Source organism: Blautia sp. AF14-40, assembly GCF_003479665.1.
GTDB lineage: Bacteria > Bacillota > Clostridia > Lachnospirales > Lachnospiraceae > Fusicatenibacter > Fusicatenibacter saccharivorans.
Genome location: NZ_QUHK01000014.1, coordinates 1 through 86905, shown reverse-complemented (window position 1 = coordinate 86905; position 86905 = coordinate 1). Strand labels below are relative to the sequence as shown.

Here is an 86905-nt window from a genome sequence, read left to right as displayed (position 1 = left end):
TGCCAGTCTTCGATCTGTGGCAGGATCTTATCGGTTACATCAGAAATAAAACTCTCCGAGGTTTCAAAGCCATAAATATCTTCGATGGTTTCGGAAATCTGTCGGGTAGTCATTCCTTTGGCATACATAGAAATAATCTTCTGATCAATATCAGAAATATCTTTCTGACGTTTTTTCACCACCTGTGGTTCAAATGTTGATTTTCGGTCCTGCGGCACTTCGATTTCCATTGATCCATATCGGCTGTTGACCTGTTTGCGCTTATACCCATTGCGGTAATCATCATGATCCGAACGTTCTGATTTTTCATAGCCGAGATGATCGTCCATTTCCGCTTCCATCATTTCCTTAATGGTACCGCCTAAAAGATCCTTGAGCGCATCCTGGATGTCTTCAGCAGACTGGATATCATACTCTTCCAGGAGCTGATGGATGATGTTTCGTTTTCCTTCGGTCATTTGTACTCGATGTACCGGTTTCTTTTGTCTTGCCATAATAAAAGGTCCTCCTAATGATATTTATTGTATCATAGAAGAACCTTCCAAACATTATTTTACAGAAAAAGTTTCATACTCTCCGAGTTTCAAACAAATTTGCTTAGTATCTGGAAACAAAATGGCAACATTTTGTGGTTATTCGGCGAATAAAAATTTTATTTCATAACGTATATAAAGAAACCTTACTGATTTTCAGAAGTAAAAAACTGAATATCGGTAAGGTTTTCTTTTTCCTTATTTTTCTTTTTTAGTCAATTCTTTTACGAGGTAATCACTCAATTCCTGAGATGGTATCTTGGCACGTTTCTGGTAAGTATCCAGTTCCGGATACTTATATCTCCATTCATCATATTCTTCCTTGCTGATTAGAAGAAGTTGCAGCGGAACTGGGAGTTTCCAAGTCTTATGCTTATAAGATTGTCAAACAGCTAAATGAAGAATTACAGAAGCTGGGTTATCTTACGGTAGCTGGCAGAGTAAACACTAATTATTTCCGCAAAAAAGTATGTTACAGCGAAATGTAAGAGAAAGAGAGGAGAATTTGTATGAGTATTTACAAAGATAATGTCACTGGGAAGTGGCGAGTGGTCTATCGTTATACTGATTGGACAGGAGAAACGCACCAGCCATCCGAAAGAGGACGAACGGATTTTCACAATTTCCAAATCTTATCTGCATCATGAAATGAATAGAGGCTCAAAAATATCTGGGGTGAAGCGAATCCGTGTGTATGATTTGAGACACCCGTATGTCAAGCCCAAGACAAAAAAATTTATAACTTTTTTTGAAGTTTTTGGGCAGCTTCATAGCTGCCCATAGCTGTTTCAAATGGGTGTTCACGGTTATACCTCCTTTTCGGATTCCTTAGTTTCTAAGAAATCCTGTGTTGCATATTCAATCTCAATCCGATCTCCTGGAAAGACGTAAACTTTGTTGATAAGCCGGTCAATCAGAGCTTTTGTTAGCATGTTGGCGTTTCCGACTTCCTGCACAATTTCCTGTTGTTTCAGCTTAATCTCATAATCACTTTTTATCTGCTTTGTCTGTGCAGTAATGACAGCATGAACATTTTTGGCTTGTACCAGTTCCGTGTCATAAACCGCTTTTCGTGTTCGATAGGTTTCCAAATCAATCTCTCCGAGTGCATACTGCTCATAAAGATGCCGCTTGCTGTCTTGAATAGAACGGAGTTTTTCTTCATGTTCGGCCTGCTGGACTGTCTGCAAATCCAATTTATCCTTATTGCTGTCAATTCCCAATGCCGGACACATTTGAACTCGAATTGTTTCAAATACAACCTGCTCCAGATCTGCCATCTTTATGCGCACACCATGACAAGGAAGCGTTTCAGCCACCTCGGAATGACGGCAATAAAACCACGCACCATTTCGTAGAGACATTGCATGATCGCAGCATCCACAGAATACCTTACCACGGAGCAGATAATCACGCGGCTTTTTATTTGACAGAGAGAAACGCTTAACTGAAGCATTGGCTTTCTCAAATAGATCCACACTTACAATAGCCGGATGATGGTTCGGTATTTTGAACCACTCACTTTCATCCTTTAACTGTGTATGTCGGCTGCCAATCTCTTTTACCTTTCTCTTGCCAATTACATAGGTACCGATATATCTTTGATCTTCTAAAATACGCAGGACCGTTGATGTACTCCAAACGCCGTTTGTTCGGGAAACATTGTAATAGTCCTTACCTTTAAGTTTGCGATATTCCCCAGGGGTGGGGATATTCATGGCATACAATTTTCTTGTAATCTCGGTTGCGGTGTTGCCTTCAGACGCCCATTGAAATATCATCTGCACATTCGAGGCAACATCCTCGTCCGGTTCCATACGTCCGTCTGCACTCTTGCGATAGCCGTAAGGACAGATGACACTCTGATATTCCCCACGACGCATCTTTGCGTATTTTGCACTTTTGGTTTTCATGGACATATCCCGGCTATAACACTCGCTAATAAGATACTTGAAAGCAATATCAATCCCTCCGGTATCACCTTTGAAATTAGCTGTGTCAAAATCATCACTGACGGAAATAAAACGGGTGTGGTAAAGAGGAAATACCCGCTCAATAAAATAGCCGGTTTCAATGCTGTTACGTCCAAATCGGGAAAGGTCTTTTACAATAATACAGTTGATTTTTCCGGCCTGAACCATTGTTAAAAGTTCCTGCACCGCCGGACGCTCAAAGTTTGTCCCCGTATGACCATTGTCAATAAATTCCAAAATCTCGCTGTTATCCCATTCCGGCAGAGACATAGCTTTTTCACGAAGGATCAGTTTTTGATTTGGTATGCTCAAACTTTCAGTTTTGAAATCTTCCACAGAAAGACGGATATAAAGGGCAATCACATAGTTGCGCACGGTTCCACCGCCTTTCCCTGAAATTCATTTTTGAAACGGAAGGTAACATGAATATTCCGCTCGTGGTCGATCTCAATTCGTTCAATGAGCCGTTCGATCAGTTCTGCAGTCAGTACGTGATCCTGTGCCAGTGTTTTTGCATCCTTTTCCATTGCACGGTATCTGGCAAGCTGGTTGTCCAGAGAGTCCATAGATTTTTCAAATACTTCAATCTCACCAGACAGAGCATTGATAGCATGTTCATAATCCGCTTTCAATTCAAAGTATTCGTCATTTGTCAAAATACCCTGCACAAAATTTTCATATAGGCCACGGATCAGCCGGCGTGTTTTTTCAATTTCCTGCCGTTTGGCCGACATCTGAATTTTCAGCTTATCTTTTTCCTGTTTTTGTCTTGCCTCCAACTGAAAGAGTGGCAGCGACATTCCCAGCGCAACTGTCAGCTCTTTTTCAAGAATAGCCGTAACAGTAGAAATCAGTTCTTTCTCCTGTATCATCGCACCTTTGCAGCTATCTTTTTCTACCCGGCTGTTTGTAAGGCAGTGGAACCAGTAAGTATCGGGTCCTTTCCGGCGCTCAGCGCGTTGCCGGTGAAGGCTTCTGCCACAATCAGCACAGAACACTTTACCTTTGAAAATGTTTGGTGTGTAGGGACGTTTTGGAGTTGCTTTGCTTTCTTCACAGATCTGTTTTCTGTATTCCTGAACTGCATTAAACAATTCATGGCTGATGATCGGTTCATGGGTGCATTTTGCAATAATCAGATTATCTTCTCCAGCCTTGACCTGCTGATGATCTACAATCTTTGTTTTTCCTTGCACCAGATCGCCTGTATAAACTTCGCTTTCTAAGATTTTCATCACTGTGCGGGTCTGCCATTTGCCGCTTCCGATCAGTCCCGGACTGGTAATCTCGCCAGTGGCCTTTTTATAATGGCTCGGTGCCGGAATCCCCATCTCATTTAGGTTGCGGACAATCCGGTTCAGTGCCACATGCTCATGTGCCCATTCAAAAATCTGTTTTACTACAGGGGCAGTATTTTCATCAATCAGAAGTTTATGGCAATCATCCGGGTCTTTCCTGTAACCGTAAGGTGCCCGTGCACCAATATAGTCGCCATCTTTCATAGCCTGCCGCGCCTGTGCTTTGATTTTTCGTCCAATGTCCAGAGCATAGGCTTCATTGATCATATTTTTCAAAGGCAGCATGATACCACCATGAAGATTTCCGGAATCCGCTGTGTCAAACTGATCCGTAACAGCAATGAACCGAACATTATGTGCATGAAAATATTGTTCGATATAATAACCTGTGTCAATAGAATTTCGCCCTAATCGGGAAAGATCCTTAACAATCACACAGTTAATGTGGCCTGCTTCAATATCAGATAGCATTTGCTGAAATCCAGGGCGGTGAAAATTTGTCCCTGTTGCTCCGTTGTCGATATAAGTATCATACACAACGAAGTCCGGTTTATCTGAAAGAAAGTCATTCAGTACCAACTTTTGGTTTTCTACTGAGCAGCCCCGCTTTTTGTTATCCTCCACAGAAAGACGGATATACAGAGCCACATGTACATACAAAGATGGTGCCGGCATGGGAGCTGCCGTCTGTTTTCTGCTTTTTCTTGCCATTTAGCCCACCATCCTTTCTTCGTTTTTTGTAGCAATCTGTTCCGCCAAAGAGATTGCTTTCTGATACTCATCCTGGTAATTAAATTCAATATGCAGTTCATCTTTACCCATTACCCGTATGCTTCGGATAAGCTGCATGACTGCCCGACGGTCAATACCCTCCATAGTAGAAAATTTCATAAAATGGTTGATCCAACGGTTTCGTTCGCTTCGGTTTTCTAATACATCTGTAAGTTTTTCGTTCCATTCAGCGATTGCTTTTTGGAACAGTTCAATATCTGCATTGTATTTTCGCTTGTAAGAGAGAAATTCTTCCTTTGTCAGAATTCCACTCACCAGATTTTCATAGAGTTTTGCCTTAAAGCCCTCGGTCTGTGCCACACGCTTTTCATTTACTCTGATCTGTGCGGCATATTCCTGCGCCAATTCCCGGTTAATCCGTTCTTGACTGATACTGGACAGCAGGGCATCCAGAGAAGCAACATTTTCAATATGTCCTTTCAAACTGTCCTGTACACATTCAATCAGATCCGACTCTTTCAGCATGACCGACGATGTGCAGCCATTCTTTTTACCGGTCGGGCAGTAATAATAGTGATACTCTTTATCTTTATAGCGGTTCGTCTTGCGGGTCATACGGCAGCCACAGCAGCCGCAGATCAAAATGCCGGAAAACAGGTAAACCTTATCCGATTTAGGAGAAGTCCTTGTGTCAATCCTGCGGAGCCTTTGCACCAGATCAAAATCGTGCTTTTGTATGATTGCCTCATGGGTTCCCTCCACACGAATCCATTCCGAAGAAGGTTTGTCCTCACGCTCTTTTAATTTGAAATGGGGCGTTGTCTGCTTGCCCTGGACCAGTGTTCCGGTGTAAGTTTCATCCTGTAAAATGCGGATGATTGTAGTTGCAGACCATTTGCAATCCTTTCGGTCTGTATAGCCACCTTTTGCATGAGGCATTCCGTGATTGCGCTTATACGCCAACGGTGAAAGAATTCCTAATCGGTTCAGTTCATCCGCTATATGGGAAGCGCTGAATCCTTCCAGCCGTTTTCTGAAAATATCCCGCACAACATTGGCAGCATATTCGTCTACTTCCAGGCTCTTGTGTTTATCGCCGACTTTCACATAACCATAGATGGTAAAAGCACCTACAAAATCCCCGCTGCGCCGTTTTACTTCCAGGGCACTCCGTGTCTTAACGGAAATATCCCGACAGTAAGCCTCATTCATAATGTTTTTGACAGAAACCGTGAGATCATCGGCAGCGTCATTTTCCGTGTCCACATTATCGTTAATTGCGATAAAACGCACTCCATAGGCTGGAAACACCCTGCGCATATAGCGGCCTGTTTCTATGTACTCACGACCTAAGCGGGAGAGGTCTTTGACAATCACGCAATTAGCTTCGCCTTGTTCGATCATCTGCATCATTTCCTGAAATGCCGGGCGATCAAACAAAACGCCACTATAACCATCGTCAATTTTTTCTGCCACAACCTCAATTTCCGGGTGTCGGGCTATGTAGTCATCGATCAGGCGCCGCTGGTTAGCAACGCTGTCACTTTCTACTGTTTTATCATCCGTATAAGAAAGACGGATGTACTTAATCGCTTTGTAAACCTGCATAAAAAACACTCCTTTCGTTGCACAGAAAAATCCCCGCAATTCAAGAAGTGTGGTTAGTCCATATTCAATTCCTTTTCCGATTCTTATTCTACCATGCTTTTACGGAAAAGTCAGCCCCTTTCTTAAAATTGCGCCTATCGTAAAATACCCTTGATACATTCTTCCAGGGTAGCACCTTCAGCAGAAAAGCTGGCCTGTACAGTAAAACGGCCACACTTAAAATGGTATGGATTTTTTATCTGCTGAACAAATTCTGCAATCCGTTCATCACGGGAAAGTTCTTTGTTGACAGAGACATCCCGAATGTCTACCAGCGTACCCGCATCACTGACAATGGTGTTCATTTCCATAGTATCAACTCCCTTCTGAAAACTGTGTTATCAAAACCACATGAATAGGTCGGATCTACGGTTGTTACACACATAAATCCGGCCCATTATATCTGATTTCGATTTTACTGCCGTATTTGCCACGCACCCCGGCAAGTCCTTCTGTTATAAGGACGGGGCTGTTACAGGCTGCGGGTAGCGTCACCGCATCATAGTCCCACATACGCCGCCGCTTTGCCAGAGCAAGCAAACGCCGCAGGAACTCTCCCCAAGTCTTTAGGAAGCTGTGAAGAAGTACCATTATGATCTGTGTCGTTATCGCGTCCGGCCTGCCACAGCCGGTTTCGTAGGTTGCGTTTATCGCTCGGACAGCCTGGATTCATCACCTCCTTAGTCTGCCTGTCACCGCGCCGCCCCATCTGCCGCTCGGAACACAGAATGAAGTACCTGTAACAGCGTATATTCGGTTGTCAAGGAACAAGCAAGGGGCATGGCAGACAAATTGATATTACAGTTGGGGTGGGAGGATATATATGCTTCCTTACCACACCCGTCCAGCTTGTCCCGCCGAATATGTCCCTCTATTATTCAGTACATTTTTCAGGCAAAACAGGGCGGGGTAAGCTAAATTTTTTCAAAATATTTTTTTAACTGGTGCAGACCACGGTTAATGCTCTTGCGAACAGAAGAAGCATCTGTTCCTTCAGCTCTTGCAATGTCCGCCTTACTCATGCCAAGAAAAAAGTGTGCATAGATCCGTTGGCGCTGCTTTACCGGAAGTTTGGAAAGACCTTTATAAATCAACTCCGTCATTTGACGCTGTTCCCAAATTTCTGCCGGGTTAAGAGGCTTTTGCGATATCTCACGCTCAATACCTTCGTCTCGATCCAGGGAGTAAAATGCTTTATAGCGGTATGTACGAATCCGATAGGCTTCTTCCAACAACATATATTCCCGAAGCAACAAAGCAACTTCATCCGGCACCTCAACGATCATGTCCTGTGTATAATACGGGTAATAATCCCGAAGATTGATTTTCTTCATAGTAATTTCCTCCAATTTCGATGTTTGAGTTGATGGCAAAAATCGAAATCAGAGGGTGGGCTGCGGCAGTGATAGATTTTTCGTTTTTTTCCGCTTAAAAAAAGGGTACAAAAAAGCGCGCCCGTACAAAGAACAGGCGCGCCAAAGCAGCAGTATGAAATTTCTCCGGGAGGTTGACAGCGAAAATGCTCAAATTTTGTCGAAACCAAAAACGCCGCAATCCATACGAGTTGGATTACGACGTATAGGTGACTGAATGTAAAGCAGTTTATCTGCGGATCTGTGTTGCATAGACGCATAGGCATTTCCTCCCATCAAGGAGGAACCTGAATCGGCTGCTTGATACCTCCTTGGGAGAAAATTATATCGTTTATGTATCCTGTATCAGTCCGCAGACATTCGCTTTTTACTCTTTATATTCGCAATTTTCTACATATTCTGCTCTTAGAATATATGCTGCAAAAAGCAAGCCCACAAGGGAAAACAACACCTTGTGGGCTCATGTTATAGATGTTCAAATTTATAGCCGATCCCGGCGACACTCTCAATATAGTTTGGAAGATCCGGTTCAAAACGCAATTTCTTACGCAACTTACTTATATGATTATGAATGGCTTTTCTCGAATAGAAATCACAATCTTCTTTCCAAACCAAATCGGTAATCAGTTCGTAAGTAAAAACACGTTTGGGGTTGGCAATGAGTAATGCCAGTATATCAAACTCCTTACTTGTCAGGTTGATAATCCGTTCACGAACCCTGACAGTACGGTGTTCCAGGCATAGATAAAGCTCGCCTTCTTGTATTTCTGTCAGAGGATTTTTCTCTGCTGCGGAAGAAGTGTGACAGGAATTGAATACTGTTCCATGACAGACTCCTTGCTCCAAAATATATTGCATTAGAGCATTCTTTTGTTCCTCGTTAAGAAGCAGAAATAACTTTTCGCCAATCTGTTTGCCGGATTCTTCTATATCAAAAACAGCTAATGTCCCATCACGTCACCATCCCTTTTTTCTAACTACTTTTTTCTTCTTAGTGACAGTCAATGTGCTGGGTTCTTTCTTTTTATTTGCAAGAATAATCACAGAAATCAAGAAAGTCAAAACTATTGTGATGAAAGCAGGGAAAATGTGATAAGTATAACCATATTCCGCACCACAAGTAGGGTCTACTAAAATCATGCTTGCTTTAATCGGATAATAATTTAACAGTGTTCCTTCAAAAGTTCCGAAATATCCATACACAAATGCTAACGCAACCCCACCCAAAAAATTGTTTACCGAACAACAGAATAGTAAAATAATCGGCAAAACTGAAATGTAAATTCCTAAATTTGCTCCGGTAACACGAATAAACATATTGAGCAGATTGCCAAAATGCACTCCTGGAAATCCAGCAATAACATTGATTACTAATGCTAGCACGCATCCTATAAAGCTAAAGCAGATTGTCAACAACAATAGGACAAGTAGTTTTCCTGAAAGTAACTGTTTATATGAAATAGGAATTGTTGATATATTCTTCATCGTATCGTCTGTATATTCCCTTGTTATAATATAACCTGCTATCAGTGCAATGATAATCGGAAAAAACAAGGTACAGTTACTAATCATAACTTGCTGCATAAAATAGTCAAATGTCCATGTCTGTCCACCGTTGGCTGTGGAATAAAACAGTGACAGCAGCGGCGAAAGCACTGTCATAATAATTCCGGCTTTTATTACAGAATAGCGTTTTAGTTTTAAAAATTCCGTTTTTATTATCTTTCCCATATCATTTACCTCGTCCATTTTTTATAAAAGCGAATGATCAACCACAACGAAAGTATAACAGTAATTGCCAGAATAAAAATTGTATGGAAGGTGGTTGGTACAATCGCATAGGCTTCCGGCAAAAGATTGTCTTTTTGCAAATGATCCATCATTAAGCCGCTTGTCCAGTTCATAACACATATAACTGGGAAAGAATTTAAGAAAGTAATTTTTGCAGCACTTATAGATGTTCCAATCGTCCCCAGTATGCCCCAGTTAAAAATAGAATAAAAAAACGCAAGCAGGATAGAAAGCAAAAAACTTTTGTTAAAACAAATAATTAAAAATACAATCGGCAAAGAAGCTGCTACGATAAGAACTCCAAAAATAAGGCTCATAAATATCTTATAAGTCATACCATAAACCATTCCTACATGAAACAGTTTACAAAACAACGCAACAGATAATGTGCTTGTCAGACAAAACGCAATGCTAAAAATAAAGAGCATAGAAATTTTTGCCATAATGAGTTGTGTATTTGTAACAGGAATTGTTCTAAGGTTTTTGGAAGTATCGCAATCTCTTTCTATAAAAAACAAAATAGCGGCAATGATACCAATTAGACATGGAAGCAAAAAAACCAATCCATATCCCAACATCATTGTATAAACATAATCAAATCGGGTTTGAAGATAATGTTCCGTTGTATCTGCACCTGTTCCCGCCTTTGCCATATATGCCAAAATCAACGGAAAAAATAACGATAATGACATCAGTGCGTATAATAATCTTTTTCGCTTTAATTTCCAAAATTCGCATTTGATCAGTTTAAGCAATTCCCTCGCCTCCCGTCACACGCTTGAAGTAATCTTCAAGACTTTCTTCACAAGTATGCGCCTCCGATACCTCCAATCCATTTTCAACAAAGGCAGTTACAATTTTCCCCACAGGTAGATCAAGGTTGTGCAGGCGCAGATTGTGGTCATCCTGTATAGAGAAATGGTTTTCACGGAAATTGCGTTCCAAAATTCTTGCCGCCTGTGCAGTATCAGAGAGCGTAAACCGGATATGCTTACTGCTTTTTTGCTCCAGCTCAGCAAGACTTTCTTCTTCCAGCAATGCACCGTGGTCGATAATTCCAATATCGTCAGCCAGCAAGGAAATCTCCGAAAGAATGTGACTGGAAATCAAAATCGTTTTTCCCTTTGCGTCGCAAAGCTCCCGAATAAAGGAGCGTACCTCCGCAATACCGATGGGATCAAGACCGTTGATCGGCTCATCCAAAATCAAAAGTTCTGGATCGTGCATAACGGCAAGGGCGATGGCAAGCCGCTGCTTCATACCAAGAGAATACTGTGAAAAGAGCTTTTTATCTTTGTAGGGCAGTCCTACCAAATCCAGAGCGTCTTTGATGGCATGATTGTTTGGTACGCCCCGCAGAGTAGCAAAGATACGCAAGTTCTCTGTGCCGGTCAGATTTGGATAAAAACCGGGGGACTCAATCAAGCTGCCGATACGGGGCAGCAATTTCTTTTCATTCCCCTGCAAGGGTTTTCCCCAGATTTTGACCTCCCCGGAAGTCGGATTTGTTAAGCCCAACAGCATTTTCATGGTAGTAGTTTTTCCGGCTCCGTTTCTGCCCAGCAGACCATAAATTCTCCCACGCATCACATGGATATTTAAGTCAGCCACACTCTTTTGTGAACCGTATTGCTTCGTCAGATTTTTCGTTTCAATGATGTAATTTGTGTCCATATTCAAAACCTCCTGTTCTGTAAAGTATTCTATCACGCCAACCTTGCATTAACCTTGCCGCAACCTTGCATTAACCTTGCAATTTGAAATCCGGCAAAATGACAAAGGTTCCCGCCATAAAGACGGGAACCCACTTAAATTTCCAAAGGAAAAAACAACATAAATTCAGTTCCTTTTCCCGGCAAACTTTCAACTGTTATGCTTCCACCCATCTTTTCTACAAGCTGATGGACAATAGAAAGACCAAGACCGCTGCCTTTTTCAGACCGACCTTTATCACACTTATAAAGCCGTTCAAAAATGTGTTTCAAATCTTCTTTCTCAATTCCTACACCATTATCCGCCAGCAGCAGCCTCATGTTATTTCCCTGCTTTGACAGGGCAATTTTAATTTTGTCCGCATGGCTGTGAGCGATTACATTTTGAATGAGATTATTGATAATCCTCATATAGCTGTCCGTATCCAATCTTACCCGGACAGGCTGTTCGAGAATATCAATGTCATAATCGACCTGCTTATCTTCAAAAATCGGTATCCAGTCGATCAGGATATTTCTTGTCAGCTCTGCGGCCTCAATAGGATGGATTTCCAAAGCAAACTCGTTGGAATTTAACTTGAACCAGTCAAAGAGTACATCAATATATTCTTTCAAATCATGGGCTTTCCGGCGGGCGATTTCGATATAATCATCCCGGTCTTTCCCTGTAACAAGCCCTTTATGTGCAGCGTCAAGATAGCCGATGAGGGTTGTAAGGGGTGTCCGAACATCGTGGGAAAGGCTCGTCATAAGCTGGCGGTTGGTTTCCTCTGCCTGCCGGACAATCGAAAGTCTGCTTTCATAGGACACAACGATCTCATTGATTTCATAGGCAAGAGGTGCTATCAGTTCATTTGTTGCAGACAAAATACGCCGATTGCCATTTCCATTTTTCACATCAACCAGCGCATCGGTCATTTCTGCTATTTGCTTTTTTACGCGACGAATGAGAAGGATGGAGGTTAGCACAGCTACAATAGCAATCACAACGGACAGGAAAACGATGATCTTCATACCAGCTATACCTCCTTATTAAAGCGGTAGCCAATCCCTTTGACCGTTTGAATATACTTTGGACTGGAAGGATTGACTTCTAATTTTTTACGAAGCCGGCTGATGATCGCCATAATGTTGCTGTCATCATAGAAATATTCTTCGCCCCAAACTTCCTCATAAATCTGCTGTTTTGTCAAAATTTTTCCTTGATGTTTTGCACAGTACAGGAGCAGATCAAATTCCTTTGGTGGAAGTTCAAAAGTGCCGGTTTCCGTCGTAACAGAACGATTTTCAAGGTCAATTTGCAACCCATCAAAATCCAGTTTTTGCATAGTTCCCGTTTGCTGATTAAAGCGGGTGTAGCGGCGAATGAGGGACGCAATACGGGCAATCAGTTCGTCCATATCAAACGGCTTTGTTAGATAATCGTCCGCTCCGGCCCGTAAGCCCCGCACTTTAGAAGCGCTGTCATTTTTGGATGTGAACATCAAAATCGGCAGGCTGTTCTCTTTGCGGATTTCTTCCAGCGTTTCAAAGCCATCCATACCGGGCATCATCACATCTAGCACCACAAGCTGGTATTCTTGCTCTTTTAATTTCTGCAAGCCCTCTTTTCCGGTATTACAAAAATCGGCTTCTATATGTTCTGATTGTACGCTGTGTTTAATCAAAGCGCACAGTTCTCTGTCATCATCTATAATCAAAATTTTATTCATGGCGCAATTCTCTCCCTTGTTTTGTCCGACCATCAATCGGCTTTTCTGCAGTTTTGGGAATCAGCCAAATACCGGCCATCTTTACTGCTCCAGAAATACGTTCACCAGCACAATAATAATTTACTCTACGAGGTGTCACGCCCCACTTCTCGGCGGCCTCTTTTAATGTCATATATTCCATATCGCACCTCCATAGAATCTATTATAGTTCTTTAGCTCGAATAATACAACCTTCAATATTAAGCGTTCGGAAGTGGATGTTAATTAAAGCCACAAGAAAATCTCGTGGCTTTAGCTTACAAATGTTCAAATTTATAGCCGATTCCGGCGACACTCTCAATATAGTTTGGAAGATCTGGTTCAAAGCGCAACTTCTTACGCAGCTTACTTATATGATTATGAATCGCTTTTCTCGAATAGAAATCACAATCCTCTTTCCAAACCAAATCGGTAATCAGTTCGTAAGTAAAAACACGTTTGGGATTGGCAATGAGCAATGCCAGTATATCAAACTCTTTACTTCTCAGGTTGATAATCCGTTCACGAACCCTAACAGTACGATGTTCCAGGAATAGATAAAGCTCGCCTTCTTGTATTTCTGTCAGAGGATTTTTCTCTATTATGGAAGAAGTGTGACAGGAAATGAGTGCCGATCCATGACAGACTTCTTGTTCTAAAATATATTGCATCAGAGCATTCTTTTGTTCCTCGTCAAGAAGTAAGAATAACTTTTCTCCAATCTGCTTTCCAGATTCTTCTATATCCAAAACAGCTAATGTCCCATCACATCACCATCCTTAAACCATTTGTATCTTAACGTTACATAGAAGTGCTAATATACCCAAGAATAATAGTTTTGTTAAATATGTTTTTTCTGTCGCTTAGATACAAGCAGATAAAACAAGAACCAAAGAACACAATGGAGAGTGAGAATAACGATGTCCTTAACCGCTGTTGATGCAGTTCCATTTGCCAAATCCATAATGCCCTCAAAGGTGGCGCTGGACGGAATCAGATAGCAAATGTAGGAAAGGACTTTGTTTCCTGCACCGACCAGATAATTCAGGATTGGAACTGCCATAAATACGATCATCACGATTTTAATATAGACCACGCCTACCATCATGCCATCGGAGAGTTTGCCTACAAACAAACCGATCAGAGCCGACACAAATGCGGAAAGGACGATCAATGCCAGCATGACCGCCGCCCCTGTGAAAGAGAGCCGGAAGCAGATGGCCGCCGTAAGAATAGCGGACAGGCAGCCGAATACAAAACCCACAAAGATTTTCTGCATCATGTACTGCCTGTGCGTCATAGGCAGGATTTCATTGATCAGCGCAACGCCATCCTCTTTTTCGGAAATAATGTTCATGGCATTAAAGGTACAGCCCATGAACATTGCCACGATCAGCGTAATGGCAATAAAGATATTCTGATAACCCGCCATCATATCCGGGCGCTCCAATACCTGCACACTGGCCTGTGCCGCCCATTCCCTCTGCTCGTAAAGAGCCGGGAGCGTGTTGGCTGTCTGCTGAAACATATCCAGTTCATCGCCGGAAAGGATTGTCTGGATGCTGCCGTTAGACATTTCCACACCAATCAGGTTTGTTGACGGTTCATTGATGGCCTCAATCAGTTCTTCCTGTGTGGGATAAACTGTGACAGTACCATATCGTTCCAGCCATGTGTTGACTTCCGAAGTGGTGGCCTTTGCCGTTACTCCAAAATGAAATTCCCCCAATGAAGAAAGGTCAATGGAGCCGACAAAATTCAATGCCACAGCGACCACGATAGGCAGGAGAAATGACATGATACAGAACTTGTCTTTTCGGACACTTTTCAGTTGATAGAGCAGTCCTTTCATGGTCAGCCCTCCTTTCCCATTTCCTTGCGGAACGCAGCTTCTACAAGGAGAAAGAGTAAAATGATTGCGCCTATCGCACCGGCATAGTAGACCGGGTTTGTAGTCGGGACACCGAAAAAGGCGTTTTTCAGTCCCATATATACATGGTAAAACGGGTGGTAATCGATCCACGCCATCTTTACGGAAGTATTTGCCGCCAGAAATACCGGCGTAGCCGCAAAGAGCGCAATTACCAGATACGCCAGTGAAAATTGCTTAAAGTCCCGCAGAAGCATGGTACAGCCGAAGCCTGCCAGTGCCATAATCAAGGAGAGGATAGCGGTCTGCACCAGCACCGCAGGCAAAACCGACATCCCGTCCAACCCCACATTGAACAGAACCATTAAGGCCGCAAAAACCAGATCGGTAATCAGAAAGAGCATGATTTTGGAGCATACAAACAGGCTCTTATGCAGCGGCATAATGGCATGGACGCGGATCACTCCCATCTGCTTTTCCTTAAACAGCACCGAAGCAATCCCCAAAAATCCAACGGCTACAATCTCAATAAAGAGAAGTTCACAGGTGATCTCCCGGCGCTGCTTCATTTCAGGGCTGTTGCTGCCGACGGTTTTTGCTGTATCATTCCCATCTGGGGAAAGCAGGGACAACGCATAGTCTGTTCTGTGTCTGTCTGCTTTTTCGGTGGCCGCATAGAACAGAACATGGGGTGTCTTTCCGCTGGCGTCAATCCCGACACCGTTCGTATCACTGGCAAGGGCATTATTCAGTTCTTCCAAAGAGGACACGGGCCGAACGAGGGAGGAAACCTCTGTCTGCATCCCAGCCGGATCATACAGATACACATTGTAGAGCTGGGCGTCCATGAATTTCACATAGCCGAAATTGATGAACAGCGTGTATAAAACAAGGGAACCCAGCGCCACCAGAAAGAATTTCCCGGACATCATCATCCGGCAGTCTTTTTTGAACAGAGAACAAAGGCTTTTCCACATTAAGACAGCCCCCTTCCCGTGTACTGGATAAAGACATCTTCCAGTGTCGGCTCCTGCGAATGGATGCTGATGATTTCATCATAGGCGAAAGGAATACCGGCTTTCAGTTCAGGCGCTTCTATGGTCTGCTCCTTTCGCTTGCCCTGATAAAGATAGGAAACCACAATGCGGTGATTGCTGTTTTTCTCTTTCAGATTTTGGGGCGTGTCCAGCGCAACGATATTTCCATTCGTGATAAACGCTACACGGTCACAGAGTAGGTCAGCGTCCAGCATATTGTGTGTTGTGAGAAATACCGTTGTGCCTTTTTGCCGTTCTTCCTCGATGATTTTTCTAAAAAGGACAGCGCCGGCGGGATCAAGGCCGCTGGTGGGTTCGTCCAGAAATAAAAGTTTCGGATTGCTGATCAAAGCTCTCGCCATGCTTACACGCTGCCGCATCCCTTTGGAGTAGGAGGACACCGGCTTATTGAGAAAGTCTTTCTTAAATTCCAGTTCTTCCAGCAGTTCTTTTACATCCCGCAGTTGTTCTTTGGGATAAAAGGACGCAAAATAGTTCAGATTATCCACTGCGCTTAAATTAGCGTACAGATAAGGAAACTCAAACAGGACGCCGATCTGCTGAAAAAACTCCTGCGTCTGCACGGTTCTCAAATCCTTTCCGAATAGGGAAACCTCGCCGCCATGCCCTTTTAAGATGCCGGTCAATATCTTTTGGGTGGTGGACTTCCCGGAACCATTCGGCCCCAAAAATCCGAAAATCTCCCCATCTGCCACAGAAAAATTCAAGCCATGTAACGCCTGCTTATCCTTTCCGTAGGAAAAAGTCAGGTTTTTAACCTCGATCATCTTCATCACCCCATTTTCCGATCTGGTTCTTTTTCTTCTCCTGTTCCCGTTTGCTCCACCATTTCATAAACTTTACCTTGAACGGGATGCAGATCACCAGCGCCACAACAATCAAAAGCCACCAGTACCATTCCATACCTAAAAACATAATCGCTACCTCCTTTATCTGGAGGGTCATTCCCTCCTTGTGGGATAAAGGTACGAAAATGCGTTGAAGTCGGTGTGAGGTCGCTGTGAAGTTGGTGTGAAATCTTACCGGCAGAAGAAAAGGCCCTGATCTCCATTTGGAAACCAGAGCCTATGAGAGAATATGAATTTGTTATTTTACTGTGGGGAGGGAGAAATAAAAGGCCACGCCCCCCGGCTGATTTTCTGCGCCATAGTGTAGGTGCTGCATGGACAAGACCTGTGCAACAATGGCAAGGCCCAGCCCGGAACCGCTGTATTTGGAATTTTTATCACGATAAAATTTCGACCATATCTTTGACAGGCTTTCTTCCGGGATAGGCGCCCCCTGATTGAAGATAGAGAAGTTCAAAAGGCCGTCTTTTTCAAGCAGGGACAATCTCAAAATCCCGCCCGGCCTGTTATTTCGTTTGGCATTGACGATCAGATTATTCAAGACCTGTTCCATCCGCCCTTTGTCTGTATTGACATAGACAGGATGCTCCGGCAGTTCATATTCCAAAACAAAATCTGCGTCCGGGGTGTCGATCAGCAGCCGTCCTGCCACCGTTTCCAAAAAGTCTACAAAGTCGAACCGCTCCGGGCGGAGCTGGGTAGCCCCATTTTCCAATGCAGACAGATCAAGCAGCGTAGTGATTAAGCGGCTCATGCGTTCTGTTTCCGTTATGATGACCTCGGAATACTTTTGCCGTTTTGCTTCGTCCGTTTCGTCTTGCAATCCCTCGGCATAGGCCCGGATCACGCCCAGCGGAGTTTTCATTTCATGGGAGAGGTTGTCCACCAGTTCTTTACGCTCGGCAAGCAGTCTTTTTTTCTGCTCAACATCCTGCTCTAATTTCCGGTTGGCACCTTCCAGAGAAGAAAACGCCTGTTGCAGATTTTCAGCCATCTTGTTCAGGCTCTCCGCAAGTTCTCCAAATTCATCATGGCTTTCCACATGGCAGGGATGGGAAAAATTAAGCTCTGCCATGTTCCGGGCAGCTTCATTCAGTTCCGAAACCGGCTTTGTGATAAAGCGAGCCATTAGTAGGTCAATGGCACAGACCAGAACCACCACAAAAGCCAGCCAGATCACAAAGGAAATATCTGTGTCCATCGGCAGTTTGGTGGACAGTACATAAGAAATAATCAGGACAACGCCGATCAGTTTGGAGGCCAGCAGGATCTTCTTCCGTATGGTAAAGATGTTCATGTTTTCCTTGATTTTCATACGCTCACCTCGAATTTGTAGCCGGAACGGATCAGGGTGACAATATGCTTGCCCTCATCGCCCAATTTCTGCCGCAAGGTTTTGATATGGGTATCGACCGTCCGTGTTGTTCCCTCAAAGTCGTAGCCCCAAATCCGGTTAAGAAGCTGTTCTCTGCTGAATATCTGGCCGGGATTGCCCATGAAGAAATACAGCAGTTCATATTCCTTGTGGGTTAAATTGATTTCCTGTCCATCTACAAAGACCTTATGAGATGTGGGGATGATCGTAATTTTTCCGGCGTTCACAGAATCGGTAGGTGTGATAGAGGAACGGCGCAGCAAAGCGCCCACCTTTGCCAGTAACACTTTTGGGCTGAATGGTTTGGTAATATAGTCATCAGCTCCCAGCTCATAGCCTTTCAGTTTATCTTCTTCCTCACTTTTCGCAGTTAGCATGATAATAGGGAGGTTGCTCATTTCTCTTGCCATCTTGCAGACGGAAAAACCGTCAAGGTGGGGCATCATCACATCCAGTATCATTAAGTCCATAGGATTGTTTTTCAAGATCATTAGTGCGTCCACGCCATCGTCAGCCGTAAAGCAGGTGTGGCCGCCTCGCTGCATATACTCGGCAATAATGCTCTGCATATTTTTTTCATCTTCCACGATTAAAATATTTGCCATAGAGAGGGGCCTCCTTTCACTTTTTCTTATATCGTCGATCAACCGGTCTTTCTGCCTCTTTTGGTATCAGCCAAACACCGGCCATCTTCACAGCGCCGGGGATGCGACCCTCGGTGCAATAGTAGTTAATCATTCGGGGAGAGATACCCCATTTCTCGCTTGTCTCTTTTAGAGTCATGTAGTCCATATAGTGTCCCTCCAATATGGATTATTATATTTCTTTTGCTCGAAGAATACAACATCCCATATTAAGTGTTTGGAAATAAATATTAAAAACTAAAGCCACAAGATAAAAAATCTCATGGCTTTAGCTTACAAGTGTTCAAATTTATAGCCAATCCCGGCGACACTCTCAATATAGTTTGGAAGATCCGGTTCAAAACGCAATTTCTTACGCAACTTACTTATATGATTATGAATGGCTTTTCTCGAATAGAAATCACAATCCTCTTTCCAAACCAAATCGGTAATTAGTTCATAAGTAAAAACACGTTTGGGATTGGCAATGAGCAATGCCAGTATATCAAACTCTTTACTTGTCAGGTTGATAATCTGTTCACGAACCCTGACAGTGCGGTGCTCCAGGCATAGATAAAGCTCGCCTTCCTGTATTTCTGTTAGAGGATTCTTCTTTGCTGCGGAGGAAGTGTGACAGGAATTGAATACCGTTCCATGACAGACTCCTTGTTCCAAAATATATTGCATTAGAGCATTTTTTTGTTCCTCGTTAAGAAGCAGAAATAACTTTTCTCCGATCTGCTTTCCGGATTCTTCTATATCAAAAACAGCTAATGTCCCATTATATCATCACCTCCGTAAAATTTTCATTCCACAAAGAACAAAACCCGCCGGATCAGCTCCGGGATATTTACCGGGGCGGTGATATAGTCGTTCACGCCCTCATGCTGGTATTCATATTCCGTGGCAAGGTCGTTGTTCTCGGTGAGGATAAAGAACGGCAGAAGCCGGACAGGGGGATTCTTCATTTGGAACATCCCCGCCACCCGCCGCAGCGTATGAAACAGCTCCATTGCTGTGCCGTCCGGCAGTTCCAGATCACACAAGATCAGTTCTATTTCCTTATCCTCAAAAATCCGGCGCTTGGCCTCCCCAATCGAGGGAATCAAAATCAGGTCAAAGCCCTTTTGCAGCATAGCAGCCCGCAGCACTTCGGCGCTGGTATCTTCTGCATAGACAAAGAGCAGCTTGTGAAAAGTCGGGGCCTTTTCGCCGGATAACTGCCGGTAGGCGTATTCCACCAGCTTATCTTGCAGCAGCAGCCCTTTCATTTTGTCCATGCACAGCGTCGCGCCCCGGCGCATAGCCTCTTGTTCGTAGTCGTCCTTGTCATGGCAGGACGCCAGAATAAAAGGCAGCTCCTTATCTGCGGCCCGCACCTCGTCCAGAAAGTCCATGCCGGAACCGTCCGGCAGGTCGAGATCACAGCAGACCACCAGCGGCATTTCCTCTTGGATGGCGGCCCGCGCTTCTTTCAGAGTGGAAGCCGTTTTCACAGGGTAGCCCCGGTGCTGTAAGTATTTTTGCAGACACCATGTATAGGTGTCGCTGTCGTCAATCAGCAGTATCTTTTTCATGTGTCCTCACCCCCAATATTGATTTACCACAAGCATAAACTACAAATGTTACACAAATGTCCGAGGTGCCTTCGATTTCGACAAAAAAACAGGCTGAATTGTTACAACGCTCGGACATTTCAAAATTTTTTGAGAAATGGCGAAAAAAGCGGGGCAGCACACGCCGCCCCGCCGATCCCATACGGTTATTCCATCGCCCGCATTTGTTCAATCAGGGATTGTTTTTTCTGTCTGCGGATTGTCCAAACAGACAAGATCAGTTCCATTCCGAACAATACCAGAATGAACAGCCCCATTTCCAAAACCGGGAATTGATATGGCACTACTTTTCCGTGTAGGGTAGCGCTGCCCATTTCTCTGCTTACGACGACAGAAATAGGAAGTCCGACAATCAGGATTGCCAATGTTGCAAAGAACGCATAGCATAGGCCCTCGCAGATATTCATTTTGCATAGCTGTTTTTGGGTCAGGCCAATGGAACGCAAAACACTGTTTTCCTGTTTTCTGGACATCTGATTAGAGAGGGTCGTGTTAATCAGGTTGATAACACCAAAGAGGAATACCAGCCATGAAAGAACCTGCATACTACCAAACGCCACAGAATTTTGTGATTTTTCAGCCGCAATCGCTGTATCTATTTCGTCTAAAGCAAGGTTACTATGTTCGGCTACAATATTTTTCAGTTCAGCTTTTACAGTTTCGTCTTTTTTCGGATCGCTTACAATGCTCCATGAGTAATCAAAAGTAGTAATTTCTGGGTGCAGTTCGCAGAATAAATCTTTTGGAGCAAAGAAAACCGAACCATCTGTATGAGAGCGTCCATGTCCGAAAATCACAGGCATTTTTGAAGCGGAAAACATTCCCGATATTGTAACAGGAATGGATTGCTTACCATCCACAGAAGAAAATTCAACGGTGGAACCGACGCCCATATCTTCAAAATGAGCTGCAATCTTGTCGTGAATTACAATACTATGAGAATCTGTCGGCATCGTTCCCGCTGTCAATGCAGCCTCAACCATAGCATAATTCTGGTCGGTCAGCGTATCACATATTCCCGAATTTTGGTTAGCATCTGTTTTAATGCTGGTATAGAGAGACTGTCTAGCTACGATTATATCCGTGACACCATCAATAGATAAAACTTCCTGTTTTAGTTCCTCATTCAGCGGATTACCTTTTACCAACATTTCTTCCGATAGATCTTGGAGATAGATTTTGTAATCACTGTCTGGAAAATATAGTCTTGCAATTTGTTCTGGTGAGCGTACTAAAACAATGGAGGATACCACCATCAGCAAAATTCCGCCGATACTCAAAGATGCAACTATACTAATTGTCTTTTTTCGGTCACGCTTAAAATTCGCAATTCCCATTGAAACAGGATTGAGTTTGATGTTCTTTTTCCGGCTGCGGATGGCCTTTTGCGCCGGGGTAAAACGGACGGCTTCAATGGGGGAAATCCCTGCCGCAATCTTCACCGGCTTACGGATGGAAATAGATACCATGAGCCAACTGCTTATAAGCGTCAAAATAACCGTTGCCACATAGGAAACAGCGTTAAAGCCCTTGGAAAACAGAAGAAAACCGCCGCATATGCCCAGCACTGTGCCAATCAGAATCCCGATACTGCCGAGTTTGCGTCCCTCGTTCTTTACAATCCGCTTGATTTGCTTTGGGGTCGCGCCAATCGTCCGAAGCTGCCCGTAGCTCCTGATTTTGTCATTGATGGAGATACGGAAAATACTTTGAATTACGATATAGCCGCCGATCAGAACAAGGGCAATCACACCTGCCATCAAGGTAAAGTCGTCAAAGGGTTGTTTGGAGGCATAAGTGAAATACCTGTTGTTCATGCTGGGGGTAGGAAGTTCATATTCCTCTGCAATCTCCCTGCAATAAGAGGTTATCAGTTCTTCACCCAACTGGTCGCTGTTTTTGAAATGGACATAGGCGCGATAGCCAGCCGGGTCAAACCCATTCCATTCTGTCAGGGCAGCTTTGGAAAGGATGATCGCGCAGGTATTCGCTTCTTTTTCATTTACGCTGTCCATAATGCCGGTAACAACATAATCACCATGAAAGCTCTCGGTATCTAAGGTCACAGTGTCCCCGATCTTGGCATTGTTTCCATAGGTGGAAAGAAAGTATTCGCTTACGACAACTTCATTTGCTTTTTCAGGAACCCGGCCCTCTAACAGATTCATTTGCGCCTTGGTAATCTCCATCATTTGCGCGTCGCAATACACATAAGACGCATGATAGCCCTGTTCCGAAAGTTCCTCACCGAGCATATAGTAGCCGCCTACGCGCTCAAACTCCGGCACCCCTTTCAGGGTTTCAATGTCGTTTTCCTCTACGCCCAGCCAGACCGCCTCATAAGTATCGACAACCTGATTGCGCTGCATTTGTGTCAGGGAAGTAGATACAATTCCCGTAAAGCAGATTAGAAACGCCGCCAGCGCAACGGCGATCACCACCATCAGATTCCGGCGCTTTTCACTTTGTAAACTTTTCTTTGCCAGCTTCTTTGTAATGGCGCTGGTATCATTTTCAAAAGGCCATGTCATAGCTTGCCACCTCCTTACTCCACAATCTTTCCGTCCTCAATGCGGACAATCCGATCTGCAAGGCGGGCAATGTCGTTGTTGTGGGTAATCATCACGACAGTTTGCCGGAACTCCGCACTGGTGCGCTTGATAAGCCCCAGCACCTCGGCGCTGGTCTTGCTGTCAAGGTTGCCGGTCGGCTCGTCGGCCAGCACAATAGCCGGTTTGGTAATCAGGGCGCGGGCAATCGCCACACGCTGCTGCTGGCCGCCGGAAAGATTGTTCGGCATATTTTTCAGTTTATCTTCCAGCCCCAGCAGGCGAACGATCTCGTCCAAAAACTTCTGATCCACCGTGTCCCCGTCCAGCTCCACCGGCAGGACGATGTTCTCATACACATTCAGGATGGGAACAAGGTTATAGTTCTGGAAGATAAAGCCGATGTTGCGGCGGCGAAAGATGGTAAGCTGTTCGTCGTTCATTTTTGACAGCTCTTTGTCCCGGACAATCACATTGCCGGAAGTAGGGGTGTCCAGCCCGCCCATCATGTGAAGCAGGGTAGACTTGCCGCTGCCGGAGGTTCCCACAACGGCCACAAATTCGCCGTCCTCCACGGAGAAGTTCACGCCATCAAGGGCGCGGGTGATGTTCGGCTCTGTGCCGTAATACTTTTTCAGGTCGATAGTCTGTAAAATGCTCATAAAATTCAATCCTTTCTTTGTTTGTTGTAAATGTGGAACGCTGCTGCGCCGGTGGCCGCCAACTGCACCAGAATCAGCACAGCGAACAGGCCGAAGCTCTCATAGTAGAACAGTTCATCCCAAAATAGGAGAACATCATAGAGAGCAGTCAAGGCAACCGCCCAGCGGATGTGCCGAGCCAGCCATTGCCGGAACACCAGCACAAGGGCAACGGGTAGGACGATCAGCAGCGCCAGATTCAAAATCAATGTCGGGGTCAGTTCCATTGCGTCGCCTCCTCACTTTTGTTGATAAGGTCATTGTAAAACCCAAATGTCCGCGAAATGTTACAGCGGCCAAAAAATTTCATTGAAAATCGGGGTGAAATGTTACAACGCTCGGACATTTCAAAAATTTTTATGACGATTCCCGTATTTGATCTACCAGAGATTGTTTTTTTATCTGCCGAATTGCCAAATACGAGAAAAGCATTTGGATGGCAAGCATCAGTATAAAATAACTGAACATTTCAACTGTCGGAAAATGATAGCTTACTTTTCCAAAAATACTCATTGCACTAAAGACAGTGCAGAGAAGATACCCGATAAGAGTTCCGCATGATATGGAAAGAAGCAGCACCCCTAATGTATAGAACAAGCCCTCTATCAATAACATTTTTGAAAGCTGTTTACTGCTCAAACCAACCGCTTGCAAAACACCCAATTCTCGCTTCCGTGTCAAGATGTTTGTTATCAGTGTATTTAGCAGATTGATAATGCCAAAAACCCCGATAAACATCACAAAAATGTAGACTGGCATACGATAGTTCAATAGTTTTTCGTTGTATGCCTCTACCCAATCATTCAAGGTACTAACATAGAGGCTGGAAGTCGGTGGAATTATCTTTTGGATTTCATCCTTTGCGGCTGCCCATTTACTGTCATCTGTATCTACAATAAATTGATAATTGAGGTTTTCAATAGGAACGATCTTTGACAGCATTTCTAAAGGAATAAATAGCGTATCATATCCGCCATACGGAATATTAGTGTCCACAATTCCCATTACTTTTACTTCCAATGTTTGTCCGCCAACTTCAATCAGAAGTTCGTCCCCAATCGCTGCATCCCACCCAAAAGTTTCTTTCCACTGTGGGCCATTTTCAATAATAATGCCATTATTATTGATTAGTTCCTGTAAATCTGCTGTACCATCAATCAAGTATTCTTCAAGCAATTTTTGAGAGCTTGGCGTATATGCGTCTGAAACAATCGGTTCAATATCCCCCGTTGGCATACGAACATTCAAAACGGTGCCTTGGTATTCTTTTATTTCTTCCACACCATCTATGTCCAAAATGGATTCTCTAAAATCTTCTGTAAGCAGATTCGATTTTTGGAGTTCTGAATATTGTTCGCTGTTATGTGCCTGCGGCCCGTAATCGCCTAATTCAAGGCGAATTTCTCCGTAAGGAAAACTCCTACGCGCCATCGCTAAAGGATCAATGGAATTAAAATATGCAGAGCTTGCCATCAGCAAAATTCCACATACCCCTAACGACAGGATCGTTAAAGCGGTTTTCTTTCTGTTCCTCGCAAAATTAAGGAATGCTAAATTTTTCGCGGATAGAGAACGATGTAACACTTTTGTACTGTTGGACATTACATCATTATTGCCCGCCATATAACGGACTGCTTCAATAGGCGTAACATGAGCAGCAATTTTGGCTGGCTTAATTACAGCAATCATAACACATAGATACACAAACAGAGCTGTGACAGCGGCAATTACAAATACCATTAAAGTGTTCCAGCCTTGCGGGACAAGGACATATCCCGCTATTGCACCGGCTAATATTCCAATCGGAATACCAATTCTGGAAAGATGAAATCCCTCTCTAAAAACGATTCTTTTCATTTGTTTTCCAGTTGCCCCTATTGTCCGCAGTTTTCCATATTCTTTTGTTTTTCTGGCTATGGACACATAAAACAGGCTGTAAATAACAAGAGTACAAGCCAAAGCGATAATAAGACTGATAAATGCTATTACAGTGATATATTGACTGCTTCTCTGTTCAATGAGAGAAAAATAATATGTTGAAAACTGCATTTGCTCCGGCTGTATTTCCAATTCTCTGCACAATGTTGATAATTCAGCTTGTATAGCAGCCTTAGACCAACCATCAGATTCATTCAAACGGATATAAGCGGAGGATGCCGGTTCGCTGATCTTGTTTTCAATATAAGACTGCGACACGAATACGGAATAATTTGAATTTTCGACAGGCAAAATACCACATAAGGTATAATCTTTTTCTCCATCTCCCAGATTTAACGATATAGTATCGCCTATGGATTTGGACAATCCAGCTCTATCAAGAAACGCCTTTGTGATAGCAATTTCATTTGTAGATTTGGGCAATTCTCCCTCTAAATCAGGATATTTTGCTAATTTCATTAGTGTTTCATCCATTGAACGAACGGTTAATTTGTAGTCCCCATAAGATACTAAACCCAATAAATGACTTACACCTACTTGAACCCTATCGTCATTTACTAATTTCGTAATGGTATCATTATCGACTTCATTGATAATTGCTTGATAACGCCCAGCCGCATCATTTAATGATTTTCGCTGCGAAGCAAAAAAATACAAGGTCGTTGTCATTATCAAGCAGGTAGCTAAGGCAATCGTAATGATAATGAGGATGTTTCTACTTTTATCTGCTTTTAAGTTTCGTTTTGCCAACTTTTTTGTAATGGCACTTGTATCGTTCTCAAAAGGCCATGTCATAGTTGTATCACCTCCATATTTGATAAGGGTATTGTAAAACCCAAATGTCCGCGAAATGTTACAGCGGCCAAAAAATTTCATTGAAAATCGGGGTAAAATGTTACAATGCTCGGACATTTCAAAAAAATTTACGGCGGGCAGCCGGAAATGGCCGTCCGCCGCGTTCTATTTTGTAGGCAGCATAATGGAAAATTCCGAACCCTTGCCCGGCTCCGAAACCACTTTGATATAGCCGCCCTGCCGCGTTACGATCTCGCGGGCCAGATACAGTCCAATACCCACACCTTGCTGTTCGTGTACTTCTTCCTCACGATAGAAGCGCCGGAAGATGGCGGCCTGATTGCTTTCGGAAATGCCCTTGCCAGTGTCGGTCACTTTGATCTCCACATACATTTCCCACAGCACCACCGACACAGCGATTTTCCCGCCCGCCGGGGTGTACTTCACCGCATTGTCCAGCAGGTTAAAGAGGGCTTCGGATGTCCACTTGCTGTCATGGGAAACAGTCAAATCCTCCGGGCAGTCCACGGACACGGCGATTTCCTTTTTCTCCGCTGCATACACGATTCCACTCATGGCCTGTGCCACGGTATCAAAAAGGCGGCCCGGTTTCTTATCCAACTGGATTACGCCCGTTTCCAGCCGGGAGGTTTTCACAAGAGCCTGAAAGAGAAAGTCCAGCTTATCCGTCTGGCTGCGGATTCCCCGGATAAAGTCGGTGCGCTCCGCCTCGGTCATAGGCTTTTCCAGCAGGGTGTCCGTCGCCATTTTCAGATTGCTTACCGGCGTTTTTACCTGATGGGAAATATCTGATACAAGGGTCTGTAACTCCTGTCGTTCCTCGTCCACCCGGCGGCGGTTCTCCTGCATGATCTGATAAAGCCTTGCCAGCCGGTGTCCAATTCTGGCAAGCTGGGTTTCGCTGTCCTCCGGGCGCTGAGGCGCTTCATTCCCGGCGATCATGTGGTCTAAGGTCTGGCACAGGTCAGCGGTAAACTGCGACAGCCGCTTTCCAAACGCCTGCGTCAGTACAAAAATCCCCACAAGAGCGCACAGCAGCAGCGCCCCGCCCGTCAGCAGCACCGCAATCTGTTTTGTCACAAAAAACAGGACTATGGTGATCCCGGACATGAAGAGGACAAGCCCCATTGCTACCCGGCCAAACAGCCGCTTTACCGAGAGGTTTTGAAACTTCATTTTGCCTCGCCTCCCGTCCATTGATAGCCCATGCCGTAAACAGTTTTGATGTAGGGCGCGCCGCCGTCGGATTCGATCTTACTCCGAATCCGGCTGATGGAGGTTGTCAGGGTGTGTTCGTCCACATACTTCTCGTCTATATCCCACAGCTTTTCCAAAAGCTGCCCACGGGTCAGCACTTGCCGGGGATTTTTGCGGAACAGGTTCAGCATTTTGTACTCCATCGGGGATAGGGTCAGGGGCTTGCCGTTTAAGGAAGCCGTCTGCTCCGAGAAGTCCAGAAACAGCCGCCCGTCGTCGTAAATGTCCTTGGCCGGTTTGTGGTGTTCCAGCATGGCGAACATGGCTTTGATTTTTCGCTGCAAGGCCCCGATCACAAAGGGCTTTGTGATGTAGTCCACCGCGCCCACCTCATAGCCCCGTATCTGGTCGCTCTCCTGATCGTTGGCGGTCAGGAAAATCACAATGGTGTCCGGGTGCTGGGGCTTTATCAGTTTGCACAGCTCAAAACCGTTGCCGTCCGGCAGGTTGATGTCCAGCAGCACTAAGTCAAATTCCCGCTGGCGTATGGCTTCGGCTGCGGTTCTGGCGTTTAGGGCAGAAGTCACGCCGTAGCCGTCTGCGGTCAGGTTATAGGCCACCATCTTATTCAAAAAACTGTCGTCCTCGACAATTAAAATCTGCTTCATATCCTCACTTCCTTTGCTTTTTGTAGATAGTATAACAGGCAAATGTCCGCGAAATGTTACAGCGGACAAAAAATTTTAATTTTTTGCATTTCTCTGTTATAGCAGTTCAAAATAACAACTCTATTATAGGCAGTTATCAAAGGTTTATCAATGCGGCAACTGTAAACAGATCCTCTGCCAAAAACTCTTAAAACTACTGGCAAGCAATGCAATCTTACGTAAGATTGCGTATTTAGCAGAAATCCCGTTTCCGGAATTCCTGCTAATGCTTGTTGGTGACATATCCCCAAACCCCTGAGATCATTGCCGGTGGCAATGGCTGCGCGTTCCGTTGGAACGCTGAAAACCAAAAGCAGACAAATCTTATTGACGGGATTTTTCTGTGCTGCGCTGCGGTTGTGGTGGGGAAGAAATCTCTAATAGATATTCCACATTGGCCCGAACATTATGAAGTTCTTTCATATCATTTTTGGCCTGCTTATAGGCAGAATAGGCTTTCCGTTTTTGTTCCAGAAGATCGGTGTATTCCTCTCGGAGAGATTTGACAGAGGGGAGCTTTTTGATTCCCAGTTCGTCAAAATGATTCTTCGCTGTCTGGTGCAGTAAGATTTCCGCCTCATGTGCAACACGGAATTAAAAGGCTGAGCGCCAGCGGAAAAGATACCTCCTGTCTACGCATTTAGGGCGTTAAAAGTCCACGGAAATCAAGGGTTTTTCCGCATGGCCGGCAGGCAGGTGGATAAAGTTATCCTGTTCCCTGCAAAACGGGGTTCTAAATGCGGGAAAAAGGACAAAAAAGAAGCGCCAGATGCAGAGGCTTTGATACCTATGCGCCCGGCGCTTTTTCAGCCTATTAGCTGATCTACATAGGTAATTAGAGGGTGCAGATGTTTCAGGCGAAACATCTCAAATAACTTATCTGGATTTACCCATTGAACATCCACAACTTCTGTTTCCTGTAAACGCATTTCTTCAATCTTTATGTCCTTATGAAATAGCCAAACATCGTAAAAATCCTGCACATTTTCCCGTCTGCTCTGATAAATCAATTTTTCACTTCCGGGAGTAAGCAGTATTCCTAATTCTTCTTTTACCTCTCGGATTGCTCCTTGTAAACTGGTTTCCCCGGAAAGTACAGAACCACCCGTACATTCCCAATAAAGAGGGTATTGCTTTTTCGGATGCCGCTGTGATAAAAGATACTGCCCCTGCTGGTTGACGATCCATACACTCACAGATAAATGATACAGCCCTTTGGGTATGATTTCTCCACGGCACACTGTTATTCCAGACTTTTCCCGTTTTGCATTATATAAATCCCATTTTTCCATTTTCATACCTCTTTGTGTGGGATCGGTGCTTGCCGAAAATCAAGTAAGTAAATATCCGCAATCCTTTCTATTTCTGTACGCTGATCTGCGGAATACTTATCATAAATCCCGCCTGCTAACATACGGGCTGCCTTTGCGCTTTTAATTGCTGGAAGCACATCATCAAACACAATACAGTGTTCAGGTGCAACCCCTAATTTTCTTGCGGCCAATTCAAAGACATCCGAATATTCTTTTCCCCGCTGAACCTCATCTGTTGAACATAGAGCGTCAAATAATTCTAAAATAGAATTGTTCTTTAAGCATGGAATATAGAGCTTTTCCGGCAACCCCGTAGCAACTGCAAGTTTTATTCCATGTTCTTTTAAGCGCAGAAGATAATCAAGGGCATGGGGCAGCAGACCGACATGGTTACTGTATTCCTCGACCGCCATATTATTCCATTCCTCAATAATTCCCTCTACCGTTTCTTGCAATCCCAAAAGATCAATGGTATATTGTGCGGCTTCCTCAAAACTCCTTGCACATATTTCAGTTACATAATTTTCCGGGACAGGAAGATTTCTCTTTTTCAAAAACTGAATATCTATATGCTCCCATACATCCATTGAATCCAGAATTGTTCCATCTAAATCAAAGATTGCCGCATTAAAATCCATGTTTCTTTTCCTTTCCGCAAAATAAATCTTTCAGTTCCGCAGCAGCAGCTTTTATATCGGACTGCGCTATGATGGCAGATACAACAGCCAGCCCGTCAATTCCCATGGGCTTGAAACGCCCTGTATTTCCTTTATTGATACCGCCAATAACAACGATCGGCAAAGAAACGGCTGTGCGGATTTTCTGTAATTCCTCCATTGATACAGAATCAGCGTCGGTTTTAGTTCCAGTAGGGAACATTGCGCCAACTCCCAAATAATCTGCACCATCCTGTTGTGCCTGTATTGCTTCTGCAATGGAAGATGCAGATACTCCCAACAGCATATTTTCCCCAATTACTTTGCGGACGGCAGCCGCAGGTAAATCATGCTGTCCAATATGTACCCCCGTAGCCTGCACAGCCATTGCAATATCTATCCGGTCGTTTATGATAAGGGGAATATGGTATTTATCCGTAACCTGTTTCACGGCAACAGCCTGATTGTAAAATTCTAATGAGGACAATTCTTTTTCTCGGAGTTGTATCATTGTGCAGCCTCCTAAAATTGCCTGTTCTACCGCTTCTGTCAGGCTATCGCAGCTCATTAGTTGACGATCAGTAACAAGATAAAGTGTATAATCAAAGTTCATTTTGCACCTGCCTATTCTTTAGATAAACCATGCTGATACAATTCGTAGAAATGGTGCGTCGGGCCACAGCCTTTTCCAATCGCAAGAGAGTGTTCGATTGCCATTGTGACATAAGCCTTTGCAGATTCGACTGCAAGCGGAACACTTTTTCCCTTTGCAAGCTGGGAAGCGATTGCAGAAGAAAAGGTACAGCCTGTCCCATGAGTATTTTTCGTATCAATGCGGGATGTTTCAAAATGGTAGAAATTTTCTCCATTAAATAGGACATCAACAGCATTTCCTATATGATGTCCACCCTTGACAACAATCGCCTTACAACCCATGGCATATATTTTTCTTGCGGCAGCCTCCATATCTGAAACTGTGGAAATCTGCATATCTGCTATTTTCTCTGCCTCTGGAATATTCGGAGTAAGTACATCGGCCAGTGGAATTACTGTGTCTATCAAGGTGGAAACCGCCGTAGGATTCATCAATGGGCAGCCATTTTTGGCATACATAACCGGGTCGATTACGACATTTTGGGGCTTATATTGTAATAGTTTCTTTGCCACCGCTTTCATACATTCTGGTGTAGAAAGCATACCGATTTTTACTGCGTCCACTTCAATATCTTCAAATACGGCGTCAATCTGTTTTTCAATCATATCCGGGGTAATATCTTGGATGTCGATAACACGGCTGGTGTTCTCTGCAACAACAGAAACAATAACACTCATTCCAAATACACCGTGAGCAGAAAAAGTTTTCAAATCAGCCTGAATACCTGCACCTCCGCTGCAATCTGATCCGGCAATGGACAATACTTTTTTCATTTTGCATTTTCCTCCATTCTCTCGTTCCGATAGGCCATCTTCCAAAAAGCAAGCTCTAACAAACTTGCTTTTTCAAAAATATCAGCCAGATACTTTTTATTTGCTACTGATAACCCGGCACATTTATGCTCTGCAAAAGCAGACCATTCTTTGCAGCTTTCTGCATATTGTTCATCCGCATAATCTTTGATAAAGTCCCAATATCTTGACTGTCTGCTTGTAGGAACAGCCGCCAATTTGCGGAATATATAGCTGTAACTTAGCATACAGGGAAGAACCGCCATTAAAATTTCTTCATTCTTTCCATGTGACGCAATCTCAAACATGAAATCAATGTAATTTTGATTTTCAGGCAGAGGAGCGATCAGTTCAATATCATTATCCGTCATGCAAAACTGCTTTAGATAATCCAGACGCACTTCTGATTCCGTATCATTTACAAAATTCAGCATGGAATAGTAAAGCTGAATTTCTCTTAATGTATCAGCATGAAAAATTGCCTTGCCGTATATACGGGCATAGTTTTTCAGATAGATACTATCCTGAATCATATATCTCTTGAACTTTTCAAGAGGTAGCTTTCCAGTTTGCACTTCCTGCACAAATGGGGTAGCTGCACATTCTTCCCAAATGGGGATGTTGCGGGTTAAAATGTCTTTCATAAATGCCATGTTTGTTCCTCCTGAAATAAAAAAATAGAGCCTCTAAAACAATTAGAAGCTCTTTCAGACGCAATACGAGCGTAAGAAATTGCTTCCCTACGCCGGTATTAGCCGACAGGTCCAGAGGTCAGGTCTTACCTTTTTCAACTTGTTCAGTTCCCTCGCAAACACATATCATATCTTATTCAATTAAAAAAGGACATTCCCAAAACAGAGAATGTCCAAAAAATACGAATCTGTATTCTTTAGCTCCCTGCGTTGGTATTAGCCAACAGGTTCAAAGGGTCAGGTTTTAACCTTCTCAACTACAAGGTAGTCCCCCTGCTTGAGTATTATTATAGTTAAGAAGTCCCGGAAAGTCAAGGTCTATAGAATTCAAGTTAGCAAACCTTATTGACGGGATTTTTCTGTGCTGCGCTGCGGTTGTGGTGGGGAAGAAATCTCTAATAGGTATTCCACATTGGCCCGAACATTATGAAGTTCTTTCATATCATTTTTGGCCTGCTTATAGGCAGAATAGGCTTTCCGTTTTTGTTCCAGAAGATCGGTGTATTCCTCCCGGAGAGATTTAACAGAGGGGAGCTTTTGGATTCCTAGCTCGTCAAAATGATTCTTTGCCGCCTGGTGCAGCAGAATTTCAGCCTCATGTACTATTCGGTATTTTTTGCTGTACCCGGCTTTGCGATATTCTACATAGACAGCCCGCGTTTTCGCATAGTTTACGATCTGCTTTTGTAGCTCGGCATTGGCGTTCATTCTTGACTCTAAATCTTTAATTTGAACGGATAAGGTATTGAAATTAGTGGTAGCGGCGTTGGCTTTTTCCAGAAGATCCTCATAACCCATATCGCCATGTTCTTTTAAGTAGAGCACTGCCTGGGAAAGCTGTTTTAAGTTGAACACTTTTGCCCAACGCTCATAACCGGGACCTTTGCCGGAACGGATTGCAGCCTCTATATCTACCAGCAATCCAACTTTGGAAACCGGTTTTTTTGAAAAAGTATGGTGGGATTTTACTGTCCGTGTACCGGCAATTCGTTCTTTGATGGCCTGTTCTGTATAATCGCCTTTGAGCGTATCGCATCGGGTATAATTTTCTTGTCCCGGAACTCGGAACCGAAGATGTTTTCTTTCACGGTTAACTTCAATCCCGGCAGCCTCCAGCTTCTTTAGAAGTTCCTCAAAATCTTTTGGCATTTCCTCTAATGCAGCATCAATAGCAATACGTATCTGCTCCTGAAAGGAAGGCTGCTTTTTATTTCCCAGCCATGTGCCATAATGCTCCCGGCTGGGTTTCGGATTTTCAACAATCGAAAGTCCATGCTCCAAACACAGCTTGTCATTCATTCGCCGGATTGCCCAGGTAGAGCCCCAGAAGTTGCGAAATTTTTTCTGACAGTCCAGTGTAGTAGAGTTGATAATGATGTGATTATGGACATGGTGCTTATCTACATGGGTACAGACGACAAAGGCATGTTTTCCTTTTGTGAGTTTTAGCGCCAGCTCCCTGCCGATCTGATTAGCTTCTTCTGGCGTAACTTCGCCGGGCTTAAATGCCTGACGGAGATGGTAGGCGATCACATCATCCGCCCCCTGGTTTCTGCCGGTCAGATTTGCATACTGTCGTTTGGACAGAAGAAACTCTGCATCAGCAAGCCGGGTATCACACTCATAGCCATAAATGAATTTTCCAAAATCGGTTTTCTGCGGATTTTCTACATAATCAATAATATCTGAGATCGCAGTAGAGATATTCCGACCTTTTCCTACATGCAGAGGCATCAGTCTTGTGGTCGCTATTTTCGTCACCTCCTTAACTTAATTCCAATCAGAGAAGTTATAATTGCAGAAAAAGAGCGGGGCTGCCTATGCGCCCCGCCAAATCTGCTTAACCAAATATAAAATCCTTTAAGGCACTGTTTGCCCCGCCAATGATCCCTACCAGCCATGCAGCCGCCAGAGGCAGACCGTATGGACTGATAAGAAAGGCGATCATAAGCCATGCAAGACCCGGCAAAAATCCTGCGACAAAGAACAGCACCAATGCCGCCAGAAAGATGATCCCAGAAAGAATCCCAAGTACCGCACCGGAAAGAACCACTAAAAATTTACATACCAGATAAAGAATCCCCGTAACCAGCATAAAGGGAAGTGCCAGTAATTTACCTATCAAACGCATACGCTTTGCCTCCTTTCAGAAGGGCATCTGCCCTTATAAAAATTTTACCGTGACGGCAAAAAGAAAGCAACGGCTTTCCGGCTGTTTATGAAATGTTTGCAAATCCCCGGATCAGTTTGTCCATGCCATCCCAAAGGCTGTCCAGACGGGTGCGGATGTCATCTATATCTGCGGCATAAATATTGCCGGTCTCATTGGCCCGTCTGGTATATTGGTTTAAGTTATTGGAACAAATGCGGAGAAGCCGGATCATTTCCTGAATATCTCCCATATCAAGGTGAATGATGTAACCGTCTACGGCCATCTTTCGCAGATATGCCGACAGGTTGGTAATGCCAAGTTCCGCCATGCGTTCTTTTACCAGTTCGGCCTCCGGTTCGGACATGACAAATTCGACGCGGACGGATTTTTTGTTATGCCCGCCCTTCATCGTTCCAACCCTCTTTTATGAGATGAGACCTCCTGTGTTGAAACCACCGTCTTTGCTCTTTTGAGTTTTTCCCGCAGGGTGGTCTTTTCCAGCTTATCAAGATATTCCTCCAGATTTCCGGCTGTCGCATGATAGCTGCGTTTGAAGCGTTCCCGTTTTAGAATCATCATCAGCTCCGGCTCATTTTCCGGCAGATAAGTCATTGTTTTAGGGGCTCCATGCTCTGGCATAAACCGGTTCATAAGCTGTCTCCGTTCCTGATAGGGAATCGTGATAACATTTCCATCCGCAAATGCAACGGCTACATTTCCGATTGGACAGGTCAGCTTTTTCATCCGTTCCACATGTTCTCTATAATTTAGCGGATAGAGATTGCCAAATATTTTTCCGTCCCTGACTTCTTTCAAAGAGATGGCATAAGCCAAAACGGGATCATTTGTCTGTTCCTGGTAAAACCGCCACACTTTATTTTCATGGCTTCCATCCAGATAAACTTCCCGTTCGCGCAGGGTATAGGTTCCGCAAGGGCGTGACATCCAAAGAAGCTGTTTATCCTCTGAACGGTCTGACACAGCCAGTTTTGAAATCAGTTCCTTATCCAGGTCAAAGTCCTCTTTATAATGTTGGGTATGAAGATCTACGATACGGGAAAGAGCACCCAAAAGATCTACATCCTCAAATCTTACCCCGGCCATCAGCGTTCCCTTTCCGGCACAGGAGGGATCATCTGCCTTGCTTCATGCTCCGGTTTGTCTGCTTTCAAACGGTCCATCAAAGACGGCTTTGCTTCCGGCACCAGCTCCCGGATTTCTTCATCCGTCTGTCCGTCTGTCAGATCCGGGCGCACAGGAGGTTCGTTGTTCAGCCTGCCATCCAGCATATTGTAGTTCCCGGTTTGTCCTTCCTCATAAAGTTCCGCATTGCGAAGATAACTTTCCGGCGCCTGAAACGGCTGTCCGGCAAACAGAATTTCTCTTTGGGTGGTAAACTGTGCAAGGACCCCATTTTGCAGTCTCGCAAATTCTTCATACTGGCGCAAGGTAAGCCCTCGTTCCAACATTTCCGTCTGGGTATGCGCCCAGCCTTCTCCATAAAGAAAATAATACATATCGGGCTGATCACAGACAAAACACAGGGAACCGTCCTGATTGTCATAGTAAGATGGCTGCATATCCTGGTAATGGCAACGTTCCTCACGCCCCAAATACACACGGTTGTCCGCACCCAGCATAGCGACCATACCCGCGTAATTACTATGGACCGCAGAGCGGATTTCTACCAGCGGATCTGTTTGAGAAGGAATCTGTCGGCCCGGAATCTCGTTTTGTTTTTCCGCTGCATCATTTCTTGGTATTACTTCTTCATGGCTGCGCGCATCCAGTTCCGGTTGAGATGTTCCTTTCCGAACAGCGCCGGGTTCCGGTTCTTTTTCTTTCACATAGTATCGGACATTTGCTGTCGTATGCTCGTTGGCTTCCTTTGCATAGTTTTCAGCGTCGGCTTTGCTATCAAACTCCAACGGTTTTCCATTTTCCTTGCACCTGCTTTGTGCCGGTCCGAAAATAGAAGTGCTGCTTCGTACTGCCCATACACCATAGGTCCGTTTCCTTTCCATTTCGCATCCCTCCTTATCGTTCCTGCTGTTTGGAAGTTTGTTGCTTTTTTACTGGGTCTGCCGGTTTTGTTGCCTTTAGCTGCTGACGGAGAGAATTCTTATGCTCCGGTTCGGAATCTGTGATGTTGACATATTCGCCAATGATACAGAGCGCTTCTCCATAACTGCCGGAAACAAATACCCGATCAGACATTTCTTTTGCCTGTTCTTTCAAACCATGCTCCCGCAAAGTACGGGAAGCAATACCCAGCAGATTAAAAATGTTCCCATCTGCTCCGATCAGCGGACAATCCGGTTTATCTGCCAACGCTTCCGGTGTTTCTATAAATCCGCCTAAATAATTCGGCACAAAGTCCGACAGCCATGTGCCGCCATAGACTTCATGGGTCTGTAAACGCCACAGGGCAAGTTTTCCTATATCCAGTTTCACATCATCAAACGGGTAAAGCAGACAGGTCAGTTCGCCGTGCTGAAAAGCAGCCACATTCTCAAACTGACAGCCATCTTTCAATATGCCTGCTTTTGTCAGCATTTCATTGATCCCGTCCACCCACTCTGTCAGATCCCCGCCACAGCCCTGTAAAATCAGTCCTTCCTTATCCGGCATGCGGCGAAGGTCCTCCGCGGTAATCGTGTTGATATTCAAAAAATCGCCTCCTATCGTTTTTGTTAAAATATATGTTTTGTCTGCAACTTAACCTCATTTCAAAGCACCGGAGTATTCTTATACAGCTCCCTTGAAAACAGGTGCAAAAAGCCCTTGAAAATCAAGGACTTTTAAGGCTAAGTTGCGGACATATCATGGTTGGTTTTGCCGCTTCCGGCGTTTGCGTTCCCGCTCGGATTTCCGTCTTGCATAGACCCGGCAGGCAGCGGAACAATATGCCTGGCTGGTTGTAGGAAGATATGCCTTTCCACACACAGGGCATATTTTCTGTCTCATGGAGGTGTCCTCGCCGGTAATGGCTGATTCCAGTGCTGCATCCACCGGCAGCACCGCTTTTTCAAAGTACCTGCAATAAGCACCGGTCCACCATTTATTCAGCATGTAACAAGGGCTGTCCAGAGGAAGGCAGATCTTATCCTGGGAGTCATAGTTGGCGCAAAGCTCCGTAACCAGCTTTCGGATCGCAGCCCGCTCCGAGCGGTTCAATTCTCTCTCCGCCATAACGCCTACCTTTCCGGGGCTCTGCTTTGCCGACCGCTGGAAATTTCGGTTGTATCAGTAACATTCCTGGGCTGTGAAAGGGCATCGGCGATAGAGTTCCGCTTTTTCTGTTTTGGTTCATGGTAAATAAAAAGTTCATTTTTTCCTGGTACATACAACAATCCATTTTCTTCGCAGCGGAAAATATCACATTCTTTGTCTGTTGAAACGGTATAAAAGTCTTTGTAATCATAAGGTGCTTTTTGCCGATCCTGATAGGTACACAGCCCTAAGTTGGGGTCACTTGCCAGCCGTTTCGATATGGCGAAAAAGTCGCCTTCTTTTTTGTGAAATTTTCGTATGGGCGTGAAGTGATAACCGCCATATTCAAAGGTTTTTCGATCGCTCATTTACGCCTGCCTTTCTTTGCTGGAAATTCCAGCTTGAAATTCACATATTTACCGCCGGTATCATCCAGAATCACTTCCGCATCATAGGTCCTTCCTGTTTTTTCACTGTAAAGCCCGGACATAGAAATGCGGCCCTCTTTCAAAAGAGCCGCTGCCACAGACTTTGTGATAGATTTTTTCTTGCTGGAAAAGAAACGGTTATCTTTCCAAAGAGCAAAAGAACATTCCCTGTTGCCGCAGAAAAAACCTTTCTTTCCTTCAAATACCGGGGCACCGCAGCGGGGACATACCCCCACGGCTTCGTGTGCAGTTCCTTTGGAAGAAGGAAACAGATCCGCAAAACGTTCTTCCGGGGTAGTATGTTCTTTTACCAGCGTCCGGCTCATATCTGCAATCTGATCCATAAAAGATGTTGCCGACAGTTCGCCATGTTCCACTTGTTTCAGCATGGATTCCCATTCTGCAGTTAAGATGGGAGATTTGATATTGTCCGGCAGGACTGCGATCAGGTTCTTTCCTTTTTCCGTAGGAATGAGCTGCTTTTTCTTTCGCTGTACAAATCCGGCAGAAACCAGCTTTTCCAGTGTTGCCGCACGGGTAGCCGGAGTACCCAATCCTTTACGCTCGGCATCTTCCGGCATATCTTCCGCACCGGCAGTCTCCATAGCGGACAGCAGTGTGTCCTCCGTATAGTGTTTCGGCGGTGAAGTTTTCCCTTCACGGAGACTTGCTGATACAGCTTCAAAAGTCTGTCCTTCCTGCAGCACAGGGAGAGCGACAGCTTCATTTTCTTTGTGTTCCGTTTCACTCTGCCTGATACTCATACGGTGAATCCGTTCCACCTCTTTCCAGCCGGACTGTAAAATAGTCTTTCCTTTTGCCGTAAAAGTATATCCCTGGCAGTCCAATATAGCGGTGACCGCTTCAAATCGGTGTACCTGCGTTGTGGCACAAAGCAGTCTGACGGCAAGCAGGGTAAGCACATCCCGCTCCCCGGAAGGAAGCTCTGACAGGTCTGTCCGTGCGATTTCCACAGTTGGGATAATGGCATGGTGGTCAGTCACTTTGCTGTCATCTGTTACCCGGTCAATGTCCGGCTCTCCGGCGTAGCCTTTTCCAAAGGTCATATTGTCACGCAGCCACAGGATCAGGGAAGCGGCGGTTGCCTGCATGTCCTTCGTCAAATACTGGCTGTCCGTTCTCGGATAGGTTGCCAGCTTCTTTTCATAGAGAGATTGCACATAATCAAGGGTCTGTTGAGCCGTATAGCCATAAATACGGTTACATTCCCTTTGCAGAGTTGTAAGGTCATAAAGGCGGGGAGGCTGTATAGTTTTTACCTGCTTTTCCACAGAACGCACAAAAGCGGAGTTGTGGTCACAGTCCATACGGATTTTTTCAGCCTCGGATCGTTCCGTCATTTTTTCGCCGGAAGCAGTAAAACCTCCGCAGGTGATTTCCGGCACATAAAAAGGCTTACTGATGAAGGATTCAATATCCGACTCACGCTGTACCAAAAGTGCCAGTGTCGGTGACATAACACGGCCGACATTTAGGGTGACACCATACAGGACAGAAAAAAGCCGGGTGGCATTGATCCCGATCAGCCAGTCGGCTCCTGCCCGGCAGACCGCCGCATCATAGAGCTTATCGTAATCACTGCCGGGGTGGAGATGGTCAAAGCCCTCACGGATCGCCGCATCCTCCATACTGGAAATCCAAAGGCGCTCCATAGGCTTTTTACATCCGGCATATTCATAGACCAGACGGAAGATCAGTTCTCCTTCTCGTCCGGCATCCGTAGCGCATACCACGGAATCCACCCGTTTGTCCTTCATCAATCGGCACAAAAGGGCAAGCTGCGTTTTCTTATCCTTTGGCACTTCATATTTCCAGTTTTCCGGTAGGATCGGAAGATCCTCATACCGCCATTTGGCGTACTGTTCTTTGTAAGCCTCCGGCTGTGCCAGTTCCAAAAGATGTCCCACGCACCAGCTCACCAGATAGCCGGAACCTTCGAGATAACCGTCTTTTCTTTCCGTTGCGCCTAATACTGCTGCCAGTGACATAGCAACAGAGGGCTTTTCTGCAATCACAAGTTTCAATTTTTATTCCTCCTTCATAGTTTCAAATTCTTTATCCGCAAGTTTTCCGGTTTGCATAAGACACATCAGCATAACGCCGGAAACTATCCCTCCGGCAAAGGTAAGGAAATGTAAGATCAGGTTCCACATAAGCATTCCTCCTAAAAATGGGTAAAGAAAAACGCCCACTTCAAAGTGAGCGCATCAACAGGTATCTATTTTGTTTTTGGTTTCAAGTGATCCGGCAGGACGATTTCTCCAACTGGGATTTCCCGCAGTTCCTTCTTCATCCGATGGGTAAAGCGGATCGTCTTTGCTGTACCTCCGGTTTCCCGTCCGTCATATACAGCGATCACTCGGTCGGAGTGTTCCACCATATAACGATTTCTGTGGGAGTAGACGCTTGGGAGATATTTTTCCTGTATCACAACAACATCCGCACAAGCCTCCAGCAGTTCACGGGTTCTTGTTTTCTTATTTAGGCTGTCCAGACGCTTGCGGTAAGGGATCACTGCGATCAGCTCCAGTGCCGGGGTGGTCTGCTTTCTTTCCAGCACCAGCTCCACAAAATACTGGTCTACGCCATCTGCAAAACCGCTCATAAAACAGGTGAACCCATCTGTAACAGCAGCATCGATCTCATGTGCCAAAGCGGCTTTTATTTTGTTGATCTCATTCTGCGGTAAATCCCTGTGTCCGGTAACACAGCAAGTTTTTCCTTTCATCGGTCATCCCTCCATCTGATAGGTAAAATTCTTCACTTTTCATATAGTAATAGATTTAATTTAGCAAGTCAACGATAATACCCTTTTTCCTTTTGCGGATAATAAAGGGGCGTGAGGTACAATCTATTACAGAATGGGAGGTGAAGGCGATGTATGAAGATTTTGTCCCGGAACGATTAGCGAAGCTGCGGACACAAAAAGGAGTTTCCGCACGCGATATGTCTTTATCGTTAGGTCAGGCAAACAACTACATCAATAATATTGAGAATAAAAAGTCACTTCCCGCTATGCAGTCTTTTTTCTACATCTGCGAATATCTGGGTGTGACACCGCAGGAATTCTTTGATGAAGGAAATACCTACCCGGAAACCTTAAAGGAATTCATTGCAGAGGCAAGACAGCTTGATCCTCAATCCATGCAATATATCCTCGGTATTATGAAAGAACTCAATAGCAGAAAGTAAGCGGTCACGGTAATGGCCGCTTTTTTCGTGACTTTCTTTATTATATTTTATAATGTTCTCGAAATGTCCGCTCCCTATACCGATAAGTATTCAAAAACTGTTCTCCAAACAGCCTTTTTCTATTCGCCGGTACTGCCAAAGCTGCCGGTTCCTCGTTCTGTTCCCAGATCGGTTACAAAATCCGCAATGACGATCGGCGTGATCACAAGCTGCCCGATACGGGCTCCCTTAAAAAGAGACTGCGCCTGATTGCTTACATTGCTGATGATCGCATGGATCTCTCCACGGTAGCCGGAATCCACAGGCGGCAGTTCACAGACCAGACCTTTTACCGCCATGCTGGTACGGGGAAAGATATATCCCGCATATCCATCCGGTATTTCCAGTCCAAAACCCAAAGGAATTTTGGCGATTTCTCCGGGCTGTAAGGTACAGTCATAGGGCAGATAAACATCCGCTCCGGCATCATTGCCATGCGGACGGTAAGGACGCTGGTGCTCCGGTACGCCAAAGTCGATCAGTTTTATTTTCATCGGCAGTCTCCTTCCCAAAGAGCAGGATAATCTTTTTCCAAAATATCCTCTGGCGTCATATTTGCCTGCAGTTTTCGTCCGCAGGTCATTTTCCCTTCCAGACATCGATCCATCTGACAAAAAGGCCCGGTCAGTGATGGGGCAAACAAAGTAGGGCTTAGTTCATAAAGTTCTTTCCAGACCTTTAGCAGCACGATCCTTGTTTCATCTGTATTTCTCCGGCATACCCGCTGGCTGATGATATGTTTCCACTGATAAGGGGTGGCGCTGATGAGCAGTACATTCCGCAATCCCTGGGGCGTGGCATAGCCGGCCGCATCGTGCCCGCTTCCGGCAGTGCACAGGGCTTCATAACATTTCATGCTTTCATTACAGCTTTTTAAGTACAGTTCCCGTACCACTGCCGGAGCCGTCATAATAGAATACGGGACAGCGAAATCCGCCTGTCCCGTATAGTTGCTGTACTGCAGCGATGCACTCATAAATTTTACTTCGTTCTGGTGGCGGGTGATCTGCGCCAGAAAACGCCTGCTGGCGCCGACAATGGCTACCGTGATCACCGCAAATTTCTGGATGGTAGGATGGGGAAGCGCCCCCATAGCTGCTACTGTCTGAACGCTGAATGATTTTTCGTAGAGCTCCATCAGGTCGTCCATTGAGGCAATCTTATGTCCCTGCTGGGTAAGTCTTGCCGCAAAGACCATGTTTTTTTCTGCTTCCGCTACCGCCTGGCAGTTCAAAATTTTTACTTCAATCTGTTTAATTGGTATGTCCCTCCTTTACAATCGCTTTCAGTAAGAACAGATAGTTAAGACTGTCTGTGATCTTTTCGTCCCATGTGTCCATCGGATAAACTGTTTCCTCGGCAAAGCACATATCGTATAGAGAAACAATATGCTTTGCCAGCATACCGGCAAGGGCACGCTGGGGCGTTGTGTGCTGTAAAGCTGCCGCTGCCTTAAATGCACCCAGCCGGTCCGGATCATCCCCGGTGTATTCTTTGGTTTTCCGTTTCAAGGTATCAGCACAGAGCCGCACCTGTTCGTCAAAAACGGCATTGACTTCATTTTGCGTAATATAGCATCCCTCCTTTGAAAACAAGAAACCGGCTATTCTAAAGCATCTTAGAATAGCCGGCAAATAAATGGATATGTAATTGTTTATAGTGTATTGATCTCTTTTTCCAGTTCCTGGACCGCTGCTATGACTGTCTCAAATGTCGGAATATCCCCATACAACATATCCTGCATAGAGTTATAGTCCGTTTCCAATGCTGCGAACCGATATTCCGGCGGGAGTAATTTTAATGTGCCCGGCACAGCCTCCGGGTACTTCGCCCATGCTCTGGGATAGAATTTCATTTTGAAATCTACAACTTTCTTCAGGAGATCCAGCCTGGAAAAAGCAGCTTCTTTGACCGGTGTTGCAGCCATGCGGTAGAGATCATAATAATGTCTGGAATACCGCTGCGGCATTTCCAAATGTTCCGGTCTGTTCGCTTCATGGTGCAGGATTGTGGCTTTTTCCCAGAAGGTCCGTTCCGGGGCAACGGTAAGGATTGCGGTTTCTTTTTGCTCAAAAATCTTCGGATAATATTTTGCCGCGTATGGTTCGATCAGCGCTGTTTTTGCAGGAGTCCACGCTGCCAGCGCACCAATCTCTAAACGGATCACCTGTAAAGTCGCCGTATTCGTAAAAAGGTGCGGATAGGCGAAAATGACCGTCTGTTTATCCTTTTCATCTATGTAGACATTTGCTTCACAACCGATTTCCTGGGATAAGCCGGCTTTGACTGCCGGGCAGAATGTTTCGGACAGAAATACCTCTGCACGCACATTGGCTTCTTTGTTAAAAGCATCCTGTTTTGTATTGGAACGTTTCTCCCATGGTTCATCTTTGCCATATCCCAATACACGCCAGTCCAGAATCAAATCAATATCTTCTGAAAACCGGCTGATCAGGTGAAAGGCTTTTGAAAGGCTGGTACCACCCTTAAAGGTGATGGACTCTTTCCATGGTGAGCGGTGAAATAAATAATCCAGCGTAAAACATACCCAAAAGTCTTTTTCCACGATGGCATCATTCAGCCCCATTTTATCTGCTGTATTTCTGAACAGCTCCCTGCGGTCGTTATCTGAAAGTCTTGCTATATTTCTCATTGTACCTTTTCACCTCCACAAATCTGCCGTATCGTATCGTAAACCCAATCCGTAGACTCGGTTGCTTCCTTCAAACAAGCCTGTTTATCCTTGTCTGTCAGTTTTTCGGAAAGCATCTGTATGACTTCTGGCGTAACATTCGATCTGCCAAGCGTTTTTAATGCCTGTATAACCAAACTTGTCATATAGGACAATCCGGTAATCTCCTTATTGGTCCGGTGCTTAAATTCCAGCTTTGTAGAGTTCCACTCGTAGGTCTTATATGGACCATCGCTGATATAGGACCATACTGCTGTTACCTGTGTTGAAAGACCTAACAGGTTCAATGCTGTATTCCCACATGGGGCAATCGTCCAGTGATAACTTCGTGCCAATGCGTTCGCCACCGCTTCCGGGTCTGCCGCCACATATTCATCCAGAAGTTTGCTATATTTTGGTTTTTCATAAACTCCTTTCAAAATACGGCGCAATGTTCCTGATTGCACTAAACGGCTTAAACTTTGACGAATAGTGGATGTATCTGCAATATCCGCAAAATCAGACATCACAAAAACAGTTCCATCTTCAAGAGAAAGAACACGCTCTCGTATTCGTTTTGTATATCCGTTGTCCACAATACCGCCTCCCTTCATGTCACGAATATTATATATTATTCGTGACATGATTGCAATAGGTCCTATTCCTCTTATTTTGAGTGTTCCCATTAAAAATCTGATTTATACATCAAAAATCAAAAATTTTGCAAGGCAGTACAGTTTTCATATATGTCACATATTTTATATATTATTCGTGACATCAGGCAGTTGGCAGGTAGATCCAGTCGTGCATCAGGCACACGCTGGGTTCATCCTCCCTGGGAACCAGACGGTAGGTACATTCCCCATAGACCGTGCGTTTGTCCTCGATCTCCATGCCATAGGCTTTATAAAAGCGGTATTCCAGATTGGAGATAATACAGCGCAGGGTTTGCAGAGCCTCCCTTTGAGCTGATACGATCAGGTCACGGTCGATGCTGCGCTTCAAAAACAGCAGCGATTTGTAAAGCTGTACCTCTGTGCGGTAAGGGCGGCAGTCTTTCGTTTCCAGCCATCCGCAAAAAGCGACCGGTCCGCTCTGGATCACACTGCGGTCCGGGTGATAATACTCATAGCAGTCCAGGTTTGCCGTATTCAGAAGATAGAGCATTTCCCGGACTTCATTTTCCGGCATGTCGTAAAACCGCAAAAGCGAGCGGTAAAGATGGACATAGCCGGGAATGGAAATCATGGTATTTACCATAAAATAAAATCCTCCTTGTAAACAGCAGGTGCGGGAGCTTTTGCCCCCGCACCGTCTAAAATCTATATTTCGTTATCTACTTTCACGAGTTTTCCCATGACAAGAAAGCGTCCTGTGCCGCCCGGCGTACAGGTAGAAAGGGTCAGTACCTTATCGCTGCAGGTCACAGTCACATCACTTTCCACCGCAGAACGTTCCTTCATAGCTGTAAGCCAGGTAGTATAAGCACCGTCATCCTTCCAGGAAAGCTGCCAGGGAGAAGTTTTACTGCCGGATTCTTCCGGTTTTGCTGCAAATGCCGTAAAGATCTCCATGACATAACCCCCCTTCGGAGTAACGAGATACATCTGCCTGTGAGTATCAAAGTAACTTTGTTCATCGTACCGGTTCAGCAAGGCAAACATGGAACCATCCCGCATATTATGACCGTAAATGATCGTATTGCGGTCTGAAAAATCTGCCCGGTTTTCATAGTCGGCAAACAGGCAGCCAACCTTGTTATAGGTCCCGTCATAAAGATGGTTCAGGTAATACTCGTTGTTGTCGGTCTGCGTCACCGGATAATTGAGCACCGTATCAGGAAGAGAAAGCCATCCGATGATGTCCGGTCCATTTTCACGGAGCGTTTCAAAGTCTACCGAAGGCAGGACAATATCGGTATCGTCCCGTTTTGGTTCTGTCGGATCGGGTGCCGACTCCGGGGAAGCTGTCTGCTCCGGCACTTCCACATATCCGGCAAGATCTCGATAGGCATCTTTACTCTCAGCATACTGGTTCAAGTCACGGAACACCAAAAAACCGCTGCCAAGAGCCACCAGAACGCAGAGTGAAAGGACAGAAACCCCGACAGCCGTTCTTTTCAGGGAAGTCCTGCTGTATTTTCCCTTTTTGAAATAATACACAGCAAATACGCTGCCGCCGATCAGTGCGGCTGCCAGCAGTCCGCCATACAGGAAAATATACGGATCATCCCCGGTCTGCGGTACCGGCTTTTGAGGGGTGGAAGGATTGGAGGGAACAGAAGGCTTTTCCGGGTTCTTTGGGTTATCCGGCTTTTCCGGTTTTTCATTAAAGAACTGGACCGTAGATGTCTGATCTGCCTTGATCTCCACCGTAGCGGCATCAGGAATGATGTAATCCTTGCTTGCCCGGTTTGCAACTTCTGTTACGGTATAAATACCGACACGAAGGCCCTTAACTTCAATCACGCCGGATTTTGGAGTGGTGAATGTCTCGCAGTAGGAGCCGTCCGCACTCTTAACCTCGATGGCAAAACCATCTTTGCGCCCGTCGCTGGAATCCTTTGTGATCTTTAAGTTGCCGCGGTAAGCCTCATTGGTAAATCCGTGCCCGGCTTCTCCATTTTCCACAACTGCGACCTGTCCATCTTCTGTGATGGAAAAATAGTAAGCGTTTGAGTCAGGCTGATAGCCCTCCGGCGCTTTGCTTTCTTTGATAAAGTAGCCGCCAGCCAGAAGGTTTTCCGCCGTATGATAGCCTGCATCGGTTTCTTTCAGCGTACCGATCTTTTGATCGTCAGGATCATATTCCTGGTTGGCGTTGGAATCCGCATACAGGTCGAACACTGCACCGGGCAGGAAGCGCAGGAAAGAATTCTTGTCTTTCTTATCCTCCTTTTCCACAGGGGACGGTTCCTCCACAGCTTCGGTTTTAGTTACCTGCACACTGCCGCGGATCAGGGTGTTTTCCACACGGATCTCGATATGCTGTCCGTCTGCACCGATATATACATGGTGCTGCTGCGGGCTTACCGTATAAAGGTCAGGGGCAGAGATCTCCTTGACGATCCAGTGTCCGTAAGGAATGTTCTCAAAGGAAAAACTGCCGTCTTTTCCGGTAATAGCAGTAAGCAGCGCATTTTCTTCAGTAAATTCTTCGGTATCAGGTCTAAACAGACCCATGAGCGCACCGGCAAGCGTGACATCCTCGCCGCCTTCCGGGTTTTCCCCGACTTTTACACCGTCTACACGCCCACGGAGAAGTTCATTGGAAACAGCCTCGCCTTCATTGACAAGGATCTGTACCAGGGCGGTTTCCTGACCAGCATACTCAAAGACAACCGGATATTCCTGATTCGAAAGGATATAGGCGCCGTTGGTTGTGCGTTCCTTGACATAATAGCTGCCAAAAGGCAGGTCGGAAGCGAAGGAAGCGCTGTAACCGCCGGATTCCTCAGACGAAACAGAGACCACTTCCAGAAGTCCACCTGCCGGGATTACGCTGCCATCTGCCGCCGTCAGGTCTGCGGAAGCATAAAGTCCAAAGGAAATATCCTTATATTCCTCGTTCATGCCAAGACCGAACAGGTCATCGGTCTCCATTGCCTTGAAAAGTGTGACATCCACTTTCTGGCGTTCGTCATAAAGACCGGCCGCTGTCTGTGTAACCTCTACGGTCTCACCCGCATAGGTCAGTTCCACATATTCCGGTTGAGGATTCAACACACAGCCGGAAGGCGCCTGACGTTCCTCCAGACGATAACGGCCAAGATAGAGAGACCCGCTTTTCGCTGTGCCGTCCTCGCCGGTCGTAAGTGTTTCCACAACCGTATCTTTTTCTGCCCGCAAGGTACCGTCACCGGTATAAATATCTTCATCTGCGATCACATCATAGACCGCTCCAGGAAGTCCGGCAACCTCATATACCGGTTGGTACAGTCCGTCGTTTTCCTGGACAGAAGCAAATACTTCTCCGGTCTTTGTGATGGTAAGCTGGCCTTTCTGCGGCATATTGTACTGAGTGACCGTCACAACCGCCTCGCTGCCGTCAATGGTAAACGGTACCGGCTGATCGGAAAGCACATAGCCATAAGGGGCAGCCACCTCATAAAGTTCATAATCCCCGGCGGCCAAAGGCTCCGGCAGCATCAGCCAGCCCTCGTCAGAAACATAGAAGGTATCCAGTGTTTCCGGGTTCGGATAGTAGACGGTCTGGGTGATAAATTCCCCGGTGGAAAGATCCTTGATCTGAAAACCGGTTCCGGTCACAGGGATAATCTTTCCGGTCTCTGCGTCACATTTTTCAACTTTCAGACGGGCTGTGATGGTGCGGTTGTTCAGGATATAGCTGTAAGTCTTTCCGTCAGAGGAAATGAATACCGTAAAGTCCGGGACAAAGGCTTTGCCTTCCTCGCCTGCGATCTGATGGACCGTATAATGTCCATAAGGAAGCGGTTTACTGGAAGCAAAACCATCCGCATCCGTGGTAAGAAGGTCACGTTCACTTTCCTTTGCCGCGTCATAGCTCCCGGCTGCCTTTAAGTAAACTTCAAAGACTGCGCCTGCTTCCGGGCGTTCGATGATACCAGCATTGGGATCGTCGGTATTTTCGCCCTCAGGCACATCCGGGTCCAGGTCATCGGTGTGCTTGACAAGCTGGATATTTCCGTAAATAACCGTTTCCGTCACCTGATTTTCTGTGGTATTGAGTTCCACTTCATACAGGGAAGGGGATGCACCCACTTCATAAATGGTTTCATTCAGAAGATACCCGGTGCTCGGTTCGATTTCCCGGATCGTCCAGCCATCCCCGCATACATAATAGCGGGTCATAAAGCTGCCATCCGGTCCGGTAGTATAAGTGTCGATCAGTTCGCCATCACGGAAGATCCCATAGGCCGCCCCTGCAAGCGTGGCATCCCCCTGAGCATTTCCGGTGTCAGCATCACTCTTTACCACATGGACGCGAAATTTCTTCAGAATATTGCTGAAATGTACCGAAGAAGTCTGCCCGCTTTCAATGGTCACGTACTGTGCGGAAGGGGTCACATAGCGGTCCACCGGAAGTTCTTTTACCAGATAGGTTCCCGGCAGGAGCTTCTTTTCAATCTGGCCGTTTTCTCCGGTCGTAACTTCCTCATTGACTTCATTTCCCAAAATGTCCGTACCGGAGATATGGAAGGTGATACCGGAAACAATGCCGTCCTCACTGGTCTTGACAAGTTTTGCGGTACCGTAAGTTTCCGTTTTGAATTTTACAAAGAAGGAAACCGGATCGCTGGCGCCGGTCATCATGGTCTGGTAGCCGGGTCTGCCCCAGATCAGCATGTCGTTTGCCACCGGGATATTCTTTCGGAATTCAAACAGCACCGGGTCCATCATCATCTGCCTGCTGGTAAAGGTGTATTCATTTCCGTTTCTTGTCACAGAAACGCCGCTGCCTTTCAAAGCCTCCAGATCGATCTTCAAGTTATTGGTATCTGTGACCGTCAGGGTATAGACCTTTTTTTCAACATCCCATTTCAGTTCCAGTTCCGGTGCTTCGCTTTTCTTAGAAGAAGTAAAGGAAGGGACTGTGGAATGGGAAGCTACCTGTGCCAGAATCCAGTCATAGGCTTTTTCTGCCGGTCGTCCGGCGATCACGCTGAAATACTGGTCGGCGTCTGCGTGGCCGTTTCCGTGGCGGCTGTACGGATCGCTTCTAAGCTGCTGCTGGTATTCCCAGAGGATGATCTGGGTCGCCATCTTATAGTCGTCCTCGTTGATCCCGGAAACAGGGAGCGCCGAACCGGGTTTCCAGCCATAGATTGCAGTCAGGGTGATCCCCCTCCTTGCCTCGGCAGGAAGCAGGTTCAGATATTGGCTGTTGGTCCCGCTTTCCGAAACATAGGTGTTTTCCGAAGTATGGTAAGGAATCCCGCTCTCCACACAGTAAACCTGATGGCTGATCCCGTCAGAATCCGTCAGCATATAATGCCGGTAAGCATTGCCCCCGGAACTGGTGTGTACGTCGATGGTTCCGTCTGCATGGTAGGCAAGATAGGTGTAAGGCGCTGGGGCGCGGTAGTGGTTCCCATCAGAGCCTACATACTGATCGCCCAGCCAGGAGCTTGCTGTCTGTCCGACAGACATGGCAAAAGCCTGAGCCGGAAGAAGCCCCAAAATGCTTGCCATACAGAGCAAAAACGCCAACAGCTTGCGAAAGCCGCGGCGCCTGGTTATGATATGTTCCATGAAAAAATCCTCACTTTCATAAAATCTAAAAGGACAGCCTTATTTGCTGTCCTTGTCGTCAAAATCATCCTCGGAAAGATATTCCGGTTCCCCGTATGCCTCATCCGGGTCAAAGCCTTCGCCATAACCGTCATCCTCAAATTCCGCATCGTCCTCGGCCTGCTGTTTCGGACGCACGATTTTTACATAGTAACCGATCCCGCCGACCGCAAGTAAGGCAGCAAGGATAAACAGGATCGTGCCGACGCTGCCGGTTTCTTTCTTCGGCTTTTCCGGTTCTGCCGGTTTTTCAGTTTCCGCCGGCTTTTCTTTTCCTTTGCAGCCATTTAAGTCATTTTTGCAGACCGGACAGCCGGTATTAACCTTTCCTGCCTCACATTTTTCTGTGCAGTTACAGCTTTCTTCCTGGGGGATCATGCTCATGCTGCCATTGTTCTTTTCTGCAAGTGCCATCAGGTCGGACTCTGTGACGCCGTTTAAGAAGTAGACATTGTTATCTTCCCGTTTCCCGTCGATCACCAGATAAAAGACATTGCCCGCGTCCGTAGTGATGGTGTAAAACTGTTTTTCCCCATCCGTACCGCTGATGTTGTCCTGTACCGTTCCGGTGCCTTCCGGGGTAAATGCACCTTCCGGGATCGCAGAAGTATTTTCCTGCTGTCCGGTACTGTTATCTGAACCGGAAGAATTTCCGCCGCCGGAAGGGGTTGCAGCGTTTGAGCCGGAAGGTTTTTCTTCCTTAGGCGGTTTTGTCTGTGTACCGGACGGACTCTGGGGTGCTGTCGTAGCAGGTTTCTTTTCAGGAGCCGGTTCTTTGTAATACGGATTATCCAGCTTTACCACATCAGAACGGTTACCGGCATAATCTTTTGCGTATATGCTTACCTGTTTTTCTGTTCCGGCATAATCTTTCAGTGCGACCGACGCTTTCCCGTCGGTGAGGGAGTTGATACGGTTTTCATCAACAAAGACCGCCTCCACGCCGGATAGATCGTCACTGCTTTCTATTTTCAGGGCATCGCCCTCCATGGAAGCAGTCAGCGTTGGCGGTGTGGTGTCTTTGGAACCGCCGGCATGAGCCGTTACAGGTAATGCGCTGACACTTACAAGAAGCGTAAGCGCCAGCAGCAGGGAAAGTTTTTTAAGCCTCATGCACATCCTCCTTCTCCTGCGGTAAAACAGTTTCCGAAGGGGCTGCCTGCTGTGATTTCAAAAAATCCGCAAGCTGCTGGGGCGTCAGTTTGAAACTGCGCGCCACCGCTACATAATCGGTATTTTCCAGCTCTGTTTTCTGTTCCTCCAGCTTATGGAGCTTTGCCTGCATTTCCGCAATCTTTGTTTTGGTCTTTTCAATTTCCTTTTCCAGTTTTTCAATTTTAGGATTCAATTTATTACCTCCAATCTGTTAAGGCAGACGCCCAAATGTATAAAAATGCTGCTGCCAGTAGCTTGTATTGATGTTTGCATAAGAAATCGGGTCTCCACAGTGGATCATCATTCCATTTCCCACATAGATCCCTACATGGCTTGCGCCGCTGGTGTTGTAGGTCCCCTGGAAGAAGATCAGGTCGCCCGGTTTTGCATCCGCACTTGATACCGGCGTACATACACCTAAAAGACCATCCGCGGTCAGCCTTCCGAAATTCCAGCCAACGCCGCAGTTGTTGATCACCCAGGACACATAGCCGGAACAGTCAAAGGAAGTGGAAGGGCTTGCGCCTCCCCATACATACGGATAGCCAAGATATTTTTCCGCCTCGGCCATCATTGCGGCAAACTGTTCATCCGCAAGGGCTTCCGGTGGAATGTCATAATCGAAGTAGTTTCCTGTGCCGCCTGAACCAACTTCTGGCAGGTGCCGTTCGCTGGTATCGCCGGTATCGGCAAAATACAGGGGATTCAAATACTGGCCGTCAACCAGGACTTCTAAGTGCAGGTGGGCCCCGGTAGAATTTCCGGTATTCCCGACCTTTGCAATCACATCCCCGGCTTTGACCTCCTGCCCGGCAGAAACAAGGATCTGGGAACAGTGCCCGTATTTGGTCGTCAGGGTATGTCCTTCGTATGCCTCGCCTTCAATAGCGACACACAAGCCATAACCGCCGGCATTTCCCGCAAGGGTGACCGTTCCGTCATGCCCGGCAAGGATCTCTGTGCCCTCCGGCATCCCGATGTCCACACCGGTGTGATAGTTCTTTTCCCCACTGATGGGATGTACCCGGTAGCCGTAATAACTGGTCACATAAGGGAGCCAGTTGGTGCCAAAGACATTTTTGACATACTGGCGGTTTCCTTTTGTCTGCAGCAGGATCTCGCAGATCTCTTTCTGGTCTGCGTTCATCCGGGAAACGACCAGGTTTTCTAGAGGTGTGACTGTGAGCTTGACATTTAAGATGCGCCATTCATAAGGCACTTCCTCCTGGGTTTCTTCCCCGGTTTCCGGATCAACGGAAGTTTCGGTGCGGTAACGGATCTCGGTTTCTTCTGAAAAGGACAGGGTATATTGTTCCTGGAAAAGCTGCCGCAGCACGCTTTCCACTTCATCGTAAGTAAATCCCTGATAAGCAGAAGTCAGATACCCCATCAGCACATACGGGTCATGCTCGATTGCGCCCAGGTTATACCGGTATTCGTCATAGCCGGGGCGGTCTGATTCCACCCGGTCTATTTCCATTTGCAGATCCGTTTCCCATTCGGTATAGGTAAGCTCCGCCTGGTTGATGTCCTGATCATCTGCAAGATAGGTAGAAGCAGCCAGACTTCCCAAACCGCCGGTCCCGATATTGGAGAACGTGGAAAACAGGGATGTGATCAGGAAAATTACCAAAAGGAGAAGCAGGAGGACAAGGCAGATTACAGGGTGCCGTTTGACCGCATGGACAATACCGACGCTGACCCTCTCTGTTGCGACTGCGGCATTTTTTGCCTGTTTCCCGGCTTCACGGGCAGCCTTGGCATACTGCCTTTTCAGTTTTTGTTTCTGCCATATCCGGGCAATCGCATGTTTCTTCAGCTCCGGGTGGTCGCTAAGAGCCTGCCGGTAAGCAAGTCTTGCGTTTGCTTTTGCTGATTTTTGCTGTAATTTCGCTGCCTTTCGGTAGGGGGCAGTTTTATGCCGGTGATATGCCGTGCGAAGCCCTGCCTCGCCCACAAGTTCAGAGCGGTGGGCTGCCTTGATGCCCACATTTTCATCCTCTGCCTCATAAATCTTTTTATGAGCGTAACCAATGGCAGTATTGGCGCCCGCCTTGACCGGACGCAGGGGTACAGGTCCTTTTACATGGACCTTTTGGGATTTGACCTCCTTTTCAAATTTTAAGTGTTTTTTGGCTTTTCCGGTCTCCGGGTCGGAAACCGTCTCCATGCGCAGTTTCTTCCGGGCAGGTAGACGATTTTGCGCCTGCTCTGCTTTTTGTGCAGTCCGTTCCGCCTTCCGTCTTGCATGGGTGAGCTTTTTATCCTTTGTCTCCGGCGGTAGTTCATCCGCAGTAAATTCCAGCTTGGATGTTTTCGGCGGTTCGCTATCCATACCCTTTTCCTTCTGCGCTGCCTGTTCCTCCGCCTGTGCCGCTTCCTGAAAACGCTGCTGATATTTGTTCCCATGCTGGTGTGTTCGGTAACGGTGTTCCTGACCGGATCTGTCTGTGCCGTTCGGTGGGGCTGAGCCTTCGGAAGAAGGAGCATATTTTCCGGTATCATGGTCTGTCACATCCTCTGTTACAAAAGAACGCCTGGAAGCCTCCTGCCGGAAATTGCTTCGCACGTTGTCCTGTATCGGGGGCGCTGTCCTGGTAGCATCCGGTGTCTCAAAGTGTTCCGAAAAACCATCCAAAGCGGTTGCATACGCTTCGCCCTGTTCCAGCAAGGACGCCGGTGTTTCCGGTGACAGATGGGAAAATTCCGTCTGTACAGGGATGTCCTGCCTGTGTGTCTTGCCGTTGACAGAAGAAGGGGTGTCCCGTGCCCTGCGCAGGTCAAAATCCTGTTCGGTCTGCCTGGCTGCCGGTTGATCCTCCCCGTGGGAATCACGCACCGGCATCCGGGTATCTTTGCGCCTCCTTTGAAATTCCCTGTCGTGTGCCATTGTTCTCACCTCCGATCCATTTTAATTTTTGTCTCACGCTTTGGTCCCCGCTACTTCATCCGGTCTTGTGGTAAGCACGCTGTACAAGAGTGTGTCCTTCGGGAAGTGGTCCACAAAAGGGATGATCACATTTCCAAAGAACAAAAGCCCCTCGCCGGGACCGGAATGGGTCACATACGAAAGCTGGTGCGGGGAGATTCCCAACTGCTTTGCCAAAATCTGACGGTCTCCCTGGGCCTGGTTGAGCATATAGATAAAGTCCGAGTTCTCAAAAATATTTTCGATCTCACGGGAAGCCAGAAGGTCCTTGACATTCTGCGTTAAACCTGATGGGATTCCGCCCCATTTACGGAAGCGTTTCCAGATCTCCACGCTGAAACTTCCTGTCTGCCCTTTCAAAAGAAGATGGAATTCGTCGATATAGAACCAGGTTGTTTTATGTTTGGAGCGATTGGCCGTGACACGGTTCCACACCGCATCCTGCATGATCAAAAGCCCGATTTCCTTTAAGGCTTTTCCCAGTGACTTAAGCTGGAAGCACAGTACCCGGTGTTTATCCATCTGGATATTGGAACGGTGGTTGAACACGTTAAGGGAACCATTGACATAGATTTCCAGCGCCGTTGCGATATTCTGTGCCTCCGGTTCAGACTGTTTCAAAAGCAGCTCGTAAAGATCACCTAAGATCGGCATATTTTCCGGGCACGGGTCCTGCAGGTATTCCCGGTACACCAGTCTGGTACAACGGTCGATGATCGTCCTTTCAATGGGGGAAAGTCCTTCTTTGCCGCCGATGATAAGGTCACACAGCGACAGGATAAAATCACTTTTCAAAGTGATCGGGTTTTCATCATCGGAATAGTCCAGATTGATGTCCATCGGGTTGATGTAGTTCGTGGAAGTAGGGGAAATATCAATGACCTGCCCCTGGGAACCGAACTGCTGTACCAGCGGCCCATACTCATTTTCCGGGTCAGCGATAATGATGTCGTCCTCCGTCAGAAGGAACACATTGACGATCTCACGCTTGGCAGAGAAAGATTTGCCGCTTCCTGGGGTACCGAGAAACAGCCCATTGGGGTTTTTCAGCGTTTTTCTGTTCGCCATGATCAAGTTATTGGAAAGGGCGTTCAGGCCGTAATACAATGCCTCGCCCTCCTGGAACAGTTCACAGGTGGTAAACGGTACAAAGATCGCTGTGCTGCTGGTCGTAAGCCCGCGCTCAATCTCAATCTGGTTCGTACCAAGAGCAAGCGAGGACATAAGCCCCTGTTCCTGCTGGTAATCCAGCCGTTTTAAGGCACAGTTGTATTTCTGTGCCACACCCGAAGCGGCAAAAATATCATTGAACAGCTTCTGACGTTTGGCAGCGATATTTTCCACCAGTACCGTCACAAGGAACATGCGCTCATTGCGGCTCTGTAAATCCTGCAAAAGATTTTTGGCTTCTTCTCCATAGGTGGCAAGGTCGGTGGGAATGATGTCCATGTCATACCCAGATCGGACCGCTTTCTTTTGTTCCTCAATGGTCATTTTCTGCAGGTCCGACATTTTACGCTTGATGTTTCGGATCGCCTGCGCCTGGTCGATAGACTGGATATGCAGGTTGACGGTCACGGCGTCGTTTAAGTCAAGAAGATCCGCTAAAAGCCGGTCGGTAAGCTCCGGCGCCAAAATCTGCAAAAAGGAGACAGCACCGGAATGATCGCCTACCCGGAATGTCTTTCCATCCTTTGAAAAAGACAGCCCGGATGGGGAAATGAAGTCTTTGGTAGAAAGACCGGTCTTAGGCAGATCCGACCACTGGAAATGAAACTTTTCCTGACCGTCCGGGTGAAGCTGGCTGTGAAGAAGCTCCAGACGTTCCAGTCCGTTTAAGGATCTTGCCTGGACTCCAAGGGTCTTGAAATTTGCCAGCACATCCGTTTCAATGCGTTCCAGACGCATTTTCGCAGTACGCAGGTCATCTGCCTCGATCCCAAAGGTAATGTATTTACGTTTGGTGAGACCGTTATTTCCTTTCTGCAACTGGTTCTTTAACATATCCCCGTATTCCCTGCGGATTCCGTCATACTCGTCGCCGCGGGGAGGGATGTCAATGCTTCTGGTAAAATCCTGCATATTGGCTCGCTGGTTGATAAAGGTAAGCTGCACATGGATCGAGGCGTCGAAGTAATTTAAGAAATCGCAGTAACCCTCGAAGATCTGTGCTTTATCATCTGCCTGTGCAAGCTGATAGTTAATATCAAAAAACTGCACCGTTTTGGTGTAAAGGGTATCGGTCAGCCGGCAGATCCCATCCCGGTACATTTCACGGTAGGGAATGCTCTGCTGGACCGTCTGCGGGGCATCTGCTTTCAGCCCGGCAAAAAAGCCGCCTTTTTTAGACGGCTTGGAACGGGCAGACTTAGTTTTGCCCTGCTTTGCATCGGCTCCGGTCTTTTTGGCCTGCCTGATGTTTTTTTGCAGACGCTTTTCCTGAGCTTCCTGCTGCTTGTTTTTTGGCAATCTTTGTAACCTCCTTCTTTGACATAGATTTATACAGGTTATCCGTCCTGTATGGACGGTCCTTCGGCCAGAGCTTATAACGGAGCCGGTTCTTCAAGATCTTTTCTGCCGGCTGCCCGTCACGCTCATACATGGCGAAGAAGAAAAAGGGCATCATCAGCCCGATCATCAAAAGTACAGCCGCCGAATTGCCGATCGCCCCGCGGGTAAAGAAATACACCGGAAGGCCGACAAGTCCGGCAAGGCTGAAACAAATAAGCTGGCGCTTCGTCAGATTGAAGGCCAGCTTAGTCTTAACTTTGGTTAAATCCTTTGGTACAGGTACATAAGGCATCTATACACCTCCCATCGTAATATAATTTCCGGCCCATTACCGTGCACCGAAATCGCGTACCGGTTTCTCCACAGCCGGACATTCCCGCACTTCCTGAGCCGCATTTTGCAGCCGTGCCAGGACAGAAACAGCCGGCTCTCTCTGACACAGGTATTCCTGGCTGTCTCGGATTCCGGCAATATTTTCCCGAATATCCATATCCACGTCGAACACATCTGAAACCGGCATAAGCCAACGGTCTGCAAAGTATTTCAAAGGATTCTCAAGCGCCAGCACATCATCCAGCATTTCATCCCTGAACTCAAACTTTGTTGTCAGATAGGAATACGCCTCCTGCATGGCTGTAATTTCAGCAGCTTTTTCAATTAAGGATTCCTTATCTCTTGACATAAGGCTTTCCCTGTAAGCAAAGTAATTCTGTCCCAGCCGTTTCATCAGGAGCGTATATTTGTCCTGTGCGGAAGGTTCGCTTGTGAAATGTTCAAATTTTTGCGCTGCATCAATTTCTTTGAGAAGATCGCAGATCGGGAAACTGTGTTCATGGTTATTTTCTTCCCAACACCATCGGGCTACATCCAACGGGTCCTGAAAAGAAAGAAGCGCCTCTACTTCCGCCGGAGTAAATACATGCTCAACCTTCAGATAATAGTGGAGTTCCGAAAGTCCCTGTAACTCGTAAATACTGCCGATGTTCTGTGCATCCAGCATATCCGCATGAACCTTCAAACACTCGTCCAGCCGTTCCATAAGCAGCCGCTTTGCATCTTGTTCTATCAAAATCACCCCTTTCGCTCCGGCATAGTCAGCGTACAGTTCACTTCATTGCCCCATACATCCCAGCCGGGTGTCTTTTGTCTTGCAAACAGTTCCACTCTGGGCTGATCGCCCATGAGTTTTACGATCTTATCCCGCACCTCGTCCGGTTTCTTGCTGTGCTGCTCAATATGGGAGATCACAAACTGATGGATTCCCGCACATTGGCGTTTCGGACGGCCTCTGGTTGCCAGCAGGCAGACCTCCGCGTTTGAGCGGGTCCAAAAGCCCATGCCATAAAACCAGCTATCCGCTTTCCGGTTCTGTTTGAGCCATAGAAAAGCCAGCGTTTTATATTTGAATCCCCAGGCATCGATCACCCGGAAGGCTTCATTGAGCTGCGGGAAGGTCGCCCACAGAAAAAGGGCACTGTCTTTTGCGGCAAGTTCCGATACCGGCAGGGCACAGATTTCTTCAATGCTCATTGTGGGGTAATGGTTTTCCGCAACGCCGCTTCCATGTTTCCTGTCATAATGCCAGGGCGGATCGGCATAGATAATGCCGTACTGTTTCGTTTCCGGCATTAGCGAGCCTGCTCATTCTTAGATGTGGCCGGTTTGGCCGGCTGTTCTTTGACCTTACCGGCATTTTCTTTCAATGCACCGGTCAGGGAAGGTTTTTCCGCTGCTCCCTTTGTCGCTTCAAGAGTTGCCTGCAAATTTTCAATAGCCTGCCCGTACCCATCGATTAAGGCATCGTTGAGCTGCTTGCGGAACTCTGCCGTAACCGGCCAGCAGACATCTTTCCAGTTGCCTCCCTTATCCTGGGTTGCGGGCATATTGACATACAGCCCCTTTTCACTGGAACAGATACGGAAGCCGTCAATCTTAAAGCATCCGCCAATCGTAACATTGGCAAACGCCAGCAGGTTTCCCATTGGGGCGATCGGACGCACGCGGACATCCAGCTTCATGCCGTTTGCCATTTCCGGCGTCTGTGTCTCCGGCGCCATTTTTTCTGTATTGGTTTTACTCATATATAAAATCCTCCTTTTTAGAATTGGTTTTGTTCATGCTATCTTGCATTAAATATGGATTTGGATAACGAACCTGTCTTAAACAGGGCAAAAGCCAGCAGTACCGTATAACCCGCCGTTCCCCAGATCGCGCCGTGCACGTCGCCGGACGATGGGATAGACTGGACCAGCACTGCATAAATGGCAACACAGATCAGGATCAAAAACCCCTGAAAGCCCAGGGCAAAAAGGGAACGCAGATACCCGGTTCCCATTTGTCCCCATTCCCGGTTTGCCATTGTGGAAAACGGGATCGGTGCAAGGCTCACGGTTAAATAAATCTCGATCATACGGCCATATACAATGACAAAGATCACGATGGACAGTACCCACATACACAGATTGATGATGTTGGTTTCCAGCCACAGTCCAATCAGTTCCCACATTCCCATTGCTTCAAGCTGGGTTTTCAGATCAGACAACGCCGCCTGCACATCCAGGTTCCCGTTTATGACACCGGCACTTTGCGACACCACATTTTGGGCCACATCAAAGACCGCCATCACAATCGTAAAACAGTTGGTGAGCAGGTAAGTGGCAACAAAAGTCTTGAAAATCCACTTGAAGATGTTGAATGTATCGAATTCGTGCATGTTGTTCTTTTCGAGAATCATCTGGATCAGTTCATACACCAGAACAAAGGTCAGGATCATGCCCGCAATGGGAATGACGACGGTTTCTGAAAGATTCTGAATCATGGAAAACACGCCGCCATTCCAGCCCTGCGGGGTCTGTCCTACCTGATTTGCCACATCCGCAACCTGATTGTTGACGGAGTTGAAAATACTGGTGTACTGTCCGGTGATCGCATCGATCAGGCCCTCTTTAATCCAGTCTGTTATCCATTCAAACAGACTGCCCATAAGTCAGCCCTTAACCGAACAGGCCGGAAAGCAGCGGGATCAGCGTTGCACCAACCAGAGCGATACCTCCGCCTGCCATAAGCTGCTTGATCCCCTGGGATTTTGCACCTGGGTTATCATTTCCGTAACCTTCGAGAAGGTTTACAACACCCCATGCGCCCAGACCTGCGCCCAGGGCGATCACAAGGATCTTCAAAGTATCAATCGCGCTTGCAAAAAATGCCATATAGTTCCTCCTTTAATTTCAGAAATTTTAATTTGTGATATGGCCGTATCAGGCCGGAAACAAAAAAAGCCGCCGCACTGTTTTTAGAAAAAAATCTGTTTCAAACAGCACGGCGGCATGGGGCAGGAAAAATCCTGCGGTTATTTACTTTTCAGGGAGAATCACGAATCCTCAAAATATCCTCCTTTCATCGTGACAAAAACAAAGCCTGCCAGGGCGTCATGCTTTGACAGGCAGGAACAACTCTATAAAGTCTGGGAAGCCAGATCTTCGGCTGTGACTTCATAATTGCGGTATCGTTCACCGGGACGCATCGGCATCCGGGTAGAAAGAAACTTTTCGATATTAAAAGCGTTCTTCTCATTAAAATCGGAAAGCAGTTTGTAATTTGGGTGTTTGGTTATATCGTATTTCCGGGAGAGGAACGGCCGCACACCCCTGATCTGCAGCAGACATTTGCCCCCGTCCATAACTGCCAGTTCATCCACCGACATCAGGTCCTTTCCCAGCTTTTGAAAATTTTGTCCGTGGGATTCCTGATTTCCCTTTGTGACACTGGTGTTATACAGATCAATAGTCTCTTTCCCTAATAGGGAGTTCCAGCTTTTTAAGGTAGTTTCTTCTTTGCCTCCTAAGAAAAGAGAGGCGTCACAGTTACCGATGATGGTGTCCATGTTATCTTTATACAGGGCTTTGAGCTGGCTTTGCGCCTGCAGCACCAAGCAGGCAGAGATCTCACGGCTTCGGATGGTCGCCATAAGACGCTCCAGGTTCGGGATCTGCCCGATATTTGCCGCCTCGTCGATCAGGCAGCGCACATGGATGGGAAGCCTGCCCCCATATACATCATCCGCCCGCTCGCATAAGCGGTTAAACAAAATGGAATAGATCAGACTGATCAAAAATGCAAAGGTTCCGTCCGTATCACTCATAATAAGGAAAAGAGCGGTCCGTTCATCCCCCAGCATATCCAGATCCAGCTCGTCATACATGGTAATTTCCCTGACTTCTTTAATGTCAAAAGGAGCCAGTCTGGAAGCACAGGAAATAAGGATCGACTTCGCTGTTTTTCCAGAGACGAAAAGTCAAGGACTTTTTCATCAAATTCAAAAAGAAGTCACATTTTGCGGACTTCCTCACGGAGCAGACGCTTGATTTTGTCCTCCATCGTTTCTTTTGCGGTCTGGCTGAAATGCACACGGACGATATAGGTGGTCTTGCCGATCTGCTTTCTGACAGTCGGGCAAGGGGTACTGTTGGTTGCGGTATTGTTCATTCAAAATCCTCCTGTAAATAAAAAATGCCCGGTGACTTTTCATCATCGGGCGGTGATCGGTATGAGGGAAGAAGGCAAGGCGGCAACATTAAGGTATCTATAAAAACCTTGCCGTCTTTGCCACGCTTGCCGTGTTCCTGTTGTCAGTCTCGGAGATAGCAGACCCATGCTGTGCCGTCTTTCTCGGTCACAAGTCTGTCCCCGATACGGCTCTTTGCCGTTCTCATGGTGCGTGAGGAAATCCCACGCTCATTGACTGCCTTTTCCAACTCTGCACTCGGCATACGCTTTCCGTCCGCAAGCAGTTCCAGAATAAGCATTTGCGCCTGTGCGGTCTTGCTCTCGGTCTTGGCGGTGTCTGTTCCGGCAAGAAGCTCGTCAGCGGTAATGTCATAAGCTCCTATCCATTCAAAGCCTTTCTCGTCTCCCAGAGAAAAGGCAAGGGACTGTCCGGGCGGCGCAAGGGAGCTTTTCTCATGGATCAGCACCCTCGTTGTGGGGCTGTCCTTCAGCTTGCCGATAAAAAGCAGACTGCGGACTGCCGCCGTAATGTCGATAGAGCCCAATCCCCGGTAGGTGCTTTGCGTTCCTGCGGCTTTGTTCAGGTGTCCGATCAGCACGATAGCGCACCCGGTAGCCTGTGCAATGTCTCCCAGACTGCGGAAGATGGGACGGACTTCATTTGCCCGGTTCATGTCCACATCTGCGCCCAGAAACGCCTGTACCGGGTCAATGATAACAAGCCTTGCGTTGTTTTCCCTGATTGCCCTTGCTATGCGCTCATCGGCAAGGGTCAGCGGTGTGTCCCTATCGTCAATGACAAGCACTCTTTCAAGGTCTGCTTCCGCTTCCATCAGTCGGGGCTTGACGGTATCGCCCAGACCGTCCTCTGCGGTCTGGTAGATGATGTTGAAAGGCTCAAGGGTCTCCATACCGGGTAAAGGCTTTCGATTGGTGCAAGCCGCCGCAAGGCGCATAGCAAAGTAGGTCTTGCCCTCGCCGGGGTTGCCCTGTATGATCGTCAGCTTTCCAAAGGGGATATACGGAGACCATAGCCAATCCACGCTCGTCAGCTCCACATCTGCCATGCGGAGCATGGGGACAGGCTGGGCGGTGGGCAGCTCTCGCAGCGTGATTGTCTCGGCTATGAATTTGCGGCTGGGAATGTCCCCTTGCTGACGGAGAACGTCGTTCCAGTCTTTCCTTGCCGGGACAAGGCGAATGACGGCGATCTCGCCGGGAATGGACTGTGCCAGTCGGGTACAGGCATCGCTTCCTGCGGTGTCGCTGTCAAGGCAGAGGAACACTTTTCGGGTGTCCTTGCGTTCAGAAAGGAAACGGTCAAGGGCTTTGCCCGAAACGCCGCCCAGGGCAAGATAGCTTCGATTTTTCCAGTCCTGCGGGTAAAGGCAGATAAAGGACAAAAGGTCTATCGGTGCTTCAAAGACAAAGAGCTGATTGCCGTTTCCCTCATAGCGGAACGGATAGGACTTGTCAGACCCGGCAATGTCCTGTCTGAATGGGTCTGCCGTTCCTCGCACATGGGCGTATCTCGGCGTACCGCTTCGGTCTCTGCCGACAAACACAACATTGTGCCGCTTTGCGTCCTCGTAAATATCCCCGGAAAGAAGAAAAGTCTCAACAAGCGTTTTGTTGAGACCTCGGCTTTCGCAAAGATATTGAATTGCTCTGTTGGCTGTTCTGTTGTGCAAGGGCAAGTGGAACGCTGTGGGCGGTGCTGTGGTGGCTTCGGTCTGTCCCTCGCCGTTTTCGCCTGTCAACATCTGAACAGCTTCGGGAAAGGACTTGCCGTAAAACTCCATGACAAAATCAATGGGATAGCCGCCCTTGCTCTGGCTGTGGCGAAACCATTTGTTTCCCCGGACGGTCAGGCTGTCATGTTCTTTCCAGCGGTATTCCCGTCCGCTTTTGATAAGCGTCTCTCCCTGTGTGCGGAGAAAATCTTCCAGACTGACGGCGTTCGCCCGGTCAATCTGTGCTTGGGTGTAATTCATCGGGATATATCCTCCTTTTTGTGTCGTGTTTGGGGTCGATTTTGGTGCAGTTGTTCCTCTATACGCTCGTTAAATCGGGCGGCAGTATCTACACATGACTTGACCTTCCAAAGACGGTGTAAATCGTCTCTGACGGTCTTAAACTCGCCATAGGTGGTGTTGTGCGCCTGTTCCAGCTCGTCATACTCTTCGGTCAGCTTTTTCATATCCACCTTGCCGTCCGGGAACTCTCCGGTCAGCTTACGTCTGGCGGCGTAGAACTGTTTCAGTTCCGCTTCATGCTCTGCCTTGTACTTGGCTCTGGGCTTCTCAAACTTGATTTTCTGCAAGCCGTCATAGACAGGCTTCAAGCTCTGGAAAGCAGCGGAGCTGTCATAGAGCTGCTTAATTGCTTTCATTCGGGCGGTCTGTTCGTCCAGCGTTTTCTTCAAGCTCTCTGTGGCAGCACTGTGTTCGCTGACACGGTGTTCCAAATCTTCAAGGGAGTAAATGCCGTTTGCCCGGAGATAATTGAAAGTCTCGTTCATCTCCTTTAGGTTGCTGACCTTACCTTTCTGCGAATATGCCCCGGCTCTGCGGCTGGTGTAATAGGCGTTCAGCAGAGAAACAAGGTTGGGTGCCTGCGGCTTGGCAAGCTCCGCTTTTGCTTCGGCAATCCAATCAAACAGGAGAGCGATTTTCTTCTTAATGTCCCGGATAACGGCATTGGTTGCCTTGATCCAGCGGTTGAACTCGCCTTTCTCGGTGCGTATGCCTTTCTTCTCCATCGCCCGGACGGTTGCGCCCTCATGGACGGTGGGAAGAAGCTCTACGCCCTGACGCTCATAGCTTCGGTGGTCGATACGAACATCAAGACCTTTTTCCGCAAACTTGGCGTTGCATAGTTCCGCCCATGTCTGACGCCAATGTTCCAGCGTTTCGGGACTGCCCCAGTCGGTAGTGGGAACGGCGTTGAACACAAACTTTCCGTTTGCGTCTCGAATACGGTTGCCGTCCTCGTCCAGCTCGTACACCCGGCGTTGCTTTAGTCCCCATTTGCCGTTCTGCTCGATGGGACGGATGGGGCAAAGCACATGAAAATGCGGATTGGGTATGCCGCCGTCCTCCCGGTCTGGCTGGTGTAAGGCGAAGTCAACCACCATGCCACGGCTCACAAAGTTCTCCAACAAAAATTGCCTTGCAAGAGCGATGTTTTCCTCAAGGGAAAATTCATTCTGCAAGGCAATGTCAAAGCTGTATGCAAGCTGGGCGTTCTTTCCACGCTCGGCTTTTTCCACGGCGTTCCATAGGGTCTGGCGGTCTGCGTATTCGGGCGGTGCATGGGACGGCAGGAGAATATCGGAGCAGATCACGCCGCCCTTGCGGGTGTAGTCGCTGTATTCGCCGTAATACTCGCTATACAATCGCTCCCCGGCACGGTAGGCGGCAGAAGCAATAGCGGACTGTCCTGCGCTTCGCTTAGTCTGCGTGACGCTCAGATGAAATAGTGCCATCGGCTTTCAACTCCTTTTCTCTGTTTGCTTGGCTGATGTGGGTAATCGCCATGTGACGGACGGCTCGCTGGACTTCGGACAGGGAAAAGATGTGTTCCATCAGCTCTGTCATTTCGGTGCGTGTGAGATCTTTGACCTCCGGGGCAAGGCTCTCAATCGTGCCGCCCAGATTGCAAAGGCGGTGGGTGCGCTTGGTGCGTTCGCCTTTCTCCAGATACTTCTTTCTGTTCTCCAGACGCTCCAACTTGTGCTGTTCCTGTGCAAGCTGCGTCTCGGCTCGTTCCTTTTCGGCTCGAAGCTGGTCAAGGGTTTTCGGTTTTGTCATTGTGATTGACCTCCTTTTTTTGATTTTTGGGATAAAAAAAGACCGTCAACTTTTCGCACATTGCGACCAGTCAACGGTCTGATTTTCAGTATTTGTTTTTCCAAACTTGCTGGCGGCGAACAGCATTTTATGCTGTTTGCGGACGGCAAGTCCACAAGGGATAGACGCACAAGCGTCGCAAGGGAGTGTAGCTCCCTTGACGGAACGAAGTGACGAAACATTCTCGGTCGGGCAGTTTTCTTCTGCTGACTGGGAATGAAGCTCCGCAGGACGCACATACTCCCGATAGGAGAGTATAGAAGTGCGCCCTTTAGTTCCTAAAGGGATTTTCTTCTGACCCAAATTATATAAAATGTAGATCAAGACATTTCTAAGAGGTACTCTCAGATTTTCACAACATAAGGTTCATCTTCAATAATACCCTGATCGTGGGTAACAATGATAACCGTTTTACCTTCTTCATTGAGTTCGTGCAACAACCTCATAACAATATCTCTATTTTTCTTGTCAAGTGAGCCAGTAGGTTCATCTGCCAAAACAACAGAACATTTTTTCATCATAAGACGAGCTAAAGCAACTCTCTGTTGTTCACCACCGGAAAGCTGATAAACTTTTTTGTTAACTTCCTTTGATAACCCCACACGATTAAGAGCTTCTTTAAGTGATACTTTAGTTCGGCTTGATTTTTTAATCAAACTTAAATTTTCTTTAACTGTCTTATTTTCAAGCAGTGCAAAATTCTGAAAAAGAAACCCCACTGTATCCGCAAAAAAACTGTTTTTATTTTTAAGCCGGGTAATATTCAGCCCTTCGATTATGATACTGCCGCTATCCGGCTTTTCGATACCACCAATCATATTGAGCAAAGTGCTTTTTCCACTGCCGCTATCCCCGCTGATTACTACAAAACTTCCATCCGGAATTTCCAAATTAAAGTTGGAGAAAATTATTTTCTCTCCAAATGCTTTATTTAAGCCACGAATTATAATCATAAACATCCTCCCTTCAATGACTTTGAGATATTTGTTTTTTCAACCCACATAATATTTGTGAAAATGATTGCCATTTCAATAATGGTGAGCAATGATCCAATTAGTAAAGCAATCCCGACACTTGCGTTAGATATAAAAATCGAAACAATGCAAATCAATATCACAACGGCTATATTTTCTATGAGATTAACGGAAATAAATCTTTTGTGCCTTTCATAAAAGCTATAACCTAAAACCTTTTTGAGGGAGATTTCCATAGAGCTAAGTCTAAATTCCATTTTCGCTTCAGATACGATGATAGCTATATCTAACAGCAATACTAATACGCAAAGAGAGCTTATAAAGCTAATCAATTTTACAAGGAAACTATGACTATAAATGTAATCCTCTCCGACATTCGTCAGCATAAAATAGTGTGAACCAAGCTGTTCTGCATATTTTTTCGCAGCATTACGAATTGTGCTTTCATCGCATCCGTAGATTACCTCACCATTATATGTTCCTGTTTCGATATAACTTCCATTCAAAGCAACAGCCTCATTTGCCTGATAAATAACAATCGGATTTGTTGCTCTTGACAATCCGTCAATAGCCTCTTCTCTGTTCGAATTGAGATAATAAAATTGCTCTCTGCCAGAATATTCTTTATAAACAACACGCAGTTCTTCTGCATTTTGGGTAAGAGAGTCAATTTCCTCTTTTGCGATATCTTTGTATGATTCCGCATTTCTTCCCTTTGGCACGAAGACCACGATATCCTCTTTTTCATCATCTTCAGTAAGCATATCAGAAAACCCTTGTAGCATATCTCTGGCATTATGATTTACAAAAATATAATTATCCGTATCGCTTATCCGGCTGCCTATGCAGACCACCGGATTTATAGTGTTGTATTCATTTTCGTAAAGGTCATTCCAAAATTTGCTCTCTTTGGATTCCTCCTCATTTTCTTCAAAAGGAGGTTCAATCTGCATAACTCCAAAATAATAATCATTATAATGATTTTCTAAAAGAGTAGTGTTTGTAAGTAAATTACCTTGAATGCTACTGAGATTTGTAGTTATTGTAAAAATTGTCATAGCAGTAGCAAATACTTTAAGACCGTTCAGAAGATAAAACATACCTTTTTTATCTGAAGCATTGGCAAAGGCTTTTTTTACATCAAAGCGGACAAAAGCAGCATAAGGAATTACGGAAAGAACTGCTCCGGCACAATACACTGCCAAAATGAGATGATCTTCATACGCTCCCGATATAAATTGAGAAACAAGCAACTTTGCTAAGACGAATAATGCAGCATATGAAATCATATCAGCCACTACAGCTTTTAGAGCAATCACAGCAGCATTTTCGCCCAGAGAAGCTCGTACAACTACTTCCTTTTGTCTGCGTATCACCTCAATCATATTAAGTACAATCATCAATATGGCAACCAGGCCCCAAACAATGAACATCATATCAGTTTCGGTTGATTGCCAAAACTCTGGCTGCGATATAGAATATTCTTTTGCCAAATCTTGATATGTGGCAATAATGTCATCATCGTCACCGATATAGCTGACCATTATTTCCTGTCCATTGCCTGTGTTTTTTGCTTCTCTAAAATCTTCAAATTCTATTACGGTGATTCCGCCTATCAAAGCCGTATATGTTTTTTCCTCAATATCCATTGTGCTTTTAAGACTATCCCGAACAACGGTATCATCACCATAAATATAAAGTCTTGTCTGATAATTAGAAACTCTCTGATTAAAAGTCGAAAAAATATGAACACCATGCTTCTCAGCTGTATCTTCTGCATTGGCTAAAAATGAATCCATATCGTCATTAGTAGTTGTGTATCTGGACGATAAATAATAAGCACCATTAAAGTTCCAGAGCATATTTTGATATACTTCAGCTTGCATAACAAAAGCAAAAATAATCGTAATCAACAGCAATATATTTCTTATATGTTTCATTTGAAATTCTTAAACCTCCTTTGAATAGGTAACAGACACACGATTGCCCAAAATACTAATATGGATTTTTTCATACAACCACATTCTCTTGTTAGATTCTAATTTTCCGTTTTCTTTATTCGCATAAATTATACCATAAAACTTGTGAACAATTCTACCGCAACTTTGGACTGTATGAGAAAAGTCCGGACGGTTTTCTGCCCGGACTTTCTCACTCAATCATAAATCAATTCCGCTTTCACAATCTCATCTGCCTGTGCCTTGCAAGCGTTCATCTGCCGCACCCATTCCATTTGGTTTTCGGCTTTCAGCTGTTCGGTCACGCCGTACTGCTTTGCCAGTGACCGCACGATCAGCTCCATGCGGTTTCGTGCCGCTTCGTCAATCTCGGCGCAATGCTCAAAGAGCTTGTCGGATAGCACCAGCTCATTGAACAGTATCGGGCGGCGCATTTCCAAATATGCTTTGCGAAGTCTGCCGTAGTGTCCGAGGGGCTTTGTCTTGCGGATAACGATGTTTGGGATAAGATAATCGCCGTTCTGTGTGTAAGTGATATTCATGCTGTTTGTACTCCTTTCATCGGCTCTCTTTGCGGTAAACTGCTGGCAGGGACGAACACGCCCTTTGCAATGTCCTCCGCACGAATGGCGGCTTTCTTGGCTTCGATTTCTGCTTTTTTTCTCCCCTTGATTTTGTCCTCGTATCGCTTCTGCGCTCCGCTGGCTTTCCGCTTCAAGTAGTTCTGATGAAGCCTGTCCTTGCGTTCCTCACGCTTGCGGATTTCCTCTAATTCCTCCGGGGTAAGCTCCACTTCACCAAACGCCGGGGGAACAAATCGACCGACAAAATTGAAGTAAATCTCGACCTCCTGTGTGGTCTGTATACTGCCTTTGCGGTCACGCTCATGCACAAGGATTTTCTCGATAAACTCGTTGAGCATGGCAATGGTCAGCTTGTCGAAGTTCTCGTACTTGTCAATCAGAGCGATAAAACGGTCAGCGTCCTTTTCGTGCTTCTCATAGCTCTTGACAGCCTTTTCCAGAACAGAGATTTCAGCGGTAAGCTCGGACTGTTCCTTTTCGTATTGAGCGTCCAGAGTGGCGTATCTGCTGTCGGACAGCTTGCCTAAAATGTTATCCTCATAGATTTTGCAGAGCAGGACTTCCAGCTCGGAAACTCTCTGCTTTGCTGTGGCAAGGCGTGTGCGCTGTTTTCTGACCTCTGCCGTCTGCTGGCTGGACTGCGCTTCCTGCACCACACGGACAAACTCGGCTCGGTCATGCTTCGCATACTCGGCAATGGCTTTGAGCATTTCGGAAACAAGGGACAGTACCACATCTTCATTGATACGGTGCTGTGTCGTGCAGAGCTTTCCAACTGGGACTTTGCTGTATTGGGAACAGGTATATTGAGAAATACGCTTGCCGTTGTTGGTGCGGTGGACATACATCTTGCCGCCGCAATCGGCGCAATAGAGTAAGCCCGTGAGGGGAGCTGCTTCGCCCCAGCCGTCCGGGTAGCGTCTGACATTCCCACGGATTTTCTGCACAAGGTCAAAGGTCTGCTGGTCAATGATAGGCTCATGGGTATTCTCGAAAATTGTCCATTCGTCCTCCGGGACATAATGGCTTTTCTTGTCCTTGAAGTGCTTTCGGGTCTTGAAATTGATGGTGTGTCCCAGATACTCACGCTTTTCAAGAATGTTGCAGATGGTGGAAGAACCCCAGCCGTACACATCTTTGAAAGTCTTGTTTTTATTCACACCCTCGCCGTGCTGGGCAAGGTAAGCGGACGGAATGAGGATTTTTTCTTCTTTCAGCTTGCTGGCGATCTGATACGGACCGTAGCCCTCAATCGTCATGGCAAAGATGCGCTTGACCACATCAGCGGCTTCGGGGTCAACCAACCATTGGTCTCTGGCTTCGTTCCAGAGATAGCCGTAAATGACCGTGCCTGTGAGGTGCTTGCCGGACTTGCCTTTGGACTGGAAAGTGGAACGGATTTTTCGGCTGGTGTCTCTGGCGTAATACTCGTTCATAATGTTGCGGAAAGGGGTAAAATCATCGTCACCTCTGGCACTATCCACGCCGTCATTGATGGCGATAAGTCGCACGCCACGCTGACGCAGGATTTCCATAATCTGACCGACTTTCAGATAGTCACGACCCATGCGGCTCATGTCCTTGATACACAGGTACTCCACATTCCCGGCTTCCACTTCTTTCATCATTGCCAAAAATCCGGGACGATCAAAGCAAGTGCCGCTAATACCATCATCCGTGAAATGGACAATGTTCGTAAAGCCCTGCCGTGCGGCGAACTCCTCCAACATAGCCTTTTGATTGGAAATGGAATTGCTCTCACGCTGTTGGTCATCGTCTTTGCCGAAGTCATCACGGCTCAATCGTTCGTACAGAGCTGTGATTTTCTCGTTTTTTCTCATAACTTGCGCTCCTTTCTTCGGTTTTAGGTTGTGTGTTCTAAGAGACTTCCCAACTGCTTGATTAAGAAGTCTTTTAGAGCATACAACACCGGCAGCGAGCTTATATTTTTTATATTGACGCAGGGCAAAATGATCCGGGTCTTTCTGTTCCAGAGCGTCAAAGAGAAGGTCAACGGCATTTTTGAATGACTCGTCATCCTCACGGACCTCCATTGCGTTCAGCATTTCTACCAGTGTGGCAAAATTCTGTTCGTTTACCGGAGCTTCATAGTAGATATATCCGATCAGTGCCGTATAAAGCAAGGTTTCTGCTTTGACCCAGAAATCGTCTCCGGCTTTTCCTTCGCCTTTGGTATTGGCGATCAGGGTAGTGACGATCTTCAGAATATCTTTCTCGGAATGAATGTAGGCGAATGGGTTAAAGTGCATACTTTTCTGAAAATTGATCGTATTGAATACCCGTATTTTATAGGGCTCATAGATGATCTTTCCTTTTTCATTACGCATAGGCTTTCCGTCCTTGTCCAGCTTTGGTGTGCCTCGCTGCAACATCTTTCCGCATTCCACAAGGACTGTACCTTTCGGATCGGTGACGACGTAGGAACTGTGCATTTGCATCAGATTGGGCTTGATGAAAAAGCGCGTTTTTCCCGAACCTGATCCTCCGACTACCAGTACATTTTTATTTCTTGCATTGGCCGGATTTTTGGGCCGTCCGTTTAACATCAGTCCTTCACTTTGGGTAAGAATGATATTGTTTTCCGGCTTTGGGTCCATAAATGGGGCAATATCGGCTTTATTTCCCCATCTTGCAGAACCATATTCCACATTTTTGCGGTATTTCTTAGCGTCTTTCCCTCTAAGATAGACTGCCAGCCGCATAATGGCTGCACCGCATAAACCAATCAGCCAGTCCATTGCCGCTCCCGGCCACATACTCTGAAACGCAAGGGCAAAGCCTTCGGACAGTCCTAACAGCTTTTGGGAAGCGTCTGCTCCGGGAGCCAGACGCACCGCCTCGCCCAGCTTGGCAAATACCAGAAGGAACAGAATATAAGGCAGATGGAGAATGACCTGTTTTTTCAGTGTTTCTGCATCAATCTTCATCGTTCCGGTCCTCCGTGTTCTTTGTTCTTTACACGGTCACGGCCAAGCGACTGCGCCAGTTCTTTGAACTTATGAAGCTGTGTAAGCAGCGACGGTCTGGTGCTGCGTGTAAGGTCTTTCTTCGTATATTCCTTAAAAGCTGCCGTCAGTGCATCCGCCTGGTTTGCCTTGAAATATACCGTCCATTTTGGGGGATCGGTCCCAAGTTCCTTTTCTATATGGTAGCGTACCTGATGTTTCCTGGCATACCGTTCAAAAGAGCGGATTCGCCCTGAAACTTCAATGGTATTGGCTCCGGGGTCTTTATAAGTCAGCCGCTTCATGCTGTTGCGCCCGACTTTTGGCATTGTGCGTTCCTGTTCCATCTTTTGGAGTACCGCAGCAATAGCCGCACGCAGTACCCGCCCTGACAGTTTTGCTGCCTGTATAGAAACAGAAACCGTTCGTTGTTCGAGATCTTCCTGCAAGAGCATCCTCCTTTCTGATAAAATCGGTATTTATAATATGGAAATAACTTTTTACCGGCTTTCCCCAAGAACCTGCTGTCGGGAAGCGTGTTCAAAGGCTTTTGCTGCCTGATCGACCTGAATTTTAGCATGTTTCAAAAGCGTCTTGATGATCGTAGCCGGGCGTTCCTGTTCCTCCAGATGATCGACCATCCCTTTGCACTCATCCGGGAGGTATTCCGCCATATCTTTCAACACATCGGAAAAGTTACCCATAAAGCCCCAACAGCTATCCGACAGCTCCCCGTTTTTATAAAGCTCAAACCCATAACATTCGCCATGCAGATAGGAATCGTAAGCGGCGACTTCACTGCGCATCAGTGCGTCCGCTTTCTGCCGGATGGCGCCGGTCATCTTGTCAGCGTCAAATTCCTTTAGGGCATCTTCTTTGGAAACATAGATCCAGCCGACCTGTCCGCTGTCCCATTCTGCATGAGGGGCCCTGCCTGAGAAACTTTCTGTACTCATGGCAAGACCTGAGTGGTCGTAGAGATAGAGGGGGAGCATCAGATACTTTTCCGAAATTACTTTCTGCATTGCTTCATCGATCGCCCGTTCCTCTGTCTTTGGTCCATGCCGGAAACGGCTGCTTACAATGTTTACCATCCGTTCATAGCGTTTCATGCCGGCTTCATCATGTCCTACGGTATCTAAATACATTTCCCGCAGGAAGTCGTCTTTGTCCATATAGTTGTGATGGTCGCCCAGCGCATAGCGGGGATGGAAGCATACCATCGTCCCAAAATGTTCATCTACCTCACGGGGAGAGATCAGAATATCGTCCGGCTGCACCATAAGGGCATAAGGTTCATTTACTGCCATTAACATAATTGGCTCCTTTCTTTCTACAAATCCGGGCCGGAATGGTGCATCATCGGTTTTTCCCGGTGTTCATTGGTTGCAGGCTGCTTGACTGCAATGATCTCGCCGGCAATCCTTGCAAATTTTTCAGGGTACTTGAACTGCTCCCCGTATTTCTCCATCAAGTCCGGGGAAAGGTCTGTAAAATCTTCCTCGCCAAGACCAACGATCAGAAAATTCCCGGACACAATATCATAAACGTGGCCGTCATCATCAAAGAGAGCCCGGTTCAGAGGCAGTCCCATCAGCTTGCCTTCATCATTGCAGATCAGAGCCACCGGGTCCTCATACGGATAGACCGCCTGAATGTCTCCACCCACTGCCGCCTGCAAAGATTTCAGACCGCTTTCAATCTCCGCAGCATAAGGGGACTTGCCCGGCTCTACCATTAACACTTTCATAACTGTATATCCTCCTTCTTTTTCATTGCCATACCGGGAGCGGCTGGCGTTTTTTCCTGGGTTTTTGCCACAGAGAGCTTCCCCAGGACGGAAGGCTTCTCCTGGTTTTGGGGCGTAAAAATACCGCCCTCCGAAACCTCGGCGGCGGCATGTTCCGTTTTGGTCTGTTCCAGTCCTTCAACCGTATAACCAGGTAAGAGAGTGCCATGAACCATAAAATGACGCTCATATTCTTTCGGAATTGGCGGGGAAATTTCCGTGAATAAATGGGAATAGGCTTTCTTCCGCCCGTCCAGGTATTTTATGGCTGCATTCTTATCTGTATATCGTTTCTGGTTTTGTCCGGCAATCTTTTCTCCATATCCCTGCTTCGGGGAATGAATACGGACTTCCCATGTCACATACCAGGCAACCGGAATACTCTGTTTTGTTTCCCTGTCATATTTCGTATCTTCCCAAATACTGCAGGTCATCTGATAGACCCGGTTGCTGATTTTCTGATCCGCCCTCCAGTTATCGGTGTCTTTCCACTGATTGCCGGTATGTTCAATCTCAGGTGTACGAAGATATTCCAAAGCCCGGTTGATCGTCTGTGTTGCCGCTGCCTGCTGTTCCCACTGTTTTGCGGCAGCCACCACGATTTCATAGGCTTTCTGCTCCCCGTCGATACTTCCCTGGCGCATGGCTTCCAGGCTATCTGTTCCCATTGTGATCAGTGTAGAAATATCCACATTTTCACAAACTACGCTGTGCTCAATTTTAAGCTCCGATCCCGGCGTCAAGTGGTCGCCATACCGGTAGGCATGATAATCTTTATTTTCTTCCAAAATGCTGTTCACCTCCTGCTATATTTCCGGCTCGTGGTTTTTTCTGGAAAACGTCTGTGCCGGTGATTTTTTATCTGCCGGCCTGTTTGCCGCAAGCTGATCCATCACGGAAGGACGGCCGACGCCGAACATGGATAGCTGCCCGTCCGCCGCCTCACGAAGTTCAGAAACAGAGAGGGGAAGCGTTACATCGGCATGGGTCAATAGCTGTTCCCGTTTCAAATCCTGAATGATCTCGTCAAAAACAGCGTTGATTGCACGGCGTTCTTCCCCCACAGGGAAGGCTTTCAATACCTCCATTTCTCCGTCTTTACCGGAAACCAGGGTAAGGGCACAGTCGGCATGGCCTGCCAGATAATCCGATGTGTAGGGCAGTTTGTCCTTGATATAACAGGCAAAGGCTCTGGCTGTCATTTCCACATTGCTGTCCCAATAACCGCCGTCTTTTTCACATTCTTTTCCCATGCGTACCGAATTACGGTAAAAATCAGTTTCCGTCCGTCCAATCTGCGGAGCTTCCTGCGCCTGCATCCCGGAAAGCATACGCTCAAAAATTTCCAGCCGTTCCCGTTCACTTTTGGGAATTACCCGGCCGGTAACATTCTTCTTAAATGCGCTGATCTGTTCCACAGAGCCGGGTTCGCCGGACAAAAATGCTTCCCGCAAGACTGCGTAGGTTTCCATCTGTTCCTCATTGCCATACCGTTTCAGGGAGGCAAGAACCGAGGAATCCAGCCAGCTTGCCGCATTTTTCCGGGTGCGTTCTGTTTGTGCTTCCGTGCGCTTTGCTGCCTGTTCCGGTGTTTCCGGTTTATACTTCATGGTGTCAATGAGTTTTTGGAACGGCGCATAGAGGCGGGGCTGTTCTGACAGCATCCCTTTTGCTCCCATCTTTGTACCAAGATAATCGTCAAGTCCATGCCACCATTCATGTGCCAGGGAACCGGCCCCGTGCATTTTTGTAAGATTGATGACTGTACGCAAAGGTTCATAATGAGCTGCAGCATTGCCACTGCCTCTTGCACCAAAAGCGATAGCAAGTGTTCCCTGATAAGCAATATCTTTATCGCTGATCTTAAGGGCTGACGCCAAATCCTTTAGTGCTTCAAATCCCATGTTAAGGGAGGTCTGACGGTCGTTCTGGTTCATCCAGTTTCCAAACTCGCCGCCGCGGAACCCAAATGTATCAAGATAATGCTGTCCGGTGATCTCCACGCCATTCCGATAATCCGGGCCGGTACGTTTGACATGGGCGAGCTGGGGAGGGACAAACCGGATCTTCCCATTTTTGTTCCTGCCTTTGGCAAGTTCCTGCACCCATTTCAGGGCAGCTTCTTTGGTCTCAAAATTGGTCCGCAGGATCGAATAGCCTTTTGTCACATAGTAGGTACCGGGCTTCCAGTCCTCATTTTTAGAATAGGTATGTTTCCCGTCGTTGAAGTGAATCGCATAACCTTTCGGTATTTTCTGCTCTTTGGAAACACAAAACTGTTCCTTTTTTGCTTTCTGAGTAAAGTTGCGCTCAAAATATTCAGCCGAGCGGATCAGCATGGTATTGGACAATTTGTTTGTGATCACGGGATTGTCCTGTCCCTTTTTCGTTGCCCGGTAATGGATTCCGCTTCCCCAGCCCTGTACCTTTTCTAAATATCCATTGTCAACGAAAAAGCGGTCATAGGCTCTCACAGCATCCTCCGCAGTACGGACATCTGAAAGCACTGCCTGCAATTCCCGAACTGTTTTTATATATTCCTTTTGTCTCGCGGTCCGTTTTTCCGGGGTGTCATCCGTGCGGTAATACTGAGGGGAAGCGTTTAAGCCGTCCCTCGCTTTTTTGATAAAATAGACCACGCCAAGAGGAATCCCTTCCTCCAGTATGGCTGCATAGTCCGGCTTTTTCCAGACATTATCCTTTTTCACAAATTTTTCGGCTTCGCGCTCATTCATGGCTTCCAGATCATCTGCATACAGCCCGCGGTCTTTCCACAGATCTTTTTTAGCACCGCCGATCTTTTCGCCGAAATCTTCATGCACTCCTGCCAATCTTCATCACCTCCAGTCAGTGTAAAATTCTTATCGCTCCGGGGCAGGGCGACGTTCTTCGTTTTTGTGAAGTTGTGGGAGGTTTCCTGTGAGCCGGTCAGTTTCCCTGCGGATCAGTTTGTCCAGAGCGCCTAAATCCTCCGGTGCAATGGCAAACTCCCGGTAATTTTCATACCACAGGCCCGTAGAGATTGCCGCGATGGGCGCAATTTTCTCCGAACCGGATGGAAGAAGGCGATACACAGGGGCTTCGTCATAAAGAAGCATCTGCTTTGCCGTTCCCTGTGGTATGCGGTACTTATCCATATCCGGGTTCTGGGCTACCTCCATATATTGCATATTCAGGCGTTCTTCTAAATCCTGGGGCATATAACGAAATGCCTGATCCATCCACTGTCTGAACATCGTGGAATAGTGGTACTGCCATTCCGTAACTTGATTCGGGGCATAAGAAAATCCCCAGCTTTTCAGAGCATCTTTTTCGTAAAGCTCCATTCCAGTCCATTCTTTCAGGCTGACCGTAGCCACTGAACCATCTTTGCGTTCGATATTGACGCCGCAGGGATAGAGGATATTTCGTTTTATATCCTGCCGCAGCGTGTCTAAATCCATCATCAGGACATCTCCGTACAAGTGACCGCCCTCTCTGCGATCCGTATGAAACAGGAAAGCCCTCGCTCCGATAAACTCCGTTGTTAAGATCATTTGATGAAGATCTGCCGTAGAACAATAAGCAAACAAAGCGTCGGAAAGCCACATGTGATTTTTCCCCATGATGGCAATGGAATCAGCCCCGGCATTTGTCGCCAGAGAACGCATATTGAATTCGCATTCCCTGAGAAAATCTCCGGCAAAAATATGGAGCTCATACGCAAAGACGGATAAGTCTGTATCGCGGATCAAATGAATCTGCGGTAGTGGTTCCTGATCCAATCAAATTCCTCCTTTCATGTGAAGCAGCTCTTTGACCTGCTCATTTTCCGCAAACGGCTGGCTATCTGTCCCCGCCATTTAATCAATCCCTCCCATCTGCCGGTAGCTGCCCGCCGGCAATCTTGCCGACAATCTCCGGACCGGTTTCATAAATCTGCATGAGGCGTTTTGCTGTGCCGCAAGGCTGTGCAGCTCCGCTAGTCCAAAGACGCACTGTGGATGGGGCAACATTCATCAAAAGCGCAAAGCCCTTTTCGTTCATGTCCAGCTTTTTCATCAGCGATTTAACCATATCGGGGCCGTAGTCTGGACACCGGGAAGCCTCGGCAATCATCTGCAAAGCGGTATTTTCAATTTTTTTCATTTTCAAATCCTCCTGTTATTTGTTTTCCAGCCTTATGCCGGGGCAAAGCTGATCTGGTTGTGTTTCATCCTTTTGGCAAAATCCGGCAACGAATAATTTACCCCGTCAATTTCTGCATGGGTGTCATCCAGACGATGACAAACAGCAAAGTGCCTGTCCCCGTTTCCATAGAACAGGCAGAGTAAACCATTGTCGGGAATGGAAAACAGCGCTTTTCCGGCGCTGTCTGTAAAGCAGATATGTTGAGATCCATTCATGTTGAAATCCTCCCTAAATTGAAACAGCCGCCTCTTTTGGGCGGCGTTGGTGCTGGCTGGTTTGCAGTTGTTCCCGAACCTCCAGCAATTTTTCATTGTAATCTTTTCCCATCCGGGGAGGGTTGACACTTACCCGGATATGACGGAAACGTTTATCCTCGTGGAGCATGGTCTTGATTTTCCGGGCATTGACAAATCCGGCAAGATCGTGGTCCATATAAAGGGTAACACGCCGGATCTCCGGGTGGCGTTCCAGAAAAGAAGTCAGCGCCACATGGGAAGTACCTCCCAAAGACAAGCGGTAACCATTCCATTTCCATCCCTCCAGCTCTTGAAGCGTTGCATGGGAAAGCGCATCAATAGGAGCTTCAAAGACTGCCACATGCCGGCTACCCGGACTTTGCGGGGGATAACAAAAGTTATATCCTTTGTCGCTGCCATAGACATCCTTTTTGAGATTGCCGCCGATACTGCGCATACAGGCGAACTTCGCTTTCCCGGAATCATCTTTCCCTACAAATACACAAACCGGTTCTCCATGATACCGGGCTTCGTAAAAAATCCCGGCTTGTAAACACTGGCGAATGACTTCTGAGCTGATCCCCCGTTTCTGCAAATAGGAGACCGCAGCGGTCGCGCAACGTCTGGCCCAGGGGAGAGAGAATGCTTTCTTTTCCGGTTCTTTTGATACCTGTATTTCTGCCGTACTTCGGTAAGCCGGTGTATGTCGGATTTCGCCACCTACCAGAGCATGAACCGCATCCACAAGACCATATCCCCGAATCTGGATCAGGTAGTCCAGCGCATTGATACTCCGTCCACGGCTGTTCCAGTACCAGTACCTTTTCCCGGTCACATATACCAGACTGTCATGTTCCTTATGCCGGAAATTAGGTCCATCCCGTTTCAGCACACCGGGTTCATGGAACTGCAGGTAAGTAAACAGATCAGCTTCCCGCGCTGCCTGAATCTGTTCTTTGGTTACGCCGGGCATTGTACCGGCACAGTGATTCTTTTCATCGTGCTTTGCCTCCTTCCTGTGATGGAATGAAAAAAGACACCCAAAGGTGCCTAACAGCCGTACAGATCGTGATTGACCTCGGCACGGTAATAGCTGTCCATTGTAGCCGGGGCATTATACAGCGCCGCCAGCAGATATGCTTTGATATTTCCGACCTTCGTCGTGTTCTTGTCGATACAGTCAAAGACATACTCTAAGTGACCGGAATTGATCTTCAGGAACCGGCTCTTGACGATCTCCCGCGGAAAATCATCTCCGGCGATGCGTATGTAAGGGCGTTTCGACAAAATCACTTCAAGCATAAGTTCAAGGGTTTCGTCCAGACGTTCCCTGCCATACCGTAAGACCAGTAAGTCATATTCGATATTTTCTTTGATGATTTCACGATATGCTTCTATCAGCTCTATCCGATCCATCCCATCCGTGCGGTTCGCCGCTTCCGGCTCTGCCGGATAGATTGATGGATAAGTTATTGATTTATCTTTTTTTGATTTTTTTGTTTTTAATGGATTAGTATTTAATTGTGCCGGATTTTCCTGTTCAGGTTCCGCCTGTTTAGGTTTTGCCTGTTCAGGTTTTACCTGTCTTGGATTTTCCCGTTTAGGTGAAAGCCCTATGTTTTCGGTACTTACAGGCTGCTCATGGATCGTATATTCAATGTCTCCCAACTGCCCGTTATCATAGCGGAGGCGCTGTCTGGTGAGATAACCATGCCGCTCCAGTTCCTTCAGGGCAGTAGTGATAGAATCCACACCGTCCTTGCAGATATGGGCGAGTCCCTTCGTGGTATAATCCCAATCTTCCGGCAGCGACAACATAAGTGATAAAAGCCCCTTTGCCTTTAAGGACAACTCCGTATTGCGCAGATGGTGATTGCTCATTATCGTAAAGTCCTTTGTTTTCTCTACACGGAATACTGCCATTGTATCGCCTCCTTTCTTCGACTATTCCGTTACAAGGCATGATCCCTGCGGTCATAATGGAGATGACCGTCAGAGACCTTCGCATGGTTTTTCAGTTTCACTTCGCCCCGTTCCTGGCTCTCTAAAAATTTCTGATAGCCGGCATCTGTAAGGAACAAGCGCATCTTATCGCCTTTGTCGCCAACAGGGGAATCGTAAGACAATACATCAAAGACGATCATGTGCTTTACTTCTGGATCAAAGCGTTCAAGTGCCATGATGTCATGCCCCTTCAATTTTTCTGCCCCTGATTGTTGTCTGGCCTCGGCGATCTTTTCTCCAATCGTCCGGGCTGGATAGGGCAGACGGTAATTCTTCTGAATATCTTTTACCAAGTCCATGCACTCTGCATTTGACAGAACACGAAGTTTTGCCATAAGACCTTCTGCCGCCTCCCGCTGTTCGGAATTATTTGAATACCGCACGGTCATATAAAGTTCATTCAGGATCTTTGTCTGATAATCGCCCTCCACTTGAAAGAGCAGCTTTTTTTCCATTTCGTTTAATTCCATGTGGATCTCCTTTCTCTCGAAAATGAGTATGAAAAAAGGGCGTCCACCTATAAAAGTGAAACGCCCACGGCAACCAGCGGTCAGACATAAAGCCGGACCGCTGGCACTATTAAATTTTGTCGTTAATAAAACAGCCTCCTTTTTTCTTTATAGTTTTCGTCAATTTTCAACTTGGAAAAGGAATTGAATAAAAGACGACAAACGCTCAAACCCCTTGAAAATAAAGGCTTTTTCTGTTTGTCGTTATTATACCGTAACGGCATTCCCATGTATCGTTATTGATTAATATGGGATTTATGGGATTAGCAATCGCAGACCGAATGGGACATGCATCAATCTGGCGGTGCTGATTCACGTCGATCACGATTTAGTATGGATATGCCATTTTTTCTTTGCATGGCATTAACCGGTTTCTCCAATATGTTTGTCAATATTAATGCATCCAAGATTACTGCAAGTTGGTTTGAGCAGGAAAAGCTAGGAATTTTGATGGGTATATTTGCATTTTGCGGACAACTTCCGGGAGCCTTTGCGACAGCAACGACGGCAGTTTTGTTTGATAGCAGGACATCTGCTTTTATTGTATCAGCAATATTCTGTATTAGTGTATTTGTTTTATGGTTGTTTTTTGTGAAAGATAAGCCAGAGGATACAATGGAAGAAAGGGAGAAGATAGATCAGGAAAATCAACCTTCCATTGGGGATTCTCTTAAGGTAGTACTTTCTAATAAAGGTATATGGCTGGTTTCTATTTGCATTATGATGGCTCTTGGCAGTACGGTAACTTTATCCACTTTTATGCCGATGGCATTGCAGACTATGTATGGAATAGATTTGAAAGTATGTGGTACGATTGCATCTATGTTGACATTGGGAAATTGTATTGGTTCTATTACAGGTCCCATTGTATTCTCTAAAATCAAAAATGTTAAAGTGTTTGTATCAGGAGCTGCCGTGTTGAGTTTTGCCGGAATTATTATGTGTTAGAGATTTCCGTCCATATTCGTTTTACACATACTGGTTCTTTATACTGGAATTATGCTTGGAGCGTCAAGGCCTATTTTCCTTTCCGCACCGGTTTTGTTAGAAGGACTTGGAACTAAATATGCAGGAAGTGCGGCGGGTGTCATCTCTACATTACAGCTTCTTGGAGCTGTTTTGATTCCAACTTATATCTTAACACCGATTGCGGGAGATAATTATAGTTTGTTGTTTATGCTTGCATCCATATGTATGGTAATTATGTTCCTCTGTGGGCTGTTACTCCCTCAGTTCGGAAACAATCAAAAGTAAGAATCACAAAATAAATGAAAATCTTCCTATGTTGCAATGAAATTGCTGTCGCAAGCCAAATTTCAAGCATAGGAGGATGTCCAAATTAGAGTGTTTCGCAGATGAAGCAGGATATTAATAAATAGAGAAGCATATTTTCATCCAGGTAATCCAGTGAAATATGGAGCAGGTCTTCGATTTTTCGTAGCCGGTAGATCAAGGTGTTTCTATGAAGATGAAGCGTCCGGGCAGTCTCCGCTATATTTCTTCCGTTGATAAGATAGCATTTTAAATTATGAATGAGCGTGAGATCCTGCTCCATATGGCTTTGCCACAGGGATAAAACAGCTGGATGGCAGAAGCCCGGCAAGGAGTTTTTTTCCTTAAGGACACCATATAAAACATGTAGAAAGGCTTCATCAAACCTTTGAATATGTTTTTGAGGCTCCAAAGGGTAAGATTTCATAAGCCTGCATTGTCCATATGCCATGGAAAGCTCCGTGAATCTATAAAAACGAGTGCTTATATAGACCTTAAGGGAAAGCCGTTTTAGCAAATCCTCCAGTGCGGCGTATGATTTTTCATAATCAGGATCAAAATCCCGCCTGCGGCAAACCGCAACAATAGAATGTTCAAAATAGAGGACAACTCCATGAGGCAGAATATTTTTTATCTGATGAATATAGGCAGACTGACGGGTATCCGAGATGTCAGATTCCAGAAGGGAAAATTGATAAAGATACCAAATATCCTCGTTCGTATAATTTCTGGCTTGGAGATAATAAGAGGTAGAAAGCTCATCTGCCGGATATCCCTGTAAAAGCCGTATAACATAATAGTTTTCTTCATCCTGCAAAAGAAAAGCCTGAATCTGGTGATTCATAGCAAGCTCTGTAAAATGAACGACTTCTAATAACAAAGCCTTTTGTGCTTCCGTAAAGGGACCGTTCATATCTGTCGTACCGAATGCTCCAAAGTTTTTTCCCTCAAAATAAAGCGGAGCGGTCAGAGAGTGATGGGATGGATCCTGACGAAAGACGCTGGAGATTAAGCGGTTTCCGCTGTGAATTTCCTGCATAACTCTCTGGTGTTCGTCAGGATATATGGATTCTGTCGGTGTAAAGCCGAAATTGATAACCTCGTCCCAGAGAGTTCCCTCGATTTTTTCCTGAAATTTCCCGGTATAATGCAGCAGCTTTCCGGTTGGAGAAAAAAGGGCAATCGGGTTGCAAAGAAAGGTGGCCGCATAATCAAGCAGATCTGAAACGTCTTTGTTTTCGATAATTATCTTTAGGCATTGCTCATACCAGGCATAGTACTTATCAAAAATATCCAGAAACTCATGGAATACCTTATGAAAAGGCTCGTCCGTATATAAGATGGCGGCATGCTCCATCCAGGAAGGGTTTATCTGTCCCTCCTTTGATCCGGTTTTGGTACAGAAAATCAGGAACCGGGGCTTACGTATATCCCATTCCCTATCAAGGAAAGAGCTCTCTTGTGTTAAATACAGAAAATCATTATCGATTATTTCCATGGAATCATCAAGCATGCGGGCATGCCGGAATAATTGATCTAAGCCCGTAGATTTATAAAAAATCCTGTATTTATCAGGAATCCAGTCAAGGATGACAGAAATGCTCATAGATTTCATTGCAAAAAACTCCTTTGGTTATTTTTGACGAAAAAAGACGGTATAAATGAATTATATAACTGATGACGGGAGATGGCAACTGCTTTACTATGAATATATAGGAAACACTGTTCAGGCGCCGACAGTTAGAGAGGAGATAATATAATTCAGACAAAAGGAAGGAGGCAATAAAAAGAGCTGAGGGAGTATCCTATAAAGGGGTATCGATTTTTTAATATTATAACTATATAATTGAAAGGATTATTTTTTATGAAAAAGATATTGTTAAATGGAGTAGACGGAAATTTTGGAAGCAGATCAGCCCGTGTATTGCTGGAAAAATATCCTCATGAAGCTTTGATTTTTACGGCTCCAACAAAAAATGGTCTTGAAAAATACCAGGAAATGGGCATTGAAACCAGAATTGCCGATTTTAACAATGCGGAAAAACTGACGGAAGCATTTAAAGATGCGGATACAGTTATTCTGATCTCCATGCCATTCGTTGGACCGAAAAGAAGAGCGGCACATAAAATTGCAATTGATGCGGCTGTGGCGGCAGGTGTAAACAAACTGGTTTATACATCGATTGTAGGAGCCGGACATGAGGATATCAATGCTTACGAAGTAAACGATCATGTATGGACCGAAAGGTATATCAAAAAACAGCCCATCCATTATTTGATTCTTCGGGATTCCCAATATGCGGAAGCAATGGTCTCCACATTTGTGGAAGCAGTTGAAAATACAAACGGCATCATCCGCAATAACATGGGAGATGGGAAAATGGCATTTGTTTCGAGGGATGACTGTGCGCTTGCGGCGGCCTGTGCGGCAATGTCTGATTGGGAAGATCGAATTGTTGATATAAATGGAGCCGAGCTTCTGACAATTGCACAGTACATGGCAATCGCCTCGGAGGTTACGGGTAAAAAGACGGAATATCAATATATCAACGATGATGAGATGTATGAGTTCTTTGACTCCATCGGCGTTCCAAGGACAACGGAGGAAATGTGGGCGGACACGGCGAAGAACTTTCCATTTTGCTCAGATGGAATGGTGTCCTTTGGCAGGGCAATCCGTCTGAATCAAATGAGTACATTTACAGATGATTTTGAAAAGCTGACAGGGCAAAAGCCCATCACGGTAAGAGAAATGTTTGAAGATATGGAAAATCATTTAATCGGAACAAGAACATCTACAGATAATTAAAAACAGTAGGAGGACGAAAAATGGCAGAAATGATGAATCCGGCGCTGGAAGGCGCCACCTTATTGTTCCCACAGGGATCTTTTATTACGGCATATGCTTATACGGGTGTGGAGGATGAGATCAAGGCATATCAGACCAGCGCATGGATTGGAACGGCGCTTATGACATCCCCCATTTATGATGTATACGGACCGGATGCCGTTAAATTAATGGGACAGGTTTGTACAAATGATTTTACCACGCTGGGAATGAACGGCATACGCCATGCCGTAATGTGCAATGAGAAAGGTCAGATTCTGACAGACGGCGTTGTAATCCGTATCGGAGAAGATCGTTACAGAACCTACTGGCTTGATCCGGTGATCTCTTATTATGTCAATACATCAGATCTGGATGTGCATGGCGAAAACATGAGCGGAAAGGAATATTTTATCCAGATTGACGGTGAAAAGTCCTTAGAGATTCTGGAAAATGCATTCCAGGCCAATCTTCACGACATCAAATTCGGCAGACATAGAATCCAGGAGGTAAACGGAAAACAGGTACGCATCATCCGGCTTGGCATGTCCGGCAACCTTGCTTATGAAATTCACGGAGATATGGCGGATTATGCGGAGATCTATAATCTGGTATGGGCGGCAGGTGAAAAGCTGGGAGCAAGAAAGCTTGGGCTCCAGGCTTATAACCTGTTTAACCATACGGAGGCTGGATTCCCGAATATCAATCTTCACTATCCGCTTCCGTGGCTGGAAACCAGCGAGAAAATGACAGAATATATGCGCACAGTGCCTCAGTTATCCATGTTCAATCTCAATCGAAGGCTTCTCGGAAGTGTGGGGGATGATCTTCAGGCTCGCTTTGTTACTCCCTATGATGTGGGATGGGATTTCCTGATTAAATATAATCATGACTTCATTGGAAAAGAAGCCCTTCTTGAAATGTCGGAAAAGCCACAAAAAAAATGCGTAACCCTGGAATGGAACGCCAAGGATGTGGCAGAAGTCTTTGCAACCATGCTCAGCCCTGGGGAGGAACCCTGCGAGGATATTACCAAACCATCCGCTCTTGAATACTATTTCTGTGTCAGAGAGTTTGGTTTTGAGTACCGGGCAGATAAGGTGCTGGCTGCAGATAAGGAGATCGGGATCACAAGCGGAAAAATCATCTCTTATACCTATAACAGCATGATTTCTTTGGCCTTTATTTCCGCAGAATATGCCAAAGAAGGAACGGAGCTTGAAATACTCTGGGGAACGCCGGGAACCCGCCAGATGAAGGTTCGCGCAAAGGTTGCCAGATTCCCGTATAATCAGGATTATATCCGTAATGAAAAGCGGGATGTTTCGGATATACCTGTTTTTGAAAGATGAAACCGGAGATGATTACATAGGGAAAATAAAATTTATGCGTTCCCCTGCAGAGTTTTCAAGCTTTGCAGGGGATCTGCGAGACTGTGAGAAAAAGTCTGTAAATAAGATTCTTCTATGATATGCAAGGGTGGCAAGCCTGAAAATCAGGCTTCTCACCCTTGTTTTATATATAACAGTTGTTGAATGGCATGTCAAGAGCAGGCGGTTTTCCGCCCGTCTTATTCGCCTGTTTATTCGTTACTCTGGGAGGCGTCCTTCGTACATAATACTCAGTTCACCATACACCTGTGCCCAGTTGCGGATCGTACTGGTCCATTTCTTCGTAGCTTCAAATGTGGCAAGATACAGTGCCTTTAATAGAGCTGTATCGCTTGGAAATACGCTTCTCTGGCGATTCAGTTTCCGGTAGGTAGAATTCAGGGATTCAATAGCATTTGTAGTATAAATCACCGTTCTGACCGTCGTTGAAAATTTAAAGATCGGCGAGATTGCGTCCCTGTTATCCTTCCAGCGCTTCATGGAATTCGGATATTTCGGTGTCCATTTTTCTGTTACACGCTCTAAGGCTGCCAGAGCTTTCTTTTCATCTGTGGCCTGATAAATGGTTTTCAGATCCGTAGCGAAGGCTTTTATGTCTTTATCCGGGACATATTTCAACGTGTTTCTTACCTGGTGTACAATACAGCGCTGGTATTCCGTCTTTGGAAAAGCTGCTGCGATCGCTTCTTTGATTCCGGTTAAACCATCGGCACAGATGATTAATACATCTTTGACACCACGATTTTTCAGTTCATTCATAATGGAAAGCCAGTATTTTGCGCTTTCGTTATCGCCAACACTGATGGTTAAAACTTCTTTTTTTCCTTCCGTGTTGATTCCCAGAATCACGTAAGCAGCAAGCTTTCGGATCACGCCATTATCCCTTACAGAATAATGGATTGCATCAATGTAGAGAATGGGATAGACCTCGTCCAGTGGCCGGTTCTGCCAGTCTTCGATCTGTGGCAGGATCTTATCAGTCACATCAGAAATAAAGCTTTCAGAAGTTTCAAAGCCATAAATATCTTCGATGGTTTCGGAAATCTGCCGGGTAGTCATTCCTTTGGCATACATGGAAATGATCTTCTGAT

At 46.2% G+C, this 86905-nt stretch carries 88 protein-coding genes, 3 pseudogenes and 1 riboswitch; of the genes and pseudogenes, 6 read left to right on the top strand and 85 right to left on the bottom strand.

Annotated features, from left to right (window positions below; all coding sequences use genetic code 11):
* Positions 1-494 (bottom strand): transposase (locus DWW13_RS11420; protein ID WP_199674853.1); only part of this gene is annotated, 494 nt, incomplete at its 3' end.
* Positions 495-731: 237 nt separating this feature from the next.
* Positions 732-863, bottom strand: a pseudogene (locus DWW13_RS20035) (helix-turn-helix domain-containing protein); the annotation flags it as partial.
* Positions 864-883: 20 nt separating this feature from the next.
* On the opposite strand from DWW13_RS20035, the gene DWW13_RS20030 reads away from it, so the two are divergent.
* Both DWW13_RS20030 and DWW13_RS20025 read left to right on the top strand, forming a co-directional pair.
* A complete protein-coding gene (locus tag DWW13_RS20030) occupies positions 884-1021 on the top strand; it encodes a DNA-binding protein (RefSeq protein WP_117449543.1) in 138 nt (45 codons plus the stop codon).
* A 109-nt stretch (positions 1022-1130) separates the two neighbouring features.
* Positions 1131-1316 (top strand): annotated as a pseudogene (locus tag DWW13_RS20025) (hypothetical protein); the annotation flags it as partial.
* A 23-nt stretch (positions 1317-1339) separates the two neighbouring features.
* On the opposite strand, the gene DWW13_RS11405 reads toward DWW13_RS20025, so the two are convergent.
* From DWW13_RS11405 to DWW13_RS11185, 44 genes are all read right to left on the bottom strand, one after another.
* Positions 1340-2881 carry a recombinase family protein gene (locus tag DWW13_RS11405; RefSeq protein WP_118502302.1) on the bottom strand — a complete coding sequence of 514 codons (1542 nt, stop codon included), beginning with the start codon at positions 2879-2881 and terminating at the stop codon, positions 1340-1342.
* Positions 2866-4515, bottom strand: coding sequence for a recombinase family protein (locus tag DWW13_RS11400; protein WP_118502300.1), 1650 nt, complete (start codon positions 4513-4515; stop codon positions 2866-2868). Before DWW13_RS11400 ends, DWW13_RS11405 begins: the two co-directional genes overlap by 16 nt.
* Positions 4516-6144, bottom strand: a complete 1629-nt coding sequence (locus DWW13_RS11395; protein ID WP_033143713.1) for a recombinase family protein — start codon at positions 6142-6144, stop codon at positions 4516-4518. It lies immediately after the preceding gene.
* 134 nt (positions 6145-6278) lie between these two features.
* Positions 6279-6494 carry a DUF6870 family protein gene (locus tag DWW13_RS11390; RefSeq protein ID WP_118502298.1) on the bottom strand — a complete coding sequence of 72 codons (216 nt, stop codon included), beginning with the start codon at positions 6492-6494 and terminating at the stop codon, positions 6279-6281.
* A 603-nt stretch (positions 6495-7097) separates the two neighbouring features.
* Complete coding sequence (locus tag DWW13_RS11380) at positions 7098-7517, bottom strand: RNA polymerase sigma factor (protein WP_118306373.1); 420 nt, start codon at positions 7515-7517, stop codon at positions 7098-7100.
* 504 nt (positions 7518-8021) lie between these two features.
* Positions 8022-8414 (bottom strand): winged helix-turn-helix domain-containing protein, encoded by a 393-nt coding sequence (locus DWW13_RS11375; protein WP_055221049.1) that lies wholly within the window; start codon positions 8412-8414, stop codon positions 8022-8024.
* Positions 8415-8513: 99 nt separating this feature from the next.
* A complete protein-coding gene (locus DWW13_RS11370; RefSeq protein WP_117538752.1) occupies positions 8514-9287 on the bottom strand; it encodes an ABC transporter permease in 774 nt (257 codons plus the stop codon).
* Positions 9288-9292: 5 nt separating this feature from the next.
* Positions 9293-10102 (bottom strand): ABC transporter permease, encoded by an 810-nt coding sequence (locus tag DWW13_RS11365; protein WP_117538751.1) that lies wholly within the window; start codon positions 10100-10102, stop codon positions 9293-9295.
* Entirely contained in the window at positions 10095-11021 is a 927-nt protein-coding gene (locus DWW13_RS11360) for an ABC transporter ATP-binding protein (RefSeq protein ID WP_117538750.1), read from the bottom strand. The genes DWW13_RS11365 and DWW13_RS11360 overlap by 8 nt, the downstream gene beginning before the upstream one ends.
* A gap of 134 nt (positions 11022-11155) precedes the next feature.
* Positions 11156-12073: a sensor histidine kinase gene (locus DWW13_RS11355; protein WP_117538749.1), complete on the bottom strand. Its 918-nt coding sequence runs from the start codon at positions 12071-12073 to the stop codon at positions 11156-11158.
* Positions 12074-12078: 5 nt separating this feature from the next.
* Entirely contained in the window at positions 12079-12771 is a 693-nt protein-coding gene (locus tag DWW13_RS11350; protein ID WP_117538748.1) for a response regulator transcription factor, read from the bottom strand.
* Positions 12764-12952 carry a helix-turn-helix domain-containing protein gene (locus DWW13_RS11345; protein ID WP_055221059.1) on the bottom strand — a complete coding sequence of 63 codons (189 nt, stop codon included), beginning with the start codon at positions 12950-12952 and terminating at the stop codon, positions 12764-12766. The genes DWW13_RS11350 and DWW13_RS11345 overlap by 8 nt, the downstream gene beginning before the upstream one ends.
* A 115-nt stretch (positions 12953-13067) precedes the next feature.
* Positions 13068-13538 carry a winged helix-turn-helix domain-containing protein gene (locus DWW13_RS11340; protein ID WP_330425605.1) on the bottom strand — a complete coding sequence of 157 codons (471 nt, stop codon included), beginning with the start codon at positions 13536-13538 and terminating at the stop codon, positions 13068-13070.
* A gap of 92 nt (positions 13539-13630) precedes the next feature.
* Positions 13631-14641 carry an ABC transporter permease gene (locus DWW13_RS11335; RefSeq protein ID WP_118306374.1) on the bottom strand — a complete coding sequence of 337 codons (1011 nt, stop codon included), beginning with the start codon at positions 14639-14641 and terminating at the stop codon, positions 13631-13633.
* Between the two features lie 2 nt (positions 14642-14643).
* Positions 14644-15636, bottom strand: coding sequence for an ABC transporter permease (locus DWW13_RS11330; RefSeq protein WP_033143709.1), 993 nt, complete (start codon positions 15634-15636; stop codon positions 14644-14646).
* Positions 15636-16484, bottom strand: coding sequence for an ABC transporter ATP-binding protein (locus tag DWW13_RS11325; protein WP_033143722.1), 849 nt, complete (start codon positions 16482-16484; stop codon positions 15636-15638). Before DWW13_RS11325 ends, DWW13_RS11330 begins: the two co-directional genes overlap by 1 nt.
* Positions 16471-16632: a hypothetical protein gene (locus tag DWW13_RS19040; RefSeq protein WP_191835411.1), complete on the bottom strand. Its 162-nt coding sequence runs from the start codon at positions 16630-16632 to the stop codon at positions 16471-16473. Before DWW13_RS19040 ends, DWW13_RS11325 begins: the two co-directional genes overlap by 14 nt.
* Before the next feature lie 171 nt (positions 16633-16803).
* Positions 16804-17880: a sensor histidine kinase gene (locus tag DWW13_RS11320; protein ID WP_033143708.1), complete on the bottom strand. Its 1077-nt coding sequence runs from the start codon at positions 17878-17880 to the stop codon at positions 16804-16806.
* Positions 17877-18545 carry a response regulator transcription factor gene (locus tag DWW13_RS11315; protein WP_118306375.1) on the bottom strand — a complete coding sequence of 223 codons (669 nt, stop codon included), beginning with the start codon at positions 18543-18545 and terminating at the stop codon, positions 17877-17879. The genes DWW13_RS11320 and DWW13_RS11315 overlap by 4 nt, the downstream gene beginning before the upstream one ends.
* A gap of 16 nt (positions 18546-18561) precedes the next feature.
* Complete coding sequence (locus DWW13_RS11310) at positions 18562-18732, bottom strand: helix-turn-helix domain-containing protein (RefSeq protein ID WP_033143706.1); 171 nt, start codon at positions 18730-18732, stop codon at positions 18562-18564.
* A gap of 125 nt (positions 18733-18857) precedes the next feature.
* A complete protein-coding gene (locus DWW13_RS11305) occupies positions 18858-19250 on the bottom strand; it encodes a winged helix-turn-helix domain-containing protein (protein ID WP_118306376.1) in 393 nt (130 codons plus the stop codon).
* Positions 19251-19369: 119 nt separating this feature from the next.
* Complete coding sequence (locus tag DWW13_RS11300; RefSeq protein WP_118306377.1) at positions 19370-20140, bottom strand: response regulator; 771 nt, start codon at positions 20138-20140, stop codon at positions 19370-19372.
* 185 nt (positions 20141-20325) lie between these two features.
* On the bottom strand, positions 20326-22710 hold the full coding sequence (locus DWW13_RS11295) for an ABC transporter permease (RefSeq protein WP_117440202.1): 2385 nt from the start codon (positions 22708-22710) through the stop codon (positions 20326-20328).
* Between the two features lie 14 nt (positions 22711-22724).
* A complete protein-coding gene (locus tag DWW13_RS11290) occupies positions 22725-23390 on the bottom strand; it encodes an ABC transporter ATP-binding protein (protein WP_117440201.1) in 666 nt (221 codons plus the stop codon).
* A 5-nt stretch (positions 23391-23395) separates the two neighbouring features.
* A complete protein-coding gene (locus tag DWW13_RS11285) occupies positions 23396-23656 on the bottom strand; it encodes a hypothetical protein (protein WP_117440200.1) in 261 nt (86 codons plus the stop codon).
* 130 nt (positions 23657-23786) lie between these two features.
* Positions 23787-26162 (bottom strand): ABC transporter permease, encoded by a 2376-nt coding sequence (locus DWW13_RS11280; protein ID WP_158570310.1) that lies wholly within the window; start codon positions 26160-26162, stop codon positions 23787-23789.
* Positions 26163-26327: 165 nt separating this feature from the next.
* On the bottom strand, positions 26328-27359 hold the full coding sequence (locus DWW13_RS11275) for a sensor histidine kinase (RefSeq protein ID WP_117440198.1): 1032 nt from the start codon (positions 27357-27359) through the stop codon (positions 26328-26330).
* The gene (locus tag DWW13_RS11270; RefSeq protein ID WP_118502294.1) at positions 27356-28048 is read right to left on the bottom strand and encodes a response regulator transcription factor; all 693 of its coding nucleotides are present in this window, start codon (positions 28046-28048) and stop codon (positions 27356-27358) included. Before DWW13_RS11270 ends, DWW13_RS11275 begins: the two co-directional genes overlap by 4 nt.
* 845 nt (positions 28049-28893) lie before the next feature.
* Positions 28894-29379 carry an NUDIX hydrolase gene (locus DWW13_RS11260; RefSeq protein ID WP_223385983.1) on the bottom strand — a complete coding sequence of 162 codons (486 nt, stop codon included), beginning with the start codon at positions 29377-29379 and terminating at the stop codon, positions 28894-28896.
* Positions 29380-29381: 2 nt separating this feature from the next.
* On the bottom strand, positions 29382-30038 hold the full coding sequence (locus tag DWW13_RS11255) for an HAD family hydrolase (protein ID WP_004611585.1): 657 nt from the start codon (positions 30036-30038) through the stop codon (positions 29382-29384).
* Complete coding sequence (thiE, locus tag DWW13_RS11250; protein ID WP_055200143.1) at positions 30028-30669, bottom strand: thiamine phosphate synthase; 642 nt, start codon at positions 30667-30669, stop codon at positions 30028-30030. Before thiE ends, DWW13_RS11255 begins: the two co-directional genes overlap by 11 nt.
* Before the next feature lie 11 nt (positions 30670-30680).
* Positions 30681-31484: a bifunctional hydroxymethylpyrimidine kinase/phosphomethylpyrimidine kinase gene (gene thiD / locus DWW13_RS11245; protein ID WP_055200142.1), complete on the bottom strand. Its 804-nt coding sequence runs from the start codon at positions 31482-31484 to the stop codon at positions 30681-30683.
* On the bottom strand, positions 31481-32155 hold the full coding sequence (locus DWW13_RS11240) for a TenA family protein (RefSeq protein ID WP_055200141.1): 675 nt from the start codon (positions 32153-32155) through the stop codon (positions 31481-31483). The genes thiD and DWW13_RS11240 overlap by 4 nt, the downstream gene beginning before the upstream one ends.
* Before the next feature lie 224 nt (positions 32156-32379).
* A riboswitch (TPP riboswitch) is annotated at positions 32380-32479 on the bottom strand.
* A gap of 57 nt (positions 32480-32536) precedes the next feature.
* A complete protein-coding gene (locus tag DWW13_RS11235; protein WP_118720113.1) occupies positions 32537-33946 on the bottom strand; it encodes a relaxase/mobilization nuclease domain-containing protein in 1410 nt (469 codons plus the stop codon).
* Positions 33947-34034: 88 nt separating this feature from the next.
* Positions 34035-34325, bottom strand: coding sequence for a CD1845 family protein (locus DWW13_RS11230; RefSeq protein ID WP_005361132.1), 291 nt, complete (start codon positions 34323-34325; stop codon positions 34035-34037).
* An 85-nt stretch (positions 34326-34410) separates the two neighbouring features.
* The gene (locus DWW13_RS11225; RefSeq protein WP_005361131.1) at positions 34411-34755 is read right to left on the bottom strand and encodes a plasmid mobilization protein; all 345 of its coding nucleotides are present in this window, start codon (positions 34753-34755) and stop codon (positions 34411-34413) included.
* The gene (locus DWW13_RS11220) at positions 34752-35450 is read right to left on the bottom strand and encodes a hypothetical protein (protein ID WP_015542941.1); all 699 of its coding nucleotides are present in this window, start codon (positions 35448-35450) and stop codon (positions 34752-34754) included. Before DWW13_RS11220 ends, DWW13_RS11225 begins: the two co-directional genes overlap by 4 nt.
* Entirely contained in the window at positions 35450-36370 is a 921-nt protein-coding gene (locus DWW13_RS11215; RefSeq protein WP_118502290.1) for a DUF4316 domain-containing protein, read from the bottom strand. The genes DWW13_RS11220 and DWW13_RS11215 overlap by 1 nt, the downstream gene beginning before the upstream one ends.
* 13 nt (positions 36371-36383) lie before the next feature.
* Positions 36384-36977 (bottom strand): hypothetical protein, encoded by a 594-nt coding sequence (locus DWW13_RS11210; RefSeq protein ID WP_438265686.1) that lies wholly within the window; start codon positions 36975-36977, stop codon positions 36384-36386.
* A gap of 192 nt (positions 36978-37169) precedes the next feature.
* A complete protein-coding gene (locus DWW13_RS11205; protein ID WP_118502288.1) occupies positions 37170-37538 on the bottom strand; it encodes a cysteine-rich VLP protein in 369 nt (122 codons plus the stop codon).
* 5 nt (positions 37539-37543) lie between these two features.
* Entirely contained in the window at positions 37544-37927 is a 384-nt protein-coding gene (locus DWW13_RS11200) for a hypothetical protein (RefSeq protein WP_025580944.1), read from the bottom strand.
* Complete coding sequence (locus DWW13_RS11195) at positions 37924-40032, bottom strand: DNA topoisomerase 3 (protein WP_118502286.1); 2109 nt, start codon at positions 40030-40032, stop codon at positions 37924-37926. The genes DWW13_RS11200 and DWW13_RS11195 overlap by 4 nt, the downstream gene beginning before the upstream one ends.
* A gap of 3 nt (positions 40033-40035) precedes the next feature.
* Positions 40036-40161 carry a DUF3789 domain-containing protein gene (locus tag DWW13_RS11190; RefSeq protein WP_117514294.1) on the bottom strand — a complete coding sequence of 42 codons (126 nt, stop codon included), beginning with the start codon at positions 40159-40161 and terminating at the stop codon, positions 40036-40038.
* A gap of 65 nt (positions 40162-40226) precedes the next feature.
* Positions 40227-40736, bottom strand: coding sequence for an SLOG family protein (locus DWW13_RS11185; protein WP_118502284.1), 510 nt, complete (start codon positions 40734-40736; stop codon positions 40227-40229).
* Positions 40737-40885: 149 nt separating this feature from the next.
* Here DWW13_RS11185 and DWW13_RS11180 point away from each other — a divergent pair, with 149 nt between their 5' ends.
* On the top strand, positions 40886-41200 hold the full coding sequence (locus DWW13_RS11180) for a helix-turn-helix domain-containing protein (protein ID WP_005361112.1): 315 nt from the start codon (positions 40886-40888) through the stop codon (positions 41198-41200).
* A gap of 119 nt (positions 41201-41319) precedes the next feature.
* On the opposite strand, the gene DWW13_RS11175 is transcribed toward DWW13_RS11180, so the two are convergent.
* From DWW13_RS11175 to DWW13_RS10985, 37 genes and pseudogenes are all read right to left on the bottom strand, one after another.
* On the bottom strand, positions 41320-41733 hold the full coding sequence (locus DWW13_RS11175) for a dUTP diphosphatase (RefSeq protein ID WP_005361111.1): 414 nt from the start codon (positions 41731-41733) through the stop codon (positions 41320-41322).
* The gene (locus tag DWW13_RS11170) at positions 41730-42497 is read right to left on the bottom strand and encodes an FAD-dependent thymidylate synthase (RefSeq protein WP_199596375.1); all 768 of its coding nucleotides are present in this window, start codon (positions 42495-42497) and stop codon (positions 41730-41732) included. Before DWW13_RS11170 ends, DWW13_RS11175 begins: the two co-directional genes overlap by 4 nt.
* The gene (locus tag DWW13_RS11165) at positions 42493-42810 is read right to left on the bottom strand and encodes a hypothetical protein (RefSeq protein WP_040446694.1); all 318 of its coding nucleotides are present in this window, start codon (positions 42808-42810) and stop codon (positions 42493-42495) included. Before DWW13_RS11165 ends, DWW13_RS11170 begins: the two co-directional genes overlap by 5 nt.
* Positions 42811-42893: 83 nt before the next feature.
* Positions 42894-43892, bottom strand: coding sequence for a nucleotidyl transferase AbiEii/AbiGii toxin family protein (locus DWW13_RS11160; protein ID WP_055158508.1), 999 nt, complete (start codon positions 43890-43892; stop codon positions 42894-42896).
* A complete protein-coding gene (locus tag DWW13_RS11155) occupies positions 43889-44506 on the bottom strand; it encodes a DUF6088 family protein (RefSeq protein WP_055158509.1) in 618 nt (205 codons plus the stop codon). Before DWW13_RS11155 ends, DWW13_RS11160 begins: the two co-directional genes overlap by 4 nt.
* Before the next feature lie 181 nt (positions 44507-44687).
* Positions 44688-45170, bottom strand: a complete 483-nt coding sequence (locus tag DWW13_RS11150; RefSeq protein ID WP_015542949.1) for a hypothetical protein — start codon at positions 45168-45170, stop codon at positions 44688-44690.
* Positions 45171-45232: 62 nt separating this feature from the next.
* The gene (gene srtB / locus DWW13_RS11145) at positions 45233-50143 is read right to left on the bottom strand and encodes a class B sortase (protein ID WP_118502282.1); all 4911 of its coding nucleotides are present in this window, start codon (positions 50141-50143) and stop codon (positions 45233-45235) included.
* Between the two features lie 39 nt (positions 50144-50182).
* Positions 50183-51295: a DUF4366 domain-containing protein gene (locus tag DWW13_RS11140; RefSeq protein ID WP_117468867.1), complete on the bottom strand. Its 1113-nt coding sequence runs from the start codon at positions 51293-51295 to the stop codon at positions 50183-50185.
* Positions 51285-51530, bottom strand: coding sequence for a DUF4315 family protein (locus tag DWW13_RS11135; protein WP_025577937.1), 246 nt, complete (start codon positions 51528-51530; stop codon positions 51285-51287). The genes DWW13_RS11140 and DWW13_RS11135 overlap by 11 nt, the downstream gene beginning before the upstream one ends.
* An 18-nt stretch (positions 51531-51548) precedes the next feature.
* The gene (locus tag DWW13_RS11130) at positions 51549-54227 is read right to left on the bottom strand and encodes a CD1108 family mobile element protein (RefSeq protein WP_117657261.1); all 2679 of its coding nucleotides are present in this window, start codon (positions 54225-54227) and stop codon (positions 51549-51551) included.
* 33 nt (positions 54228-54260) lie between these two features.
* Positions 54261-56696 (bottom strand): VirB4-like conjugal transfer ATPase, CD1110 family, encoded by a 2436-nt coding sequence (locus DWW13_RS11125; RefSeq protein WP_442857775.1) that lies wholly within the window; start codon positions 56694-56696, stop codon positions 54261-54263.
* The gene (locus DWW13_RS11120) at positions 56635-57069 is read right to left on the bottom strand and encodes a PrgI family protein (protein WP_117505240.1); all 435 of its coding nucleotides are present in this window, start codon (positions 57067-57069) and stop codon (positions 56635-56637) included. The genes DWW13_RS11125 and DWW13_RS11120 overlap by 62 nt, the downstream gene beginning before the upstream one ends.
* 36 nt (positions 57070-57105) lie before the next feature.
* Positions 57106-57846 (bottom strand): hypothetical protein, encoded by a 741-nt coding sequence (locus DWW13_RS11115; protein WP_243113262.1) that lies wholly within the window; start codon positions 57844-57846, stop codon positions 57106-57108.
* Positions 57847-57848: 2 nt separating this feature from the next.
* Positions 57849-58406, bottom strand: a complete 558-nt coding sequence (locus DWW13_RS11110) for an MT-A70 family methyltransferase (RefSeq protein ID WP_005361089.1) — start codon at positions 58404-58406, stop codon at positions 57849-57851.
* Entirely contained in the window at positions 58406-58858 is a 453-nt protein-coding gene (locus tag DWW13_RS11105) for a SpoVG family protein (RefSeq protein WP_117442477.1), read from the bottom strand. The genes DWW13_RS11110 and DWW13_RS11105 overlap by 1 nt, the downstream gene beginning before the upstream one ends.
* A gap of 38 nt (positions 58859-58896) precedes the next feature.
* Positions 58897-59760 carry a VirB6/TrbL-like conjugal transfer protein, CD1112 family gene (locus DWW13_RS11100; RefSeq protein ID WP_117442478.1) on the bottom strand — a complete coding sequence of 288 codons (864 nt, stop codon included), beginning with the start codon at positions 59758-59760 and terminating at the stop codon, positions 58897-58899.
* A 10-nt stretch (positions 59761-59770) separates the two neighbouring features.
* A complete protein-coding gene (locus DWW13_RS11095; protein WP_005361081.1) occupies positions 59771-59986 on the bottom strand; it encodes a Maff2 family mobile element protein in 216 nt (71 codons plus the stop codon).
* 245 nt (positions 59987-60231) lie between these two features.
* Positions 60232-61062: pseudogene (locus DWW13_RS11090) on the bottom strand (VirD4-like conjugal transfer protein, CD1115 family); the annotation flags it as partial.
* Between the two features lie 41 nt (positions 61063-61103).
* Positions 61104-61262 carry a transposon-encoded TnpW family protein gene (locus tag DWW13_RS11085; RefSeq protein ID WP_081731980.1) on the bottom strand — a complete coding sequence of 53 codons (159 nt, stop codon included), beginning with the start codon at positions 61260-61262 and terminating at the stop codon, positions 61104-61106.
* A 143-nt stretch (positions 61263-61405) separates the two neighbouring features.
* Positions 61406-63277, bottom strand: coding sequence for an AAA family ATPase (locus DWW13_RS11080; RefSeq protein ID WP_118720111.1), 1872 nt, complete (start codon positions 63275-63277; stop codon positions 61406-61408).
* On the bottom strand, positions 63274-64770 hold the full coding sequence (gene mobQ / locus DWW13_RS11075) for a MobQ family relaxase (RefSeq protein WP_118720109.1): 1497 nt from the start codon (positions 64768-64770) through the stop codon (positions 63274-63276). The genes DWW13_RS11080 and mobQ overlap by 4 nt, the downstream gene beginning before the upstream one ends.
* On the bottom strand, positions 64736-65095 hold the full coding sequence (locus tag DWW13_RS11070; protein WP_003500140.1) for a DUF3847 domain-containing protein: 360 nt from the start codon (positions 65093-65095) through the stop codon (positions 64736-64738). The genes mobQ and DWW13_RS11070 overlap by 35 nt, the downstream gene beginning before the upstream one ends.
* A 383-nt stretch (positions 65096-65478) precedes the next feature.
* Positions 65479-66087: an ATP-binding cassette domain-containing protein gene (locus tag DWW13_RS11060; RefSeq protein WP_002593328.1), complete on the bottom strand. Its 609-nt coding sequence runs from the start codon at positions 66085-66087 to the stop codon at positions 65479-65481.
* Positions 66084-68048, bottom strand: coding sequence for a hypothetical protein (locus DWW13_RS11055; protein ID WP_005335929.1), 1965 nt, complete (start codon positions 68046-68048; stop codon positions 66084-66086). Before DWW13_RS11055 ends, DWW13_RS11060 begins: the two co-directional genes overlap by 4 nt.
* A 215-nt stretch (positions 68049-68263) precedes the next feature.
* Positions 68264-68608, bottom strand: a complete 345-nt coding sequence (locus DWW13_RS11045) for a TnpV protein (protein WP_117718978.1) — start codon at positions 68606-68608, stop codon at positions 68264-68266.
* On the bottom strand, positions 68605-71598 hold the full coding sequence (locus DWW13_RS11040) for a DUF4368 domain-containing protein (protein ID WP_118720105.1): 2994 nt from the start codon (positions 71596-71598) through the stop codon (positions 68605-68607). Before DWW13_RS11040 ends, DWW13_RS11045 begins: the two co-directional genes overlap by 4 nt.
* Complete coding sequence (locus tag DWW13_RS11035) at positions 71595-72071, bottom strand: PcfB family protein (RefSeq protein WP_223385988.1); 477 nt, start codon at positions 72069-72071, stop codon at positions 71595-71597. Before DWW13_RS11035 ends, DWW13_RS11040 begins: the two co-directional genes overlap by 4 nt.
* 45 nt (positions 72072-72116) lie before the next feature.
* Entirely contained in the window at positions 72117-72932 is an 816-nt protein-coding gene (locus DWW13_RS11030; RefSeq protein WP_117442480.1) for a hypothetical protein, read from the bottom strand.
* A 17-nt stretch (positions 72933-72949) separates the two neighbouring features.
* Positions 72950-73366 carry a DUF3846 domain-containing protein gene (locus DWW13_RS11025; RefSeq protein WP_064786913.1) on the bottom strand — a complete coding sequence of 139 codons (417 nt, stop codon included), beginning with the start codon at positions 73364-73366 and terminating at the stop codon, positions 72950-72952.
* On the bottom strand, positions 73363-74193 hold the full coding sequence (locus tag DWW13_RS11020; protein ID WP_067536877.1) for a hypothetical protein: 831 nt from the start codon (positions 74191-74193) through the stop codon (positions 73363-73365). The genes DWW13_RS11025 and DWW13_RS11020 overlap by 4 nt, the downstream gene beginning before the upstream one ends.
* Before the next feature lie 18 nt (positions 74194-74211).
* Positions 74212-76140 carry an LPD1 domain-containing protein gene (locus DWW13_RS11015; protein WP_240576870.1) on the bottom strand — a complete coding sequence of 643 codons (1929 nt, stop codon included), beginning with the start codon at positions 76138-76140 and terminating at the stop codon, positions 74212-74214.
* Between the two features lie 126 nt (positions 76141-76266).
* Positions 76267-77169 (bottom strand): hypothetical protein, encoded by a 903-nt coding sequence (locus DWW13_RS11010; RefSeq protein WP_118720101.1) that lies wholly within the window; start codon positions 77167-77169, stop codon positions 76267-76269.
* A gap of 82 nt (positions 77170-77251) precedes the next feature.
* Complete coding sequence (locus DWW13_RS11005; protein WP_005361060.1) at positions 77252-77533, bottom strand: helix-turn-helix domain-containing protein; 282 nt, start codon at positions 77531-77533, stop codon at positions 77252-77254.
* A 32-nt stretch (positions 77534-77565) separates the two neighbouring features.
* The gene (locus tag DWW13_RS11000) at positions 77566-77790 is read right to left on the bottom strand and encodes a hypothetical protein (protein ID WP_055156485.1); all 225 of its coding nucleotides are present in this window, start codon (positions 77788-77790) and stop codon (positions 77566-77568) included.
* 13 nt (positions 77791-77803) lie between these two features.
* A complete protein-coding gene (locus tag DWW13_RS10995; protein ID WP_117514325.1) occupies positions 77804-78784 on the bottom strand; it encodes a DUF3991 domain-containing protein in 981 nt (326 codons plus the stop codon).
* A 77-nt stretch (positions 78785-78861) separates the two neighbouring features.
* Positions 78862-79734 carry a DUF6017 domain-containing protein gene (locus tag DWW13_RS10990; RefSeq protein ID WP_118399281.1) on the bottom strand — a complete coding sequence of 291 codons (873 nt, stop codon included), beginning with the start codon at positions 79732-79734 and terminating at the stop codon, positions 78862-78864.
* A gap of 29 nt (positions 79735-79763) precedes the next feature.
* Positions 79764-80285 carry a DUF5720 family protein gene (locus DWW13_RS10985; protein ID WP_005361050.1) on the bottom strand — a complete coding sequence of 174 codons (522 nt, stop codon included), beginning with the start codon at positions 80283-80285 and terminating at the stop codon, positions 79764-79766.
* Positions 80286-80657: 372 nt separating this feature from the next.
* On the opposite strand from DWW13_RS10985, the gene DWW13_RS10980 reads away from it, so the two are divergent.
* On the top strand, positions 80658-81272 hold the full coding sequence (locus DWW13_RS10980; protein ID WP_158579768.1) for an MFS transporter: 615 nt from the start codon (positions 80658-80660) through the stop codon (positions 81270-81272).
* Positions 81273-81663: 391 nt separating this feature from the next.
* On the opposite strand, the gene DWW13_RS10975 is transcribed toward DWW13_RS10980, so the two are convergent.
* Positions 81664-83211 (bottom strand): PucR family transcriptional regulator, encoded by a 1548-nt coding sequence (locus DWW13_RS10975; RefSeq protein ID WP_118720097.1) that lies wholly within the window; start codon positions 83209-83211, stop codon positions 81664-81666.
* Positions 83212-83460: 249 nt separating this feature from the next.
* On the opposite strand from DWW13_RS10975, the gene DWW13_RS10970 reads away from it, so the two are divergent.
* Together DWW13_RS10970 and DWW13_RS10965 are read left to right on the top strand one after the other, a co-directional pair.
* Positions 83461-84405 (top strand): NmrA family NAD(P)-binding protein, encoded by a 945-nt coding sequence (locus tag DWW13_RS10970; protein WP_118720095.1) that lies wholly within the window; start codon positions 83461-83463, stop codon positions 84403-84405.
* Between the two features lie 20 nt (positions 84406-84425).
* Complete coding sequence (locus tag DWW13_RS10965) at positions 84426-85775, top strand: aminomethyltransferase family protein (protein WP_118720093.1); 1350 nt, start codon at positions 84426-84428, stop codon at positions 85773-85775.
* Positions 85776-86012: 237 nt separating this feature from the next.
* Here DWW13_RS10965 and DWW13_RS10960 read toward each other — a convergent pair.
* A partial coding sequence (locus DWW13_RS10960; RefSeq protein ID WP_118720091.1) for an IS256 family transposase occupies positions 86013-86905 on the bottom strand: 893 nt, incomplete at its 5' end.

What these genes read in the sequence shown, in the direction of transcription:
- DWW13_RS11325 (WP_033143722.1), bottom strand. Translation starts at nt 16,484, where the DNA reads ATGATCGAGGTTAAAAACCTGACTTTTTCCTACGGAAAGGATAAGCAG.
- DWW13_RS11275 (WP_117440198.1), bottom strand. Translation starts at nt 27,359, where the DNA reads ATGAAGTTTCAAAACCTCTCGGTAAAGCGGCTGTTTGGCCGGGTAGCA.
- DWW13_RS11305 (WP_118306376.1), bottom strand. Translation starts at nt 19,250, where the DNA reads ATGCAATATATTTTGGAACAAGGAGTCTGTCATGGAACGGTATTCAAT.
- DWW13_RS11035 (WP_223385988.1), bottom strand. Translation starts at nt 72,071, where the DNA reads ATGCTCTTGCAGGAAGATCTCGAACAACGAACGGTTTCTGTTTCTATA.
- DWW13_RS11160 (WP_055158508.1), bottom strand. Translation starts at nt 43,892, where the DNA reads ATGAGAAATATAGCAAGACTTTCAGATAACGACCGCAGGGAGCTGTTC.
- DWW13_RS11185 (WP_118502284.1), bottom strand. Translation starts at nt 40,736, where the DNA reads ATGAAAGGAAAAACTTGCTGTGTTACCGGACACAGGGATTTACCGCAG.
- DWW13_RS11335 (WP_118306374.1), bottom strand. Translation starts at nt 14,641, where the DNA reads ATGAAAGGACTGCTCTATCAACTGAAAAGTGTCCGAAAAGACAAGTTC.
- DWW13_RS11220 (WP_015542941.1), bottom strand. Translation starts at nt 35,450, where the DNA reads ATGGCCGGGGTAAGATTTGAGGATGTAGATCTTTTGGGTGCTCTTTCC.
- DWW13_RS11375 (WP_055221049.1), bottom strand. Translation starts at nt 8,414, where the DNA reads ATGCAATATATTTTGGAGCAAGGAGTCTGTCATGGAACAGTATTCAAT.
- DWW13_RS11370 (WP_117538752.1), bottom strand. Translation starts at nt 9,287, where the DNA reads ATGGGAAAGATAATAAAAACGGAATTTTTAAAACTAAAACGCTATTCT.
- DWW13_RS10990 (WP_118399281.1), bottom strand. Translation starts at nt 79,734, where the DNA reads ATGGCAGTATTCCGTGTAGAGAAAACAAAGGACTTTACGATAATGAGC.
- DWW13_RS10965 (WP_118720093.1), top strand. Translation starts at nt 84,426, where the DNA reads ATGGCAGAAATGATGAATCCGGCGCTGGAAGGCGCCACCTTATTGTTC.
- DWW13_RS11210 (WP_438265686.1), bottom strand. Translation starts at nt 36,977, where the DNA reads ATGCCGGATAAGGAAGGACTGATTTTACAGGGCTGTGGCGGGGATCTG.
- DWW13_RS11380 (WP_118306373.1), bottom strand. Translation starts at nt 7,517, where the DNA reads ATGAAGAAAATCAATCTTCGGGATTATTACCCGTATTATACACAGGAC.
- DWW13_RS11400 (WP_118502300.1), bottom strand. Translation starts at nt 4,515, where the DNA reads ATGGCAAGAAAAAGCAGAAAACAGACGGCAGCTCCCATGCCGGCACCA.
- DWW13_RS11290 (WP_117440201.1), bottom strand. Translation starts at nt 23,390, where the DNA reads ATGAGCATTTTACAGACTATCGACCTGAAAAAGTATTACGGCACAGAG.
- DWW13_RS11205 (WP_118502288.1), bottom strand. Translation starts at nt 37,538, where the DNA reads ATGGCGGAGAGAGAATTGAACCGCTCGGAGCGGGCTGCGATCCGAAAG.
- DWW13_RS10975 (WP_118720097.1), bottom strand. Translation starts at nt 83,211, where the DNA reads ATGAAATCTATGAGCATTTCTGTCATCCTTGACTGGATTCCTGATAAA.
- DWW13_RS11300 (WP_118306377.1), bottom strand. Translation starts at nt 20,140, where the DNA reads ATGAAAAAGATACTGCTGATTGACGACAGCGACACCTATACATGGTGT.
- DWW13_RS11175 (WP_005361111.1), bottom strand. Translation starts at nt 41,733, where the DNA reads ATGAAAATAAAACTGATCGACTTTGGCGTACCGGAGCACCAGCGTCCT.
- DWW13_RS11140 (WP_117468867.1), bottom strand. Translation starts at nt 51,295, where the DNA reads ATGAGGCTTAAAAAACTTTCCCTGCTGCTGGCGCTTACGCTTCTTGTA.
- DWW13_RS11045 (WP_117718978.1), bottom strand. Translation starts at nt 68,608, where the DNA reads ATGAATATCACTTACACACAGAACGGCGATTATCTTATCCCAAACATC.
- DWW13_RS11320 (WP_033143708.1), bottom strand. Translation starts at nt 17,880, where the DNA reads ATGAAAATCAAGGAAAACATGAACATCTTTACCATACGGAAGAAGATC.
- DWW13_RS11060 (WP_002593328.1), bottom strand. Translation starts at nt 66,087, where the DNA reads ATGATTATAATTCGTGGCTTAAATAAAGCATTTGGAGAGAAAATAATT.
- DWW13_RS11005 (WP_005361060.1), bottom strand. Translation starts at nt 77,533, where the DNA reads ATGAAAAAAATTGAAAATACCGCTTTGCAGATGATTGCCGAGGCTTCC.
- DWW13_RS10985 (WP_005361050.1), bottom strand. Translation starts at nt 80,285, where the DNA reads ATGGAATTAAACGAAATGGAAAAAAAGCTGCTCTTTCAAGTGGAGGGC.
- DWW13_RS11000 (WP_055156485.1), bottom strand. Translation starts at nt 77,790, where the DNA reads ATGAATGGATCTCAACATATCTGCTTTACAGACAGCGCCGGAAAAGCG.
- DWW13_RS11120 (WP_117505240.1), bottom strand. Translation starts at nt 57,069, where the DNA reads ATGCCTTATGTACCTGTACCAAAGGATTTAACCAAAGTTAAGACTAAG.
- DWW13_RS11105 (WP_117442477.1), bottom strand. Translation starts at nt 58,858, where the DNA reads ATGAGTAAAACCAATACAGAAAAAATGGCGCCGGAGACACAGACGCCG.
- DWW13_RS11025 (WP_064786913.1), bottom strand. Translation starts at nt 73,366, where the DNA reads ATGAAAGTGTTAATGGTAGAGCCGGGCAAGTCCCCTTATGCTGCGGAG.
- DWW13_RS11230 (WP_005361132.1), bottom strand. Translation starts at nt 34,325, where the DNA reads ATGCGTTTGATAGGTAAATTACTGGCACTTCCCTTTATGCTGGTTACG.
- DWW13_RS11015 (WP_240576870.1), bottom strand. Translation starts at nt 76,140, where the DNA reads ATGAATGAGCGCGAAGCCGAAAAATTTGTGAAAAAGGATAATGTCTGG.
- DWW13_RS11285 (WP_117440200.1), bottom strand. Translation starts at nt 23,656, where the DNA reads ATGGAACTGACCCCGACATTGATTTTGAATCTGGCGCTGCTGATCGTC.
- mobQ (WP_118720109.1), bottom strand. Translation starts at nt 64,770, where the DNA reads ATGGCACTATTTCATCTGAGCGTCACGCAGACTAAGCGAAGCGCAGGA.
- DWW13_RS11295 (WP_117440202.1), bottom strand. Translation starts at nt 22,710, where the DNA reads ATGACATGGCCTTTTGAAAATGATACCAGCGCCATTACAAAGAAGCTG.
- DWW13_RS11310 (WP_033143706.1), bottom strand. Translation starts at nt 18,732, where the DNA reads ATGGACTACATGACTCTAAAAGAGACAAGCGAGAAATGGGGTATCTCT.
- DWW13_RS11395 (WP_033143713.1), bottom strand. Translation starts at nt 6,144, where the DNA reads ATGCAGGTTTACAAAGCGATTAAGTACATCCGTCTTTCTTATACGGAT.
- srtB (WP_118502282.1), bottom strand. Translation starts at nt 50,143, where the DNA reads ATGGAACATATCATAACCAGGCGCCGCGGCTTTCGCAAGCTGTTGGCG.
- DWW13_RS10970 (WP_118720095.1), top strand. Translation starts at nt 83,461, where the DNA reads ATGAAAAAGATATTGTTAAATGGAGTAGACGGAAATTTTGGAAGCAGA.
- DWW13_RS10995 (WP_117514325.1), bottom strand. Translation starts at nt 78,784, where the DNA reads ATGCCCGGCGTAACCAAAGAACAGATTCAGGCAGCGCGGGAAGCTGAT.
- DWW13_RS11270 (WP_118502294.1), bottom strand. Translation starts at nt 28,048, where the DNA reads ATGAAGCAGATTTTAATTGTCGAGGACGACAGTTTTTTGAATAAGATG.
- DWW13_RS11225 (WP_005361131.1), bottom strand. Translation starts at nt 34,755, where the DNA reads ATGAAGGGCGGGCATAACAAAAAATCCGTCCGCGTCGAATTTGTCATG.
- DWW13_RS11180 (WP_005361112.1), top strand. Translation starts at nt 40,886, where the DNA reads ATGTATGAAGATTTTGTCCCGGAACGATTAGCGAAGCTGCGGACACAA.
- DWW13_RS11095 (WP_005361081.1), bottom strand. Translation starts at nt 59,986, where the DNA reads ATGGCATTTTTTGCAAGCGCGATTGATACTTTGAAGATCCTTGTGATC.
- DWW13_RS11390 (WP_118502298.1), bottom strand. Translation starts at nt 6,494, where the DNA reads ATGGAAATGAACACCATTGTCAGTGATGCGGGTACGCTGGTAGACATT.
- DWW13_RS11080 (WP_118720111.1), bottom strand. Translation starts at nt 63,277, where the DNA reads ATGAATTACACCCAAGCACAGATTGACCGGGCGAACGCCGTCAGTCTG.
- DWW13_RS11200 (WP_025580944.1), bottom strand. Translation starts at nt 37,927, where the DNA reads ATGAGCGATCGAAAAACCTTTGAATATGGCGGTTATCACTTCACGCCC.
- DWW13_RS11345 (WP_055221059.1), bottom strand. Translation starts at nt 12,952, where the DNA reads ATGGAATATATGACATTAAAAGAGGCCGCCGAGAAGTGGGGCGTGACA.
- DWW13_RS11255 (WP_004611585.1), bottom strand. Translation starts at nt 30,038, where the DNA reads ATGGATTTTAATGCGGCAATCTTTGATTTAGATGGAACAATTCTGGAT.
- DWW13_RS11315 (WP_118306375.1), bottom strand. Translation starts at nt 18,545, where the DNA reads ATGGCAAATATTTTAATCGTGGAAGATGAAAAAAATATGCAGAGCATT.
- DWW13_RS11150 (WP_015542949.1), bottom strand. Translation starts at nt 45,170, where the DNA reads ATGGTAAATACCATGATTTCCATTCCCGGCTATGTCCATCTTTACCGC.
- thiD (WP_055200142.1), bottom strand. Translation starts at nt 31,484, where the DNA reads ATGAAAAAAGTATTGTCCATTGCCGGATCAGATTGCAGCGGAGGTGCA.
- DWW13_RS11215 (WP_118502290.1), bottom strand. Translation starts at nt 36,370, where the DNA reads ATGGAAAGGAAACGGACCTATGGTGTATGGGCAGTACGAAGCAGCACT.
- DWW13_RS11350 (WP_117538748.1), bottom strand. Translation starts at nt 12,771, where the DNA reads ATGAATAAAATTTTGATTATAGATGATGACAGAGAACTGTGCGCTTTG.
- DWW13_RS11240 (WP_055200141.1), bottom strand. Translation starts at nt 32,155, where the DNA reads ATGGCATTTATGAAAGACATTTTAACCCGCAACATCCCCATTTGGGAA.
- DWW13_RS19040 (WP_191835411.1), bottom strand. Translation starts at nt 16,632, where the DNA reads ATGTTTTTAGGTATGGAATGGTACTGGTGGCTTTTGATTGTTGTGGCG.
- DWW13_RS11355 (WP_117538749.1), bottom strand. Translation starts at nt 12,073, where the DNA reads ATGAAGATCATCGTTTTCCTGTCCGTTGTGATTGCTATTGTAGCTGTG.
- thiE (WP_055200143.1), bottom strand. Translation starts at nt 30,669, where the DNA reads ATGAACTTTGATTATACACTTTATCTTGTTACTGATCGTCAACTAATG.
- DWW13_RS11280 (WP_158570310.1), bottom strand. Translation starts at nt 26,162, where the DNA reads ATGACATGGCCTTTTGAGAACGATACAAGTGCCATTACAAAAAAGTTG.
- DWW13_RS11110 (WP_005361089.1), bottom strand. Translation starts at nt 58,406, where the DNA reads ATGCCGGAAACGAAACAGTACGGCATTATCTATGCCGATCCGCCCTGG.
- DWW13_RS11100 (WP_117442478.1), bottom strand. Translation starts at nt 59,760, where the DNA reads ATGGGCAGTCTGTTTGAATGGATAACAGACTGGATTAAAGAGGGCCTG.
- DWW13_RS11085 (WP_081731980.1), bottom strand. Translation starts at nt 61,262, where the DNA reads ATGAACAATACCGCAACCAACAGTACCCCTTGCCCGACTGTCAGAAAG.
- DWW13_RS11070 (WP_003500140.1), bottom strand. Translation starts at nt 65,095, where the DNA reads ATGACAAAACCGAAAACCCTTGACCAGCTTCGAGCCGAAAAGGAACGA.
- DWW13_RS11130 (WP_117657261.1), bottom strand. Translation starts at nt 54,227, where the DNA reads ATGGCACACGACAGGGAATTTCAAAGGAGGCGCAAAGATACCCGGATG.
- DWW13_RS11040 (WP_118720105.1), bottom strand. Translation starts at nt 71,598, where the DNA reads ATGAAGATTGATGCAGAAACACTGAAAAAACAGGTCATTCTCCATCTG.
- DWW13_RS11330 (WP_033143709.1), bottom strand. Translation starts at nt 15,636, where the DNA reads ATGTGGAAAAGCCTTTGTTCTCTGTTCAAAAAAGACTGCCGGATGATG.
- DWW13_RS11190 (WP_117514294.1), bottom strand. Translation starts at nt 40,161, where the DNA reads ATGTGGAACCTGATCTTACATTTCCTTACCTTTGCCGGAGGGATAGTT.
- DWW13_RS11055 (WP_005335929.1), bottom strand. Translation starts at nt 68,048, where the DNA reads ATGAAACATATAAGAAATATATTGCTGTTGATTACGATTATTTTTGCT.
- DWW13_RS11360 (WP_117538750.1), bottom strand. Translation starts at nt 11,021, where the DNA reads ATGGACACAAATTACATCATTGAAACGAAAAATCTGACGAAGCAATAC.
- DWW13_RS10980 (WP_158579768.1), top strand. Translation starts at nt 80,658, where the DNA reads ATGGATATGCCATTTTTTCTTTGCATGGCATTAACCGGTTTCTCCAAT.
- DWW13_RS11030 (WP_117442480.1), bottom strand. Translation starts at nt 72,932, where the DNA reads ATGTTAATGGCAGTAAATGAACCTTATGCCCTTATGGTGCAGCCGGAC.
- DWW13_RS11260 (WP_223385983.1), bottom strand. Translation starts at nt 29,379, where the DNA reads ATGGAAAAATGGGATTTATATAATGCAAAACGGGAAAAGTCTGGAATA.